This is a genomic window from Chthonomonas sp., assembly GCA_016788115.1.
Lineage (GTDB): Bacteria > Armatimonadota > Fimbriimonadia > Fimbriimonadales > Fimbriimonadaceae > UBA2391.
The window spans coordinates 57672-173014 of sequence record JAEURR010000008.1; the positions used below are offsets into that span (position 1 = coordinate 57672).

Annotated in this window: 111 protein-coding genes and 1 tRNA gene (2 of these 112 cut by a window edge); 65 read left to right on the forward strand and 47 right to left on the reverse strand. The window is 58.7% G+C overall.

The genetic code is table 11. The annotated features are described in order from the left end of the window. The 4 genes in view from JNM85_09685 to JNM85_09700 are tightly spaced (at most 12 nt apart) and all read left to right on the forward strand, a layout consistent with a single transcriptional unit that may run on beyond the window. On the forward strand, positions 1-807 hold the 3' portion of the coding sequence (locus JNM85_09685) for a metallophosphoesterase (protein ID MBL8088321.1). It extends 555 nt beyond the left edge of the window; the window shows 807 of its 1362 coding nt (coding positions 556-1362); the start codon falls outside the window, past its left edge; its stop codon occupies positions 805-807. Further along, on the forward strand, positions 804-1775 hold the full coding sequence (locus JNM85_09690; protein ID MBL8088322.1) for a HupE/UreJ family protein: 972 nt from the start codon (positions 804-806) through the stop codon (positions 1773-1775). The genes JNM85_09685 and JNM85_09690 overlap by 4 nt, the downstream gene beginning before the upstream one ends. Next, on the forward strand, positions 1772-2458 hold the full coding sequence (locus JNM85_09695; GenBank protein ID MBL8088323.1) for a hypothetical protein: 687 nt from the start codon (positions 1772-1774) through the stop codon (positions 2456-2458). The genes JNM85_09690 and JNM85_09695 overlap by 4 nt, the downstream gene beginning before the upstream one ends. 12 nt (positions 2459-2470) lie before the next feature. After that, complete coding sequence (locus JNM85_09700; protein ID MBL8088324.1) at positions 2471-3145, forward strand: hypothetical protein; 675 nt, start codon at positions 2471-2473, stop codon at positions 3143-3145. Between the two features lie 191 nt (positions 3146-3336). Here JNM85_09700 and JNM85_09705 read toward each other — a convergent pair whose 3' ends face one another. Then, on the reverse strand, positions 3337-7707 hold the full coding sequence (locus JNM85_09705) for a DUF3320 domain-containing protein (GenBank protein MBL8088325.1): 4371 nt from the start codon (positions 7705-7707) through the stop codon (positions 3337-3339). A 179-nt stretch (positions 7708-7886) separates the two neighbouring features. Next, entirely contained in the window at positions 7887-8888 is a 1002-nt protein-coding gene (locus tag JNM85_09710) for a DUF4011 domain-containing protein (protein ID MBL8088326.1), read from the reverse strand. A 253-nt stretch (positions 8889-9141) separates the two neighbouring features. Here JNM85_09710 and JNM85_09715 point away from each other — a divergent pair, with 253 nt between their 5' ends. From JNM85_09715 to JNM85_09740, 6 genes are all read left to right on the forward strand, one after another. Then, on the forward strand, positions 9142-9522 hold the full coding sequence (locus JNM85_09715) for a helix-turn-helix transcriptional regulator (GenBank protein ID MBL8088327.1): 381 nt from the start codon (positions 9142-9144) through the stop codon (positions 9520-9522). Continuing rightward, positions 9519-9905 carry an arsenite efflux transporter metallochaperone ArsD gene (arsD, locus tag JNM85_09720; protein MBL8088328.1) on the forward strand — a complete coding sequence of 129 codons (387 nt, stop codon included), beginning with the start codon at positions 9519-9521 and terminating at the stop codon, positions 9903-9905. The genes JNM85_09715 and arsD overlap by 4 nt, the downstream gene beginning before the upstream one ends. 1 nt (position 9906) lies before the next feature. Then, complete coding sequence (gene arsA, locus JNM85_09725) at positions 9907-11661, forward strand: arsenical pump-driving ATPase (GenBank protein MBL8088329.1); 1755 nt, start codon at positions 9907-9909, stop codon at positions 11659-11661. Beyond that, positions 11658-12407, forward strand: coding sequence for a metallophosphoesterase family protein (locus JNM85_09730; protein ID MBL8088330.1), 750 nt, complete (start codon positions 11658-11660; stop codon positions 12405-12407). The genes arsA and JNM85_09730 overlap by 4 nt, the downstream gene beginning before the upstream one ends. A 316-nt stretch (positions 12408-12723) precedes the next feature. Beyond that, the gene (locus JNM85_09735; protein MBL8088331.1) at positions 12724-13653 is read left to right on the forward strand and encodes a hypothetical protein; all 930 of its coding nucleotides are present in this window, start codon (positions 12724-12726) and stop codon (positions 13651-13653) included. Positions 13654-13916: 263 nt separating this feature from the next. After that, on the forward strand, positions 13917-15143 hold the full coding sequence (locus JNM85_09740; GenBank protein ID MBL8088332.1) for a hypothetical protein: 1227 nt from the start codon (positions 13917-13919) through the stop codon (positions 15141-15143). Between the two features lie 225 nt (positions 15144-15368). On the opposite strand, the gene JNM85_09745 is transcribed toward JNM85_09740, so the two are convergent. Together JNM85_09745 and JNM85_09750 are read right to left on the reverse strand one after the other, a co-directional pair. Further along, the gene (locus JNM85_09745) at positions 15369-15737 is read right to left on the reverse strand and encodes a hypothetical protein (protein ID MBL8088333.1); all 369 of its coding nucleotides are present in this window, start codon (positions 15735-15737) and stop codon (positions 15369-15371) included. Between the two features lie 138 nt (positions 15738-15875). Next, positions 15876-16628: a PEP-CTERM sorting domain-containing protein gene (locus JNM85_09750; protein ID MBL8088334.1), complete on the reverse strand. Its 753-nt coding sequence runs from the start codon at positions 16626-16628 to the stop codon at positions 15876-15878. A gap of 145 nt (positions 16629-16773) precedes the next feature. Here JNM85_09750 and JNM85_09755 point away from each other — a divergent pair, with 145 nt between their 5' ends. Next, positions 16774-17193 carry a hypothetical protein gene (locus tag JNM85_09755; protein ID MBL8088335.1) on the forward strand — a complete coding sequence of 140 codons (420 nt, stop codon included), beginning with the start codon at positions 16774-16776 and terminating at the stop codon, positions 17191-17193. A gap of 18 nt (positions 17194-17211) precedes the next feature. On the opposite strand, the gene JNM85_09760 is transcribed toward JNM85_09755, so the two are convergent. Further along, on the reverse strand, positions 17212-17694 hold the full coding sequence (locus JNM85_09760; GenBank protein ID MBL8088336.1) for a DinB family protein: 483 nt from the start codon (positions 17692-17694) through the stop codon (positions 17212-17214). A 298-nt stretch (positions 17695-17992) separates the two neighbouring features. Between JNM85_09760 and JNM85_09765 the strand changes: the two genes are divergently transcribed. The 4 genes from JNM85_09765 to JNM85_09780 all read left to right on the forward strand — a co-directional run bounded on the left by JNM85_09765 (position 17993) and on the right by JNM85_09780 (position 20339). Next, the gene (locus tag JNM85_09765; protein MBL8088337.1) at positions 17993-18976 is read left to right on the forward strand and encodes a PEP-CTERM sorting domain-containing protein; all 984 of its coding nucleotides are present in this window, start codon (positions 17993-17995) and stop codon (positions 18974-18976) included. 85 nt (positions 18977-19061) lie between these two features. Next, positions 19062-19358, forward strand: coding sequence for an antibiotic biosynthesis monooxygenase (locus tag JNM85_09770; protein MBL8088338.1), 297 nt, complete (start codon positions 19062-19064; stop codon positions 19356-19358). Positions 19359-19376: 18 nt separating this feature from the next. Then, the gene (locus JNM85_09775; GenBank protein MBL8088339.1) at positions 19377-20111 is read left to right on the forward strand and encodes an AAA family ATPase; all 735 of its coding nucleotides are present in this window, start codon (positions 19377-19379) and stop codon (positions 20109-20111) included. A 15-nt stretch (positions 20112-20126) separates the two neighbouring features. Then, positions 20127-20339 carry a hypothetical protein gene (locus tag JNM85_09780; protein ID MBL8088340.1) on the forward strand — a complete coding sequence of 71 codons (213 nt, stop codon included), beginning with the start codon at positions 20127-20129 and terminating at the stop codon, positions 20337-20339. 135 nt (positions 20340-20474) lie between these two features. Here JNM85_09780 and JNM85_09785 read toward each other — a convergent pair whose 3' ends face one another. Then, positions 20475-20669: a hypothetical protein gene (locus JNM85_09785; protein MBL8088341.1), complete on the reverse strand. Its 195-nt coding sequence runs from the start codon at positions 20667-20669 to the stop codon at positions 20475-20477. Between the two features lie 243 nt (positions 20670-20912). Between JNM85_09785 and JNM85_09790 the strand changes: the two genes are divergently transcribed. Together JNM85_09790 and JNM85_09795 are read left to right on the forward strand one after the other, a co-directional pair. Next, a complete protein-coding gene (locus JNM85_09790; GenBank protein MBL8088342.1) occupies positions 20913-21833 on the forward strand; it encodes a hypothetical protein in 921 nt (306 codons plus the stop codon). 141 nt (positions 21834-21974) lie between these two features. Then, positions 21975-25019: a hypothetical protein gene (locus tag JNM85_09795; protein ID MBL8088343.1), complete on the forward strand. Its 3045-nt coding sequence runs from the start codon at positions 21975-21977 to the stop codon at positions 25017-25019. A 388-nt stretch (positions 25020-25407) separates the two neighbouring features. Here the strand turns inward: JNM85_09795 and JNM85_09800 are convergent, their stop codons facing one another. Further along, the gene (locus tag JNM85_09800) at positions 25408-26190 is read right to left on the reverse strand and encodes a PEP-CTERM sorting domain-containing protein (protein MBL8088344.1); all 783 of its coding nucleotides are present in this window, start codon (positions 26188-26190) and stop codon (positions 25408-25410) included. Between the two features lie 103 nt (positions 26191-26293). Here JNM85_09800 and JNM85_09805 point away from each other — a divergent pair, with 103 nt between their 5' ends. Beyond that, on the forward strand, positions 26294-27706 hold the full coding sequence (locus JNM85_09805) for a hypothetical protein (GenBank protein ID MBL8088345.1): 1413 nt from the start codon (positions 26294-26296) through the stop codon (positions 27704-27706). A gap of 345 nt (positions 27707-28051) precedes the next feature. Here the strand turns inward: JNM85_09805 and JNM85_09810 are convergent, their stop codons facing one another. Further along, positions 28052-28438 carry a hypothetical protein gene (locus JNM85_09810; GenBank protein MBL8088346.1) on the reverse strand — a complete coding sequence of 129 codons (387 nt, stop codon included), beginning with the start codon at positions 28436-28438 and terminating at the stop codon, positions 28052-28054. Between the two features lie 32 nt (positions 28439-28470). Beyond that, positions 28471-28980 (reverse strand): hypothetical protein, encoded by a 510-nt coding sequence (locus JNM85_09815; protein MBL8088347.1) that lies wholly within the window; start codon positions 28978-28980, stop codon positions 28471-28473. Positions 28981-29062: 82 nt separating this feature from the next. Between JNM85_09815 and JNM85_09820 the strand changes: the two genes are divergently transcribed. The 3 genes from JNM85_09820 (at position 29063) to JNM85_09830 (ending at position 34437) form a co-directional block, all read left to right on the forward strand. Next, positions 29063-29590 carry a rhodanese-like domain-containing protein gene (locus JNM85_09820; GenBank protein MBL8088348.1) on the forward strand — a complete coding sequence of 176 codons (528 nt, stop codon included), beginning with the start codon at positions 29063-29065 and terminating at the stop codon, positions 29588-29590. A gap of 162 nt (positions 29591-29752) precedes the next feature. Next, a complete protein-coding gene (locus tag JNM85_09825; GenBank protein MBL8088349.1) occupies positions 29753-30895 on the forward strand; it encodes a hypothetical protein in 1143 nt (380 codons plus the stop codon). Then, positions 30886-34437, forward strand: coding sequence for a DNA polymerase III subunit alpha (locus JNM85_09830; protein ID MBL8088350.1), 3552 nt, complete (start codon positions 30886-30888; stop codon positions 34435-34437). The genes JNM85_09825 and JNM85_09830 overlap by 10 nt, the downstream gene beginning before the upstream one ends. A gap of 50 nt (positions 34438-34487) precedes the next feature. On the opposite strand, the gene JNM85_09835 is transcribed toward JNM85_09830, so the two are convergent. Then, positions 34488-35843 carry an alpha/beta hydrolase gene (locus tag JNM85_09835; protein MBL8088351.1) on the reverse strand — a complete coding sequence of 452 codons (1356 nt, stop codon included), beginning with the start codon at positions 35841-35843 and terminating at the stop codon, positions 34488-34490. A gap of 83 nt (positions 35844-35926) precedes the next feature. Between JNM85_09835 and JNM85_09840 the strand changes: the two genes are divergently transcribed. Together JNM85_09840 and JNM85_09845 are read left to right on the forward strand one after the other, a co-directional pair. Next, complete coding sequence (locus JNM85_09840; protein ID MBL8088352.1) at positions 35927-36520, forward strand: hypothetical protein; 594 nt, start codon at positions 35927-35929, stop codon at positions 36518-36520. 13 nt (positions 36521-36533) lie between these two features. Further along, a complete protein-coding gene (locus JNM85_09845; protein ID MBL8088353.1) occupies positions 36534-37403 on the forward strand; it encodes an alpha/beta hydrolase in 870 nt (289 codons plus the stop codon). 226 nt (positions 37404-37629) lie between these two features. Here the strand turns inward: JNM85_09845 and JNM85_09850 are convergent, their stop codons facing one another. From JNM85_09850 to JNM85_09860, 3 genes are all read right to left on the reverse strand, one after another. Further along, positions 37630-37800: a hypothetical protein gene (locus tag JNM85_09850; GenBank protein MBL8088354.1), complete on the reverse strand. Its 171-nt coding sequence runs from the start codon at positions 37798-37800 to the stop codon at positions 37630-37632. 111 nt (positions 37801-37911) lie between these two features. Further along, a complete protein-coding gene (locus JNM85_09855) occupies positions 37912-38778 on the reverse strand; it encodes a hypothetical protein (GenBank protein ID MBL8088355.1) in 867 nt (288 codons plus the stop codon). A gap of 96 nt (positions 38779-38874) precedes the next feature. Continuing rightward, entirely contained in the window at positions 38875-39444 is a 570-nt protein-coding gene (locus tag JNM85_09860; protein MBL8088356.1) for a hypothetical protein, read from the reverse strand. 64 nt (positions 39445-39508) lie between these two features. On the opposite strand from JNM85_09860, the gene JNM85_09865 reads away from it, so the two are divergent. Further along, positions 39509-40366, forward strand: coding sequence for a hypothetical protein (locus tag JNM85_09865; protein MBL8088357.1), 858 nt, complete (start codon positions 39509-39511; stop codon positions 40364-40366). Positions 40367-40368: 2 nt separating this feature from the next. Here JNM85_09865 and JNM85_09870 read toward each other — a convergent pair whose 3' ends face one another. Then, a complete protein-coding gene (locus JNM85_09870) occupies positions 40369-40647 on the reverse strand; it encodes a hypothetical protein (GenBank protein MBL8088358.1) in 279 nt (92 codons plus the stop codon). Positions 40648-40701: 54 nt separating this feature from the next. On the opposite strand from JNM85_09870, the gene JNM85_09875 reads away from it, so the two are divergent. Together JNM85_09875 and JNM85_09880 are read left to right on the forward strand one after the other, a co-directional pair. Further along, positions 40702-41517: a TerC family protein gene (locus tag JNM85_09875; protein ID MBL8088359.1), complete on the forward strand. Its 816-nt coding sequence runs from the start codon at positions 40702-40704 to the stop codon at positions 41515-41517. Positions 41518-41543: 26 nt separating this feature from the next. Next, a complete protein-coding gene (locus tag JNM85_09880) occupies positions 41544-42620 on the forward strand; it encodes a Gfo/Idh/MocA family oxidoreductase (protein ID MBL8088360.1) in 1077 nt (358 codons plus the stop codon). On the opposite strand, the gene JNM85_09885 is transcribed toward JNM85_09880, so the two are convergent. The 5 genes from JNM85_09885 to JNM85_09905 all read right to left on the reverse strand — a co-directional run bounded on the left by JNM85_09885 (position 42617) and on the right by JNM85_09905 (position 47177). Next, entirely contained in the window at positions 42617-44080 is a 1464-nt protein-coding gene (locus tag JNM85_09885; protein MBL8088361.1) for a glycogen synthase, read from the reverse strand. The genes JNM85_09880 and JNM85_09885 overlap by 4 nt on opposite strands. A gap of 96 nt (positions 44081-44176) precedes the next feature. After that, positions 44177-44773, reverse strand: a complete 597-nt coding sequence (locus tag JNM85_09890; GenBank protein MBL8088362.1) for a hypothetical protein — start codon at positions 44771-44773, stop codon at positions 44177-44179. A gap of 6 nt (positions 44774-44779) precedes the next feature. Then, positions 44780-45754, reverse strand: coding sequence for a tRNA epoxyqueuosine(34) reductase QueG (gene queG, locus JNM85_09895; protein ID MBL8088363.1), 975 nt, complete (start codon positions 45752-45754; stop codon positions 44780-44782). Beyond that, a complete protein-coding gene (rsmA, locus tag JNM85_09900; GenBank protein ID MBL8088364.1) occupies positions 45721-46539 on the reverse strand; it encodes a ribosomal RNA small subunit methyltransferase A in 819 nt (272 codons plus the stop codon). The genes queG and rsmA overlap by 34 nt, the downstream gene beginning before the upstream one ends. Continuing rightward, positions 46539-47177: a G5 domain-containing protein gene (locus JNM85_09905; GenBank protein MBL8088365.1), complete on the reverse strand. Its 639-nt coding sequence runs from the start codon at positions 47175-47177 to the stop codon at positions 46539-46541. The genes rsmA and JNM85_09905 overlap by 1 nt, the downstream gene beginning before the upstream one ends. A 404-nt stretch (positions 47178-47581) precedes the next feature. Between JNM85_09905 and JNM85_09910 the strand changes: the two genes are divergently transcribed. Together JNM85_09910 and JNM85_09915 are read left to right on the forward strand one after the other, a co-directional pair. Further along, complete coding sequence (locus JNM85_09910) at positions 47582-49201, forward strand: methylcrotonoyl-CoA carboxylase (protein ID MBL8088366.1); 1620 nt, start codon at positions 47582-47584, stop codon at positions 49199-49201. 26 nt (positions 49202-49227) lie between these two features. After that, positions 49228-50490: a serine hydroxymethyltransferase gene (locus tag JNM85_09915; GenBank protein ID MBL8088367.1), complete on the forward strand. Its 1263-nt coding sequence runs from the start codon at positions 49228-49230 to the stop codon at positions 50488-50490. 2 nt (positions 50491-50492) lie between these two features. Here JNM85_09915 and dusB read toward each other — a convergent pair whose 3' ends face one another. Beyond that, positions 50493-51521, reverse strand: coding sequence for a tRNA dihydrouridine synthase DusB (dusB, locus tag JNM85_09920; GenBank protein MBL8088368.1), 1029 nt, complete (start codon positions 51519-51521; stop codon positions 50493-50495). 45 nt (positions 51522-51566) lie between these two features. On the opposite strand from dusB, the gene JNM85_09925 reads away from it, so the two are divergent. The 9 genes from JNM85_09925 to JNM85_09965 all read left to right on the forward strand — a co-directional run bounded on the left by JNM85_09925 (position 51567) and on the right by JNM85_09965 (position 58234). Continuing rightward, on the forward strand, positions 51567-51971 hold the full coding sequence (locus JNM85_09925) for a hypothetical protein (protein MBL8088369.1): 405 nt from the start codon (positions 51567-51569) through the stop codon (positions 51969-51971). Continuing rightward, the gene (locus JNM85_09930) at positions 51968-52333 is read left to right on the forward strand and encodes a hypothetical protein (GenBank protein MBL8088370.1); all 366 of its coding nucleotides are present in this window, start codon (positions 51968-51970) and stop codon (positions 52331-52333) included. The genes JNM85_09925 and JNM85_09930 overlap by 4 nt, the downstream gene beginning before the upstream one ends. A gap of 17 nt (positions 52334-52350) precedes the next feature. Further along, positions 52351-53118 (forward strand): F0F1 ATP synthase subunit A, encoded by a 768-nt coding sequence (locus JNM85_09935; protein ID MBL8088371.1) that lies wholly within the window; start codon positions 52351-52353, stop codon positions 53116-53118. A gap of 59 nt (positions 53119-53177) precedes the next feature. Next, complete coding sequence (locus JNM85_09940; protein ID MBL8088372.1) at positions 53178-53381, forward strand: ATP synthase F0 subunit C; 204 nt, start codon at positions 53178-53180, stop codon at positions 53379-53381. Between the two features lie 70 nt (positions 53382-53451). Beyond that, the gene (gene atpF / locus JNM85_09945; protein MBL8088373.1) at positions 53452-54069 is read left to right on the forward strand and encodes a F0F1 ATP synthase subunit B; all 618 of its coding nucleotides are present in this window, start codon (positions 53452-53454) and stop codon (positions 54067-54069) included. Positions 54070-54071: 2 nt separating this feature from the next. Then, complete coding sequence (gene atpH, locus JNM85_09950) at positions 54072-54623, forward strand: ATP synthase F1 subunit delta (protein ID MBL8088374.1); 552 nt, start codon at positions 54072-54074, stop codon at positions 54621-54623. Between the two features lie 33 nt (positions 54624-54656). Continuing rightward, a complete protein-coding gene (locus tag JNM85_09955) occupies positions 54657-56186 on the forward strand; it encodes a F0F1 ATP synthase subunit alpha (GenBank protein MBL8088375.1) in 1530 nt (509 codons plus the stop codon). Positions 56187-56244: 58 nt separating this feature from the next. After that, positions 56245-57108, forward strand: coding sequence for an ATP synthase F1 subunit gamma (gene atpG / locus JNM85_09960; GenBank protein ID MBL8088376.1), 864 nt, complete (start codon positions 56245-56247; stop codon positions 57106-57108). 172 nt (positions 57109-57280) lie between these two features. Further along, positions 57281-58234 (forward strand): PEP-CTERM sorting domain-containing protein, encoded by a 954-nt coding sequence (locus JNM85_09965; protein ID MBL8088377.1) that lies wholly within the window; start codon positions 57281-57283, stop codon positions 58232-58234. Positions 58235-58294: 60 nt separating this feature from the next. Here the strand turns inward: JNM85_09965 and JNM85_09970 are convergent, their stop codons facing one another. The 4 genes from JNM85_09970 to JNM85_09985 form a co-directional block, all read right to left on the reverse strand. Further along, the gene (locus JNM85_09970) at positions 58295-58813 is read right to left on the reverse strand and encodes a hypothetical protein (protein ID MBL8088378.1); all 519 of its coding nucleotides are present in this window, start codon (positions 58811-58813) and stop codon (positions 58295-58297) included. Positions 58814-58891: 78 nt separating this feature from the next. Continuing rightward, a complete protein-coding gene (tsf, locus tag JNM85_09975) occupies positions 58892-59746 on the reverse strand; it encodes a translation elongation factor Ts (GenBank protein MBL8088379.1) in 855 nt (284 codons plus the stop codon). 90 nt (positions 59747-59836) lie between these two features. Continuing rightward, positions 59837-60646 (reverse strand): 30S ribosomal protein S2, encoded by an 810-nt coding sequence (rpsB, locus tag JNM85_09980; GenBank protein MBL8088380.1) that lies wholly within the window; start codon positions 60644-60646, stop codon positions 59837-59839. Positions 60647-60779: 133 nt separating this feature from the next. Beyond that, positions 60780-61199 carry a DinB family protein gene (locus JNM85_09985; GenBank protein ID MBL8088381.1) on the reverse strand — a complete coding sequence of 140 codons (420 nt, stop codon included), beginning with the start codon at positions 61197-61199 and terminating at the stop codon, positions 60780-60782. 33 nt (positions 61200-61232) lie between these two features. Here JNM85_09985 and JNM85_09990 point away from each other — a divergent pair, with 33 nt between their 5' ends. Continuing rightward, complete coding sequence (locus JNM85_09990; GenBank protein MBL8088382.1) at positions 61233-61958, forward strand: class I SAM-dependent methyltransferase; 726 nt, start codon at positions 61233-61235, stop codon at positions 61956-61958. Next, complete coding sequence (locus JNM85_09995) at positions 61925-62545, forward strand: leucyl/phenylalanyl-tRNA--protein transferase (protein ID MBL8088383.1); 621 nt, start codon at positions 61925-61927, stop codon at positions 62543-62545. The genes JNM85_09990 and JNM85_09995 overlap by 34 nt, the downstream gene beginning before the upstream one ends. Here the strand turns inward: JNM85_09995 and sdhB are convergent. Together sdhB and JNM85_10005 are read right to left on the reverse strand one after the other, a co-directional pair. Then, complete coding sequence (gene sdhB / locus JNM85_10000) at positions 62542-63309, reverse strand: succinate dehydrogenase iron-sulfur subunit (protein ID MBL8088384.1); 768 nt, start codon at positions 63307-63309, stop codon at positions 62542-62544. The two genes, JNM85_09995 and sdhB, sit on opposite strands and share 4 nt — an antisense overlap. Before the next feature lie 124 nt (positions 63310-63433). Next, the gene (locus JNM85_10005) at positions 63434-64273 is read right to left on the reverse strand and encodes a prepilin-type N-terminal cleavage/methylation domain-containing protein (protein ID MBL8088385.1); all 840 of its coding nucleotides are present in this window, start codon (positions 64271-64273) and stop codon (positions 63434-63436) included. Between the two features lie 302 nt (positions 64274-64575). Here JNM85_10005 and JNM85_10010 point away from each other — a divergent pair, with 302 nt between their 5' ends. From JNM85_10010 to JNM85_10035, 6 genes are read left to right on the forward strand one after another with little or no spacing between them, the layout of a single operon-like run. Next, positions 64576-65220 carry a WecB/TagA/CpsF family glycosyltransferase gene (locus JNM85_10010; protein ID MBL8088386.1) on the forward strand — a complete coding sequence of 215 codons (645 nt, stop codon included), beginning with the start codon at positions 64576-64578 and terminating at the stop codon, positions 65218-65220. Further along, entirely contained in the window at positions 65217-65765 is a 549-nt protein-coding gene (locus JNM85_10015) for a cob(I)yrinic acid a,c-diamide adenosyltransferase (protein ID MBL8088387.1), read from the forward strand. The genes JNM85_10010 and JNM85_10015 overlap by 4 nt, the downstream gene beginning before the upstream one ends. Then, entirely contained in the window at positions 65762-66511 is a 750-nt protein-coding gene (locus tag JNM85_10020; protein ID MBL8088388.1) for a hypothetical protein, read from the forward strand. Before JNM85_10015 ends, JNM85_10020 begins: the two co-directional genes overlap by 4 nt. 45 nt (positions 66512-66556) lie before the next feature. Further along, positions 66557-66802 (forward strand): FeoA domain-containing protein, encoded by a 246-nt coding sequence (locus tag JNM85_10025; protein MBL8088389.1) that lies wholly within the window; start codon positions 66557-66559, stop codon positions 66800-66802. Positions 66803-66810: 8 nt separating this feature from the next. Further along, on the forward strand, positions 66811-68766 hold the full coding sequence (locus JNM85_10030; protein ID MBL8088390.1) for a ferrous iron transporter B: 1956 nt from the start codon (positions 66811-66813) through the stop codon (positions 68764-68766). A 9-nt stretch (positions 68767-68775) separates the two neighbouring features. After that, positions 68776-69312, forward strand: a complete 537-nt coding sequence (locus JNM85_10035; GenBank protein MBL8088391.1) for a hypothetical protein — start codon at positions 68776-68778, stop codon at positions 69310-69312. On the opposite strand, the gene JNM85_10040 is transcribed toward JNM85_10035, so the two are convergent. Further along, positions 69309-70703, reverse strand: a complete 1395-nt coding sequence (locus JNM85_10040; protein MBL8088392.1) for a glycosyltransferase family 4 protein — start codon at positions 70701-70703, stop codon at positions 69309-69311. The genes JNM85_10035 and JNM85_10040 overlap by 4 nt on opposite strands. Positions 70704-70763: 60 nt before the next feature. Here JNM85_10040 and JNM85_10045 point away from each other — a divergent pair, with 60 nt between their 5' ends. After that, positions 70764-72698: a glycoside hydrolase family 65 protein gene (locus JNM85_10045; GenBank protein MBL8088393.1), complete on the forward strand. Its 1935-nt coding sequence runs from the start codon at positions 70764-70766 to the stop codon at positions 72696-72698. Between the two features lie 9 nt (positions 72699-72707). Continuing rightward, on the forward strand, positions 72708-74261 hold the full coding sequence (locus JNM85_10050) for an alkaline phosphatase (GenBank protein ID MBL8088394.1): 1554 nt from the start codon (positions 72708-72710) through the stop codon (positions 74259-74261). Here the strand turns inward: JNM85_10050 and flhA are convergent. Together flhA and JNM85_10060 are read right to left on the reverse strand one after the other, a co-directional pair. Further along, positions 74258-76345: a flagellar biosynthesis protein FlhA gene (gene flhA, locus JNM85_10055; protein MBL8088395.1), complete on the reverse strand. Its 2088-nt coding sequence runs from the start codon at positions 76343-76345 to the stop codon at positions 74258-74260. The two genes, JNM85_10050 and flhA, sit on opposite strands and share 4 nt — an antisense overlap. Positions 76346-76474: 129 nt before the next feature. Next, positions 76475-77677, reverse strand: coding sequence for a DUF4623 domain-containing protein (locus tag JNM85_10060; GenBank protein ID MBL8088396.1), 1203 nt, complete (start codon positions 77675-77677; stop codon positions 76475-76477). Between the two features lie 192 nt (positions 77678-77869). Here JNM85_10060 and JNM85_10065 point away from each other — a divergent pair, with 192 nt between their 5' ends. Genes JNM85_10065 through nuoI form a run of 3 tightly spaced genes read left to right on the forward strand, consistent with a single transcriptional unit; the run spans position 77870 to position 79298 of the window. Continuing rightward, positions 77870-78187, forward strand: a complete 318-nt coding sequence (locus tag JNM85_10065; GenBank protein ID MBL8088397.1) for a YHS domain-containing protein — start codon at positions 77870-77872, stop codon at positions 78185-78187. Between the two features lie 26 nt (positions 78188-78213). Beyond that, positions 78214-78792: an NADH-quinone oxidoreductase subunit B gene (locus tag JNM85_10070; GenBank protein ID MBL8088398.1), complete on the forward strand. Its 579-nt coding sequence runs from the start codon at positions 78214-78216 to the stop codon at positions 78790-78792. Next, positions 78789-79298 (forward strand): NADH-quinone oxidoreductase subunit NuoI, encoded by a 510-nt coding sequence (gene nuoI / locus JNM85_10075; protein MBL8088399.1) that lies wholly within the window; start codon positions 78789-78791, stop codon positions 79296-79298. Before JNM85_10070 ends, nuoI begins: the two co-directional genes overlap by 4 nt. A 23-nt stretch (positions 79299-79321) precedes the next feature. Here nuoI and JNM85_10080 read toward each other — a convergent pair. Further along, positions 79322-79406 (reverse strand) — tRNA-Leu (locus JNM85_10080). Between the two features lie 36 nt (positions 79407-79442). Here JNM85_10080 and galE point away from each other — a divergent pair. Continuing rightward, positions 79443-80426 (forward strand): UDP-glucose 4-epimerase GalE, encoded by a 984-nt coding sequence (gene galE / locus JNM85_10085; GenBank protein ID MBL8088400.1) that lies wholly within the window; start codon positions 79443-79445, stop codon positions 80424-80426. A gap of 5 nt (positions 80427-80431) precedes the next feature. Here the strand turns inward: galE and JNM85_10090 are convergent, their stop codons facing one another. Further along, positions 80432-81385, reverse strand: a complete 954-nt coding sequence (locus tag JNM85_10090; protein MBL8088401.1) for a hypothetical protein — start codon at positions 81383-81385, stop codon at positions 80432-80434. Positions 81386-81454: 69 nt separating this feature from the next. Between JNM85_10090 and gcvH the strand changes: the two genes are divergently transcribed. After that, a complete protein-coding gene (gene gcvH / locus JNM85_10095; GenBank protein ID MBL8088402.1) occupies positions 81455-81832 on the forward strand; it encodes a glycine cleavage system protein GcvH in 378 nt (125 codons plus the stop codon). 70 nt (positions 81833-81902) lie between these two features. On the opposite strand, the gene JNM85_10100 is transcribed toward gcvH, so the two are convergent. The 6 genes from JNM85_10100 to lysS form a co-directional block, all read right to left on the reverse strand. Then, the gene (locus JNM85_10100; protein MBL8088403.1) at positions 81903-82118 is read right to left on the reverse strand and encodes a hypothetical protein; all 216 of its coding nucleotides are present in this window, start codon (positions 82116-82118) and stop codon (positions 81903-81905) included. 5 nt (positions 82119-82123) lie between these two features. Then, positions 82124-83080 (reverse strand): prepilin-type N-terminal cleavage/methylation domain-containing protein, encoded by a 957-nt coding sequence (locus tag JNM85_10105; GenBank protein MBL8088404.1) that lies wholly within the window; start codon positions 83078-83080, stop codon positions 82124-82126. Positions 83081-83186: 106 nt separating this feature from the next. After that, positions 83187-84107 carry a GTPase Era gene (gene era / locus JNM85_10110; GenBank protein MBL8088405.1) on the reverse strand — a complete coding sequence of 307 codons (921 nt, stop codon included), beginning with the start codon at positions 84105-84107 and terminating at the stop codon, positions 83187-83189. Between the two features lie 3 nt (positions 84108-84110). Continuing rightward, positions 84111-87287 (reverse strand): hypothetical protein, encoded by a 3177-nt coding sequence (locus JNM85_10115; protein MBL8088406.1) that lies wholly within the window; start codon positions 87285-87287, stop codon positions 84111-84113. Continuing rightward, complete coding sequence (locus tag JNM85_10120; protein ID MBL8088407.1) at positions 87262-87972, reverse strand: HAD-IA family hydrolase; 711 nt, start codon at positions 87970-87972, stop codon at positions 87262-87264. Before JNM85_10120 ends, JNM85_10115 begins: the two co-directional genes overlap by 26 nt. Before the next feature lie 24 nt (positions 87973-87996). Then, positions 87997-89514, reverse strand: coding sequence for a lysine--tRNA ligase (gene lysS, locus JNM85_10125; GenBank protein ID MBL8088408.1), 1518 nt, complete (start codon positions 89512-89514; stop codon positions 87997-87999). Between the two features lie 58 nt (positions 89515-89572). Here lysS and JNM85_10130 point away from each other — a divergent pair, with 58 nt between their 5' ends. After that, complete coding sequence (locus JNM85_10130) at positions 89573-90175, forward strand: phosphatase PAP2 family protein (protein ID MBL8088409.1); 603 nt, start codon at positions 89573-89575, stop codon at positions 90173-90175. Here the strand turns inward: JNM85_10130 and JNM85_10135 are convergent. Both JNM85_10135 and accD read right to left on the reverse strand, forming a co-directional pair. Continuing rightward, positions 90125-91096, reverse strand: a complete 972-nt coding sequence (locus JNM85_10135) for an acetyl-CoA carboxylase carboxyltransferase subunit alpha (protein ID MBL8088410.1) — start codon at positions 91094-91096, stop codon at positions 90125-90127. The genes JNM85_10130 and JNM85_10135 overlap by 51 nt on opposite strands. After that, a complete protein-coding gene (accD, locus tag JNM85_10140; protein ID MBL8088411.1) occupies positions 91093-91905 on the reverse strand; it encodes an acetyl-CoA carboxylase, carboxyltransferase subunit beta in 813 nt (270 codons plus the stop codon). Before accD ends, JNM85_10135 begins: the two co-directional genes overlap by 4 nt. A gap of 43 nt (positions 91906-91948) precedes the next feature. On the opposite strand from accD, the gene JNM85_10145 reads away from it, so the two are divergent. The 7 genes from JNM85_10145 to JNM85_10175 are packed head-to-tail and all read left to right on the forward strand — an operon-like array spanning position 91949 to position 99539. Beyond that, the gene (locus tag JNM85_10145; protein MBL8088412.1) at positions 91949-93427 is read left to right on the forward strand and encodes a proteasome accessory factor PafA2 family protein; all 1479 of its coding nucleotides are present in this window, start codon (positions 91949-91951) and stop codon (positions 93425-93427) included. Positions 93428-93485: 58 nt separating this feature from the next. After that, entirely contained in the window at positions 93486-94046 is a 561-nt protein-coding gene (locus JNM85_10150; protein MBL8088413.1) for a sigma-70 family RNA polymerase sigma factor, read from the forward strand. 9 nt (positions 94047-94055) lie between these two features. Further along, positions 94056-94484, forward strand: coding sequence for a hypothetical protein (locus JNM85_10155; protein ID MBL8088414.1), 429 nt, complete (start codon positions 94056-94058; stop codon positions 94482-94484). A 4-nt stretch (positions 94485-94488) separates the two neighbouring features. Beyond that, positions 94489-96036, forward strand: coding sequence for a hypothetical protein (locus JNM85_10160; protein MBL8088415.1), 1548 nt, complete (start codon positions 94489-94491; stop codon positions 96034-96036). Then, complete coding sequence (locus tag JNM85_10165; protein MBL8088416.1) at positions 96033-98411, forward strand: HD domain-containing protein; 2379 nt, start codon at positions 96033-96035, stop codon at positions 98409-98411. The genes JNM85_10160 and JNM85_10165 overlap by 4 nt, the downstream gene beginning before the upstream one ends. A gap of 10 nt (positions 98412-98421) precedes the next feature. Then, positions 98422-98871, forward strand: coding sequence for a TrkA family potassium uptake protein (locus tag JNM85_10170; protein MBL8088417.1), 450 nt, complete (start codon positions 98422-98424; stop codon positions 98869-98871). Further along, positions 98871-99539 (forward strand): TrkA family potassium uptake protein, encoded by a 669-nt coding sequence (locus tag JNM85_10175; protein MBL8088418.1) that lies wholly within the window; start codon positions 98871-98873, stop codon positions 99537-99539. The genes JNM85_10170 and JNM85_10175 overlap by 1 nt, the downstream gene beginning before the upstream one ends. Here JNM85_10175 and JNM85_10180 read toward each other — a convergent pair. The 3 genes from JNM85_10180 to JNM85_10190 all read right to left on the reverse strand — a co-directional run bounded on the left by JNM85_10180 (position 99536) and on the right by JNM85_10190 (position 103746). Then, positions 99536-100597, reverse strand: coding sequence for an LD-carboxypeptidase (locus JNM85_10180; protein MBL8088419.1), 1062 nt, complete (start codon positions 100595-100597; stop codon positions 99536-99538). The two genes, JNM85_10175 and JNM85_10180, sit on opposite strands and share 4 nt — an antisense overlap. 25 nt (positions 100598-100622) lie before the next feature. Next, positions 100623-100952 (reverse strand): VOC family protein, encoded by a 330-nt coding sequence (locus tag JNM85_10185; GenBank protein ID MBL8088420.1) that lies wholly within the window; start codon positions 100950-100952, stop codon positions 100623-100625. Positions 100953-101058: 106 nt separating this feature from the next. Then, the gene (locus JNM85_10190) at positions 101059-103746 is read right to left on the reverse strand and encodes a pyruvate, phosphate dikinase (protein MBL8088421.1); all 2688 of its coding nucleotides are present in this window, start codon (positions 103744-103746) and stop codon (positions 101059-101061) included. Positions 103747-103999: 253 nt separating this feature from the next. On the opposite strand from JNM85_10190, the gene rpmE reads away from it, so the two are divergent. The 3 genes from rpmE to JNM85_10205 all read left to right on the forward strand — a co-directional run bounded on the left by rpmE (position 104000) and on the right by JNM85_10205 (position 106358). Next, positions 104000-104254 (forward strand): 50S ribosomal protein L31, encoded by a 255-nt coding sequence (gene rpmE, locus JNM85_10195; GenBank protein MBL8088422.1) that lies wholly within the window; start codon positions 104000-104002, stop codon positions 104252-104254. Between the two features lie 96 nt (positions 104255-104350). Next, a complete protein-coding gene (locus JNM85_10200) occupies positions 104351-105064 on the forward strand; it encodes a pirin family protein (protein ID MBL8088423.1) in 714 nt (237 codons plus the stop codon). Positions 105065-105200: 136 nt separating this feature from the next. Beyond that, complete coding sequence (locus JNM85_10205; GenBank protein ID MBL8088424.1) at positions 105201-106358, forward strand: hypothetical protein; 1158 nt, start codon at positions 105201-105203, stop codon at positions 106356-106358. A 1-nt stretch (position 106359) separates the two neighbouring features. Here the strand turns inward: JNM85_10205 and JNM85_10210 are convergent, their stop codons facing one another. Genes JNM85_10210 through JNM85_10225 form a run of 4 tightly spaced genes read right to left on the reverse strand, consistent with a single transcriptional unit; the run spans position 106360 to position 111836 of the window. Beyond that, positions 106360-107967 carry a GAF domain-containing protein gene (locus JNM85_10210; GenBank protein MBL8088425.1) on the reverse strand — a complete coding sequence of 536 codons (1608 nt, stop codon included), beginning with the start codon at positions 107965-107967 and terminating at the stop codon, positions 106360-106362. Next, complete coding sequence (locus JNM85_10215; GenBank protein ID MBL8088426.1) at positions 107967-109190, reverse strand: insulinase family protein; 1224 nt, start codon at positions 109188-109190, stop codon at positions 107967-107969. Before JNM85_10215 ends, JNM85_10210 begins: the two co-directional genes overlap by 1 nt. Positions 109191-109194: 4 nt before the next feature. Beyond that, positions 109195-109914 carry a fumarylacetoacetate hydrolase family protein gene (locus JNM85_10220; protein ID MBL8088427.1) on the reverse strand — a complete coding sequence of 240 codons (720 nt, stop codon included), beginning with the start codon at positions 109912-109914 and terminating at the stop codon, positions 109195-109197. A gap of 20 nt (positions 109915-109934) precedes the next feature. Next, positions 109935-111836, reverse strand: a complete 1902-nt coding sequence (locus JNM85_10225) for a glycogen debranching enzyme family protein (GenBank protein ID MBL8088428.1) — start codon at positions 111834-111836, stop codon at positions 109935-109937. A gap of 43 nt (positions 111837-111879) precedes the next feature. On the opposite strand from JNM85_10225, the gene JNM85_10230 reads away from it, so the two are divergent. Together JNM85_10230 and JNM85_10235 are read left to right on the forward strand one after the other, a co-directional pair. Then, complete coding sequence (locus JNM85_10230; protein ID MBL8088429.1) at positions 111880-112722, forward strand: hypothetical protein; 843 nt, start codon at positions 111880-111882, stop codon at positions 112720-112722. Between the two features lie 127 nt (positions 112723-112849). Then, positions 112850-114229 (forward strand): hypothetical protein, encoded by a 1380-nt coding sequence (locus tag JNM85_10235; protein MBL8088430.1) that lies wholly within the window; start codon positions 112850-112852, stop codon positions 114227-114229. 54 nt (positions 114230-114283) lie between these two features. Here JNM85_10235 and JNM85_10240 read toward each other — a convergent pair whose 3' ends face one another. Continuing rightward, positions 114284-115343: the 3' portion of an acyl-CoA dehydrogenase family protein gene (locus JNM85_10240; GenBank protein MBL8088431.1), read on the reverse strand. It continues 131 nt past the right edge of the window; 1060 of the gene's 1191 nt are visible here — the last part of the coding sequence; its start codon lies off the right edge, out of view; it ends in the stop codon at positions 114284-114286.

The following is a 115343-nucleotide window of genomic DNA, read 5'->3' on the forward strand; positions in this document are numbered from 1 at the left end:
GCCAAGCAATACGACGCCCAGCGCTACTGGTTTTCCCGCATGGGATCGCAGATGTCGGTCTTTCTGTGCCTTGGCAATCACGACGGTGAAGTCGGCTGGCCGGGACGCGGCGGCGAAGACATGGCATCATGGGCTCGAGAGCAACGGGAAGCGATCTTCCCCGTGATTCGCCCGAACGATTTCTACTCCGGTGCTCCCAAGAAGGGCCTCTGGTATTCGTGGAATTGGGGCGACGCGACGTTCATCATCCTCGATCCATTCGTTGCCACCACCAGAAAAACCCGAGGTGATGAGGATGGTTGGAACTGGACGCTGGGAAAAGAACAGTTCGATTGGTTCGCCAAGACGCTCAAAGAATCAAAGGCGAAGTTTAAGTTCGTTTTCATCCACCACCTTGTGGGTGGCTTTGGGGGTGCAGAAGCCCGGGGCGGTGTCGAGGCCGCAGACCGCTTCGAGTGGGGCAACAAGGAGGAGTTCCCTGCTCAACGCAAAGGTTGGGCTGAGCCCATTCATGCCCTGATGGTCAAGTACGGCGTGACCGCCATGTTCCACGGGCATGACCACCTCTACGTTCGCCAGGAGAAGGATGGGGTGGTGTATCTCGAGGTTCCTCAGCCTGGCCATCCTAGGGACAACGCGATTGGGAGTGCTGAGAAGTATGGTTACAAGTCCGGAACTATTCTGGGAAGCTCGGGCCATATCCGGGTAACCGTCGGGCCAAATGCTGCCAAGCTGGATTACGTCAAATCGCTTTCAGGGTCGGAGAACGGCAAAGTTGTGGATAGCGTGGAGGTTAAGGCGAAGTGATCCGTGCTGTCATGCTCGCCTTAATCGCATTACTCGGGCAGATTGCTTCAGCCCACGATCTGGATTTGACGCTGATCAAGGTGAACCGAGGGCAGACCAGCTCAACGATTCAAGTCATCACGCCCCTCAGTCGGCTGGTTCATACCGCTCGTTTGGGAGATCATCCATCCGCCCCGGCTTTGGACATGGCGGTTCGAGAACGGTTGAGATTCGGGGCAGATACTCCGGCCCAACTGAACGCCAACAGTCAATCCGACACTCTGACCTGGTCTGTTGTAGTGGAGCACCAACCCAAGTTCAGTAGCAGATTTGATGAGTCCACGCCATCAGCCCAAACTATTGTCGCAACCTACGAGAACGGTGCTCTGAAGTCCGAAGTTGTGCTCGAAGCAGAGAAACCACTGCCCACGGTCACAGGCATGCTTGGAACCGGCATCCACCACATCCTTTCGGGACTGGATCACATCTTGTTCGTGCTCGGCCTTGCCTTGCTCGGCGGCGGTTGGAAAACCATCCTCAAGGTGCTGACGGCATTCACAGTAGCCCACTCGGTCACTTTATGCGCTGCTGCAACGGGATTGATTCACGGAAACTCCCGGATTGTAGAACCGGTGATCGCCATCTCTATTGTCACTTTAGCAATCGAATGTATGAGGCAATCAAAGAAGCCGGGCGACGACAACCTCCGGCTGAGGATAGCCATCGCTTTCGGGTTTGGGCTTATCCACGGATTCGGATTTGCCGGAGGATTGATCGGGCTTGGGCTCCAAGGCAATCAGCTGGTGCGAAACCTCCTGTCGTTTAGCGTAGGCATCGAACTCGGACAGATTGCCATTCTCGTACCAGGGTTGCTGCTCCTGGTTCTGGTGTCGAGAGCGGGCAAAGAGCGAGCGCATATGTTCTCATTGGCTACCTCCGTCTGCGTCGGCATGATCGGATGCTTCTGGTTTGTGGAGCGTGTTCTTTGAAGGCCATTGCACTATCCTCGTTGGCTGTCGCTGGGTTGCTGGCAATCGTGTGGGCGCAAGGCGGCAGGCAGAATGGTGTGGTCAAACCCGACCTTCGCGACACAGTAAAAGCCAGCATCTATGCGGACAACTGGTTTGTGCTCTACATCAACGGCAAGCAGGTCGCAGTTGACCCCATCGACTTCCTGCCTCACAACGTGGTCACGCTCGACATCCTGCCCGAATACCCAATGACTATTGCGGTGATGGCGATGGACAACGCCGACCCCAAGACCGGGTGCGAATACGGGACGAGCATCGGGGACGGCGGTTTCATTCTGAAGTTCGCCGATGGAACCGTCTCGAATGCGAGCTGGAAGGCGAAGTCCTTCTTCACTGGCCCCTTGGAGCGCAACACTGCCAACCCCAAGGTCGCCCGCTCCCAAATCCCGAACAAGTGGTTTGTCCCGAGCTTCGACGATTCCAGTTGGGGCAATGCGACCGAGTTTTCGGAGCAGGAAGTCGGTCCCAAGAAGACGTTCTATGACTTCGATTTCAAAGACGCCAAGTTCATCTGGAGCAAGGATCTTGCCCTGGATAACACGGTGATTTTCCGGACTCGCATCGAAAAGCCGGGGTGGAAGCCCCGGTGGACGACGAAGCCCGATCTCGACATCAGCCGACCGAACGGCGGCAACGACTGACATAGGAAACAAATGAAAAAGACACTCACAATTATCATCGCGCTGGTCGCGGTTTCATCATTCGCTTTCGCCCAACAAGGTGGCGGACAACGTGGCCAGGGAGGAGGCAAGGGACAGGGTCAAGGACAAAAGCAAGGCGGACAAAATCAGCGTCAAGGCGGTGGAAACGGAGCGGCGCGGCTGCTGGCAATGCCGAGCGTTCAAACCGAGCTAAACCTCACTTCCGACCAAAAGTCGAAAATCGCTGCATTGGTTCCTCAGCGCGGTCAAGGAGGCCAAGGTGGCGGGCAGCGTGGTCAAGGCGGAGGAGAGCAAGGTGCGAATCGCGCCAGCCAAGCAGACCTTGACAAAAAGCTCGCCGAGATTCTTGATGACAAGCAGGAGGCTCGTCTTGCGGAACTCGTGATTCAGCGTGCAGGTAATCGAGCTGTGCTCGATGAAAAGGTAGCCACAAAACTCGCAGTGACCGCTGAGCAGAAGTCGCAGCTTGCTGCACTTCGGGAAAAGCAGCGAGCCGGTCGTCAACGCGGTGGCCAACAGGGCCAGGGAACAGATCGCGAAGCCGCCCGTGCTGCTCGCGAGAAGATGGAGAAGGAACTCGACACCGAGATCGGTAAGATTCTCACCGAGAAGCAAAAGGCCGAGCTGAAAACGCTCGGCGGCAAGCCGTTCAATTTCGATAACTGAACCCTGTATCCGTTGACGGGCCCAAGAAAGCTCACCTTGGACCCGTCAAGAAAGTTCTAAGTGCGTCCACTTCGGTGTACCAGCACCCCTTAGGTTCAAAGCGCGATTTAGCTCAGGTTCAAAAACTGAACCAACCGGACGGGATTAGAACATTTACGCCAAGGAAATGTCTCCAAGCGTGTGCGTTTGCGTCATCTCGGTAGCATAATCCGCCCTAACGACTCCTCGAACCGACCACTCCTTGTCGCCACTTGGATCACATTCATCACGTGAGAAGCGATTTCCGGTGTCACTCGCTCAAAGCCAAGACTGTTTGCCACGGGCTTGGCGATCTGCTCAGTGTCAACAGCAATCGAGTCTCGGAGAATCTCAGCTGCTGCTTGTTCAATTTCCTCTGGGGCAATTAGGTCGATCTTCTTGACCTGCGCAGGAAACTGCGAACGGCTACGGACTGCAAACTCGTTCTGGTTTGGCAGATAGACGAAGGGCTTCTTGAATTTGATCAGTCCCTGTCGCTCTGCAGCGCGCACCGCATCCTCAATGTGCGGCCTGATTTGGGAACCGGCTCGGCCCTTTCCAGCTGCCTCACGAATTCGACGTACCACCTCGTCAAAATGCACAGGTGCCTCGATCTCTGCGACCTTGCCGACAAGTCCGGCAAGTTGCCAGACGGGCGTTTCGAGGAGTTCGCGATCACGCGGCCAAGCCAGCGATGCGTAAGCATAGTCGGGCACAGTCACGCCGGTGCCGCTGGATTGCGCTAGTGACTGATCGCCTTCGTCGAGCGGGTCGTCCGATTGCATATCGTTGGGCGGTACGTACGCGGGTGATTGAGGGACGCCCTGAAACCCAAAAGACGCTTCAATTGCCTCGACGCATCGGTCTAGCTCACGCTCTGGGTGTCGCCACCAGTCGGTGCTCCAAATCCTGTGGATTGTCCAGCCGCGATCCTCTAGCACCTGCTGGCGAAGTCGGTCTCGGTCGCGAGCTGACTTCGCCGAGTGGTACACGCGACCATCGCATTCGATGCCTATAGAGTACTTACCTGGCTCCGCAGGATTGCGTACGGCAAGATCGATGTAGAAGTGCTCCGACCCCACCTGTTGGTCGACGTCGTAGCCACGGCTCCTCAACTGCGTGAAAACGCAGTCTTCAAAGTACGAGGGCTCGGGCTTGAGGATGGACGGCATCGCATCCAGATGTCCTGACTCCGCGAAGGCAAGGAAGGTATGAAAGGCTCGAACCCCCTCGCCCTTGGAATCCTCCATTCGCATGTCGGCGGCGCGGAAGTTCGAGAAGACGACCGTGCGGATTCGTGCCCTGGTTATGAGTACGTTGAGTCTTCGCTCGCCCCCGTCACGATTCAAGGGCCCGAAGTTCATCGCTAGGAAGCCGTTCTCATCCCGGCCATAACCGACCGATATGTAGATGACGTCGCGCTCGTCGCCTTGAACCGTTTCAAGATTCTTGACGAAGAGCCTGTCCAAGCCATGCTGCTCGTCGAAGAGCCGAAGTGCTGGCTCCGTCTTTCTGGCTAGATCAAGCTGGTCTTCGATTGCGTCCTGTTGCGCTTTGCTGAACGCAACAATACCAAGAGACAAGTTCGGCGACTGCAGGACGTGCTCGACCACAGCCTCGACCACGACCTTGGCTTCGAGTTCGTTTCTTCGTGAACCGCCACGACCGTACACAGTCGACGGAACATGTCGGAACACTAGCCCCATTTCGCTGTCTGAACGTCGAGGGTGGGGAAAGATGACGAGCCGATCCTTGTAGAACAGGCGGTTCGATGTCGAAATGAGATCTTGATGTCGGCTGCGGTAATGCCAGCGCAAATCCCTTCGGTTTGACGACCCCTCAGGGATTCTCGCGGATGCCAGGGCCAGGATGCTCTCCTGCTCCCCGAGTGCCTGGGCTATGGCGTCATCTTCCTGATCTGGGTCGCCCTCATCCGACACCGTGATCCTGTCAAAGAAGCTCGTGGGAGGCATTTGTCTTGAGTCGCCGACGACTATCATTTGTTTGGCCCGGACAATGCTTCCAAGCGAGTCCTCCGGCTTGATCTGGCTCGCCTCGTCAAAAATGACCACGTCGAAAGCGGGCCCCTCCGGCGGCAAGTACATGGCGACAGACATGGGGCTCATCAGGAATACTGGCTTGATCGCTTGGATTGCGGAGGGTGCTTCCTTCATAGCTGCACGAATAGCTTTGTGGCCACGCTGGCGGTTCATTTGAAGCAAGAGAAACCCCATTTCTCCAACAGCTTGTCCCCTCGGAACGGTCTTCCAATGTGACAGTGCGACCTTTGTGCGGTTGAGTTCGATCAATTGGCGATCCAAGGCTCGGAACGACTCGACGATTTCCTCATGTGTTTTGCGGTCGAACTCTTGGAGCACAGGACGCGACTCCATCGCCTCGCCAAGCAAGCCGTTGTACCAAGCGCGACGGAACTCGCTCACCAGCCGAGACGTAGCGGGCTCCCATGATTCAGCTAGGCGTGCCGCCTGCTCCATGCCGCCCTCGACAACCTGCCTTGACAGCATGTTGTATCGAAAATAGCTCTCTAAGTCATCGACATGAGCTTGCCACGCCCTTAGTCGCGCGTCCTGCAGGTCTAGCGATTGATCGAGAAAGGCTTCTCCTCCACCCTCTAGTTGAGCCCGTTCAGAAATGGCATCAATGACTGCGGAATACGACTCTCTCAGTTTTCGCAGCTCTGAAAGTTGGTCAGTGAGGCCAGCCGGGCTGTCCCCTTTGCCGAAGAAATCCAAGATGCCAGAAGGCAACTCTCCAGAAGTTACGCGGCTTAGAAGGGCACTTGTCCAAATGATCACTCGGAGCATTTCGGGCCAGTCCGGCTGCACGAGCCTCTCAGAGCCGACGCACTTTGCGAGGACTCCTTCTCCCTTCGCGTACTCCTCGGTCGCAGTTCTGTGCTGGCGGATGGCACGAATTCGACGCAACCGCTCAAGCCAGGTGATTCTTTCGCCGGTGGCTACAAACAGTCCATCAGCTCGTGCCCTCGCCGGCTCGATAGAGTCGACCATGAGGCGGTAGAGCCTTTCGTTAGCGTCACCGGTATCTGATTCGAACGCGCCTTGATCATGCAATTTGAGGACGGCTCGGAACTCACCCATCGCAGTTGTGCTCGCCGTCATCGCATCGCGCAGGAGGTCGGCAATCTGCCCAAGATCGCGCAACGAATCCTGGCGGACCAAGCAGTGGGCTGTAGCCCTCTCGACTTTCCCTTTAGCGATGTCCCCATGAAGCAAGGTGAGGAAGTCAAGACAGTTTGCCAGTTCCTCGGCACTACTCCCATCGACGCTCCACCGTTCGGCAAATAGCTCTAAGAGTAAGGGACGCAGTTGGGTCAGTCGAGCTCTGGCGCTCCTCTCGGCACGGACAGCCCTGAGCAGTCCAATCAAGTCACTATGAGACGACTTGCCTTGGAGGCCCAGAGCACTCGTCGCCGAGCTCGCGGCTTCGCGATAGCGGCGGCCAAACCACCGTTTGAAGGCCGAGTTGCCTTCCTCCTCAAGGGTCTCAAGTGTGGGCCCAACCTCGATTTCCCAGGCCCGGGGTGAAATTGTGCCTTCCAAGTTCGAGCGGGATTCATGGCATGCTCTGGCTAGGCCCAAAGCTTCACGTAAAGTGCCCTCCTCCGTAAGCCACTTCTCATTCTCGACGTCCAAACCGCGAAGGCTCGGCGCAGATGCGATTCGCTTGGCGAGTGCTGCCAGAGACTCTTGGTTCCAAAACGAACCGGGCACGCAGACTCCTGTTAGTTCGGCTATCTGTTTCGCGAGAGATCGCACTTCCGACAAAGAGGTGTCGAGACCATCAAGTGCTGTTAGAAAGTCTGCGAGCTCTTCCAGGGAATCGTGCCGCTCATCAACTGGCGCGATGCCGCTCTCAATGCCGTTCGTGTCGGCAGTCCACGCATCGGCCCTGACTCTGTCTTTGTACTCTGACTGAATTGCTGCGGCCAGTTCGCCATTCAGGGCGGCGAGCTTGATACCCTCGGGATCGTTAGACCAATGTGACTGACCGAAATCAACCCCGTCCGTGTCAGGCGCGGACACAATGATGCCGACAACCCTCTCAAACTCGCCAACGTCCTCCAGGTCAACGGCTGGTGCAAGGTGAAGACGCTTTGCAAGCAGGTCGATTGCATGCCGGAACATATCAAACAAAGCGAAAGCCTCTTCTATTCTTCGTGCAAGGTCACGCTTGTCGTCCGGCGAGATGTAGGTGCGCCTTGAACCGGCGAAAGCGTGGCGCGTCGGTCGTCCAATCCTCTTGATCTGGGATTCGAGCGACGCAATCAGTTCCGCTTTGGTCTCGAAGTCGTCCTGCGTCCAACCACGCATCCACGAGAACGACATTCGCCCGTCAGTGTCAGGCTCGGGCCCCAGTTCAAGCAGGCGTCCGATGGCTTCACGGGGCGAAATCCCTCTTGCTACGCCCTCGCCGAGCTCATATCTCCCATCGCCAATGTAAGTCTCAGCTGGCTTTGAGGGTGCCCCAAGCGGAGCATGTAAGGCTTCGACATAAGTGTTCAAAGTGTCTCGGCTGGACGAAAGCACCCGCAGTGCCTCCTTTGCTGCAGCAAGTCTCGGCTCGGCTTGCTCGACTGTACTTTTTAGACCATTGTAGAAGGCTCTTTTGTTTGTCTTGGTGCCGTGCATTTCGAGACCGCATTGGTGCAACTTAGCCCGTCTGAGGTTATCGTGGACAACGTTCAGCGCGGCTCCTTTTTCGAAACGAATAGCACTCGTTTTCCCTGAGCGACATATTCGGCGATGAGGTTGGCGATTGTCTGGGATTTTCCTGTGCCGGGCGGGCCTTCGATGACCATGGACTTGCCATGCTGGGCTTGCAGGATAGCCAAGGTTTGCGAAGAGTCTGCGTCGAAGACCTCGTTGGTCTGGCCGATTGGCCGATGAGGATCGAGGCCGTCCTCATCTGTGAGCGCGTCCTCCACTTCTTCAAATTCCGTCACTTTGAACAGTGCTTGCAAGACCGGGTGTTCCAGAATCTTGCGCGTCTCCGGCCATGACCCAGGGGCCAGATCCTTGAAGATCAGAAACTTCGCGAAGCTAAAGAACGCGAGCGCAATGGTGTCCGTGTGAACTTTCCAGTCCTTTTGCTCACGGACCGCTGCAGACACTTGGTCTGCGTATTTGGCAACGTCGATGTCCTCGCTAGGGACGACCGGAAGATCAATGGCAAAGTCTTTCTTGAGCAAAGCGACAAGCGAGAGATTTGTGCCGATTTCAGCACCGTCCCATGTCAATTTGAAACCGCCCCGATCAGTTCTATCAAGCAGAACAGGAACCAAAACAAGTGGTGCAAACCTTTTTTCTCGGGAGTGGTCAGCTTCATACCATTCCAGCATTCCCAACGCGATGTACAACGCGTTGACTCCCTGTTCCTCGATCATCTCCCGTTGGTCGCGGTGAATCTTCGTCAGGTGACGCTCAAGACGAGCTCTTTGCAGTGGCGTGTTGAGCTTCTCGTCAGTTTGGTCTGCTGGCGCCTGACTGGGCCAATCGAACTGCTCCTCGGAGTCTTCTTCATGTTCCTCATCGAGGCGACCCTGCTTGTCGGGCTGGCCCTGAAACGTCATCACGCGCTGCTCCGTCACCAGGGCCGCAAACACCTGCGCAGGGTCTTCGCCCATGACTTCAACCACACGCTCGATGGGATTGTTCGACGACATAGTCCGGCTCCGAAAATTCACGAGCCGGTTGTTTCTCTCAGTGCCCAGCAGTTTGCTTCTGAACCGCTCCAAGAGGTCTGAGGTTCTGCTAGCCGAATCGTCCATAACGACCGTAATTATGTATGATCGTAGGTTCGGAGACCAAGCGCAGTTCTAAGCGCGTACACTTCGGTGTACCACCCCCCTCCGGCTCAAACACACCGACGACAGCATTCGCGTAGGACTTTATCAGTACATCTCTAAATATCTCGATGCGTAGAGGTATAACTAGATTGTGGACTCACCCATCTTGATGTTCAAAGCTCTCGGTGACCCGACTCGGGCTCGCATCTTCGAGTTTCTCTGCTCAAGGTGCAATCCAGTCGCCCTCGATGACAGTGGCGATGTTCGACCCGTCCAAGGAGTTACGGTCGGAGAGGTCTGTTGCCACGTCACTGGAAATGAGCAGTTCAGCTCGACGGTCTCGTTTCACATCAAGGAGCTCCGCTTGGCTGGTCTCATCCACGCCGAGAAGAGCGGCAAGTTTATGGTGTGCTCCCTCAGGCGAGAAGCCATTGACATGATGCGCGAGTATCTCGACCGCCAGTCAGAAGCGTGCACGGCGGGCTGCTCTGTCACGAGTCCACGAATCTCAACCAGAGGCGAAAGCAAATGAAAACACTTCAAATCTATGACCCCGCCATGTGCTGCTCCACTGGTGTCTGCGGCCCCAGTGTTGACCCAAAGCTTGTGAAGCTGGCCGCCGACGTTGCGTTTTTGAAGAGCAAAGGCATCTCGGTTGAGCGATTCAACCTCGGCCATCAGCCAGAGGCATTCACGTCAAACCAGCTCGTGCTTTCAGCGATGGGCGCAGAAGCCGAGAATCTCCCGCTCTTCATCGTTGATGGCGAAGTGATGGCCAAAGCGACCTATCCGTGCCGCTCTGAACTCGCGTCTTGGCTAGGAATTGAGGCCGGAGCCGCCTCTGACAAGCCGAGAATCACATTGCCGATGGCGTCTTCCAAGTGCTGTGATTTTGAAGGTGAAGGGTGCTGCTGAGATGTGGACAGAAGGTCTCAATACGCGGAATCTCTTCTTCACGGGTAAGGGAGGAGTCGGCAAGACTTCACTTGCCTGCGCTACAGCACTGAGCCTGGCCCAATCCGGCAAGAAGACGCTCATCGTCAGTACGGATCCGGCAAGCAATCTGGACGAAGTTTTCGGAGTCCGCCTCACGTCTGAGCCGACTCCCATCCATGGAATCGAGGGACTCTTTGGAGCGAACCTAGACCCCGAAGCAGCTGCGTCGGCTTATCGCGAAAAGGTGGTTGGACCCTACCGAGGCAAGTTGCCTGACGCCGTCATTCGCAATATGGAAGAGCAGTTCTCGGGAGCGTGCACGACCGAAATCGCGGCTTTTGACGAGTTCGTTCGGCTAATGGCTGACCCTGTCGCCACCGAAACGTTTGACCATCTTGTCTTCGACACTGCGCCTACCGGGCACACTCTCCGGCTCCTCAGTTTGCCGAGTGCCTGGAGCGGTTATCTGAACACGACGACTGCCGAGGCAAGCTGCCTGGGGCCGCTCGCCGGACTTCATGACCAAAGAGAGCTCTACCGGCAAGCGTTTGAGCGATTGGCGGACCGCACGTTGACCACCGTCGTGTTGGCCGCCCGGCCCGAGCGGTCTAGCCTGAAGGAAGCTGCCAGGACACAAGGCGAGCTGGCTGAGCTCGGCATTGCCAACCTGTTTCTCCTCGTCAATGCGGTCTATCGCACAGAGGTCAAGGACGATGCGATTGCTCAGCAATACGCGGCGGTCGTGGAAGATGGACTCTCCTCAATTCCAAGTAGCTTGAAGTCGATTCCGAGCACCGAGATTCCCTTGTTACCCGGCAACGTGGTCGGAGTCGCGGCGCTCAGAGCACTACTCTCCGAATCACTTCAAGGACCCTCTGAGGTCCGCTCTGTCAGCCCACCGGAATGCAATCTGTCTTTTGAGCAGTTGGTCCACGAACTCGAACGAACCGGAAATGGCGTAATCATGACGATGGGCAAGGGTGGCGTCGGTAAGACGCAGGTGGCTGCCCGGATCGCCCAAGAACTCGCGAGTCACGGACATTCCGTTCTTCTTACCACCACGGACCCAGCCGGAAACGTACTGGATGTTGCAGGCGAGTCATGCAGCAATCTGATCGTCGAGCGTATCGACCCGGTCGCCGAAGTCGCGAAGTACAGCGAATCAGCCATTCAGAAGGCAGCCGAGGTCATGGACGAGGACGCCTTGGCCCTGCTGAAAGAGGACCTGCGCTCACCGTGCACCGAAGAGATTGCAGTCTTCAGAGCCTTCGCGGATGCGGTGGCACAGGGCGAAGACCGCTTCGTCGTCATCGACACGGCTCCGACGGGCCACACGATTCTACTCATGGATGCGACCGAGTCATACCATCGCGAGGTGGCAAGAACCCAAAGTGACGCACCCGAGTCCGTTCGCTGGCTTCTTCCACGACTCCGCGACCCTGAATTCACTAAGGTCGTTCTCGTTGCCCTGCCCGAGCCGACACCCGTCCACGAGGCACAGCGCCTAGAGGCGGACTTGAGACGGGCTGGCATCGAACCGTTCGGCTGGGTTATCAACAGGTCCCTCCTTGTCACCGGAGTCTCAGAGCCAATGCTTGCAGGCAAAGCAGCGAAGGAGGCCGGACCCATTCAGGAAGTCTTGGACTCCTGCCGTCGCGTTGTCATCGAACCTTGGACTGCCTCGCTCGGCACTACCCCTCGATCACTTGTGACGCCCGGAGGCAAATCCGAATGACAAAACTCGCCATCTTCTCCGACATCCACGCCAATCTCCCTGCGATGGAGGCGGTCAAAGTATCGATCGAAAGTGGTTCCTACGATGGAGTCTATTGCCTGGGGGACCTTGGTGGCTATGCCAGTCAACCGAACGAAGTTCAGGAGCTCATCCAGTCTATGGGTTGCCCCACTATCATGGGGAACTACGACGAGGGTGTCGGGTTCAACAAAGATGATTGCGGCTGCCACTACACCAAGCCGTTCGATATCGAGATGAGCAACGTATCGTTCCTCTGGACAAGGTCAAACACTTCAGACTCGAACAAAGCGTGGCTCCGTGATCTACCCCGAGAGATTCGGCTCGACGTAGAGGGATTGCAGGTCCTCCTCTGCCACGGCTCGCCTCGCTCGACCACCGAGTACCTCTTTGAAAACCGTTCTGACAGCTTCCTTCGCCAATTCACACCCGATGGCGTGCACGACGCTCATGCCGATGTCATCGTGTTTGGGCACACTCACGTCCCATTCCACAGAGTCGTGGATGGCGTGAACTTCATCAACTCGGGATCTGTCGGCAGGCCGAAAGATGGAGACCCGAGAGCAGGGTATGCAGTGGTTTCGTTTGATCGAGATTGCGTCACCGTCGAGCAGGTGCGTGTTAAATATGATGTCGAGGTAGCTGCTCCCAGATTGGTCGAAGCGGGTCTACCAGAGTATTTCGCTGACTATCTGCGGTTTGCTGGGGTCATGGATAGCATCAGATAAGTTCTAGAAGCGTCCTATAGGTTCAGAACGCAAATTTCCGGATTCAGAATCTAACCGCCTGGACGGGATTAGAACTGACAGGTTCAAAGCAAGTTCTGCTGGCTCATCCATAATCCTTAGTTGTGAGCACAGCGCCTATTCAGAAGTTTTGCCGGATGGTTATAGAGATTTCGTCACCGAGTGAGCAAGCTTTTGGCCAGCGGGCAGTTCAATTTAAAGCGTTTCGGGGTGAGCTTTGAGCACCGACGACCAAGGAAGCTGTGCCCAATCTAAGACAGACCGGTACGACCAATTCGGCCTCCTCCATATGGTAAGGGTGTTTGATCAGCGCCTCAATGAGCTTGAGTCCCGTGACATGCTGAAGCTCATCGATCGGGATCGTCTAACCGACCTAAGGGAGAAGATCGCCGAATGGTTCATCGCAGTTCAGATTGACCTATCTACAGATATGATGAGGCTGCAGACTCTTCCCGAAGGGGCCTTCCTTAAGGATGCAGTCATCCCTGACCCCAATCGGCTCACTCTGCTTTACAGGGAAGCTGCGGAAGCGAGGATCTCTGAAGATCATCGCAAAGGGACTTCGATCGCGCTTGAGATTTGCGTGACGTCGCTGCTCAAGTTGCTAATAATCGCCGTTCAGGATCTTCCTCGTCGAAATCCAGACGGATCGTTTGATCGCAGTCACGCTAAGGCTGCGATTGACCCGCTTCGCGAACACCCTTACATCCTCCGCAACTTTAGGGGAATGTGGAGCCGCCTCAAGAGAGGGTTGGTTGACTACTTGAACGCAAGGACGGCCTGGCTGCAAGCTCACGGTTATGAAGTTCACGCTCAGCAGGTCACTCTCTCCGCAGATCTAGGCCAGTTGTTCTCACAGCTTGGACGCGCATTCTATGGCGACTATCTTTCGACAACCCCAACCGCCCTTGCCGCAATCAGAACGGCAATCATCGGTGCTTTAAGCCTTCGCGACGACATTGGCGTCGAGCGATTACTTCAGTTGCGAACACCCGCATTGATCGAGTCATTGGAAGCAGCCGGATTCCGCCCCTTTGAAGATACGCGAGCGTTTGTCGAACTTGTTAGGTCGGCCGAGACTTACGTGCTTCTAGGCGCATTGCCCAATCCAATCGACGAACACACGCTGCTGATCTTGGTGGAGCAATACTTCTTGCACCTCCAAACAACAAAGCTGAGCGCCGACGCAAGCTTGAAGGCAAGAGAGTATTTGAGGTCGCAGATTTGAGCGGTTGGATCGTTCGAATAGGCTCGGCAGAGGTCTCAGAGCTACTCCTTCCCGAGAGCAACCTCCACTTAGCTGAAGCGATGAAGGACTCGTTTCGACTGCTATTGAAGTTTGAGCCAGACGTTCTAGCTTCCGTGGACCTTGGGGCACGACTTCACGTCCTGATTCGGCAAACTCCGAACTCGGAGCCAGTGTCAGTTTTTCATGGGTTCGTCGTCGAAGCGAACTTTGACGAGACTACGCTTACCCTGACGGGAGAAGGCATGGCGCTCCAGATGAAGGAATTCAAGACTGGAGGAAAGTTCGGCAAGGGTTTGAAACCCGAAGAAATCTTGTTCTACATGCTGAAGAGCGTCGACCCTGGATTGACTGACCCCGCCTACATCAGCCAGTTCTCTGGAACGGGCAGCCTTGCAGATCGAGTTGAGTTATTCAGGCGGCGGACATTCCATTACGTCCTCCCGTGCCCTGCCATCGCAGACATCGGTGAATCTCTCCTGATCGGGAATGCCCTCATTTACGACTGGAAATCGTCGGGGACTTTTGATGATGATCTCATTGCGGCTTCGTTCCGCAAGGATGAACTTCCAGAAGAATGGGAACATCCCGTTCGAATCCGGATGCCAATCGACTGCTGTGGGTTCGTGGAGGGCTTCCAAGATGGACTCGATCGGAGCAACGAGGTCTTGGATGCGGTCTCGCTAGTTCTTAACCGTACAGCCTTGACCACTCAATCTGGCTTCAGGTGGAACTCATACGATCGGCGAATCCGTGGGCTAGACACTCGTCGGTCCCGTTGGGCGTACCTTCGAGAAGTTCATCCTAACCCGCAACGATATTGGACACGTTGGTTTGATGAGCACCTTGACAGCGGCAAGAAGGCTACTCGCGGCTATATTGATTCTGGCGAGCCCTCATCAGCGCTTTCGAGGGCTCTGGATATCTCACCAGGAGCAAGGACCGGCAGTGAGACACGTCTCGTCAGCGCTCTGAGGGCCATGAGGCAATGCCGAGAAGCCGAAAACCCGGTCGACGGAGTTAGCCACTTGTTTCGGGCCATTGAATACGTCGCGGGCAGCGAGATCATGGAAGCAGTTCTTATTCCGGCGCAACTCAAGGAGATTCAGCGCCTAATAAAGGAACCCATCCACGAATACCTGGTGAATATCGGGATGGAGAAGGGTGCAGCAGATCGAATCCGCAGCCTTATTGTGACCCAGTTGGCGCGTGTAAACGAGCACCCCCTCCGAAACAAGTGGAACGCTGTCGTCACGCGACTCGAAGTACCGTACTCGAAGGACGATGGAGCGCTTCTCTGGGGGCACCTGCGAAGAGCACGAAATCTTGATATCCACGGAGAGTCGGCCGCTCTTAAGCGTGCAGATGTGTTGCGTGGATACGCGATTGTAGAAAGGGTTGTGTTGGCCATGCTTGAGCATGTTCCTTCAGATCGCGATGTCTGGGTTGAAGCGACTCGAACGGAGTTTTAATGTGGATTGTAGGACGTCCGCCTTGGGGAGGTAAAGTCGAAATGGATCCGGCCCTCATTTGTGGACACACCCTCGCCGCACGCGCACTCGGCCAAATGGATTTCGCGGAAGTTCTAGACACATCGGACCGCGGTTCTAAGCGCGTACACTTTGGTGTACCACCTCATTTTGAACCTAAAATCACCGTCACACCAAACGGGATTCGAACAGCAAGGGTCTCCTCCGCTAACCAACGAGCCCAAGTTTCCTCATCAGAAGGGGCATAGTCATCCCTTGAACGATCACGAAAAGGGCAACCACGCCAAAAGTGACGGCTACGACTTGCTCTCGAAACGGAATCCCTTCCGGAAGCCCGATGGCGAGAGCGAGCGACAATGCTCCCTTCAAACCGCCCCAGACACCGCCGGAGCGTTTCCATGCGGTGGCCGTAGATCCGCCGATTCCATTGTTGACGTAGCCCACGACCATGTCGTTGAAGTCCATAACGCCACCCAATGGTCCATCGCCAATACCCAGCGCTTGGCCGCCGAAGCCAAGATCGGGCAGCCGCTGAAACGAGTAGCTGCCGATGGAGAATGCCGACGAAGAAGCCATGGCGCATCCGAGCAACGATAAAGCCCGGCTAACAAGCGAACTAGTTGTCATTTTTGGAATCATCCTCACGAATCACTCGATACGACAAATTTGCTCGAATTACCTTTTTGGTGGCACGAATCTGGTTCACCCCGCCATCTACCTCCGACGGCGGAGCAGCACCAACCCAAGCCCGAGCGCCGCGAGCGATGCCGGTTCGGGCACAGGCGAAGTCATTTTGAGTCGGTTGGTATAGAGCTCTTGAAAGGCCACTGGGTGGTTTCCGCCGATGGAGAGCTCGTGCGAACCCGCGACGCCCCCGTAAAGCAGGGAGTACGTGGCCGTGTTGCTGGTCGCCAACGTCGTGATGCTCACATCGACCGTGGTAGCCGAGACGTACGCGAAGCCGAGGCGGAAACCTCCGTCGCTGTACGGCACGCTCGTCGTCGTGGTTCCTGCGAAAGTCTGGATGGTCATGAACCCAAGACCACCGTAGGACTGAACTTGGATGAAGTCCGTAAGGGCCGTATCGTAGACGGTAATGGTCTGCATGCCAACGTTAAGATCGCCAAAATCAACATCGATCTCGAACAAGTTGCCGACGGTGAAGCTGCCAATGTTACGATTGGCCATGGCACCGTTCCAGTTGACCCCCTGTTGACTCTTCCACGACTTGCCAGCAGTATTGATGCCTGGCCCACCCAGAGAGCCATTGGTGTTGGAGTTGCCAAGCCCGTTCGTGGAAACGGCCGAGTGGAACCAAGGCCCGAACCCGAACCCGCCGTTCGATAAAGCAGCCCACCCGGAGCTATAGGCAGGATCAGAAGCATCATCGTAGCCGACGACGAATGCCTGGGCGAAGCTCGACACGAGTGCCGAGCACAGAATCAGAGAGGTTCTTGAGTTGAGCATGTTTGGCGTCCCCGGGGTCCGTAGTTGTTATCGTCCCGCTGGTGGGCGTTTGTGACCGGGTGTTCAGTTGCGGGATTGCTCGGGCGCGCTGCAGCCCCCGCACCGCTGGGGCCGGCCCAGGCTTGGGTTGACAGTGCCGAGTGGTTTGCGTCAGATTGATTTGATGGAGAAGCGCGGCAAGGAGAACCCCTATCTGCTCAAGACCCCGCCCGGCACGTCGAACTACCAAATGTACTTCGATACACAGGATGGAAACGGGGTCATTTACTGTCAGGTCGGTTCCACCACATTGATCTATGACGCGCGGTGCATCGAAGATTCGGTCGCGATGCTCAGGGCGCACGGCGATTGGATGGATCTTGGCGGTGCAGACGAACAGAAGTCAGCAAAAGAAGGGACCTTTGAAGCCTGGGGGCGCTCTCTGGAAAACCCTATCGGTGGGTGGTACGGACTCAAGAAGGGTCTTAGGGGGCGATTTGGAGTCTACGTCCCACCGCTCCTAGAGGCTCTTGGATTGGTTGAGATCACGCATGATGCGAAGAACAACCGCATCCGCGCAAAGTAGCTTCCACCCGTTCAGCGATCACCCCACGTAGATTTCCTGATCGTTCCAGCAAGTCTGCAGGTAGTCGATCTGGCCCGCGTGGAGGGTTGCATGCCAGCCAGCTAGCCCCATGACCTGAGTCATAGGCATTGTCCAACCCTGCCCGGAATCGAGTTCGGTCGCAATTTCTTCGGGCTGAAGGGTATCGAGCGCTTCGAGCACCTCAGTCGTACCCTGGCGGAAGACTCGCTCCATCTCTTCGCGGGTGGTTATCGAGGTCTCCTCAGCCTCGCGTTTCGCGAGCCAAGACTCCAGATTGTCGGGTGCGGGGCAACTTCGTTCGCGGATCATTTTGGCGAAGACGCTGGTGTGGATCGCGACGTGAGCGCCGATCCGGAGGGCCGATTTTGAGTTCGCCGTGGGTGTCCAGGTTAGCTTGTCGTCGGGAACGTGCGCGAAGTTCCGAAGAAAGAACTCCATATTCGCCACGGCCTCATGCTTGCAGTGTTCGATGCGATCCATCGCTGCATTATGCCGCTGACTTGAATCCTGTGCGACCACTTCAGGAACTAGTCAATCACAATGCCAACGGAATCGACAATGGAGGCTCGATCCAAGGCGTGGGCAGTCAGTCTCCGCTGCGGAAGAGCACGGGCTAGGACACCCGATGTGAGCGCTTGCTGGATCCAGAGTTTCCTGAATTCAAACGCTTAGTCCAAATGTGTCACTGACGTTTTCTCGATCACGCGATGTTACGATACACTTATTGTGGTACTTGCCCAATCTCGGGCCGGATGCTAATTTGATTTGGGAGAAGGACATGAAAAAGGTTAATCGCACCCTCGCCGTCTGGACGAGCATCGGGCTTGTCGGCTCGGCTTGGGCTGCACCATTCTCGTTGTTTGCTGCCGAAAGTGCTGCTGGTTCTAACGGAAACAACACCGCACTGTACGGCGCAGTTCGCCAATATGGCTTCAGTGGCACCGGCGGTGTCGCGAACTCTGGCCCGGGTCTGCCGGCAACCGCGCTGAACGACCCGGTTGGACTGGCGTTTCGTAACGGCAAGCTCTACATCGGCAATCGACACGGCAACACGCTCGGACTCGGCTCTGTTCAGAGCGCCGACTGGAACGGCACCGTCTTGAGCAATGTGACTACCGTTGCTACCCAAACCCAGTCCTCCGAGCAGGGCTTCCATGGCATTGGCTTCGCGCCGAACGGCGACCTCTTCGCCACGACTGTGAACGACGGCACCATTCGATACCGCAACTCCGGGAGCGGCTACGTCAAGATCGGCAAGACGACCAGCGGCGCGGTCCGCGATGCGTGGATTTCGCCCGACGGTAAGAAGCTGTTCGAGACCACGACCGGAAGTGTTATCCGCGTGACCGACCTGACTGCGGGCGGATTCGGCAGTTTCGCAGACTTCAACGTCGCCGGCGCGAGCGCGATGCACCAGATGGCGTGGGCCAATGGGGCGCTCTTCGTGACCTCATTCAACACAAGCCGTGTGTTTAGGGTGACTCTAGACTCCGGTTTCGTTCCCACAGGTTCCAGCGAAGTGGCCAATGTTGCCGGTGCGATCGGGGTTGCGTTTAGCCCGGATGGCAATGAGATGTTCGTCTCGCGGCATAGCGTTGGTGGCATTTCGCGCCTGAGTTGGAATGGCTCCAGCTGGGCGGACAGCGGCCTCATCCAGACCGGCACGAGCATGGGCTACCTGCAGACTGTGCCCGAGCCCGCATCCATCCTCGCTGTTGGCGCAGGGCTCGCTGTGGCTCTTCGCCGCCGTCGCCCCCGCTGAGCGAAGGCATCGTCCCCGTCTCTCAGATGCGCTGAGAGGCGGGGTTTGGTGGCAGCAATCGCAAGGCAAGGTGCATACTGCCCGCATGATCGTCCTGACTGTATACGGAAGGCTCAACCCAGGTTTGCGTGCCATCGTCATCGCCCTCAGCGAGAGGCACCGCGCCAACTCTCGCAAAGAGCCGGGATGCTTAGCCTTTGATTTCTTCCACAGCCCCGATGACCCGAACCACTTCGTGTTCGTTGAGGAGTGGGAGAGCAAAGCGGCCCTCGACGCGCACTCGGCCGCACCTTCGTTCGCGGAGTTCATGGCGGCCGTGACGCCATGCCTGGCTAGCCCGCTGGACGTCCGCGTCTTTGACGCCGCCCGCCTCGACGGTTGACCTCACGAAGGCTCAAAAATGAGCTATCTCACTGAAGTTCGTCTGATCCGCGACGAAGTCGAATCGTTTGACAAGTACCCGTTCTCGGTTCCCGCGATCCGAAATCTGGACCGGTTACCTCTGCACCCAGCAGTGACCTACTTTGTGGGCGAGAACGGCTCAGGAAAATCCACGTTGCTGGAAGCGATCGCCGTCTGCGCCGGGTTTAACTCCGAGGGCGGTTCAAAGTTCATGAACTTTCGCACCCATAGCGAAAGCTACCCGCTGGCAGATGCCATCAAGCTGCGGCGCGGTGTGTTGCGCGAAAAGGACGGATTCTTCTTGCGTGCCGAGAGTTTCTTTAACGTGGCCTCCTACATGGACGAGATCAGTGATCCAGTCGCGATGTTGAACAACTACGGGGTCGTTTCGCTGCACGGCAAATCGCACGGCGAGACTTTCTTGATGCTAGCCGGTACCAGGTTCAGTGGTGGTGGGCTGTTCCTCCTGGACGAACCGGAATCGGCGCTGTCACCCCAGCGGCAACTGGCATTTCTGCGGATCATCCACAACCTGGTTCAAGATCGTGGAGCACAGTTCCTGATCGCGACCCACGCCCCGATCCTGATGGCTTACCCAAACTCGACCCTGTATCTGCTGCAAGAGAACGGGATCACGGAAAGCAAATGGACGGAGACGGAGCACGTGCAACTGATGCGGGCGTTTCTAGATCGCCCAAGCAGCTTCATCCATCACTTGTTTGAAGCAGAGTAGGGGAGGTGGGCAAACGTGTTCGCCGAGGAGTCGGAGCGCAAAGCGGCGCTCGACGCGCACTCTGCCGCAGGGTCGTTCGCGGCGTTCATGGCAGCCGTGACGCCATGCCTGGCTAGCCCGCCGGATGTTCGCGTCTTTGATGCCACCCGACTCGACGGTTGGCCTCACGACGGCTCACAGATCCAATCTGAGGTTCATGCGGAATTGATCGTGGCGGAATTCGCTTGAGAAATGGAGCGTGGCTACGATGGTGCACTCTCGATTCACGACGACGATGACATCCCTCAGTCGAATATTGGATACGCCTGGGCTGTCATAGTTTCGGGGCACGGACGGGTGCACTTCGTACTCGATCGCGAAGGTCTAACTAAGCTCCTGGCCATAGGCGTCGAGCCGTTCTGCAGGTGTCCCGGCTCGGATGAGTTCCAGGAACTCCACTTGACGCTCCAATCGCGAGGTCCGATCCCATAGCGAGTACAGAAACCACAGCCCCAGTAGCACTACGGCTACGTAAGCGATTTGCCGGAGGGTGACGTCTTCTCTTCGGTGAGTGTTCATCGGTTATGCGCCCTTATTGAACATCTCTTACCCCATCCTACCGAGGTACCTCGCTTGCTGGATTCAGCGTAGTTGCACTGCATGCAGAGGGGGTGTTGTTTCCACGGCGGACCGAGGAACGCGCTCGCTGCGTTGAAATGGTGAAAGACGCGGCTCGCCTGCGGTACTGAGGAACTGGGTGAGCCAAAAGTAAAGTATCCAAAAACTAGAATGAGCTCACGTCCCTATCGCGGTTCTCGGGCGATGTCTGTAGCAGTGGTGCTGACAGTGTTGGTCGTGTCCGCCCAAATCGCCCCTTGCTTGCTCGCTCTTTCGTCTCCGGATGGCCTCGCGGCACTGAATGGCGAGTGGGTGTATGTGGATGATCGCACTGAAGGGCGCGCCCCGGAGCAGCTCGGCCCGCCGATGAGTTCGAAATTCGAACTGCGCACCGAAGCGGGAGCGGTCATCTTGGTTAGTGGGCACGGCTCCGGCCACCGTGATGTGCGACTTAAGCTTGATGGTTCTCCGACTGAGATTCTCGGTAAGCCCGAAGGTACCCTCACGCGATACCGCGGATTTGTGAAGGACGGCATCTTCTCCTACGAAGTTGAATTCGTCCGTGCCTCCGGTGGCGGGGCCAACGGCTTCACGCGGAGAGAGTTCAGCCCTACTCGCGAAGGGCTGATCGTGCGAGCCAGAAATGGCGTGTCGGCTGCCGATTCTGTGGCGCTGTACCAGCATCGCGAAGACATTGCGCTTCCGACCCCTGCCCAAGCGACACTTGCCGATCTTGCCTGGTTGGTGGGCGCTTGGACAGGTACGCGTGGAACCAACAGTTCCATCGCCATGGACGAACGCTGGGGACCAGCGGAAGGGGGGGCCATGCTGGCAACTTCTAGGACGGTTTCCAGGGGCAAGATGACGGCGTTTGAGTACTTGCGCATCGTTGAGCGCGAGGGTGGGCTGGTCTACATCGCCCAGCCGAATGGGGCCGCTCCGACTGAGTTTGTGTTAACTGAACTGGGTGCCAATCGCGCGGTCTTTGACAATCCACGGCATGACTATCCGAAGCGGATCGTATATGAGTTACGCGAAGATGGGATCTTGTCGGCTACCATCGGCTATCTGAAAGGCGGCACACCGCGACGGTTTGAATTCAAGCGCGAAATTCCGGAGCGCTAGATCCTTGTGTACCCGCCAGGACGACTGCACAGGCGAGTCGCAAACGAGCCAATTTGCACATCACTGGTGCAGTTTTTAGCCGGCACTCTTTTGTACAGAAAATTGCTACATTCGCCCATGAGTCTATGTACAATTGCGTGTATGGTCGCAACCGTCGCGTTGATGCTGCTTCTCGGTACCTCGAACGCCATCGCGCCCCCGGCGGTGTCACTCACCGTGGGTGAGAGTCGAGCCGTAACCACCTACGCAAACCTCAAGCGGATCAGCATCAGCGCCAAGTCGGCCGATGCAGCGATCTGCTCTGCGGAAGCCACCGCATCCGGGGCAATCCGCCTCGTTGCGGGTCGGGTCGGCCAGACTAGGGTCGAGGTGCGCGGGACCTACCGACCGGAATCCAGCAAAGCGAACATCAAGATTGACGATGCGATCTCGGTCGTTGTCAACCCGCGATCGCTCCCTGAGTACTACTACGACGCGATCGGCTACCTCCAGACCTTGGGGCCGAATCTAGACCTCGAGCGCCGCAACTGGAAGGGCAAGATCGTTGGGCTGCCGAAGTATTACTTCGACGCTGTTAAGTGCGATCGGATGACGGAAAAGGACGTCGATAAGGCGTTCATTGTGGGTATGCCGACGGGGGACATCGACGCCGTTGTCCAGTCGAGGCGCTGGCTCGAAGGCGTGCGCAAGGCAGGAAGCGACTTCAGCGCGGGCAAGATCGACGAAGTTCAATTTTCGAACCTCGTCTTGGGCGCGTATGTCCCCGCCATTGGTTGGGAGTGGGTGATCTACCAGCGACTGCCGGATCTGTATGCGGGCTACTTCAGTGCTGAGTCTCAGCACAGGATGCAGGCGCACTGGGACCGCAGGGACAAGGCCATGTGGGAAAACCGGGATCGGCCGAGCGGCGAACTCGCAGCCATCAAGCAGTCCGAGCAGGCGATTCTGGATTCAGCGGCTCGGATCGACTTCGACCATTTCGTGCACCTGATGCAGGATGCATCGCAGTGGATCACGGACAAGCACCACGCGATCGGCGCGCGGCTCATGGCACTCCGGCAAGACCTGAGTTCGCGTTCAAAGGCAAAGGACGATCTGTACTTCCAGCAGGCGAACTACGCGAAAGAGCGGTTCTTCATCGTTTGGTACGGCGCATCGTATAACGGTCCCCAGACTTATCCGAACCAGCGCAAACGCATGGGTTATCGAACGAGCGCGTCTGGATTCCAGGGCATTCCGTTCGTAGAGAAGTTTCCGTACCCAGACGTCCAGGTATCGCCGTCGGAAGCGCAGTTCTTGGGCTACTTCCTGACCTTGGCTCTGCCCGAACCCGCCAAGACCGAAGGGCGCGACGCGCCGCGGTTTACGCTCAAGCTTGCGCCCATGGACTTCACGCAGAAGATGACTTCGAATAACGACACGTTGCGTGCAAAAGCACGCGACCTTGCGATGAAGAAGTCCGATCTGGAGCGCGAGATAACTGCGCTCGTTGAGAGTCCTTCAGACCTAGTGGCAAGGCTGGACGCGCTTGCGGACCGGCAAGCAGCGGTAGGGAAGAAGATGGTGAGTCTTGAAGATGACCTGAAGGTGATTCGCGATCTGGAAATGAAGTCGGCGGATGTTCGGGGACTCATCGAAGAGCAAGAACGACAGTGTCAGATGCGCAACGAACTCTTGGTAACTGCTGCGGATGGCGGCGCCGTGAAGCCGGGTGAATTCGAGACGCTTAGTAAGACGATCAAAATCATCGGCGAGGTGATCGACCAGAAGCTGCGCGGGACGCCCGCTGAAGGGCTGAGGAAGAAGTGGCTTGCTGGGATCGATAGCTTGCGCAACGAGTCGCTCCAAATCGACCAGATGTCGATCCAATTGCAGAATGCAGCCTTGGACTTGACTGCGAAGGTGGAAGGGAAACGAGATGAGCTGCGCGAGCTGGACAAAGAGTTGCTAGCCGTCATAGTCCACATTGAAACGCCGTACCCTGGTCTGATCGGCGTGTCAGTAGAGGGCGAAGGTCGTGAGGTGTTGCGAGCACGATCAGTGAATGCGACTGAAAACCTGGACGACATCGACGGTGAGATCGCGGCGATTGAGGAGGTGATCCAAGGCATGAAGGAGGCTCAGGCGGAGCGGAAGCATGCCTTCCAGCAGGCTGCAGCCGCGTCTGTTGCCTCGGGCAATCGCCTGGCATCAAAGATCATGGTGGTCGCAGTCGAGAAGGCGGCGATCGATGCTTGGTTCCACTTAATTGACTTCTCCGAAGCGTTTGCATCGGGTGGTTACGTCGGCCTCGCCATGTCGGTGGCTCAAAAGGAACTCGAAGCGAACATCATAGAGCAGATCATCCCAAAGTCTGATGACAAACCTGCACCGGGGTCCCCCGAGGACATCATCAACAAGGCTTACTCGCAGGCCGATCTGAGGGACGCTTTGACGTTGAAGAACGCCAAGGCCGTTGGGCTGAACCGGCTGTTCAAAGAGACCGGAACGCGATACGCGAAGGACAAAACGAACCAACTCATCGGGGCGTGGGTCCACGCGAGGATCGAGACGCCTCTTACGCTGTGGGCAACTTCGGCAAGGGCTGCCTCCTCCACGGCAGAGTCGTACGCTCGGCAGTCGAGCATGATCGCTGCGCTCGCGAAGGAAACTGAGGGCCTGGCGAAGGGCTACTCTTACATGCCGTCGCCGGCAGGACTCTCTCCCGAAAAGCTCGCGGAAGCGCGGACTAAGAAGATACAAAAGCTCAGTCTCGGCATCGCTCGGGACATTCTCAAGACGGGCATGAAAGCAGTCTGCGACCAAGAGCTCTTTTTGGCGTGGAAGGACTACTCCGAGTGTGTGCTCCTAGAGCGGCTCCGGTACAAGCCCTACATCATGGGACTTTGGCTGCGGCAAGATTCCTACGATGCAATCGATGAGCTGATGTTGCGCCGGGCTCAATTGACTTCAGGATTGACGACGGCCCAAGCGACGCTAAAGACTGAGTGGAGCGACGCTGTGAAATCGAATGCGGTGCTGACAATCACGCTCACCTTTAGCGGAGCCGAGGACATGAGTCGCCCGCTGCGAGTGTTTGTCGGGGGCGTCGAGGCGGGTAGGGTAGGACAGACATCGACCTTCCGAATCTCGGCAGGGAAATGCCAGCCCGGCCCGGATGGGTTCGTACCGGTACAGGTCCGCTAACGGGCTAGGATCGCGTCCCACCGCTGGCTCACTTCCGAGAGGCGGTGGTGAGCCCGAGGCGAGCTCGCTGGAAGCGGTGGATGCCGATGCAAACACCTGGACACGGCGTTAGGGTGGTCGCGAGCACCGATGAATAACACCCGGTCAATGTAGTTTCTGCTTCGCGACGGTTGTGACGTCGGACGTGGTTGGGTCAAATTCATTGACTATGCGCCTCGTCGCACCTGACTGCAGCGTAACGCCGACCGCCGCATGCTTCAAAGATCGTCTGAACCTCTATTGCGCCCCTACGCATAGGTCATGCGTCCGGTTCGTCAGTCTCGTCAACGGGGCAAGGCGGCACCCCTCCCGAAGGAGGAGTGCAGATGGAACCGCAAAGTAGCCGGATCTAGGAGCGGCGGCGCAGTGCCATCGCTCCCAGCGCAACCACCAAGAATGCTGCAGTGGCAGGCTCGGGCACCGCCTGTAACGAGTAGGCTCCGTTGAATGCCGTCTCGCCGTAGGCTCCTGGCCCAGCCTCGTTCGAAGCATAGTTCACCGTTCCGGCGTTGCACGCTGCATTCAATGTGAGTTCGTAGTCCACTCCCGGCATCAGCGAAACCATCTGGCTGAATGGCACATTTGAGAGTGCACCACTATTCTGAACTTCCGAATTGAAGAGGTAGCCGACCCCGGACCCGTACAACCGGAAGATCAGGAAAAACGAACCCATGGGCCCCGAAGGTTGATAGGCCCGATGAGCCGTCGTAATGATGCCACTCAGGTTCGCCTTGAACTGGGTCGCCGAGGAAACCTTAAACTTGATCGTCTGCCCAAAGCCCGAATCGGTCGCTTGACCGATGAACGAGTTTCCACCGCTTAGGTAGGTCGTTTTCGAGTGCATGGCAAAATTCGCACTGAAGCCGCTTGAGTTCAGCACCGTCGTTCCGGCTGCTTCGCCCAGGTGCTGGGTGGTGACGGCGTAATCAGAGCGAATCCCGGTAATGCTCGTGCTCACCGAGCCGCCAGCGGCGTTGGTCGAGGAGTCCTGATTGCTCTGCAAGATCGTCGTGTTTGTGTTGATGATGTTTGCGACGACACCAAAACCGTTACTCGTCAAAACCACTTGACCGTGCGCGAGTGTCCCAACACTCGAAAGTACTAAAAAAGGATAAATGTATTTTCCGCTCATTGGATTACCTCTCCACCAGGCGCAAGGTGCTCTCCCGGCAGTTACATGCTAAGCCGAGCCGCGGCACGCCGACCTGAGCATTCACGGAGAATCACGGAACTTCGTGAATCTGGAGGGCAATGTGCTCAGAAGCGCTTGTACACTGAACGTCGAGATGCCGTGCTGGAAACTAACTCTCTTCGGTGGGTTTCAACTCGTCGATCCTTACGGAGTGATTGTGCCAATCACGATGCGAAAGGCTCAAGGCCTGATCGCTATTCTCGCCACGTCTGCCGATCGCTCGCTCGATCGCGTCAGCTTGCAAGAGGCACTTTGGCCAGAGTTCCCCGTGGTCTCTCAGCAGGCGAGTCTGCGCCAAGCGCTCGCCCACCTCCGTAAGGTTCTGCCCCACGAGTTTGTGATCGCCAGCCGTACGGTCTGCCGCATTGCACCCGACATTCGACTTAGCTCCGATGTGTTCGAAACTGACCCTGAATCAAACGCTGTCTTCCTCCCTGAGTTTCCAGAACCGTGGTTCGAACGTCAGCGCCGTAAGTTCAGATTTGCAACCGGAGAACTCGATTCGCCTGCCCTGGAGCAGGGTGGGTCGATCGTGGATAGCGTTCTCACCTTGCTGCGGTGGTATGCGAATTCCGATCCCTCGAAGACTCTGACCCTATTGCGCGATCATGCCGAGATCGTCGAAGGGATTGCCCCCAAGGAGCTACTACCCATTGTTCAGGCCGGGCTTACAGCCACGGACCGCTCCAGTGGCCTCTATGGCTGGGGTTTGCACTGGAAAGGGGTCTGCCTCGGGGCGATGCAGAACATCGCAGATGGTGAGCCGTACATGATGGCGGCTATTCAGTTTGGCATCGAGCGGCAAGATGCCGAACTGCTCACCCGATCTTCCTGCACATTGGCATGCGGCTACGCCTTGTTGGGCCGAGCCGCGGGAGCGGCGCGCACCATGGAGCGAGTCCAAGGCTTGGCGGGAGGCCGATCCCCAAACGCGGCGATGGTCAGCACGGCCCGAGGAGCGTTGATGCACCACGCTGGTAACGCGGTGGAAGGAATTCGTTTGATTCAGCTAGCAGGCGATACTGCCGGTGTCTCTGCACCCGAGTGGAATCGGATCCAGGCTCTGTTGGCGGTCTTTCTATCGAGCGATATGCGAAACCGCGAGGCGTTGGAAGCGCTGCGGAACATCGAGGGGATCGGGTTGCAGTCCAACGATTCGCATATCTCGCTGCTCACGTTGCTGGCGCAGGGACAGACTTATCTGAACGAGGGTGCGCCGGAAATGGCGGTGAAGGTGCTGGCCGACCTGGCGCGCCGGGCCTCACGTTGTCTGAGCTTGCATTTGGAACTCTACGCGCGGGAGTCCCATGCACTAGCATCCTGGCGGATGGGCGATGGGGAGTCCGCCCGGCGCGAACTCCGCGCTGCAAACCGTCTCCGGCAGTCGTTGGGCCTAGGATTCACGCCCTGGGATACTGGCCGCCTGAGCGAACTCAGCCGTCCTGCTGGGACGTAGGGGCGGTCGGCAGCTGCGCATCGATTCAGGATTTCTGTTCGATTGAGGGTGTTGAGCGAGCTGCTGCGGTGTGAACTACACGCGGCCAACACATTGATGCCAAACCCTAGCCCGGAGTTCCTTATCCAGCCGCGACCTTATGCAGGAACATTCCGTGAGAACATGGACTCGGCACGGTCGGTTGGACTGGTCTCCACCCGTGCGGCTTCGATGCTCAAAGAGGAGACCAGTCGCCGATTCCAACAAGACTGCCTCTGGACTCACCGCGCTATCTTGCCATGAGCCATGTTTGCTACCTTGATTTATGAGCGGTGACGCCGCAGATTCTGTAGTTCCGATCCAGCATCAAATTCCCTTTGCATCGAGTCTCGCCAGGATTAGATCCACCGTGTTGGCGATGTGAGTCAGTGCAACGTGGTCGGCGTCGGCTTTCGCTTGGCGGCTCTGGTCCGCCTTGACCTGCGAGCGTTGTAGCGCGGGGAGCGCCCACCACTGGATCCATGAGCCCGAAATCACACCCAGTGTGATCTTCACGCTGTCGGACATGGGGATCGCCAGCAGCGGCACGATCAGTGCGATGTCAAACATGATCATGGACGCCAGGACGTGGTTCGCAAGCCAATCGAGGATCCGGTCGTTGTGATGCGCAAGCCAGCCTCCGCTCGCGGGAGGGTTGCGCAATGGGTGTACGACGTGCGCGTGCTCAATGACGATGCGGTCTGAAGTGCTCATCGACTGAACGTTACCGCACCTCGGGCGGGGCTCTACTTCTTCGTCATGACAAGGTCCATGCCGGTGACCCACTTGTCTTTGACCTGCATCTCCATCTTCAGTCCGATCTTCTTCTCAGATACCTTCCACATGGTTTCCCGAATGGCGGTCTTCATCCCCTCGGCCTCCCAGGGATCCGAGGTCAGGACGAGTTTGCCCTCGATCATGGTCCCGCGTGCGATACGTGCGGTAGGGGCAATGTTCGTAAACGCATAGCTGACGTACTGGGACTGGGCCGCATCCCAGCTGGTCATCGTCGTCTTGGTCAGCGTGAAATCATCCGACTTGTCGGTCGCCACTGCCTTCAAGAACATTCCGTCGTACGAGACGATCATGGATGACGCGATCTTTGTCTCCTTGGCCCCAAACTTGATCTTCGTTTCGGCTGACCAAGTGCCGATCATCCAGCCAAGATCCTTGATCTCCTTCGGAGCGGTCAGGTCTTCTGCGAGCGCGCTGACTCCCAGAAGCACACAAGCACTGGTCAAAGCGATCCGTTTCATAGACCGGATACTACCCATCTGCGAAGCAACCGGCTGTTCACACGGAGTAGAAGTAGGGAGGGGCTTTGCTCCGCAAGGGTTTATGAAACAGCACATCAGTATCCAAGAGTTGTCGGAGCGGATCGATCGGGACGCTACAGTTCGATTGGTTGACGTCCGGTCGCCGGGTGAATTCGCCGCGGGACACGTGCCCGGTGCGGTCAATGTTCCCCTTGAGGAACTCGGAACCCGATTGGTCGATCTGGGCACAGGTCCCATCGCACTACTGTGCCAGAGCGGCCAGCGCGCAGGGATTGCGTGCGAGCAGCTTGCTAACTTCGGGAAAGAACTCATGCTTGTCGAAGGCGGTACCAAGGCTTGGATCCAGGCGGGCAAACCAGTGGTCGCGACGACACGGACTCGCTGGAGCCTTGAGAGGCAAGTGCGACTGGTAGCGGGGTTACTTGTTCTAGTCGGCACCTTACTGGCCGCGCTTGGGCAGACGGGTTGGATCTATCTGGCAATGTTCGTGGGAGCTGGCCTCTCGTTCGCGGGAATCACCGACATCTGCGGCATGGGCATCCTTCTCGCCAAGCTGCCCTGGAATCGAAAAGCGCTTGCGCGGTCGTAAGGCAGGCATTGCGCCGATTTGAAGCCCACCAAGCCCTATGAGCATAGCTATACAGTGCGCAGAATAGGGTGGTTTGTGCTGATCTAGGCGCGACGGCCCGGCAGAGCATCATCAAAAAATAGTAGATGCAAAGCGCGAATCATCGGATAATATACTAGACGTATGTCTGTATTGAGTATCCAGCTACAAGGGCTGCTCGTGGGAGCTCATCAAGAGGGCGATGCTCCCGCCATCGTTGCGCTCGGAAGACAGCTCTTTGATCTCAATCTCGCCGCACAGAAGTCCGGTTTACGCGTCGGGATGAGTGTGCGGGAGGCACGCTCGCTTGCACCCGGGCTCTGCGTTCATGAGTACGACTTGAAACTCTATGAGCCCCATCGTCGTCGGTGGCTTGAGATCGCGAGAGACTACGCTGATATGATTGAATCGACCTCGCCACAGCACGCGTACTTGGACCTATCTGGACACCCCGACTCCGAATCGATAGCGCATCAGTGCGTCGATCAGATCGAACGGAAAGTGGGTTGCGAAGTGACTTCAGGGCTGAGTCCGACCAAATGGGTCGCCGGAGCGCTCGCGGCCACTCGATTACGCGTGATGCACCTCCCCGGTCTCGCGCTCGTAGGAGAGAAGGTGCAGGTGCTCGCTCCGGTCGAACCGAGGTCACGAGAGCTTCTCGAATTTCTAGGGTATCGGCGCGTGGGACAAGTGCAGCAACTCTCGCTCGCAACTCTCCGCTCGCAATTCGGGTCGGAAGCGATGCGAATACATCTTGCGGCGAACGGTGCACTTCATGAGCCCATCATCCCTAACTACCCCTTCCCGAGCTTGGCATCAAGCCGCACGCTATGGGGTGGCTGCTCGGATTCAGAACAGCTCTCGGCACGACTCATTGACCTTTGCAAGGAGCTCGTCGCGCAGCTTAGTACGCAAGTCATGGCGGCGAAGTCCATGTCAATGCGAGTCAGCTTTGAGGACCGCGACATCGAGCTACAGCAGACCTATAGCAAGCCGATCCGAACAGCGAACGCACTCCGCATCTCGGTGATGCGTGCCATCGAGGAGCTTGGCCCGACTGAGCCGATTTACAAGCTAACACTCATACTGCCAGATCTCGTCCCCGCCGAATCGAGACAGAAGGCGATCCAAGGCATTGCGTACTCGGACAAAGGGTGCGTGGAAGATGTCATCGAGCCGCTTCGCAATCAGTTTGGGGTTGCCTCCATTCACCTTGCGAGTGAGCATCGAGTCCCACGCAGGGTCGAAGTTTTGCGTCTGTGGTCCAGGGTCACAGGATGGAAGTAAGGAAGCTGCGGCATTGGCGCGAAGCGGGGCAGTGGTGGCAGGGTGAGCCGAGCCGTGAAATCGTTGAAGTGCTTGACGAGAACGGAATCAAGCGCGAGTCGAGCCGGGAAATCGAATGCCCGTTTCAGCCTCACCTCACCCCGGTAGCCGAGCGTCCCCCCGAGAGTCACAGTGAGGATTGGTCGCTCCGCGCGCGTAAGCAGCGCGATGAGAAGGTCGCCATTGCGTACTTCGGTCGGCCAGAGCAGCTCCAACTGAGTAGAAGAAGCAGCCAGACGCCTTATGTCCCGCTGCATTTGGCGAGTGGACTGAGTTTTGGCCGAGGGACGATGCTCCCTGAGGAAATGGCCCAGTTCGCTGCGAGCGGAGGGCTTCCTGCGATCGCGATTGCCGATCTCTTTTCACTTTCTGGAGCGTTCGAGCTTGAGAAGGCGGCAAAACGCGCAGGAATCAAAGCGATCATAGGGGCGAGCTTCGTACTGGAATCGGGTGGCGAGATTGTTCTGCTCGCGAAGAGCAAGACTGGATACCGAAATCTCAGCGACCTCATTACCCGCTGCCAGCTTAGCGAGCCGCGACAGTTCCCCTTGCTTCGCTGGGAGACTATTCGTTCGACAGAGGGGCTCATCTGCCTCTCGGGTGGGAACGTCGGACCGATGGTGCCTAGCCTCGTCCGGCGCGATTTCGATACTGCACGTACCCTTGCGCGGCGGTTAAGTGGTCTCTTCGGAAAGGACTTCTATCTTGAGATCGAGCGTAGTTACGTCCCATACGAGATCCGGTGCAACCAGCTGTTGCAAGAGCTCGGAGACGAGCTTGGGATTGAGTGTGTGGCGGGAGGCCTGATCACGCATGCTCGCCGCTCGCACTTTCCCGTCCAAGATGTCATCACTTGCGCCCATACGCTTTGTGGAATCGAGGAGATCGCTGGGCGCAAGCCGTACCGCCACGATTCTCAACCTGAGCGGTTTCACCTCCCCGAACGTGCCATCAACGCGGAGCGGTTCTTGCGCACTGCCGACGAGATGTACGCACTCTATGCCGATGCGCCTGAACTCTTGGCAAAAACGCTTCAGATCGCCGAGAGCATCGAGCCGTGCGTGATGCCAGAGCGGACACAGCTACCAAGACTGTTCGAGGACCCCGAGCATGCACTGTACAACATCGTCGAGCATGGGGCCATCCAGCGTTATCAGCACATCCAACCAATGCTAAGACGACGGATGAATCATGAACTCGATCGCATTGTCCGGCTTGGGTATGCGGAGCACTTTCTCACTGCCTGGGATATGTGCCATTGGGCCGACGAGCGGAGCATCAGCTATAGTGGCCGGGGGTCAGTGGTGGATTCCGTTGTCGCCTACTGTCTGGGCTTTTCGCGCATTGACGCATTCCGGCATCACCTCCATTTCGATCGCTTCCTGCCCGAGGACGGGAGCAAGCGCCCAGATATTGACATCGATTTCCCGGCGCAACATCGCAACTCTATTCGAACCTATTTGACCCGCAAGTACGGCAAGGAACACGTCGCTACTGTCGCTGCCTTTGGGGCGTACTGTACGCGTGGAATCGTGCGCGAAGTGGGGAAGGTATTCGGCATACCCAACGAAACGCTCAAATTCATAACGAAGCACCTCCATGGTGGGATTCAAGCGCACCACCTTGAAGTCTCGCTCTCCAGTCGACCCGAGCTTCGAGATAGCAGCCTGAACCGTGAAATGATGCAGTGGGTCTTTGCCCTCGTCGAACGGATGGCGGACATTCCGCGCAACATCCGCGCACACTCCTCAGGTGTGGTGATCTCCTCACGACCGCTCCGCGAAACGGTCCCCCTCATGCTGTCCGCCACAGAGGATGAAGGTGAGAACCTGCAGATCATCCAGTGGGACAAGCGTTCGGCGAAGCATTGCTTTGACAAGTTCGACATCTTGTGTCTGCGAGGTCAAGATGTACTCCAGGGGACAGAGAGCCGTATCCGTGTCTCCGAGCCCACTTACGACGTCTCGCAGACCCCTTCCGAGCTTGAAGAGAACTTTTTGGCCATGCGCTCTGGAAACCTGATCGGTATCCCCCAGTCGGCCTCACCGGCGATGCGACAAGCGCACATTCGATTAAAGACCAGCAGCCTGGACGACGCCAGCCTGGTACAAGCGGGAATCAGGCCGGGTGTGGGTGGTGCCGTCAAACTGAACGAGCTTATCGCCCGGCGCAATGGCAAGCCGTATGGTTTCAGTCACCCTGATTTCGAAGAGATCCTCGGCAGTACCTACGGCATCATTGTCTTTCAGGAGCAGGTCGATCGCCTCCTTCAGACGTTCGCTGGGTACTCCTCAGGCGAGGCGGAGGACACCCGTGAAATGATCCACAAACGCAGGCGAGAGGACTTTGGGACGGAGATCCGCGAGTCAGTGATGCAGCGCATCTTGGCCAACGGGTACTCGCACGGAGTCGCCGAGGAGGCTTTCGAACTCATTGCGGGGTTCAAGGGTTACGGATTCGCCCAGGGGCACGCACTCGCATTCGCCGAGATCTCGCTGCGGTCTGTCTACCTGCAGCAAAACTTTCCCGCGCTGTACTTTGCCGCGCTCTTGGACGCACAACCGGCGGGCTATTACGGTCCTTGCACTCTCGCCGTCGAGGCTCGCGCCAGGGGTGTGGTTTTCAGTCATCCGTGCGTGAATCGGAGTGGAAGCGAGTTCCGTGTAGAAGACGTGCAGTCAGAGCAAGACCCCAAGTTGATCTTTCCTGATGGCGGCATCCGGATCTCACTCCGACAGATACACGGAGTTTCGGCGGGTTTGCTTGAGAGGACGCTGCGTGAACAGCCGTTCTTGTCTATTTTCGATTACGCACTCCGTGCACAGCCGAACCGTGATGAGCTGGAACGGATGATCCTTTGTGGGTGCTTCGATGCATTGCATCCCAATCGCCGCTCACTGCTCTGGACACTCCCACGCATCTCGCAGTTCGTGCATTCTCAGTCTCAACCGGGCACTCTACCGATCGATTTCCCCGAGCCTTTGATCGTCGAGGGTGTGGAGGATTTCAATTCAGCCGAGAAGCTCATCCACGAGCGGCGGATTCTGGGTATGGATGTGAGGACCCACCTGATGGCGATCGAACGTGATATGGTGAGTTTGAAAGGCGGGCTCACGACGGCAGAGATCAACCAGCTAGGCAATGGCCAAAAGGTCTTTGCCGTCGGCAATCCGATTCGACTCCGTTTTCCCCCAACTCCCAGCGGCAAGCGCGTAGTTTTCTTCGATCTTGAGGACGAGAGTGGGCTTCTCAACGTGACGTGCTTCGATGCGACTTACCAGCGCGATGGCCACGCGATCGTATGCGCCCCGTACGTCACGGTGTTGGGAGTCACTCAGGTGCGTGATGGCCACCTGGGGTTCCTCGCAAAGCGCGTGTTCCCCTACCGACCCCAGATCCTGAATGCACTGGACGCACTTGATGCGCCGGTCACGGGTGCGGCAGACATGAAGTGGGGCGCAGCATCTTTGCCGGTCACGACAGCCGACTTCTTGGTCGGATAAACAAGAAAGCCCCGGAGGATCCTCCGGGGCATGGGTGTGATTGGTTGGACTCACTTCTTGCTGATGAGGTCGGCCATCCAGGCCTTCATCATGTTCGTGAACTCCATGTTGAACTCGCCCTTCGGCCAGTTTGCAAGACTCTCCTTCTCGCTCGGCCACTTGTTGAAGAGGTGGTCCGAGCTCTCGGCGATCTCGAACCGTCCCCAGCCGGGGTTCGCTCGATTCACGATATCTGCGATGAGCTTGTGGTCGGCTTCGTACACCACAAAGTCACTCTCACCCTTCACCGCCAAAACGCGTGTATTCACCTTCTCCCAGTAAGCAGCGAAATTGATCGTCCCCAATTGTCCCCAGAACTCTGCATTCTTACCGTTGAACAACCCCCCTGGCATGTAGGCGTCCACCAGATTGGCCAGTTCTGGGTGCTTCTTCTTGATTTCTGCAACGGACATCTTGTCGTAGAAGGCCATGTCCATGATTCTGCCTACGAGCCGAACTGTTTCGTCCAGATTGCTGAAGGTGTCGCCCGCAAGTTGCCCTTGGTACCGCAAAGTGTCGTTCAAATACTCCCGCCACGTTCTTCCTGCGGTGCCATAGACTGCGATGCCCTTCAGCGGGGTCTCGGTCGCAATCATGGGCCCGAACGATCCGCCCATGCTGTGACCGAAGATGAAAAGGTTGCTGGTGTCGACGTCCTTCCGCGCGGTCAACTGCTTCATCGTCTGGCGATAGATGTCCAACTCCGTGATGTAGTCCACCGTCTCGTACGGACCACCCTCAGAGTCGCCCACTCCCGGCTTATCCACGCGGATGGTCACGTACCCACTGTTGGCCATCTCGTACAGCAATGGCGCATCAATCCGGCTCAGATCCGCTGGTCCTTCGAGCTTGAAGTCGTACGAAACGGGCGATAGCCCCTGGATAAACATGAATCCGGGATGCCGTCCGGGCTTCTTGGGGGTGGTGATGATCGTGCGCATCCGTTTTCCGTTGCTCACGACGTGGCTGTACTCGACGCTGAAGTTGTCGTTGCCTGGGTCACGGGGCTTTTCGGCAAGTACGGCCACGAGCACCTGAGGCTTGCCATCGCGTAGGACCGAAATCTTCAACTCCTTGCCCGAGCTCAGTCCCCGAATGACGACTCCGACGTTCTGCGGAGTGATCGCTTGGCCATTGAGCGAAGTGATCACGTCACCAGGGGTAACGCCTGCAGCTGCTGCGGTCAGACCCGGGACAGGCTTCTGCGCGAGCAGTCCAGTGCCAGGCTTGAGATTCAGCTTTGTTGCTAAATCGGCGGGAACTGGGGAAAATGCTACGCCAAGCGCACCCTTTCGGGGCAGTAGGTCCGTAGGTTCGGGCGCTTTGCTAAACTGAACAGTAAGAAGTAGGGCAGTGGTGGCAATCATAGTTTTCTCGTATTACAATTTGTAATACGGAGGTCCCCTCTCACTATGTTTCCAGAAAGTTTGAAAATGTCCGGGTGCGGCCCATGAGAAGCTTCTCCACGATCGAGATGACGATCTTGGGCATTGCTTGGGCTCGCGGCCCCTGCACCACCTACACGCTCATGCGAGAGCTCTCCACGTCCGAATCGACCTACCACAAATCCCGAGCGGGGACCGCATATTCCATTGCGAAGCGCTTGATCGGCTTTGGGCTCCTGGTTGTGGCCGAACCCAGCGAGCCGGGGCGAGAACGCCTCGTCACCATCACACAGCCTGGGATCCAGGCATTACGCGAGTGGGTCGCGCCCCCGGTTCCACAAGTCGATATTGCGCACTCCGCAGACTTCCTTCGACTGAGGTTCTTCTTTTTGGGGGTGTTGGACCCGCCGCAGCGACTCGAGTTCGTTGACAGTTCGATTGTGGGTTTGAAAGAGCTTCTGCACCGGATCGAGGTTCGCCTGCCGGAGAACGAGGAAATCGGGGAGTACTACGGCGTCCTCGCTACGGCATCCGCAATCTTGGAGACGCGCGCGCGCATCCAGTGGCTGGAGATGGTTCGAGAACTGGTCGCATCGCCTCTGGCAGAGGATGAACCATGGGCTAAGAGGGTGGAAGAGCTTCTGAACCGAGCGTACTAGGTAGCCTGCCTGCATGGTCGCTTCTTTTATGCTCGCTTGCTGCATCGCTACGGAGGAACCGGTGAAGTCGTACACCCGTGAGGAAGACATCATCTACAGCCGCAAGGACGGCATGGCGTTGACTCTCGACGCCTTTCGCCCCTCGAAGGACCCCAACCGGGCGGCGGTTTTCTTGATCGTCAGTTCGGGCTGGGGAAGTTCACACTCGGCGATCAATGTGGACTGGGTTGATCACTATACCAAGCGAGGCTATACGGTCTTCGCGGTGGTACACAGTTCAGCTCCCCGGTACATGATTCCGGAGCTCATTCCAGATGTTCACCGGGCGGTTCGTTTTGTAAGGAAGAACGCAAGCCGCTTTGGTGTCGATCCGAACCGTTTCGCTGCAACGGGAGCAAGTGCTGGGGCGCATCTCTCGCTCGTTCTCGGCACGATGGGCAAGCCAGGAGACCCCGCTAGCAAAGATCCGGTGGATCGCGAGAGCAGTGCGGTGCAGGCGGTGGCATGCTTCTTTCCGCCAACGGACTTCAATAACTTCGTGGGCCCCGCCGTGAATGCGCTTGACGAATCGGTACTGAAGAACTATCGCAAAGTCATCGGGGCGATTCCCGAGAACATCGAGGAGCGCGATGCGCTCGGGCGCTCGATCTCCCCGATCTACTGGATCACCGCGACCAGTGCACCGAGCCTGCTCTTCCATGGCAGCAAAGATCCCTACGTATTGCTTCATCAGAGCAGTAGCTTTGTGATCAAGCTCCAGTCAGCTGGTGTCGATGCAAAACTGGTGGTCAAGGAAGGGGAGTCGCACGGATGGAAGGATATGGGGAAGGATGTGGAAACGTGCGTGGACTGGTTCGACGCGCATCTGCAGAGTCCAAAGTGACTCGCGTTGGCGCATGCGTAGAAAAGTGAAAGTTTTTGGGCGTTGATTGCACGCAATAAATCGAAAAGTTGGACATATCCAGCGTTCTCGCCGGAGCACTGTTTAGGTATGCAACGTTCAATAAAAGCTAGATAACCTGCACTTGTAATAGTGCCTGTAGTTCAAAATGCCGCGGGGGACGCTCTCTTCGGAGAGGTCCCCCTTTTCGGCTCTGGAGGAGGTGTGCTTAAAAATCGAAACAAAGCGGTCCAAAGGAGTCGGCAGGTGGCTCGGAGGTCGTTCCGTTCGGATCGCCTTCAGGCTCGCTTGGCTGCGGCCCATCGGCTTCTTCGTCCAAGAGATCACCAAGCGGTGTGCGTTGGAGGAGCGTCACAAGGGCGGGGAAGTCGAATTGCATGAACGGTTGTATGACTGCACTCTTGCCAGGAAAGATCCCGAAAGATTGACACAAGATCGCGCCTCGCTCCGGGTGGGGCGAGGCGCGTCGATTCCGGACCGGGGGTGGTCGTTACGCTTGGAGCGAGGTGTTCTCCGCCCGTGGGGCGACTGATTTTCCGCGCGGCACTACGGGGATCTCGCCGAGCTCGCGCAACGGAGCAAGCTCCTTAAGTTGGAAGCTTGCGCTGTTCAACTTGTCCAGAAGTCGCTTCCATTCGGCCTCTGAGAGGTCCTTCAGCTTGCCGTCTTTGCGCATTTTCTCCAGCTTGGAGCGGAGGGCTTCGTCACCCTTCTGAGCCGATTTCATTTCTTCGGCCATGCTCCTAAAGTGCTTGGACATTTCCTCAGCCGCGGCACGCATTCTATCGGCCTCGAACTTCATGACGGGAAGCTCTTCCAGCATCTGGAGCCGGCCCTTCATCATTTCCTCGATGGCCTCGGGAGGTATCTCCTTGAGCTTTCCATCCTCAAGCTTGAACGCCTTGTGAACTCCGGCATGAGACCTTGCGACCTCTTCCATGGCCTTCGCGTCCAAGATGGGCGCATTTGGAGCGATGGTAGCTCTGAGGTTGGTTTTGAGCTTGAGATCCATCTTCTCTAGCGAAGCGCGGAGCTTTGCCCGGGCCTCCTTCGAGAGATCCAAATCCTTCAACGCTGCTTCGACGGCTTCGATGATCTGCTTTCGAAGTTCATCGGACGTCGCGATTCGGACTTCAGCAATACGCTCTTCGGCGGGTTGCACTCGCTCGTTGATGATTGGCGTGGGCGCCGCCGCGGTGTCGGGATCGCTGACCGGACTCAGGATAAACGACGGTTGACCAGGATTGGTGAACTGCGATGCGGCGCTCTGTGCACCAGCTTGGCTACGCAATCCAAAACCCACGCTTGCGATGATCAGCCCGAGTGTGACGAGACTCATGGTTCCAAAAGGTTTCATGCTTCCTCCCGCCGCAAGGTCGTGCCAGGCGACGTATCAGACCTACGTAAGGACCACATGCAGGAATTCCCGCTTTTTTTGCGAGTTGATCTCAGGCTACTTTGAGCCTTCCCGGAAGTAGACCAGCGTGTAGCCTTTCTCGCCGGTTTCCGGCGCAAAGTTCGTGTCGACAACGAGCCGATTCTTGTCAAGAAGTCGGTAGACAACCGATGTCACCGGCGCGGCCTTTCCCGTGCCGTAGAATTCGGCGCGGTTCTTGTCTGCGGAACGCAACTTGAAGGTGTCGTGCTCCTCGCGGTTCTTTGGGATTTCGAGCCCGGAGTGCAGATGGCGTAGGCGAAGCTCGACGCCGTCTTTGGTGAGCTGGACCAGCGAGATTTCGATGAGGGCAGGGAAGCCGTCGCGTCGGAGTTGCCGGAAGGTGCCGATCATGTTGTTACCGCGCGGAGTCATCCAGTGCTCTTCATTCACCGTACCGTTCGGGTTCTTGCCAATCCAGCGGCCAGCCATAAACGCCAGCGGCTGCAGCTCTTTCACGGCCTTTGCGGATTCAGGGAGAGAGCCGAGAGTCTTCGGCGGCTCAGGGACAGGACTCACCTGAGTAAACGCGATCGGGGCAATGACCGCACAAGTCAAGCTGATGATAAGCGCATTTCGGACTCTCATGCCCGAAGGGTACCTGCCGAGCAAGTTCATCGCCCATGCCTCAGTTTTCAGTCATAATTGAAACATGATCGGCTCCAAGCTGCAGATTCAACTCGGCCACTCGCCTGACTCCGACGACGCTTTCATGTTTTGGGGGCTCGCCAGCGGCGAGGTCAAGACCGACTACGAGTTCACGCACATCCTGCGCGATATCCAGACTCTCAACGAGTGGGCGATGCAGGGCAAGTTGGAGTCCACCGCCATTTCTGTTCACGCCTTCGCCTACGTGGCCGACAAGTACGCGCTTTTGCGCCACGGCGGTTCGTTCGGCGACGAGTACGGTCCGATGATAGTGGCGAAGTCCGACCTCAGCAAGGAAGCGCTGGCCGATACGGTCATCGCCGTGCCCGGAAAGCTGACGAGCGCGTTCCTGCAACTCAACCTGTGGTTTGAAGAGCAGTTTGGCGCGGACGTCAAGCCAAAGTACGAAGTCGTCCCGTTTGACGAGATCATCCCTGCGATCCAAGAAGGCCGCTACGACGCCGGGCTCATCATTCACGAGGGCCAGCTGACCTTCGAGCGCGACGGGCTGGTTCTTCTCGCCGACATGGGCGTGTGGTGGAAGGGCAAGACCGGCTTGCCGTTGCCGCTAGGCGTCAACGTCGTCCGCAAGGACCTCGGTCCCGAGGCCGTCATGGAAGTCAGCCGATGCATGCGCGAGAGCATCGATGCGGGGCTGACGCACCGCGACAAGGCGTTGGTGTATGCGCTGCAGTTTGCCCGGGGAATGGACACTCAGACCAGCGACACGTTCGTGGGTATGTACGTGAACGACCGGACCCGCGACATGGGCGAAGAAGGCGTGAAAGCGATCCGCCTCTTGCTTGCCGAGGGTGCGCGCATCGGTCTCGTCCCGGCCGTGACGGTTGACGTCGTAGACTGAAGTCAGGCCTCGGCGTCGGCCGACGCGCACTTTCCGCAGGTTGGCGGGTTACCCGTGCACGCTTCGCCGTTTTTCTCGGGGCTGGCGAGCGACGCCTTGGCGGTCGGCGCATCGTTCACGTAGAACCCCGAGCCCTTGAAGAGGATCGCCGTCGGCTGGATGAGCCGCTTCACGGTGCCTTCCGCCCCGCAATCACAGTCGGTAAGCGGGTCTTCCGTGATTCGTTGGTCGACCTCAAACGTCTTTTCGCAGCTTCGGCATTCGTACAGGTACGTGGGCATGGTTTTCTTCCAGTGTCTACGGTTGATATTGTGGCAGAATAGGCCTCGATATCCATGTTTGGACAGACGTTTCAGTTCGGCGACCTTGGCGTCGTCGCAGTCCTCGTGGGGCTTGAGATCCTCCTGTCCGCGGACAATGCGCTCGTGCTTGCCGTCATGGTGCGGCACTTACCTCGTGGTCTCCAGCAACGCGCACTGCTGTACGGACTCGGTGGCGCATTCGTCTTCCGACTGCTCGCGATCCTCGCTGCCAAGTGGATTCTTGCTCTTTGGTGGCTCCAAGCGATCGGAGCGTTCTACTTGCTGCAGCTCGCCATAAAACACTTCATTCACCGTGCGGGGGACGCCGAAGGTCGCTCTTTGGCCGGACGAGGGTTCTGGGCAACCGTGGTTGCGGTGGAAATCACCGATATCGCATTCGCGGTAGATAGCGTCCTCGCTGGAGTTGCCACCATCAAAGGTGCCGACAAGCTGTGGGTGGTTTATCTGGGGGCTGTGATCGGCATTGTCGCATTGAGATTTGCCGCCACGTACTTCGTTCGGCTGATGGAGCGTTTCCCAAGTCTGGACATCATGGCGTACGTCCTCGTTGGGTGGGTGGGATGCAAGCTGGCGATGATGTCGCTCCATAATTACGGGGTCTTCGAGCGCGGGCGCGGAAATGTTCCTCTGTTCACCGTCTCCGAGATGCCAAGCTTCCTGTTCTGGTCGGTATTGGGCCTCATTGCGCTGGGCGGGAGCTTGTACGCAGCGCGGCATCCGGCCGCGGTGGAAGAAAACACCCCGGAGACCGGCGCAGAAGAAGTCAAGGTCCTCTTTGAGGGTCGCACCGTCGCCCCCGATCCGGAATCGGTGCGCGAGGGTCACTGACCATTCGGTAACCTCGCGTTGAGGTTATGGCAAAGAAACTGAAGATCGGACTTATAGGTGCCGGTGGCATCGCCCAGATGGCGCACATGCCTGGGTACCAGACCGCGAGCGACATGTGTGAAATGGTCGCCGCCGCGGACCCCAACCCTGCGACGCTCGCAATTGCCAAGGAGAAATTTGGCATCGAACGGCATTACTCGGACTACCATGAGATGCTCGAAAAGGAACAGCTCGATGCGGTCTCAGTGACGACTCCGAACGTGTTCCACCGACAGCCCACCTTAGACGCTCTCCGTGCGGGTTGCCACGTCATGTGCGAAAAGCCGCTCGCGATGAATGCGGAAGAGGGGAAGGAGATGTGCCGCGTCGCCCGAGAGCAAGGCAAGCTACTCCAAGTAGGGCTGCAAAGTCGCTTCAGCGCCCCCGCTCGGTTCCTGAAGAACTTCATCGACCACGGTCATATGGGCGACATCCAGTACGCGCGAGCGAAGGCTCTGCGCCGCCGGGGTGTCCCGCACTGGGGCGTCTTCATCGACAAGGAGAAGCAGGGCGGCGGACCGCTGATCGACATCGGCGTACACATCCTGGACCTGACGCTCTTCATGATGGGTTACCCCAAGCCAACGGTGGCGACCGGACGCACGTGGAACACCCTAGGGACGAACCCCGAAATCCGAAACATGTGGGGCGACTACGATCGGTCCAAGTTCACCGTCGAGGATTTTGCCGTCGGCATGGTCCGATTCGAGAACGGCGCTGTGGTCACGCTTGAGAGCTCGTTCATGGCGAACATGGAAGGGGACCCATTTGAGAGTCAGCTGTTCGGAACGAAGGCGGGAGCGACCATTCGCGTCTGGGACAAAGAGAACCCGCTGAAGATCTTCAAGGAAGTCGACCAGCAGTACTTCGACATGACCCCTGTGGGGATGCAGTCTGTGGAGTCGATGCACTGGGACTCGGTCAAGAGTTTCGTCCAAGCGATCCACGACGGCACTCCGTCCCCCGTTCCCGGCGAACAGGCGCTTGTCTTGAACGCCGTATTCGACGCGCTCTATAAGAGCAGCGAGACCGGACACGAAGTGCCAGTGGACGTCAGCTTCTAGCCGCGCGCGCCGACGATGGAGGCGCCCTTACGCAGTGCGAGGGCGTCTTCGTACATCTTCACGTACTCCTTGGCCGGTAGATTCCAGGTGTAGTCGCCAGTCATGCCTGCGCGGACCAACTTTGTCCAGGTCTCTTTGTCATTGAACGCGGTGAGCGCACGCTGGATCGCATCGTAAAGTTCGCGCGGACCCTTTTCGTCGTAGGTGAATCCGTTCTGCCCTTCGAACACGGTGTTCGCGAGGCCGCCCGTCGTGCGGGCCACTGGCACTGACCCGTAGCGAAAGGCGATCATTTGACCCAAGCCGCAGGGCTCGAAGTTGCTAGGCATCAGGAACACGTCTGATCCGGCATAGACGCGCTGGGCAAGCTCCGCGTCGTACCGCTCGATGAACCGGACGTTTGCGGGCCACTCCTTCTCAAAAAGACGGAGCTGCTCGGCGGCCCAAGGATCTCCTACCGCCAAAACCACCAACTGGCTCGGACGATCTAGCCACCCGTATGCGCCTCGAAAGACATGCTCAAACCCCTTCTGGTTGCTCAGCCGGGTGACCATGGCGACGATGGGAGTTTCGGCTTCCTCGGTTAGGTCCAATTCCTTCTGCAATGCGGTCTTGCACTCGGCCTTACCGGACAGATCGTCAGCTGAGTAGTTCTTCGCGATGTACGGGTCCGTGGTCGGGTTGAAGAAATCAGTATCGATTCCGTTCAGAATTCCGCGGAGGCGTCCCAGTTTGGAGAGGTCGCGCATAAGTCCCCACTGGCGACAGCCGTACTCTTCCGTCTGGATCTCCTCGCTGTAGCGTGGACTGACGGTGTTCACTTGATCGGCGAAGACGCACCCAGACTTTAAGAAGTTGACTCCGCCGAACGTCTCCAACTGGTGCATGTTGAAGAGCTTCTGCGAAAGGTCCACCACGTCCAGGGTGTCTCGGCCGAACTCGCCTTGGTAAGCCAGGTTGTGAATGGTGTAGACGCACGCGGTGTGCTTCCACTTCTCGCCACCGAGTTCGCGGAGCATGACCGGCAGGAAGCCAGTGTGCCAGTCGTTGCAGTGGATGACGTCCGGGATCCACCCCGCCTGCTCGCATGCCTCCAGGATCGCTTTGGACCAGTACAGGTACGCATCGCGAGTCGGCGAATACAGATCCTCGCTGCGCGCGATCTTGTCGAAGAGACCACCGCCGCCGACGAGCCAAACAGGAACTCCATCGTGGTCGGTCTCATGCAAGGTGGTCGGGACGGTCCAGTCTCCTCGCACTTTGACCTTGAACGGCGCAACGACCGGTGTGACTTTCAGCGCCGAATCGTTCAGTACCATGCCGTAGTTCGGCATGACGATGCGCGCGTCGTGCCCCTGGGTCCGTAGCGCCTTTGGCAAAGATGCCGCGACATCAGCGAGCCCTCCGACTTTGGCGAACGGTGCGACTTCAACGGAGACGATCAGTACTTTTAGACCCATAAGCGGAATTCTCAACCCCAAGTGCTACGCGGCACTCCCTCATGGAGTCGGCGCGGGAACGGGAAATGTTCCTCGGCATTGATACCTGACCCAGGATTAGATTAGGGGCATCGACATGCGATGCGCATTGGGCAGTTCGCTTAGTCCTCGTGAAAGCCGCGCTCCCAGTTCACGGTTGGCTACAGTGACTTGCTCCGCATCCAGCCACAAGACGGCCAATGTCTGCGGGCTCCACAGGTTGCCACACAGTCGCGCCATGAAGTCACGCACGGCAGGCAAATCCGTCGGCGCAACTTCGGACCAGCAAGAAATTGTCAAGTTCGCCAAGTGGTTGGACCATGCCGTGGCGAGCTCCTCAGATTCGTACGTCTTGGCGTACTTCTCAGGACGGCTTACGTAAGGAAGACCGGCCTCACCGATTGTGAAACGCCTGCCATGACACTCGAACTCGTAGACGTGTTGCGATACAGATCGGAGTTCGACATTGACGCTGGGGTCAATGAGTTTGAGCGCGCCTGTGACCGACTTCGCGCTCAGAAAGTTCGGGCTCTGCAGGAGCGCCACCAGGCTCAGCTTGTTAGGTGGGACCGCCTTAGAGCGCTTGGAAGCCATGCCCGCCCGGATCATCGGGACGATCGTAAACATGAACACCAAGAAGGAGCCGACGAACGTGATGAGCATTTTTGGAGGCATAGGGCTTCATCCATTGTGATCGCTTTTGCCTGACTGGCGCAGGTTCAGCGCTGCATTGCGTTTCCACTGCACGTGCGACGCCCGTCGAGTCGCAGAGCCGCGGGTCGCCTGATCCCACTCTTCATGGCTCCAGATCGCAATCTCGGCCAGCGATGGCCATGCTCGTCGTTTCAGAAAGTCTGGTTCCTGGGTGGCAGCTGCCCTCAACGGATGGTGCTCGCGAGGTGAATTGAACGGACACACCTCTTGGCAGATGTCGCAGCCGTACGTCCACTCCGCCAAGGCGGGCTCAAGAGCAGGGTCCACCCCGTCTCGATGCTCGATCGTGAGGTAGCTGATGCACCGCCGACTGTCCACCGTCCATCGCCCGTCGAGTTGCACGATCGCCCCGGTGGGGCACGCATCGATGCACACGCGACATGCTCCGCAGCCGCCTGGATCGGGGGTGTCGTACTCAAGGCAGGCCGAGGTCAGGAGTGCGCCGAGGAACATCCAGCTTCCCCGTCGGGTGTTGATCAGGCAGCTATTCTTCCCGATCCAGCCGATGCCAGCACGGACCGCGAACTCACGCTCGAAGAGTGGGGCCGTGTCCACGCAGGGCCGAACTTCTACGCTCGGTTCGGCCTCCTGCAGCGCGGCTCCGAGTGCACTTAGTTTGCCCCGCAGTACCCGATGGTAGTCGCGCCCGAGCGCATAGCGGGCGATCTTCGGTTGGCCGGGCGCATGCTGCACTGGCACGTAGTAGTTCAGTCCAACCATCACCACGGATCGCGCTGAAGCTAAGACGTGCCGCGGTTCCGAGCGCAGCGCCGCGGAGCGTGGAAGGAACTCCATCGTCCCGTGGAAACCTGCGGCGAGCCACTTCTCGAAGAATGGCGAAGACTGAGCCGGGTCGGCGGGGCATATCCCAACCAGCTCAAAGCCGAGCGCATGTGCTTTGGCTTTGACTAGGCCCGCAAGCTCCGATGGATCGCCCGCCATTGGTCCATTGTAATCTGGTGCGGTCGAATCCCGGGTGAGAGTTCGAGCTGTCGCAGCATAGTCTCCAGTTCTGCGCGGGTAGCGTATCCGCTTAGATTGTTTAGCAACGTTTTCCTCGGCTGACCAAACGCGGCGCGGATGAGCTTGAAGAAGGACGATTCGGCGGCAGGGTCCAGATCTAGGTCGCGCGGAACGAAGCGCAACACCACGCTCTGCACGTTGGGAGGGGGGTAGAACGCCCCGCTCGGGGCATCGATCACTTTGCTGATCTCGAACTGAGACTGCAGGAAAATGGACAGCGAGCCGCATTCGCGCTGGCCAGGCCTGGCCAGAATCCGTTTTCCGACCTCAAGCTGCATCATGAGGACCATTTTCGTCACTGACTTCCGTCGATTTGCAAAGGCGGTCAGTAGCGGGCCTGTGATGTTGTAGGGCATGTTGCTGACGATCATCCTGGGCTCGGGCAATTCGCTGAGGGGCACCGCTAGGTCGGCGCGCAGCGCGTCCTCAAACCGGACTTCGGCCCTTGGGGCGGACTCAGACAGGGCGGACACCGCGATGGGGTCGATTTCGTAGGCGATGACCGTTGCGCCCTCGCTCAGCGAACGGGTTAAGACTCCCGGCCCGGGACCGACTTCCAAGATGCCCGCCGCGCCACGCGCTTCCAAAAGGATCGCATCGACGACCTTAGACGAGATCAAAAAATGCTGGCCCCACTTCTTCGTCGGCTTGAGGCCGTGACGTTGAAGGAGAGCCAGCAGTACGTCAGGTTGAGTGAGATCCACTATCGAGCTAGGATGTGAATCTTTACTTTGCGCCGGCCCCATTGTCGGACCTTTGCATGATCTTCAATGCAGACATCGATCTTTTTGCCCTTGATCGCTCCGCCCGTGTCGCAGGCATAGGCAAACCCATAGCCTTCTACAAAGACGTGAGTTCCCAGGGGGATCACCTTAGGATCCACCGCGATGACGCCGTATTTGGCGGGCAATCCCATGCGCGTTTTGAATGTGGGGTTCTTGAGCCCTGCGCTGGGGTGATAGGCCGTCGCCTCGACGATCATCGTCTTGCGACCCATGAAACTGCCTCGGTCGGTCTTGAAGCCGTCTTTACCCATCGACATGATGATGGGGACTGCTTCGACCCGGACGGTCTCGATTTCCTCACGCTTCAGGATTTTGCCTTCGGAATCCCGAATCACCTTGAATGTAGTGGTGATACTTCCCGGCACGCCCTCTTGCGTCTTCACAACACGGCCCTTGCCAATGTCGCGGCTAAAAACGTATTTTGTTACGACAGGGATCGGCTTTACGACCGTCTCCGTGTCGACTCTGTTTTCCGGCAACTCCTGGAATATCGCGCTACCTGTACCGACCAAGAGCGCGCCAGCCAAGATGCCAGCGATCAGTTTGCTTGTACGCATACGGTTGACCTCCTTTTGCGTTTTGCTGACCCAGAACGTACCTTCGCCCTGGCGGCGATTTCAACTCTGAGTCGGTCATGGGGGCCCTTGCGGGTCGGGCGCTCGAACCTGAACACCGAGTTGGTACCCAAACAAAATTGTCGGGATTCACGCGGAGAAAGCGATCCTTTTGAACCTGACTCGTTGGATTTGCACGATTTTCTTTGTCGGTTGCGATGAATAGCGCAATATCCAGATACTTGCCGAAGGAACTTATGTCTTTGCGCTGATGTATGAATACGTGTCGCTCATCAAAGAGCCAAACGACTTTAGAACAGCAAAACGACAAGCACAAGACCTATCATAGCCCCTCGCTCAAAGCGGGGGGCATTTTTTTGTGAGGCCTTCGGTATGCTCCGAACTGTATGGAGCCGATTCATTCGAATGTCCACTTGCTCGACGATGAGCACCGTGCAAACCGCGCGGCGATGGACACGGTGCTGGACGAGTTTCGATCGGCCACGCGTACCGCACTGCTTGGGGGCGGAGAAGCGCTCATTGCGAAGCATAAGGGTCGTGGCAAGCTCCTAGCTCGAGAGCGGATTGATGCGCTCCTCGATGACGGTTCACCCTTCTTAGAGTTTTCAACGCTGGCGGCAACCGGCATGTACGATGGGGGCGCGCCGGGGGCGGGCCTGGTCACCGGGATTGGGCGAGTACACGGCCGCGAAGTCCTGATCGTTGCAAACGATGCGACGGTGAAAGGGGGCACTTACTTCCCGATCACCGTGAAGAAGCACCTTCGGGCCCAAGAGATCGCGCTCGAGAATCACCTCCCCTGCATCTATCTTGTGGACTCAGGAGGGGCATTTTTGCCGCTGCAGGCTGAGGTTTTTCCGGACAAGGACCACTTCGGACGCATCTTCTATAACCAGGCGAACCTAAGTGCAGCTGGCATCCCCCAGATCGCGAGTGTGATGGGATCGTGCACCGCGGGGGGCGCATACGTCCCCGCCATGAGCGACGAGGCCGTGATCGTCAAGGAGCAAGGCACGATTTTCCTGGGAGGCCCGCCGCTCGTGAAAGCAGCAACCGGGGAAAACGTCACCGCCGAGGAGCTCGGTGGGGCCGACGTGCACACACGGCTCAGTGGCGTTGCCGACCATCTGGCCGAAGACGATGCCCACGCTCTCCAGATCGTGCGCAACATCGTGGAGTCGCTTGGACCCAAGAGACGCGACCTGAGCATTGAAGCGAGCGACGTCGCTTCGGAAGATCCCCTCTACGACCCAGTGGATTTGTACTCGCTCGTCCCCTCGGATTCAAAGCAGCCGATGGCGATGCGCGAGGTATTGGCCCGAGTGCTCGATGGCTCGAAACTTCACGAGTTCAAAGCGAACTACGGCAAGACTCTGATCTGTGGATTCGCCCGATTCCACGGTCACATGGCCGGAATCATCGCCAATGACGGCATCTTGTTCAGCGAGTCGTCGCTCAAGGGCGCGCACTTCATTGAACTGTGTTGCCAACGAGGGATCCCGATCGTGTTCTTCCAGAACATCACGGGCTTTATGGTCGGCAAAAAGTATGAGAACGAGGGGATCGCCAAGAACGGCGCGAAGCTCGTGACGGCGGTTTCGACCGCGACGGTGCCAAAGTTCACTGTGATCGTCGGTGGTAGCTACGGAGCAGGGAATTACGGAATGTGCGGACGTGCATTTGGTCCGCGCCAGCTCTGGATGTGGCCCAATGCGCGGATAAGCGTCATGGGCGGCGAGCAGGCGGCCAACGTCCTCCTCACCGTCAAGCTGGATCAAATGGCCTCGGAAGGCAAGGAAGCGATGACCGCCGACGAGCAGACCGAATTCAAGGCACCGACCCTCGCCAAGTACGGCACGGAGTCGAGCGCATTCTATTCAACCGCTCGGATCTGGGATGACGGCATTATCGACCCGGTAGACACCCGGCGCGTACTGGCCCTCGGGATTGAGGTGGCACGTAACGCTCCGCCGCAGCCAGCCGGATTCTCGCTGTTCCGCATGTAGCTTCGGGGCCATAATAGGCCATGGCCATGACCTCGTTGAATCGACACCGAGCCCCGCTGCAGGACATCGACCCCGCCATCGCGGACCTGATTCAACGGGAGGAACTGCGCCAGGAGAACAATCTTGAGCTCATTGCGAGCGAGAACATTGCGAGCCTAGCCGTGCGCCAGACGATGATGTCCGTGCTAACGGACAAGTACGCGGAAGGGTATCCCGGGAAGCGCTACTACGGTGGCTGCGAAGTCGTCGATGAAGTCGAGAACCTGGCCATCACCCGTGCTGCTGCGCTTTACGGATCGAAGTTCGTCAACGTTCAGCCCCACAGCGGAGCTCAGGCGAACATGGCCGTGTACTTCGCTTTCATGAAGCCGGGCGATACGCTGATGGCGATGAACCTGGCCCACGGCGGGCACCTCACCCACGGTTCACCCGTGAACTTCAGCGGTCAGATGTACAACATCGTGCCCTACGGGGTCAGGGAGGGGACCGAGGTCATCGACTATGACGCACTGCGTGCCGCCGCTCGCGAGCACCGACCTAAGATTATCGTGAGCGGCGCGACCGCCTACTCCCGGCAGTTCGACTTTGCCGCATTCCGCGAAATCGCTGACGAGGTGGGAGCGCTCCACATGTGCGACATGTCGCACTATAGCGGGCTCATCGCCGCGGGTGAGTATCCCAACCCGGTCCCGCACTGCGACGTGGTTACTTCAACGACGCACAAGTCGATCCGCGGTCCTCGAGGCGGCATGATCCTGTGGAACAACGAGGAGTACTCCAAGCCTCTGCAGATGAGTGTTTTCCCCGGAATTCAAGGCGGCCCCCTGATGCACGTTATCGCGGGCAAAGCCGTGGCGTTCCTCGAAGCTAGCCGACCGGAGTTCCGTACCTACCAAGCGCAAATCCGCAAGAATGCAGCCGCGCTCGCTGCCGCGATGGGCGACGAGGGGTTCCGGATCGTAAGCGGCGGCACAGACTCGCACCTGATGCTGGTTGATCTGCGACCCTACGGTGTAAATGGCAAGGTCGCTCAGCACGTGCTCGACGTCGCGAGCATCACCACCAATAAGAATTCAATCCCATACGATCCGGAGAAGCCGTTTGTGACCTCGGGCATTCGCTTGGGCACCCCGGCAGTGACAACACGTAGCATGGTCGAGTCGGACATGCGTACGATTGCAAGCTGCATTGCGAAAGCGCTCCGCGGTTGGGAAGATGAAGCCGTTCTGGCCGAAGTGAAGGCGTCCGTGCACGAGTTGACGGCACGGTATCCCATCCACAACGTCTGAATCTAGTGCGCAGTGGCGAACGCAAACTCGCTGAGCATGTCTTCGAGCTCGGCCAGCGTGTTGCACTGAGTAATTCTCGCGCGCAAGGCTGGAGCGCCCGGCTCCCCCTTGATGTAAAGGGGGAGTTGACCGCGTAGCGCACGGATCGCCCGCAGTTCTGCGCCCGCAAACTCGGTTGGTTCGATCTCCTCGAATTCGAAGACTTCGGCTTCAGCGGCGATCATCCATCGAGCGTGACGTAGAGCGGTTTCGATTCGTTCGCCGAGGACCGGGGCAGGTGGCTCGGGCTCCCCGGTCAGGGCGCAACGGATTGACCGCATGGCCCAAGGGTTCGCGATAGCGGCTCGCCCGACCATGACCCCATCGCAACCAGTTTCGGCGAGCATCCGGACCGCGTCTGCGCCCGTCCGCACATCCCCGTTGCCAATGAGCGGGACCTGAACGGCTTCGCGCATCGCTCGGATCAGGTTCCAGTCGGCTTCGCCATCGAACCCTTGTTTGGCAAATCGCGCATGGAGGGTGATCATTTGCGCACCGGCGTCCTGGAATCGACGAGCGAGGTCGGGTGCAGCGAACTGAGAATGCTCCCATCCAGCGCGGACCTTGACGGTAACGGGGACTGGGACGGCCCTCACCACCGCCTCTACAATTTTGACTGCGGCCTCGGGGTCCTTGAGCAGGGCGGCACCCGAGCCGGTCTTGCACACCTTGGGGACCCAGCACCCCATGTTGATGTCGATGAGGTCCGCTCCCATTTCGTGGGCGATGCGCGCCGTCTCAGCCATGATGTCCGGCTGCGATCCGAAGATCTGGATGCCAAGAGGGCGCTCGTCCGGGTGGATCCGCATCTTCTTGAGCGTCTTATGCGCGCCGTAATGGACCGCCATTGCGCTCACGAACTCGGTGAACATGAGACCGGGTCGCGCGATCTCGTGGGTGAGCCGACGCATGGCGATGTTGCTCACATCCTCCATAGGCGCGAGCAGCAGCGGCGGGTCTATTCGTATGTCACCAACTTGAAAGTGCGACACGGGGCTTTCATTGTACTAGCCCCCCGGCGGGGTTAAATGGTGGGCATGCACGACGAGTTGAATCCGCCCGAAGAGACGCCCGAAGAAGCGACGCATCGTGCCGCGCGCGAGGCCCGGGAGAAGCTGGAGGAGATTGAAGCCTCATTCAAAGGCCGGATGCAGAAACTTGAAGATCGCGCCAAGGAGAGCAGGAACAAGCGCGAAGCGGAGAAACGCGAGAAGCTCAAAGAACTGAAACAGTCGGGCGAAGACGCTCGGGGCCTTGGCATTGGAATGCAGATCGCGTACACGATTCTCGGACTCCCATTGGTTGGTTTCGTGGTAGGCATGCTTATTGACCGAAGCACCCACTCTACGGTCTGGCAGAACGCACTTGGACTCGGCGGGACGTTTCTTGGAGTCGGGGCTGCGCTCGTTCTCCTGAACCGCGAAAACAAACGCAATCCGTGAAGCCGATTCACGCCCGATGGCTTGCAGTGTTCTTGGCGGTGGCCCTGGGGCTTATCGTCGTTTGCTGGCTTCGCTGGGGCTCACTCGGAGCGCTGGGATCAGCGACGGGTGTTGTGGGAACGGGCATCAGTTTTGCGGCCATGCGGTGGGGCCTCAGTGTTCTCGGCAAGCTGATGGAATCGGGGGATGACACCCGCTCGGGAGGGTGCCTCGGAATGCTAATGCTCATGGTGAAGCTCCCGGTCGTGATCGGCCTCGGGGTCTGGATGTCGCGATTGGGTGGAGCCGCGCTGGGGTCTTTCCTTGCGGGAATGTTGCTGGTATACTTCGCTGTGATCGGCTGGGCTCACGCAACGCGCTGAACCAGCCACGATGCTGTATGGCCGACCTAAACCTCTACCAATCGCTCGTTGCCTCCGCAGAGGGAGGCGGGCACCATGGCCCCAATTTTCTTGGCCTGATGGTGTACATCCTGCTCGTAGTGGGCGTGATGTTCGGACTGATGGCCTCTGCCAAGAAGGGGCTTAACTCTCGGTTCTTCACCCGGCCTATCACTCAGAAGTTTGAGCAACTGTATCTGTTCATTGAGAACCTCTGCATTGGCATCATCGGTTCCCACGGCGCTCGATACATCCCGATGATCATGACCTTTTGGCTGGTCATTTTCATTTCGAATCTGGTAGCGCTGTTTTTCCCAACATCCCCGACGGCCGATCTTAGCTTCAACCTCGGTTTGGCGCTCATCTCCATTGCATACGTCCAGTACGAAGGGATGCGGGCGAACGGCTTCGTCGGCCACTGGCGACACTTCGCGGGTCCGAAGCTTGGACCTGCTCTGATTATCATCAACATCATGCTGTTCGGCATCGAGCTCGTCTCGGAGATGATGAAGAACCTGTCGCTGAGCCTGCGCCTGTACGGAAATATCGACGGCGGCCACCGGGCTGCCGATGCCATGACGCAGTTGAGCTCGGACTACTACATTCCACTTGGAGCGTTCCTGCTTCCTATCAAGCTGCTCACGTGCGTGGTTCAGGCCCTTATCTTTAGCCTGCTCACTTGCGTGTATATCTCGTTGGTCACTCACCACGATGAAGGTCACGCCGACGATCAGCACGGTTCGGATGAGCTCGCAGCCGCCCACTAACAGAACGATTTTTTAACCAGAAACAAGCACTGAAACATTCGGAGGAAACTAACAAAATCATGCTATCACTCGCACTTGGAATCGCAGCTGCCGGCGTCGCAATCGGCCTTGGTCTCATTGGCTATTCGGGCCTGCAGGGTATGTCCCGACAGCCGGAAGCCATCGGTAAGCTCCAGACGGCCATGCTGATCGCACTGGCGTTCGTCGAGCTTGTCTTCCTGCTCACCGTCTTTATTGCTCCGGCTTCGTTCGGGGGCAAGTAATCCAGCTCTGGGTCGGGCGCAAGCCCGACCCACTTCATCGGACATCATCACTCATTCTCGGAACTTACGAATGACCACGAAACCTCAATCTAGTTCGCCGAACGTCTTTGTGACGGCCATCATTGGCATTGCGCTGATGGTTGGAGGCATGTTCCTATACAACCAGCACCTGCCGTATGTTGAGTCGCTGGCCAAGATGGGCGTGCCCGTCGACTTTGGTAAGACCATCGCAACGATCGGCGTGCTGCTCATCCTGTTCCCGGTCGTTCGACTGTTCTTCATCAGTCCGCTTCAAGACGCGATTTCGGGCCGCACCCACGAGTTGGAAAGGACCTTCGGGGAAGCCGATGCATTGCGCTCCGACATGGCCCAGATGAAGAAGGAGTACGAGGGTCGGCTTGCCGAAACGGAAGCTAGCGCTCGTGCACAGATTCAGGAAGAGATTCGTAAGGCTCAAGAGGTCCGACAGCAACTCATGACCGACGCCGCCGAGAAGGCCGAAGAACTGAAGAAGCGCGCGATCACCGAGATCGAAACGGAACGACAGAGGGTCCTGTCGGAGCTCCGTCTCCACGCAGTCAACCTGACGCTGGGCGCAACCGAGCAAATCCTCGGCGAGAACGTCGACGACGAGCGCAACCGCCGCCTGATCGAAGAATTTATCAAGACCGCTGAGGTGCCAGCTTAACAATGGATATGCGCGTCGCCGGCCGATACGCCAAGGCGCTCTTTCTCGCTGCTCAACATGCGGGAATCCTCGACGGCGTGAGCGATGACATCAATGGCATTGCAAACGCAATGGAAGCGGAGCCGAAGTTTCGCAAGCTGATCGAGAACCCGAACGTCACGCGAGCTGAAAAGATGCAATTGCTGGAGCGGCTCTTCAGCGATCGCACCACCGCGCTGACAATGGGCGCGCTCCGCTTGCTGCTCGAGAAGAATCGACAGCACGAGATCCTCGGCGTTCGCGAACAGTTCAATATCCTCAAGCGTGAAGCCGACCGTGTCGTGCTCGTGAGAATTACGAGTGCGCGCCCGCTGAGCAACGAGCACAAGTCCGCGGTCATCGACAAGATCGAGCGCGCGACCGGACGGCAAGTGGAAGCCACAATTGAAATGGATCCGGCCCTGATCGGCGGGATCAAAGTGGAGTACGACGGGTACGTGATGAACGGTACCGTGTCCGGGTCCCTCGGCCGACTCCGAGAGAAACTCGTTTACGATTTATTGAAGCAGGGCTAAGCCCGTAACCCATCCAGGAACACCAAAACAACCATGGCGATTCGACCGGAAGAAATTACATCGATCCTTCAACAAGAGCTTGAGAAGTTCGACCGCAAAGCGGCGACCGAACACGTCGGCACCGTTCTCCAGGTGGGTGACGGCATTGCTCGTATCTACGGGCTGCCCGACTGCCAAATGGGTGAACTTCTTGAGTTCCCCGCGGCAGGCGTATTTGGCCTCGCTCTGAACTTGGAAGAAGATTCCATCGGCGCAGTTATCATCGGCGACGACACCAAGATCAAGGAAGGCGATCCCGTCAAGGAGACTGGCCGTATTATCGAGATTCCAGTTGGCAAGGCGCTTCTTGGCCGTGTCGTGAACTCGCTGGGTCAGCCGATCGACGGCAAGGGCCCAATCGCTGCGGAAGACCATCGCCGAATTGAAGTTCTTGCTCCTGGCGTCGTGCAGCGACAGCCGGTGAAAGAACCGCTCCAGACTGGTATCAAGGCGGTCGACTCGATGATCCCCATCGGTCGTGGCCAGCGTGAGCTGATCATCGGCGACCGACAGACTGGTAAGACAAGCGTCGCTGTCGACACGATCATCAACCAGGCTTCGACCCATCAGCCGGGCGGATCACCGGTTTACACGATCTACGTCGCGATCGGTCAAAAGCTGAGTTCGGTCGCACGCGTCGTCGAGACTCTGCGCGAGACGGGCGCGATGGATCACTCCATCGTCGTTGTCGCTTCAGCATCGGACTCGAACGCCATGCAGTACCTTGCGCCATTCGCCGGTGCGACCATCGGCGAGTACTTCCGCGATTCAGGCATGCACGCTTTGGCAGTCTACGACGACCTTACCAAGCACGCACAGGCTTATCGCGCCTTGTCGCTTCTGCTACGACGCCCGCCTGGACGAGAAGCCTATCCCGGTGACGTTTTCTACCTGCACAGCCGCTTGCTGGAGCGCGCAGCCAAGCTCAGCGACGAGCTCGGAGGCGGTTCGCTCACGGCGTTGCCGATTATCGAGACCCAGGCGGGAGACGTTTCGGCGTACATTCCCACCAACGTTATCTCGATCACCGACGGTCAGATCTATCTTGAACCCGACCTCTTCTTCGCAGGCGTCCGCCCGGCGATCAACGTCGGTATCTCGGTCAGCCGCGTGGGTGGAAACGCCCAGATCAAGGCAATGAAGAGCGTCGCTGGTAAATTGAAGCTCGAAATGGCGCAGTACCGCGACGTGGCCGCCTTCGCTCAGTTCGCGAGCGACTTGGACCGAGCGACCCAATTGCAGCTGCTCCGCGGTCAGAAGCTCACCGAGCTCCTGAAGCAGGGTCTTGCGAATCCATACAGCGTCATCGACCAGGTTGTACTCATCTACGCGGGCACGAACGGCGTCTTTGACGAAGTGGCCTCGGACAAGATCCCTGCTTTCGAAAAGCACGTACTTTCGACGATTCACGACAAGTACCCTGACGTGGTAGAGGAGCTTGTTCAGACCTCGGCCATGAGCGGCGGCATCGAAGAGAAGCTCAAGAAGGCTTACGCCGACGCCCACAGCTCGTTCGCTGGCTAGTCCCTCGTATTCTGGGCGGGTCATCCGATTCGCCCAGAGTCACCTCTAATCTCATTTCATGGCTACCCTTAAGCAAATTCGACAAAGAATCCGTTCCGCCAAGAACATCCGCCAGATCACTCGCGCGATGAAGCTTGTTGCGGCTGCGCGACTCAAGAAGGCTCAAGATCGAGTGCTGGAAGCGCGACCGTACAGCGACAAGATGCGAGAGTTCATGATGAGCGTGGGTGGTGGCGGCAGCTTGCCTAAGCACCCGTTGCTGGAGAAGCGTGAAACCAAGAACATCGCGGTGATTGTGGTGAGCGCCGAACGCGGCCTGGCGGGATCGTACAACACCAACATCATCCGCCGAGCCGGAGATTTCATCAAGGAGCAGACCGTCCCGGTCAAGCTCCTCGCCGTAGGAAAGAAGGGGAACCTGTTCTTTGGCAAGCGCGGCTACGATATGGTGGGTAGCCACACCATCAGCAGCAGCGGTGCATCTTACCAGGACGCCGTTGCGGTAACCAAGATGGCCACCGAGATGTACACGAGCGGGGCCGTGGATGCGGTCTACATCGTCTACGCAAAGTTCTACTCTGCAATCCGACAAGTGCCTCAGGTGGTGCAGTTGCTCCCGATCGAGCCGCCGAGTGCCGAAGAGGCAGCGAGTGGTGCCAAGAAGGACTACAAGTTCGAACCTTCGGCCGCTGAACTACTCGGAATCCTCTTGCCGAAGTATGTCCTCACGCTGATGTACCAGTCACTGCTGGAATCGACTGCGTCGGAGTTCGGCTCGCGCATGACAGCGATGACCAGCGCGACGGACAATGCCGGAAAGATGATCGACGCTCTCACGCTCAGAGCGAACCGCGAGCGGCAGGCTTCGATCACCAAGGAGATTCTAGAAGTCGTCGGCGGTGCAGAAGCGCTGAACGGCTAGTCCACGCAAAACTCGAATCGTACAGGCACTCTCCCGTCGGAGGGTGCCTGTTTTCATACCAGGATCGCCGGTGAGCTCTAAACCCAGAACAATTGCCTGGCAATTCATTCGTTGTTTCGCATAGAATGTAGTTCTATTGTTTTCGCCTGTTTAGGCAACGAAAGGAGCTACGATGAGAAAATTGTGCACTGCGGTCGCCGCGGGTCTTGCTGTTTTTGCAGCGGTTCCGGCCTCGGGGACGCTGTTCTATGATAGTTTTGACACTGACACATCGGCCAGTTGGACGGTGAACAAGGGTCCGAACCCGGCTAACAACTACGCCACTTTCGCGGTGAACTACGCACCGTATAACATTCCGTCTGCGCCTGGTTCGACCGGGGGCACGACTTCGGGGCTCATGCTTGAGTCCAACGTGGCCGGGGGTATCTTCAGCGGATTGAGCGCTTCTCCAACCGGTTTGAACATCACCGGTGACTTCATCATGACCGCCGATGTGTGGCTGAACTTTATCGGCCCAGGACCTGCAGGTGGAAGCGGCTCGACCCAGTTGGGTGGATTGGGCTTCGGCACGGCAGGTACCACGGCGCAGTGGGGAGGTGGTACCCAGGATAGTACGTACATGGCGGTTACCACCGATGGAAACTCGGCTTCGGACTATCGGCTCTATTCGCCAGGCGTAGGTGGGACGACCAGCTATGCGTCGGGCAATGCGGTGTATGCCGCTCCGGGCGGTGCGATCAACGAGTCAAATGCGTATTACACCGCTGCGTTCCCTTCAGTTTCGCTTCCTGGGACTCAGAACGGGTTCGGAACGCAAACAGGGTCGACTCGCGCAGGATCCTCGGGCTTCAAGTGGCGCAAGTGGACGGTCACTCGAACCGGCACGGTCCTCACCTACTGGATTGATAGCCTGAAGATTGCCACAATCAACCATTCGAGCTACACCATGGGCGGCTCAAACCTGGCGATCAGCTATTTCGACTCGAACTCCACGAGCTCGATCGCCGGGACTCCGCGGTTGAACTTCATGCTGGTCGACAACATTCGAGTGGTACCCGAGCCCGCGACGTTCGTCGCGATGGGTCTGGGTGTCGTTGCGCTCCTACGTCGCAAGCGCCGCAGCTAAAACTGCGCCCCGATCACTCCTGACTGGCCCCAGAAGTTTCTTCTGGGGTCAGTCTTGCTGTTACCGCTCTTTCTTCGAGCGCCCGTCATAGCCGCCCCACTTCATATCCTCGTCGAGATGCTTGTCGAGGTACTCATGCCAGGGGTCCGGCGTCGGCTTCTTGATGGCAGAGGGTTTCGGCTCGGAGACGGGCGCAAGCTTCGCTCTGAGCCCTTCCAAACTCGACAGCGGCCGGTGCTGCAGTTCTTTACTACCCATCGACTGCAGCTCCCGCTCGGCTAGGTGCCGCTCAATCCGATCCCGTAGGCGGCTGAAACCCGGCATCGGTGCACCCGTGGAGGTCAGCGCACCGAGTGGCACTGAGATGAGCCCACCGCTGGTGATCACGTAGGCACGTGTGCCATCCAGCGTGTACTCAGCTGCGCTCTTGTCGTTGCGACCGGGCTTGCTTGTGATTGGATAGACGAACGCCACATCAGCGAGCAAGTAAGCCACCACCACCGGGCGACGAGGTTTGTCGGAGAAATTGGCGAGCTCGGTGCCCTTTGTCTCTGCAATCGCGATGTCCCCGTGGTGCATGGGCTCATTGTACGACGCAACAAGAGAACGAGCCCGCTCTGCATGTCTAGAACGGGCTCGTATTGAGGCTGAGAACTCTTAGCCTTCCGCGCCGACTTGCAATCGGAGGAAGTTGACGACCTTGATGTCGCCGCCTGCCGCTTTGCTCTCTTCGGTGAGGTACTGGGAGACCGTCTTGGCCGCATCGGCGTAGAATGGCATCTCGAGGAGAACGACCTGCTGGAAGAACTCCTTGTTGACGCGGCCCTGCGCAATGTTCTTGGCGACGTTCTCGGGCTTGCCCTCTTCGATCGCGCGCTTGGTCTGCTCCTGAACCAACTGGTCAATGGTCTCGGCAGGAACCGAATCCTTGTTCACGTACTCAGCCGAAGGGAAGGCAACCGCCTGGATGGCGACCTTGCGCCCGACGTCGTGTCCGTTGGCGGGGGTGCCAGAGAGCTCCACGATGGCAGCCTTGGTGCCGTCGTGGTGAACGTACGTAGCATAACTGTTCGTGGTCGAGACCATCTGCAGCGCCTTGGAGATTCGGATGTTCTCTCGAATGACCGCGACGGCCCCTTCTATGATCTCGCCTACCGTCTTGTCGCCGTGCTTGATCGCATTGGGATCGCTGCCCGGATCGTTGTGCAGGAAGATCTCGGCAAGTTCATCGGCCAGGGAGATGAATCGATCGTTGGTGGCCACAAAGTCGGTTTCGCACTCAAGAACCACGGCACCGACGGCCTGGTGGTTACCGCTCTGCGAGATGGCGATTCGGCCTGCGCTCGTGGTGCGGCTGGCGCGCTTCACTGCGGCAGCCTTGCCCTTCTCGCGCAAGATCGCCTTAGCCTTTTCGTAGTCGCCGCCTGCTTCTTCCAGGGCGGCTTTGCACTCCATCATGGGTGCATCGGTTTCGTCTCGAAGTCGTTTTACGTCTGCTGCAGATACTGCCATGTTCTTGATTCTCCGGTCAGGTTGAGGGGGGGACAAAACTGCGGGTGCGCGGTCGGCTGTCGAACGCGCACCCAGATGTTTGAATGCGAGTTAGACTTCGCTGGTCGCTGCGACGTCGTCCGAGCCGAACGCGCGAAGCAGCTCTTCGTCGATGGGGATCGCCGAATCTTCGATCGGCTCTTCGCCTTCGGCGATGGTGCCTTCCACCAGCTGATCGCTCAGCGGGCGAGCTTCCAGGATGACGTCGCTAAACTTCTGCGTCACCAATCGGATCGAGCGGATCGCATCGTCGTTGCCAGGGATGACCACGTCGGCATCGTCCGGATTGCAGTTCGTGTCCACGATCGCGACGATGGGGATACCGAGCGTGCGCGCCTCGTGGACGGCAATCTGCTCCTTGTTGAGGTCAACGATGAACATGCAGCTCGGGACGCCGTTCAGTTCGCGAATCCCTTCCAGGTAACGGTTCAGCTTGTCGCGCTCTTCCATTCGCTTCAGCTGCTCCTTCTTGGGAAGTCGGTCGAGGTAGCCGTCTTCGACCATCCGATCTAGTTCCTTCAGCCGCGCGACGCGACCCTGGATGGTCTTCTGGTTAGTGAGCATGCCGCCGAGCCATCGCTCGCTGACCCAGTACTGACCGGATCGCTGAGCGGCTTCGCGGACGGCTGCTTGCGCCTGCTTCTTGGTACCTACGAAGAGCACGCTGCCACCGTCTTCGACGATCTTCTTCACGTAATCAAGCGCATCTTCGAAAAGCTTGATGGTTTGGTGAAGGTCGACGATGTAGATGCCGTTGCGCGCGCCGTAGATGTAGCGCTTCATTTTGGGGTTCCACTTGCGTGTGGGGTGTCCGAAGTGGACGCCTGCTTCAAGCAGTTCCTTCATGCTTAGTTGTGCCATGGTATGTCTGAATAGCTCCTTTGGGTTCTTCCTCCGGGTGATGTTTGGTCACACGCGCTTAAACAGCCCGAAGGCTGACCCGAAGCGCAACACACCCGTGCGTATTTTCGCGAAGAGCTATTTTACCCCAAGCTCAGTGCCGGTAGATTGAATATGGGTTGAACCCAGGGTCCAGCGCGATGCGGTGGGCACAGAGCTGGCCCACATGGTAGCCATCGTGCTGGAGGATGAAGCCGCAAGCCATCTCCTCAACCTTGGGATCGTCGCTGCCCTTGATCATTGCGACGGCCTCGTCCCTCTTGGCGCGCCAGCGATTCGCGATATCGGCCTTGACGTCGTCCGGCAGCGTGTAGGAACCCCACTCGTGGCTGCCACCCTGGGACATCACGATGCAGGCGTGATACACCTCGTAAAGATGCTCCATATGCTCGCGCGGAGACATCATCGAAGGAAGCGCTTTAGCATCGAGATCGGCTCCTGAAAGCCCGGCAAGGGACTGATCGAGTTGGTATCCTGAGTCGTCGACGGCGGCGAGGATCGCGGCGTTTGGCATGCCCGTGAGTTTACAGCGTGGCGAGGAATAAGTATGCAATCTGAGCACGATTCAAGCGGTTGGGTTTCGTCCGCCGACGCATGGGCCGATTTCGTGGAGCGGGATGTCAACCGCGTCGCACTCTTGGATCCCGTGATGCTCAGGCTCTGCGGGGATGTGCGCGGGAAGCGAACCCTTGACGTCGGTTGTGGTGAAGGGCGTTTTGCTCGCATGCTCGCGGCACAAGGCGCATTCGTCACCGGCATTGATCCGACCGTCCCGCTGATCGACTTGGCCGAGGAGCGGGGTGGTGGCCCCGAGTACGCCGCAATGCCAGCTGAATCGCTCGACTTTGCGGACAACTCATTCGATCTGGTCGTCAGCTATGTTGTCCTGGTGGACATCAATGACTACCGGCGCGCCCTCCAAGAATCGACTCGGGTGCTCGCCCCAGGGGGGCGCATGGTCGTGAGTAACCTGAACGGGTTTGTGACTTCGGTGGTCAGTCCGTGGCACAAGGACGAGGACGGCAATCGCCTGCACGTGGCCGTCGACCAGTACCACGACGCTCGTCCGGACCGGGTGGCTTGGGCAGGCATGGAGATCGTCAATTGGCACCGACCGCTATCCGACTACATGCAGGCATTCCTGGAGTGCGGGCTACGGCTCGATCACTTTGAAGAACCGCGGCCTACCCCCGAAGCCATGGCCACGCACCCCAAAGTTGCCTACAACGATCGGGTTCCTTGGTTCCACGCGATGGTGTGGTCGAAACGGTGAACCCAGAATCGCTGGACACGCACACGCTACGCCAGGCTTATGCCTTGGGAATCTTTCCCATGGGTGACGATTCGGGGGAGATCAGCTTCTATCAGCCCTTGGACCGAGCCTTGCTCCCGATCACCGGGCTCCACATTTCGCGGTCACTTCAGAAGTTCCTGCGCAAGCACGCGTACCGCGTTTCGTTCGATGAAGACTTCGAAGGGACGATGAGAAGCTGCATACGTCCCGTCGAGAACTGGATTACCGAGGAACTCATCCGGGTATACGTTGAGGCGCACCGCGAAGGGTGGGCGCACTCGTGCGAGGTTTGGGATGGTTCCGAACTCGTGGGTGGCACGTACGGTGTGGCGATCGGCGAGATATTCTCGGCGGAATCCATGTTTCATCGTCGGACAAACGCTAGCAAACTGGCGCTCCATTCGATGGTCACACGTTGCAGGGAAGTAGGGTTCAAGTTCTTCGACGCTCAGGTCATGAATCCCCACTTGAAATCACTCGGTGCCTACGAGATTTCGCAAGCGGTGTACGAATACCACTTGCGTCGCGGATTGAACCAGAGGACGATCTGGGATCTTCGGGCCTAGACGATGCCCATCCACCGCTTGACCTTGTGAACGGTCGTGTCGCGGTTGATCTGCGCGATGGCAGTCGTCAGAGGGACCCCCTTCGGGCACACCTTCACGCAGTTCTGCGCATTTCCGCAGTTCGTGATCCCCTCTGCGCTGGTCATCACCTCTAGGCGCTCGTTCTGGAGCGAGACTCCGACGGGATGAAGATTGAACAGCAGAGCCTGGCCGACTGCGGCGGGGCCAATGAACTCGGTCTTTTCACTCACCTGCGGGCACGCCTCCATGCAGCAGCCGCACGTCATGCAGCGACTGAGCGCGTACCGAAACTGTCGGACGTGGTCGTCTTGGGGTTGGGCCATTCCGAGGTCGTACGAACCATCGATCGGGACCCAGGCTTTGACCTTCTTCAGGTTCTCAAACATCTCGCCGCGATCTACTGAGAGGTCGCGGACGAGGGGAAACTTCTTCATCGGCTCAAGGGTGAGCTCAAGCACGTCGCCATGGACCTCGGCGCAATCATCCACTAGCGCGGAACAGGCCTGGCGGATGTCGCCGTTCACGTACATGGTGCACGAGCCGCAGACTTCTTCCAGACACGCTGCATCCCACACGGGTGGGGCAACCTCCTGGCGGTCGACGGTGACCGGATTCTTCCGAATCTCCATGAGCGCAGAGATTACGTTCATGCTCTCCCGATAGTCGATCTCGAACGTGTCGAAATGCGACGATTGGCCGCCATGTGTCTGGCGATGCACCCTGATTCGGACGGTCTTCGGCATAAGTCTCTCCTGATTCTAACCCAATTCTCGGCGGTGCGTCTGCGTTGGAAGATGGGGTGGGCAAAAAGAGAAGCCAGTCGAGCTAAACTCGACCGGCTTCTTTGACTTGCGGTGGAGGGACAGGTCAGTCGACCGGTTCGCCAACGAGGTCGGGGATACCGTTCAGGTCGAACGGAAGGTTGTAGCAGTTGACTTCGGGCGTACCGGTGGCTGCCAGGTTCGGACCCTTGCCAGTGATGTTCGCCGTGGCTTGCTTCGTATTAACGTGACCGTCGGCATAGCTGATGACGATCGAGTCGCTGTGTCGAGGCGCACCCGCGAAATTGTAGCGGTTGAACGGCACTGGCGGCTTGAGATAAGCGAGCAGTGTCGGCACATTGTTGACGCGCGTTGCGAACTGGGCACCGTACTTGGCGCGGTACTTGTTATCCACGTTGGCGTTGGTGTAGTCCGCGCTGTAGAACATGACTGTGTCAACCGGGAACGGGATAGAGCTTGCGCTGCGAACGCCGTCAGCCGAACCAACCGTTGGCGGGATGCCCGGATCTTCGAACAGTGCGAAGTTGAAAGCAACGCCAGCGGCGGTCAGCTTCTGAGGCGAGCTGTAGGGGCCGCCTGGGGCCTTCGTGGTCAAAATGTCTGCCCAGTTGATCGCCTTGGGATCTGCCGGATCGAGGAAGATATCCTTGTTCTTGGTGTACGGCATGATCACGTCATAGGCTGAGTACACAAGCTTGGGGGTCGAGACCGTGTCGAAGTACGCCGACTGAGGGTACGTATCGTCGTTGTCGTCGGTGTACATGACCACAGCCAGCGAGTTCTGCTTGAGGTTGCTGACGGCGGCGGTCTTCTTCGCAGCAGCCTTCGCCTGGGCGAAAACTGGGAAGAGGATAGCGGCGAGAATGGCGATGATCGCGATGACCACCAACAGTTCGATAAGAGTAAAGGCCTTTGAATGGCGCATTCGGTTCTCCTGTGAGCGAATTGGATACATTATCTGAGAGCCCTGGCACCGAGTCAAAGTTCGTGCCATATCTGCTTCAGTCTTGCTAGGCGTGTGATGATAGCTCATATGAAACAACGATGTCACTACTTGGTGCATCCGAGAACATGGGACGCCGCATCGGCTGAGTTGTTCCGTCCAGGTAGAATTCGCGTGTGTCGCAGGTTCAAACAGCCGTGAAAAATGCCCACCCCACCGCAGAATTGCTAGGGTTTTCGGTTAGTCTGCTTGACATGGATCAAACCTTAGAGTTTTTTCAAGATTTGATTTCACAGCGGGAGCCGAACCTGATCATGACCCTGGATGCGACCGCGCTCGTCCTCGCCCAAGAGCTCCCCGGATTCGCCGACATCATCCGCAGAGCCACGCTGCGGACCGCCGATGGCGCGGGCGTGAAATGGGCGCTCCGACGCAAAGGACACACCGTCACGCGCGTGAGCGGCGTTGACTTGGTGGAGCGCATGACCGAACTGAGCGCGCAAAGAGGGTATCGGCTCTATTTCATCGGCGCAGAGCCCGGTGTGACAGACCTCGCAGCCGAGCGGCTTCGCTTGAAGTATCCAGGATGCAACATCGTCGGTACGCACCACGGGTATTTCCCTGCGGACAGCGACCCAGTGGTCGCGGCGGACATCGCCAAGTTAAAGCCGGATGTCGTCTTTGCCGCCATGGGGATGCCACGCCAAGAGCAGTTCATCCTGAACACGATGCAGGCCATCGGTGCTCCGATCATGATGGGCGTCGGTGGCTCTTTCGATGTGTTCAGCGGTAAGACGAAGCGAGCCCCCAAGTTGATGCAGGCGCTTCACTTAGAGTGGCTTTGGCGTCTCATGCTGAACCCGACCAAGATTGCCAAGGTCAAGAAGCTGCCGAAATTCGCACTAATGGTCCTACGGGAGGGGCGGTGAAGATTTACACGAAGAGCGGTGACGCGGGCGAGACCGGTCTGTACGGTCCTCAGAGGGTCCCCAAGACGGATCCTCGGATCCAGGCGGTCGGCCACCTTGACGAGCTTAACAGCCATCTGGGAGTGTGCGTAGGTCAGTGCCGAGATGCAGACGTGCTACGGATCCTGAAGGTGTGCCAGAGTGCGCTCTTCGACATTGGCGCGGAGATCGCGAGCGTGGACCAGAACATCGAAGCGATTCATCCCGCCCACATTGACCTGCTTGAGCACTCCATGGACCAGTGCACAGCCGGACTCCCTGAGCTGCGGACCTTTATCCTTCCGGGCGGATCACCGGGTGCTACCGCGCTGCACGTGGCGCGCACCGTCTGCCGTCGCGCAGAGCGCGAATTGTGGCGACTTCATGAAACTCACCCAGTTCGATCGCAAACCTTCATCTTCTTAAATCGTCTATCTGATTGGATCTTTACGGCCGCCAGGTGGGAAAATCACTGCACGGGCTGCCCCGACATCGAGTGGCAGGCATTCTCAAAGGAAACTCTATGACTTCAGCGTTGCTCTGTTTGACTCTCGCGTTCCAAGTTACCAGCCCCGCGGACGACGCGACTCGTGCTTCGGGCCCCTCCGCAGCGGAGGTCGTCTCGAAGATGTTCAACCGGTACTTCGAGAGCAAGTCGACGGTCGCGACGATCCAGTTCGTGCAGTCGGTGTCCAACATCGCAGTTCAGACCGACACTGTGCTGCAGTTTGACGCGCCATCGAAGGTGTACATCCGCCAGGTCCGCCGATCGCTAACGTCGCCTGCGGAGAGCCTGGTGACCAGCAATGGCACCCACTTCAGCTACAACCCTCCCGAAGTCGCCTTCCAAGCGAAGGGACAAGAGCGGCTGATCGAGAGCGTGGTGCAACAAGGAAAGGCCTTGGGCGTGCGCGAGATCTACAGCGCCTCTTCGGCGAGCCTGATCGATCGCAGCGTTCCGATGGACATCATTTTTGGCCGGCTGGAGGATCTGAAGTACATGCGCTTGCAGTGGGCGTCGGTTGGATTCACCAGGTCCCCCAACCAAGATGGCGACTATGCCATAGGTGGTGACTGGCGAGAGTACGGGGCAGCGCCGGTAGCAGGGAAGTACGAGTTGGTGATCGGCAAGGATTATGAAATCAAGCGCTACTCGGTTCGCGAAACGCTTGGCTTTGAGAACCAGGTGGCAGGCGAGGTCGTCTCGACGTGGAATGTCGTGAGCAAAACGAACTCGGCCGGGGATGCGAAGCTTTACACCTTAGTTCGGTAGTCCAGCCAATACTGTACTTCTGAGTGTAGAATGGAGTTACTGCAAATGACGAAGCCGACCACAAAAATCGCAAGCCTCAAGAAGGGAGCCAAGGCGCGCGTGGTCGAGAATTGCGCGAAGTGCGAGATGTCGTGCCGTCTGCAGGAAATGGGGCTCGTCAAGGGCACGGTCTTCCAGGTTATCAAGGTCGCTCCGCTCGGCGATCCTCTTGAGATCTCGTTCCGAAATCAGCGGTTGTGCGTACGCAAGGGCGAGTGCGGCGATATCGTCGTGGAGCTCATCGAGGACTAAGGCGCAACTTGCCCACCAAGACCCACATCCCGCGCGTTGCTCTCGTCGGCAACCCGAACGCCGGAAAGACCTCACTCTTTAACGCCATCACCGGCGGATCGCAGAAGGTCGGCAACTACCCAGGCGTCACAGTGGAGCGAGTGACGGGAACCGTGTCGCTCGGTAATTTTCGCCAAGTAGAGTTCGTCGATATCCCCGGTCTTTATTCGATCGTGGCCGTATCCGAGGACGAGAGGGTCGCAGTCGAAGCGCTTGGCACCGATTCACCCGATGCTCCGGACATGCTCGTAGTCGTGATGGATGTCACGAACCTGGAGCGCAGTCTCTACCTCTACTCTCAGCTTGCAGACTTGGGCTGGCCCACCGTGATCGCGGTCACCATGACCGACACGGCGGCCCGCCATGGTCAGCTCGTCGATCTTGAGGCGCTTGAGACTGCCACCGGGGTGCCGGTGGTGGCAGTGGTCGCGCACCGCAACACGGGTCTCGATCAACTGTCTGAGGCCATCGAAGACATGCTCATGCGCCCCGTCGTGTGCGAACCCATCGGGCGCGCTCAAGGCTCGGTCGTCGAACTCTCCACGGAGGAACGGTATGAGTGGTCGTCGGGCGTCCGTGCAGCCGTCGTCACGGAGCCCTCGAGGCGCAGGGTCTCCAACACAGAACGGATCGATATGATCCTAACTCATCGTGTTTTTGGACTCGTCATCTTCGTGGGACTGATGTACGTGATGTTCCAGTCGATCTACACCTTCGCGAGCCCCATCATGGATGGGATCGGTTGGGTGTTCGCTCAGCTTGGCCGCATCGCCGGGGCCCCGCTGCAAGGGATACCGTGGTTGCAGTCGCTCGTGGTCGATGGGATCATCGCTGGTGTTGGAGCGGTTCTAGGCTTCCTACCTCAGATTCTCATCTTGTTTTTCTTCATTGCTGCGCTCGAAGGGACTGGCTATATGGCTCGAGCTGCGTTTTTGATGGACAAGCTGCTCGGTTGGTGCGGACTCAACGGTCGCGCATTCATCCCGCTCCTAAGCAGCTTCGCCTGTGCCATCCCGGGGATCATGGCCGCCCGAGTGATGCCCGACAGCCGTAGTCGCCTCGCGACGATTCTCGTTGCGCCGCTCATGAGCTGCTCAGCTCGACTCCCGGTGTATGTCGTGCTTATCGGAGCATTTATCGAGCCGCACTTTGGCCCCGCATGGGCGGGCTTTGCCTTGTTTGCGATGCACTTCGTCGGACTCTTGGTCGCAATACCGGTGATCTTTATCCTTAACCGGCGGATCCTTCGCGGCAAGCGGTTGCCCTTCATCATGGAGTTGCCTCGGTATCAATGGCCGAAGTGGCGCGACGTGGGGGTGACGATGGTCCAGCGGGGGCGATCGTTTGTCGAGACCGCTGGCAAGATCATCGTCGTCATGTCGGTGCTGATTTGGGCGCTACTGTACTTTCCCCGTGACGCTTCGGCCGAGAAGCGCTACGCGCAAGAGTTTCGGTCGATGCCGGTGGCGATGCAGAGGGATATGACCGAGGCGAACTTTGTCCAGGAGCGGATGACCGAGAACAGCTTCCTCGGCCAATTTGGCAGGTTCATCGAACCGGTCTTCAAGCCCGCCGGATTCGACTGGCGTATCTCGACCGCAATCCTTTGCGCGTTCCCTGCCCGCGAGGTTGTGGTGAGTTCGATGGGGATTCTCTTTAGTCTGGGAAGCGATGCAGAAGATCACGATCTCCAATCCGCGCTCAAGGCCGCGCGCTGGCCCGATGGACGGCCGCTCTTCACGCCATGGACTGCGGTCGGGCTTATGTTCTTCTTTGCGCTGTGTTGCCAATGCATGGCGACGCTTGCGACCGTGCGCCGCGAGACGAACTCCTGGCGCTGGCCCGCCTTCATGTTTGTCTACATGACGGGTCTCGCGTACCTGTCCGCCGTGGCGATTCATCGCATCGCACTGGCGATTGGGTAACGTGGCGGCATGAAGCACCTTGCGAGCGCTCTTCTGTCCTGCGCGGTCGTGGCCGCTCATGCTCTTCCGGTCGTTGACCAGACTCCGCTGAAAGGCACTCGGCTTCGCCTAGGCTGGCATACCGGGCAAAGCTTCAATTCCAACGGCCAGCGGATTCGCCTCGAAGGGCCGTCTGTCGGGGCCGATATCCCCATTTTCAACCTGCCGATGGGAACTGCCCAGATCTCCCTGTCGCCGAGTTTGATCTTCGGCGGCGGACTCAGGAAGGGCAAAGACTCCGACGGAACGCTTTACCGTCTCATGGTCACTGGCAGGTTCGGCGTGCCGACCAGCAACCTTTACGGAGTCGTTGGGGCGGGTATCAGCGGCGGGCAGCCGCGAGGAACCACGAAGTTTGCGAAGAAGACCCGGTTTGGAACCCAGTTAGGCGTAGGGATGAACCTGAACATGGGCATGGGAGTAACGCAGCCTTTCGCCGAGCTGAGCCTTCACATGCACGACACGGTCAACCGAGGGTTCTTGTTAGAAGTCGGATTCCGATTCTAGTCGTCGTCGGTCGCGCCGGTCTCTTCCTTCAGAATCTCGTCGACCTTCACCGCGGCTTGCGGTGCCACAACGTTGGTTGTGCGGGCCGGTCGGCTGGCGAATGCACCTGTGAGAGCTTTCTCAGTGACGTTGAGTCGTTCTGCGCGCTCGTTCGCGCCTGGCGACACAGGCCATAGCGTGTTGTCCATCCAGTAGCTTCCTGTGAACTCGCTCCACACGCGCTCGTAGACTTCCAGAGTCTGCTTCGCAATGTGCGCCCAATCGAAGTCGGTCGTCAATCGCTTTTTCGCGGAGACCTTCATCTCCTTGCTGAGCGCCGGGTTGCGTAGTACGTGAAGAATTCCCCATGCCAAGCTTTCCGGGCTACCCGCATAAGTCGTCGTGCCCGTCACGCCGTGCTGTACGACTTCGCGCAATCCGCCGGCATCGCTTGTGACGACGGCGGCACCAGCGGCCATCCCTTCGAGGGCGACGATACCAAATGGCTCATACAGCGAAGGGAAGACGGCCACATCCGCGCATCGGAACATCTGGTGGAGCGACCGATTCGCCATGAAGCCCGTGAACAGTACCTTCTCTTCGAGGCCGTACCATCGCACAAACTTCTCGAACGTCTCGCGGTAGCCGCCGCCGACGATGACGAACTTGGTCTGAGGTTCCTGAGCGATTACTGCGCTGGCCGCGTTGAGGAGTACGTGGATCCCCTTCTCGCGGACGAATCGTCCGACGTACATGACGATCTTCTCGTTCGGTAGGGCGATCTTGCTGCGCCACTCTGCTCGCTCCTTCTCGGACCACTCGAACTCGAACTTGTCCGCGTTGACGCCGTTGTAGATGACGTCCACTTTGTCGGTTGGGGTGTTGAAGTGCTTGTTGACTTCGGTGCGCATGTACTCCGAGCAGACGACCACCCGCCAAGCTTCGTAGGTCAGCCAGTACTCCTGCTCGTGGATGTACCGCTGAAGGTCGTTGTGAATCCCGTTGTTCCGGCCCGCCTCCGTAGCATGGACTGTCGCGACGATCGGGAGCTGATACTCGTACTTGAGTTCGCGCGCGGAGTCCAGTGAGAGCCAGTCGTGGGCATGAAAGATAGTGGGTTGACCGCCCGGGCGCCAGTCCTCCAGGAGTTTGCGGACTCGCAGGTCTGTCGCCTTGTTCAGCAATTGAATTTCGTGAATGAAGTTGTCGGGTTCCCGCTCCAAATGGACACGGTGTACGATCACACCGCTAGGCTCAACTTCTTCATCCGGGGCATTTGGGGTCGCTTTCGTGACCACGTGCACTTCGACCCCAAGCCGAGCGAGCTGCTGACTGAGGTCGAAGACATGAGGACTGATTCCGCCAACGATGCGCGGCGGGTACTCCCAGGAAAGCATCACCACTCGAATCATGTATTTGGGGAGTCTACCGGAACCATCGGACGGGTCGGAACCCGTAGGATAAACTGAACTATGCGATTCCTGAGAGTGGTGCTGGCGCTCATTGTTCTGGGTGGGATCGCAATTGGCTTCTTCACGGTGGTCCGTTCACGAAACCCCGTCGCCAGCCTCCCCGATCCGACGCGTCCCGAGCCTTGGTCAGTGAAAACACTCGATCCGAGAGGAAAGGACGCTGTTTTCCTCACCAATGGTCAAGTTGGCGTTCTCGTGGGGCGCACCGGATTCGCGTTTGACTTGGCGGGTGGCCCGCTCCCGTCGTTCGCGATGGATGCGTACGAATTAGAAGGCGAGGAACGCATTCGCGCTCTTCGCTCTCCCTTGGCGGTCGACGTCACGATTGATGGAATCAAGCTTGCCGGGGACGTCTTGCACAGCTACGCGCAAGAGCAGAGCTTTCGCACGGGACGATTGGAGACCGATTACTGGATTTACCGAGATCGTAAGCGCGTCCGAGTCGAGGTGCTCCAGGCGGTAGATCCGTCCCGGCCGTGCCTGGTCACCGAACTGAAGTTCTCGTCCGGGCAGCCGGTGACGATCCAGCTAGCGCCAGCAGAGAGCGCTCGCTGGACGACGAAATTCTTAGAATCAGAAGCCTGGAAGCAGGATGGGTCAACTTGGGGCATCGAGTTGCAACCCAACGTATCGGCTTCGCTGAAGATTATCAGCGCATACGGTCAGCCCCCGGCAGAACAGCCGGGAATGCCCGATTGGACGAACGCGTTCGCGAGCGACATCGAGGTCGAGGGAAGTGTCGAGGACCAGCAGGCAATCCGTTCGATGCTCTTTGCGCTCAGGTCTTCGGTGCCGAGCACTCCTAGCGAAGTACGGGTTAGTCCGATGATGCTGAGCAACGAGGTCTACAACGGCCATGTTTTCTGGGATGCAGATGCTTGGGTTTTCCCCGCACTGGCACTCCTTGAGCCAGATCGGGCGCGCAAGATTCCCGAGTACAGGCTGAAGCATGCTGCCCAGGCTGCCGACAACGCAAAGACCGCCGCGCAGCGAGACCCGACGATCCCGTTTGGTGAGCCCGAGCGGCTTGCAAGTGCGATGATGTTCCCGTGGGAAAGCAGTGTGTCGGGGCGCGAGACCGTTCCTGGGCCTAGCAAGTACCAGCACCACATCACCGGAACTGTCGCCTTCTGGATGCAGCGCGCAGCCGATCTTGGCCTCGTACCCCAAAGCGAGGCTGACCGCATCGGACGCGGGGCGGCGCAGTTCTGGCTCGCCCGCATGAAGAAGCGGCCGGATGGCTTCTACGGCATCGAGTACGTCATGTCCCCCGACGAGAACCATACGGGTGATAACGACTTGTACACGAACTTGTTGGCCCAGTGGACGATCGATCGGTACGCGCCGGGACATGGTCGCACCGTGTACATGCCCAAGGACGCAGTCTCGTTCTTGAATTACGATGGCGATGCGCTGCGGAAGTACAAGCAGTCCGCGGGCATGCTGGCCCTCTATCCCCTACAGTCTCCAGAGGTCGAGCTGCAGGCGATGAAGATGTTCGAGCGGTTCGGCGACAAGACCTCTCGAAATGGTCCCGCGATGAGCGATAGCGTCCATGCGCTGATCGCCGCCCGGCTTGGCTTGAGCCGGACAGCTTACGGTCTCTGGCGCAAGAGCTGGTTCGATTTCACGCGTGGCGGGATGCTTCAGTTCAGCGAGAAGCGGGTATTGCGGCGGACCTATTTTCTGACCGGCGCAGGCGGTTCAATCCAGACCGTACTTTACGGCTTTGCAGGCATTCGCATAGACCCGAAGAAGGACGAGCTGGCACGCGCATCGCTCCCGCTCAAGAACGGGATGTGGCTGAACATCAAGCCGCAGCTCCCGCGCGAATGGCAGTCGCTGAAGATCAAGGGGCTCGCCGTGCTCGACAGGCGCTACGATGTTGCGATTCGAGCAAACAAGGTCACAATAGCTCCCGCCGCTGGCGAGTAAAGTAGGGTCATGGAGCTCACTCGAAGATCGCTTCTCGGCGCTGGACTCGCAGGCATCGGCCTTTCGGCTCTGGGTATTCCTGCTCTCGTCACCGCCAAGCCCACATCGTCGCGAAAGCGCCCGACGAACATCATCTTCTGTGTGTCCGACGGCATGCCCATTTCCGTGCCGACCATCGCCGACGTGTATCAGCAGCGCGTGCTTGGTAAGAAGGGCTACTGGATGTCGCTAATCGAGGATCCCGAAGTAGTGACGGGGGTACAGGATACGCACAGCCTTAGCTCGGTCGTGACGGATTCTGCGGCTGCCGCTGCGGCGTGGGGATCGGGCGTCTACCACTGGAACGGACAGATCAACATGCTCGCCGACAAGCGGCCACTAGAACCCATAGGTCGCCTGATGAAGAAGGCTGGCATGAGAGTTGGGCTAGTTACGACGACGACGATCACGCACGCCACGCCGTCTGGGTTCTCGGTCTCGATCTTCGACCGAGAATGGCAAGATCAGATCGCCGCGCAGCATCTCGATATTGGATTGGACGTCCTCATGGGGGGTGGGAACTTATTCTTCGCCGCGGACAAGCGGACCGACAAGCGCGACCTCTACGCCGAGTTCGCAGCGAAGGGGTACACGGTCCTGCGCGATCGACGGTCGCTGATGGATACGACCGGTCAGAAGCTCCTCGGTATCTTTACGGACTCGCACCTCCCGTTCACGGTAGATCGAGACAATGACGCCATGCTTCGCATGAAGACGCCTACATTGGCGGAGATGACAAGGAAGGCGCTCGCCGCGCTGGACGGAAGTTCCGAAGGGTTCTTGCTCCAAGTCGAAGGAGGCCGAGTTGATCATGGCAACCACGCCAACGATCTCCCCGCCGCCATCTTCGATCAGATTGCGTTCGAAGAGGCGCTGAAAGTCGTCATGGACTTCGCCCGTGAAGACGGCGAGACGCTCGTGGTCATCACCGCTGACCACGCCTGTGGCGGGCTCGCGTTGAACGGCGCGGGATACGAGTACTTCGATGCCACTGCGGGCCTTGAGACGCTCGCCGGGATGAAGTCAAGCTACGCTCCGCTGCTGGTTTCGCTCGGATTGCAGCCGACTCCCGCGAAGGTCCGTGATGTGGTCGAGGACAAGCTCGGTCTCAAGTTGAGCAGTGAAGAGGCGCAAGCGTTCCGGGATACGCTCGACGGCAAGTCTCCGTTCAAGCTCGCTTCGCTGTACAGCTCGACGACCAGCTCGGTGGCGCTGCTGCTTGGCAACCACTCGAAGGTGAATTTCACGAGCGGGAACCACACGAACGATCATGTGCTTCTGAGCGCGTTCGGCCCGGGCTGCGAGCACTTCCATGGTCTGACGAAGAACGTTGAGGTCTACTCGATCTTGACCGGGTTACGTGGAATCGCCCACAACAACCCGAGCCTGGACTTTGAGTCTTCCAAGAAGCTCATGCAGACGACCGCGGTGCTCGATCCCTCTCACGGATGCTGCGACGAAGAGTGTCCGTTCGAGGTTTATGCCCGCGGGGACCTGGAAGCGCTGGCCGCGATGGTCGGTTAGGCGGCCAATGCCTTGACTGCACCGATGATCTCGACGTCTGCCCGTGCCGCGACCTCATTGTAGGCGAGGACGGAAAGCGTTGGCAGGTAACGGGAGACCACGCGTGAGAGCGGGAGTCGCAGGTTCGTGTTGCAAAGCAGCACGGGGTTCATCCCTTGGGCGACGGCGCGATCGGACTCCTCGCGGAGCTGGTCGAGGACCCGTTGTTGTTCCACTGGATCGAGCGCGAGGACCGCGCCCATACTTGTCTGCTGCAAGGCTTCTTGGAGAGCGCGTTCCAGCGCGGGCTCCAGGGTTAGACAGTAAAGTCTGTTGTCTTGGTCGATGACCTGACGCGTGATGGTCCGGTTGATGGCCGCGCGGACCAGTTCGCCGAGTTGATCGGGATCCTTGACGCGGCTTGCAAAATCGGCAAGGGTTTCGAGGATGGTCACCATGTCGCGGACAGGAACCCGCTCGCGGAGCAGATGCTGTAGGACTTTCTGCACATCGCCGACGGTCATCTGGCTGGGGATGAGTTCCTCGACGACCGCGGCGTTATGTGCCTTTGCGTTCTCGACCAAATTCATCACGTCCTGGCGACTGAGCAATTCGGCGGCGTGGCTTTTCACAACTTCGCTGAGGTGAGTGGCCATCATTGCGGTCGGTTCGACGACGGTATACCCCTCTATTTCTGCTTGATCACGCAGCCCGGCATCGATCCAAAGCGCATCAAGGCCGAATACTGGCTCTTGGCAAGGCTGTCCGATGAGCGCGACTCCGCCAGATCCAATGGCCAGCAGACGATCGGGGTCGATGGTGGCCCGGGCGATCTCTTCGCCGCGCACCTTGATGACGTATTCGTTCGCACTCAGTGCGACACTATCGCGAATGCGGACGCTGGGCATCACGAAGCCAAGTTCGGTTGCCACTTGGCGGCGAGTTGCCGTCACTCGGTCAGGCAGGTCGCCTCCCGATTTCGGATCGGCCAGGCGCGTAATGCCGTATCCAACTTCAAATTCGAGCGCATCGACACCGAGCAGGGGCATGATGGTCTCCGGCGCGCCGGGGTTACCAGCGACCGCGGCCGCGGCAGCCAACTGTCGGGCGGTCTGCGGTTCCTCTTTTGGAGCAAGCTGCTTCGTGATCGCCGCACCGTGCTGATTGGCCAGTCGGCTCAGGGCGAGAAGTCCGCCGCCTGCACCAAGGAATATGAATGCGGGGAAGCCGGGGATGAAGGCAAATGTGCACAGCGTGAAGCCCGCCGCCATGAGCGCGCGAGGCTGCCCGAGCAACTGGCTCAGCAACTCGCTACCCATATGCCGCTCTTGACCGGCGCGGGTGACCAGCAGACCGCTTGCGGTCGAGATGAGCAGAGCGGGGATTTGCGAGACGAGACCTTCGCCTACCGACAGCAGCGCGTACGTCTGCAGAATGGTCAGAGCGTCGCCTTCGCCGCGCATGAATCCGACCACGAAGCCGCCGATGATGTTGACGATGATGATGAGGACGCTGGCGATGGCGTCGCCCTTGACAAACTTACTCGCGCCGTCCATCGCACCGTAGAAATCGGCTTCGCGCTTGACTGCCTTGCGGCGTTCCTTCGCCTCGACTTCATCGATCAGACCGGCAGCGAGGTCGGCGTCGATCGCCATCTGCTTACCGGGCATGGCGTCCAAGGTAAATCGAGCAGTGACTTCGCTCACGCGTCCGGCACCATTCGTGATGACGATGAACTGAACGATCATGAGGATACAGAACGCGACAAACCCAACGAAGAAGTCGCCTCCCATAACCAGGTTGCCAAAGGTTTCGATGACGTGCCCCGCTTCACCTGTTCCCAGGATCAGTTTGGTAGCGGCAAAGCTGAGCGCAAGTCGCTGGAGCGTTGTCAGTAGCAGCATCGAAGGGAAGACGCTGAACTTCAGCGGGTCGTCTACGTTCACCGAAGCGAGCAGAATGATGACGGCAGCGGCCATCGAGACAACCAACCCGAGGTCAAGCACCCAATGGGGCAGGGGGATGATCAGCATGGCGATCATCAGCATGAGCGCTGCGCCAAGCATCAAGTCGGTCTGACGTAAGATCCGGTTGAGCAACTGCATAAGTCAAAGGCCCATGTGGGGCTATTCGGAATCATTGGTACTTATACGGGTTCGCTCAGGGTCAAATGAACGAAAAGCGCCCCTGCTCCGAAGTGCAGGGGCGCTAGACGATGGTCAGGTCGAGGGCGGTTAGGCCTTCTTGCGGCGTCGGGCGACGAGCGCCAGTGCGCCGAGGCCCATGGTAATCCAAGTGCCGGGCTCAGGTACGACGTGAACGTTGAACGCCTGGACACCGTTGTTGGTGGTCAGTGCGTACAGGGTCAGGTCATAACCCTGGGCGGCCGGAGTGACCGCGCCCCACTTGACTTCCCCGGACTGGTTAAGGTTGCCGTTGATCACGGTTCCAAGAGGTACCGCACGAGCCGACACGACCGTACCGAGGGAAGCAGGATTCGATGCGTCGAAGATGCGGACGACCATCGCGCCATCGTTGACTGCGGCCGTGCTACCCGAGAACAGGTCGATCGAAGCCAGGAGCTTGCAGTTGCCGACTTGGATGTAGTCGACTGCGCGCTGGTTGCCCGTCATACCGGTGGAAACGACCTGGTTGGCGCTGTTCGTGGTAAGGTCAATCGAGCTCGCGAAGCGGAAACCCTGATCGCCAATACCGACTAACGAGTTGGGGGTCACGAAGGTGTTGCCCAGCCGGAAGCCGAGGTCGCCGGGCAAGGCTGGCGAGAACGTGTTGATGCTGTTGACGTTTAGTCCGCCCGCACCATTGTCGGTGAAGATCGCGAAGCCGCGCTCGCCAGTCTGTGCTGCGACCGACGAGTTCGCGTATCCCGCGACGAGGCGCGTGTTTGCGCCCGTACCGATCAGGTCAAGCGTGTCGCCAAGTCGGAATCCATTGCCAGCAAGAAGGACAGGATCCGGAACAAGGCCGTTATAGACGACCGTCGGAGCGGAACCCGGCGATGTCCACTTGTAGATCTTGTACGTGGACGTCCCAGCGTTATTCGTTGTCAAATTTGAGGCGTATGTGGTGCCGTCTGCCGCGATGGCGACCTTGCTGAACCCAAACGTACCGCCGCTGACGCCGGTCATGTCGTAGTTCCCCTCGTAGGCGCCCGTGATCGCGTTGTGAATCTTCAGGGCTGCGGTGCCAGCTGCCGATCGGTCAGCAATGACGACCTTATTGGTGGCGGCGTTGTAGGCCATGCCACGGATTCGGTCGCCGGTTGGGTTTGCAGTGTAGCCGTGCTCACTATTCTCAAGCCAGCCGTTTGCAAGACCGCCCGCACCGAACGTAGCCATCGGGTTGAACGAGGTAACCGGGCTCGCGTTGGCAGCAACCGCCACCGCGACCAAGCCAAAAATGCTCAGTTTTCGCATATTAATTCTCCTTTCTTCCATAACAACGTGTGCAGCAAAAAAGACACTGACAACATCGTCATTGATCTATCGCAAGATTAGGACCAGTTTGTGACGCCGAATCAGAGAACTTGCGTACGTCAGGTAATCGTGCGAGTCGGAATGCATCAAATGGCGTCCGAATCCCGTATAGTCATTCAACCTCGAGGCACTATGATTAAAAAACTTCTCGCTCTTTCCGTTCTCTGCGCTTGCTCGCTCGCTTTCACTGGGTGTGGCAACAAAGGCACTGACACCGCTTCTAGCTCGACCACGACCGAAGTGAAGACGCCAGGTGCAACCGGAGCTGTAGAGCCCGTGGCGTACACGAACGCCGAAGGGAAGCTGCTCTGCCCCGTGATGGGTACCGTGGTCGAGAGCCCGGAGAAGGCCGTTGGTCACCAGGACTACGAAGGGAAGCGCTACTACTTCTGCTGTGGCGGCTGCCCGGAGAAGTTCAAGGCCGACCCTGCCAAGTACGCCAAGAAGTAAAGGCTGGGAGTACACTAGCCCAAGTCATGCCGAAGCGAATCGAGACGGTCGTTCTTCACGATAGCGCGACACCCGTTCTTGGAGACATCCAGAAGGGCGGGAGTGTCATCGTCACCAGCCTTGACACGCTGGTCAGCCAGGCTAGGGCGCATGCGCTCTGGCCGCTTACCTTCGGTTTGGCGTGCTGCGCCATCGAAATGATGTGCACAGTGGCCTCACGATTCGACTTGGCCCGATTCGGGTCGGAAGCATTCCGAGCCACCCCGCGCCAGGCCGACGTCATGATCATCGCCGGTCGGTTGAGCAAGAAGATGGCGCCGGTGCTCCGACAGATCTACGACCAGATGCCCGAACCCAAGTGGGTGATCAGCATGGGGGCGTGCGCCTCCTCGGGCGGGGTCTACAACAACTATGCAATCGTACAGGGGGCCGACCAAGTCGTTCCCGTCGATGTGTACGTCCCGGGTTGCCCGCCATCGCCCGACGCCCTCATCTATGCGGTTTTGAAGCTGCAGCAGAAGATCAAGGGCCAGAAGCCGCGGTCTCTCAAGGAGCTTCGACTCATCGAAGTCAACCCGCGTACGCTGGACGAGGTGCGGGCATGAGCGTTTCACTTCTGCGCGACGTCGTCAAGCCGATTGCCACCGGATTTGGGATCACCTTCAAGCGGCTCAAAAAGGACAAAGTCACGGTTCAGTACCCGGACGAGTTGCGCGAGCAATACCCGCGGACCCGCTGGCGACACTATCTGACGCGCTACGACAGTGGCCTGGAGCGGTGTATCGGCTGTTCGCTGTGTGCCGGTGCCTGCCCGGCGCGATGCATCTACGTTGAGGCAGCGGAGAACACAGAAGCCGAGCGCTACTCACCCGGCGAGCGTTACGCCACCCGCTACGAGATCAACATGCTCCGATGCATCTTCTGTGGGTATTGCCAGGACGCTTGCCCAACGGGTGCGATCGTCCTGCGCAAGGATTTTGAGCTGGCAAACTACAAGCGTGAGCAGTTCATCTTCACGAAGGACATGCTACTTGAGGAGTATCCAGATCAGAACCTGGAGGCTTATCGCTCCAAGATTTCAGGCGCAGAAGCGGCGATTTATCGCGGTTAAGACGACTTTCGCTTGAATGTTTGTGGTGCGCAAGGTGGGACTCGAACCCACACCCCTCGCGGGACTGGAACCTAAATCCAGCGCGTCTACCAATTTCGCCACTCGCGCACGTCCCCGTAGGATACCAGGTAGCCTCCCTGATCGATGATTCTGGTACTGGGTGGCGCTGGCTATATCGGGTCCCACATGGCGAAGGCCCTGCGCGAGGCAGGTGAGCCGCACTTGATCTTTGATAACTTCTCCAGCGGTCATTTGGCGGCGGTGAAGGGCTCGAAGTGGCTGCGCGGTGACTTGCGAAATCCTGAGGACCTGCGCAAGGTCCTGTCGTTGTACGACATTGACGTCGTCATGCACTTTGCCGCGAGCATCTCGGTGGGTGAGAGCGTCCGCATGCCCGCCGAGTACTGGCAGAACAACTTCGTGGGGGTCCTCAACCTCTTGGATGCAATGCGTTATGCGGCAGTTCACAAGCTTGTCTTCAGCTCGACCGCCGCGGTTTTTGGGGAGCCCCAAGAGATCCCCATCGCGGAAGACCATCCGCACGCACCGACCTCGCCGTACGGCGACTCCAAGCATGCAGTGGAGCTCGCACTCCGAGCCTATGGCGAAGCGTACGGGATGCGGAGCGTCGCACTCCGGTACTTCAACGCGGCCGGTGCCGACCCAGACGGAGTGCTCGGTGAGGATCATCGCCCCGAGTCTCACCTTATCCCCGCTGCGTTTCTGAGCGCGATGGGCAAAACAGCCCCAATGCAGATCTTTGGGACCGACTATCCCACGCGGGATGGCACCTGCGTGCGCGACTACGTGCACATCATGGACTTGGCGCAGGCACACCTGCTCGCGGTACACCACTTGCGCGCAGGGGGAGACTCGCGCGAGTACAACCTCGGCAACGGCGAAGGGTTCAGCGTGCGCGAAGTGCTTGAAACCACTGAGAGAGTGACCGGGATGAATGTGCCGCGCACTGATGGGCCGAGGCGCGACGGGGACCCGGCTACGCTCGTCGCGAGCTCTGCCCGGATCCGGGAAGAGTGGGGCTGGAAGCCCGCCTACCCGGATCTTGAAACCATCGTGCGTCACGCCTGGGATTGGCGCAAAGCGAATCCGGACGGCTACACCGACTAACCGGACTACTTCAGCGGGTCCTGGTCGGCATTGTAGTCGGGCCGGAGCAGCTTGCCACTGCGGCGGAATTTCTTTTTGAGTGCGATTTCGACCTCCGCCCACTGATCGGCGGCTACCTTCCGGGTGGATCCATCTACGAATGCTACGATCCGGGACCCATCCGGCCAAGCCCTCGATTCGTAGATCGCGGGGATGCTTGTTGGATCGTCGATGTCGGTCATAGAGACACCCGCCAGGTTCATGTTGAAGATTGGGCGCCCCCCATTCGGGTTCAAGGATTTGAACAACTCGGAATTCTTGACGTACGGGAAGATGGATCCGCGAAAACTCGCCTGCGTTTGGAAGTAAGGGATGATATCCTCTGAATCTGAGGAAAGCAGGATGATTGCTATGCCCAATTGCTTGTAGTTCGATAGCTGCATCGTCGCGCTTGCAACTGCGGTGGGCTCGTGTAGCGCGCCGCCTTGAATCTTCTGAAGCAGCGCTTCCAGGGTCATGGCCGGATTCGGGGAGATGCTTGAGATGGTCTGACTGTTGATGAGGTACATGCGCCAGCTTGCGGTGGAGAAATCAGGTTTATTCGCATCGACCATGCCGCCGGTTTGTTTGCCGATGGCCAGGCGATAGGTCACTACGTAGGTCACTCCGTTGATCTCGACCTCGTCCCCAGCCGTCCAAGCGGTGCTCAGCATGGTGAGGCGCATCATCGGCTCGTCTTCCTCGGTTCCAATGGCGGTGCCAAATGCTCCCGCGAACCCGGAAATCAGTGATTCAAGGATGCCGGTCCCTTCACCTTGCTTAATTTCTACCGCCTTCATCTTGGTCGGCAGCTCACGGAGCGTGTAGGTAAGCGGGTAGACCTTGCCTTCGAGAACTTCGGCTATCGTTGCCTTCGGCGCGGCCATCGCGCCTGCCGTGAAGACCAGCAGGCAGAGTAGTGAAATGAGCGATCTTTTCATCGGATGTTGTCTCCCGTGCTCCATCTTACTGGCTAGGTAAAATTCCCATGCAAGGAGCGTGAAAATCTATTGAAAGTGCCTACTGATTTGAAATACACGAACAGCCACGAATGGGTGCGACTTGAGGGCGATGTTGCCACGATCGGGATCACCGATCACGCTCAAGGGGAGCTAGGAGACGTCGTCTTTGTGGACCTACCGCAAGTCGGTCGGGCGCTGCAGACCGAAGAGAGCTTCGGCACTGTGGAGAGCGTGAAGACTGTGAGCGATCTGTACGCCCCTGTTGCTGGGGAAGTTGTGGAGACCAACGGCGCACTCGGGGGCCAGAGTGAGCTTGTGAACACCGATCCATACGGTGGCGGGTGGCTGGTCAAGATTCGGGTTGCCGACGCGGCAGCGGTTGAGGCACTCATGTCGCCTGAGCAGTACAGCGCCGAACTCAGTTAAGGCTGAGACCTAAGCAAAAGAGCCCTCGCATCACTGATGCGAGGGCTCTTTGTGTCGTCAGGAATTCAGGCTATCCGCCTTCGTCCTTTCCAGCCCCGCCAGGTGCTGTCTGGGTGGTCGCGCCTGCACGCGACTCTCCGGGTGCCGGAGCACCCTTAGGCAGGTCCGTGGTCTCGACCTTGCCTTGCACAGGGGGGCGATCATCCTTCACGTCGTTTGCGCAGCCAAAGAGAGCACACGCGGAACCGACGATCGCTACTGCGAACAGAATTACTTTGATCTTCATAGTGATTATTGGCAATAGGGGGCCTGTGATGCGACAGAGCCGTCCACGTAGACCGCCGGGTCATTAGTCGTGAAGTCCCAGTCAGGTCGGAACATGTACGGGTGACAGCCACCGCCGCCACCGTAGAACCAGCGGCCGCAAGGCATGGCGCGTGAACCGTACTTGCCCCAAGGATCGCGTCGGGGATCCGTACGCGCCGTAGCTGCGGTCGTTCCGAGAGAAAGCTTCAGATAGCGAGCACTCGAGTCCGTCGCAACCATGACAATGCCCCCATTGAACGCGTCTACGCCGGTGAGAGTGGTGTTCGTGGTGTAGCCACTGGTGCCACCGTTCGCGGTCGAACAACCGGCCGCGCTCGCAGGTGAGTAGATGCAGGGCGAGTTCGCGTCGTTGCACTGCAGCCACGGCGAAGCGTAGCCATAGCCGTACAGCGAGCGACGACCGTGGCCGTGCCAGAACAAGATCTGCTGCGAAATAGCGGCGACCGCTGTGCTGGCATATCCGTTCAAGTTGCCGTTATAAGTGTACGTCGGGGAAACGAGGCCGGTCGGCTGAGTCGCGGGTCCGTAGGTGCCCGAAGTGTTGATCACCTGACCTGAGGGACACTGAAGGATCTGCGTATTCTTCATGTACGGCTGCATCGAGTTGAATACGAAGGTAGCCGCGGCGTCACGCTTCCACGCAGGGTCGGTCGCTGGAAGTTGGCTCGCCGGAACCGGAATGAATCGGTTCCAGTTGTAGCCACCCGCAGGATCGCTCGGGTGGAAAGCGAGTGGGAATAAGTCGTCCGAGTCTGCCAAATAGATGTTGACCGCAGTTCCGCTCTGCTTCAGATTCATGAGAGACTGGGTTTTCTTCGCCGCAACCTTTGCCTGGGCGAAAACGGGAAACAGAATGGCGGCAAGAATCGCGATGATTGCAATGACCACAAGGAGTTCAATAAGAGTAAATGCCTTTTTCATAGTGCACCGTCTACGGAGATTGCCTGGAATGACTCCGAAGATAGCTCACTATACAGCAATTCTCGCTGCATCGATATGCTGCTGCGAGAAACTTATGCGTTGCCGATCACGTAATCTCGAGATCGTGTAGCATGCGCGGGTTCTGACGCCACTCTGGTCGAATTTTGACGACGAGTTCTAGGTACACCCGCTGACCTAAGATGTCCTCGATTTCGATCCGGGATTCGGTGCCTATCTGCTTGAGCATCGCCCCCTGCTTTCCGATCATGATCGCCTTCTGTCCGTCCTTCTCGACGACGATGCTAGCCGTGATCCGCACACGATCCCGCTCCGGTTCTGGCTCCCACATCTCCACGACCGTCGCGATCGCGTGGGGAACTTCCTGTTTTGTGAGTCGCAACGCCTTCTCGCGGATGAGCTCGGCGGCGAGCCGCCGCATCGGTTGATCGGTGAACTCGTCCTCGGGCCACTGGCTGTCACCCTGCGGAAGCCGGGCAACGATCATTTCCAGCAGCTTCTCGGCGTTCTGCTTCTTGGTTAAGCACGTGAGCATGTACTCTGCGGTGCCGAAGAGCTCGCAGTACGCCTCGACATTCTCCTTGACGAACTCAGCGCGTAGAAGGTCCATTTTGTTGAGACACAGGATGATGCCGTTGAAGCCTGGGTGTTCTTGGGCATGCGGATACTTCCAGACGGCTTCTACAAGCTCGGCGATGGCGCGGTCTTCGTCCTGCGGTGGCTTGCTGCAGTCGGCCACGAACAAGATCATGTCGACCTCGGCCAACGCACCTTTGGCGGCGTCGTTCATGATCCGCCCGAGATGGGTGTGAGGCTCATGCATGCCCGGCGTATCCAGCAGTGCGAGTTGGAAATCGGGTTCGGACAGAATGCCCAAAATTCGTGAACGGGTGGTCTGGCGCTTGTTGCTGACAATCGACACTTTCTGGCCGACGAGTTGGTTCACCAGAGTCGATTTCCCGACGTTGGGCTTGCCGATGACCGCAATGGCTCCGCAGCGGTGGTTCACAGGCTATTCCCGCTTCCTAAAGACGACGCTCATCCCAAGTTCTCCAATGGGCTCCGAGACTTCTCCAGGCCGCCGGTCCTGGCTGCCGCGCCGACGTCGTCGACGGCGTCTGGTCCCTGGGCTCACACGCTCGTCGAGGTCGCTGAGCTCCTCGGGAAGGTCCACCTCGATTTGGCTCGGTTTCAGCAGCAGGTCGTCAGCCAGCTCTTCGGTCCATCCTTCTTCCATCCACTCACCTAGCTTCATGATTGGGACTTCAAAGTTGAGGTGGTCGTAGTCAATCGTGTTTTCTGGGCGGTCCGGGATCGCCGGAGCGATGAGAAGCTCATCGAGATTGCGATTCAGCATCGCGTCCAACTCGCTGCGCGGCCCGACGGCAAAGACGTACGTCATCCCGTCCATGGCTGTGAAGCGAAGATGGGTTTGATCGAGAGCTGCCCACTCGTGGGTTCCGACATTGTAAGCGGCCCACTTGTCAGGCAACGTGATCGCCCGTGGGCCGGGCTTCGTACAGTGCACGGTGAGGAATGGCGGGCGCACATGGACCACATCGTCGTGGTAGTTCCATGCGGGGGCGCCGGCCATGTCTCCGAGGGCGCGGACCAAGGCTGGCGTCATCACCGGTTCGCCGAGGAACACACTCGTCCAGCGGCCGTCCGTTTGCTCTGCTCCGTCGAACTCCCGAATGACGTAGCTGGGCAGACCGGTTTGGCTGTACTCACCCAGGACGATCGCGTTCTCGGGGATCGCGAAGTAGCTTGGTTCTAGCTGGCTGCCAGCAGCCAGATCTCGATCTGGAATCGCCTCGCACAGCGGGTGACGTCGGTTCAGGACCGTTGAACCCGACCTGCTTGCGTAAGGCTGGGGCTTGAGGGCGATGCCGGTAACCTCGCGTACCCGTTCTAGGGCGTCGCGGCCCGAATCGAAGACCCCTGCTGCGTACATCCAGAAAAGAACCTTTCCGTCGCGCTGAAGACGACTCTTGATCGCGCTTCGCACTTCGGGTCGGATGTCCCACGCATTCACGAAGATGTGAACCTTACACTCGGGGAAGTTCTCACGGTGGGCGAGATCGCTCAGCAAATAGAAGCCGGCGCTCAGCCCGCTGCGCAGGACCGATTCGCGCACGTTTTGCACGAGGAGCCCAAACGCTTTGGCGTCGGCCAAGTAGGCTAGCGAGCGCTCGTCAATGAAAACGGCCACATCGGGATTTGTTGCTTGCCCGATGCGGGCTCGGAGCAACGCTTCTCGGACTAGCTCGGCACGTTGCCAGATCCCGGGAGTATTGAGCCATCCGTTGCCCCAAATGTCCATCCAGCATATGCCGCTGCTATGGGCAAGGGCCGCGCCGGCTCCGCGCCACTGGACGCTCTCGAGCGCCTGCGGAGTTCGGATGGTTGGGTTGAAATCGTCCGGCTCTTGCTGGCCGCTGCTGATTGGCGTCTTGAAGTCCTCTTCGCTGATGTAAAGCTTGCCATTGAGCGCAAAGCTGTCAATAGGGCAAGGGAACGGACATGTGCCGCCCGGCAGTCGATTCTTGTAGCTTGGCGGACCGGCAATGATGTCTACTTCGGGCGTCCGGAGCAACTTGCCGAGGCTCAGGTGGCCGCTGGCAGCGTGATCCCACTCAAACGTGTACCCGTAGCTCACTCCCACAAGGAACATTCCATCGGTCGCTTTCTTGACCGCATATGCCAGGCTGCTGATCCGCTCGACGGTGGCGTCGCTCAGGAAGAGGTGCGTGTCCACCCATCGGCGCTGCTTGCGCCCGGTGCGCACAAAGTCCTCAGCCTTGCCTGAGTTGTACTTTGGCAAAAGGACGTTATCAAAGGTGACCTTTCCGTCAAACCACGCGGCCCGGAGGGCCACCGTGTCGTTGCTGTAGCGCATTCTCAGCCACTCGCGGAACTTGGTCAAAGACGCTGCCGAGGTGTCGTAACCTTGGCCGTTGGCGAAGAACCACTCGCCCCGTTCGATGTGCAGACCGAGGATGTTGCCCGCATTCGGCAGGCGCATCAGCTGCTGCGAGAAGCTCGCGAGACATTCAGCCGCAACCTCCCAGAACTCGTCGTGGCAGATGCTCGGTTCGGCGAGCTCGCCCTGTGCGTTCGCGTAGGCCGCTCCGGGATATCGTTTTTCCCAGTCGTTCGGAGCGGTGAAAACCAGGCGGAACATAACCTGCGAGTCTGGGTTGACGCTCACTGTCTTGTCGAGCAGAAACGCGGCGACACCGACGGCATCCTCAACTCGCGCAGGATCGACGATGAACTCAACGTAGTGGATGAACGCCGAGACCCCGTGCTCGTGGGCGAGCCGGATCTCTTCGAAAACGTTGTCCGATCTGCGCTGATCCGAGGCAGCCCCAAAGAAAAAGATGGGAGGAATGACTTTGCCGTCTCGAACGAGCAGCGCGTGGCCCTCTTGCTGGATGACTTGGGGAGCGTTCGCTGGGATTCGCACCGGCTCGCGCTTCGGCTTGGCGGGCGGTTCGGGCTCCTTTGAAACAACGGGTTCAGGGCGCGGCGTCTTCTCAGCGCGTGCCCGCTGCGGTCGTTCAGGTCGAGCTTGTTTTGGCTCCTCGCGCTCGGAATCGGGCACCAAGGCGTCGGCGGCAGTCACGAGTTTGCCGCGTCCGCGTCGTCGGCTGCGGCGCGTCGAGCTTCGTGCTTCCTCCTCGGCTTCGGGCGCGGCGGCCCCGCTGGCAATGCTTGCGGCGGTACCGGCGGCGCGCCACTGGAGGATCACGAGCTCATCGCGATTCGGGGGCGTTGTGATCTCCGGAAGCGCTGGGATGGCCACGGCTGCGGGCTTCTGGCCACCACGAATCGGCTTTGCCGAGACAGCGGCGGGCTTTTGGGGGGTCGCCTCGCGGCGGGTCACCGGGCGGAAAGAGATCTCGATGCGGCCTTCGGGATCGTTCCAAGCAAACTGGGTCGGCTTCGGCTTAGGGGCTCGCTTCCGGCTGGCTGGCTTCTCCGGTGCCGTTTCAACTGCGGCGGGTTCGGGATTCGGCGCAGGCGTACGCTTGGGGCGGGATGGGCGCCGCGGCGCCTCCGTAATGGCTTCGACGACGGGGGGAACTACCTCTACGTTCGGGGTCTTCTTGGCGCGAGTAGTTCGCGTCTTCGGCTGTTCGGTTGCGACCGCGGTCGCTTCAGTGGTTGCTTTCGGTTTTCGCATAGGGGATTTCTAAACTCTGTTGGATGGCTTCAAGCAAGGCTTCGGGAGTATCGAACATCGCCAGCGGATGCCACTTGGCAAGCTGTCCGACCGTTCCCGCTCCGTACGTGACGCCGATGGATCGGACTCCGGCACTGGCAGCGCACTCCAAGTCGAATGCGGAATCGCCGATCAGGATCGCTTCCGCGGGGGTGACCTGAAGCTGATGGCAAGCCGCCTCGGCAGGGTCTCCCGCTGGCTTTGGGTGCGCGGCATCTTCGGCGGCAATGACCGAATCCACTTGACTCAAAGCTGGAAACTGATCGAGGAATTCGCGCAACTCGACACGATTCTTGCTCGTGACTAAGCCGATACGTTTTCCTGCCCCGCGGAGCTGGTGCATGGCCAGAACCGCCGGTTCAAAAAGGCGACTGCGCGACTGATGATGACGAAACCGGTCCATCGCGAACTGTACGCGATCTTGGACCTCATGGGGAGCGGACTCGCCGAGACCGAGCAGATTCATCTGATCGTGAAGCGGGCGTCCAATGATGCTCCGTAAAAAACCGTCATCCGGTCGGGTGCCTGAAAACTCTTCGAATGTATCTCCGAGACCTGCCGCAATGATCGGCACGGTATCGGCGAGAGTTCCATCGACATCGAAGAGTACAGCTTTGCACTCGCTCAACGCCTGTAGAACTGTCATCCGTGCCTCAAGTATGGCAGATCGTCACTCGGCGGCGTGCGACTCAGGCCGCATCATGGGGAAGAGCAGGATCTCCCGCAGCGAATCCGCGCCCGTGAGAAGCATCGCCATACGGTCGATACCGATGCCGCACCCACCCGTCGGGGGCATCCCGCATTCGAGCGCGTAAATGAAGTCTTCGTCCATCGGATGCGCCTCTTCGTCCCCCTTTTCACGCTCAGCGACCTGGCCTTCGAACCGCTCGCGCTGGTCAATGGGGTCATTGATCTCACTGAACGCGTTGCATAGCTCTCGCCCAAGCACATACCCTTCGAATCGGCGGGTAAATCCGGGCCGGGCGGGGTCCTTCTTGGCGAGCGGCGAGGTCTCCAGCGGGTAGCCGATGACGAATGAGGGCTGGATGAGCGTCGGCTCGACGAAGACCTCGAGCAGCTTCTCTATCAGCCCACCGAGCTGGTGCTCCTCTTCAAGGATGATCCGCTTCTTGGTCTGTTCGTTGAAGAGCCGCTTGCCAGCGAGGGCTTTCTTGGCGGTCTCGAGCGTGGCGAAGTCTTCCGGCGACGTCTGCGTGTGCCGCCCGATCTCGCCGAGCAAGTCAACGCGGTGCCAGTCTGGCCCAAAGTCGATTTCGGTTTCACCGTGCAGAATCTTGGTCGTGCCGAAGACCTCAAGCGCGACGCTTCGCATCATCTCTTCGACCAGGGTCATGATGTCTTCCAAGTTCGAGTAAGCCTCGTAAAACTCCAGCAGCGTGAACTCGGGGTTATGCCGGTTGCTCACGCTCTCATTGCGGAAGACACGTCCGATTTCGTACACCTTCGGGACATCGCCGCAAATGCATCGCTTGAGGTAGAGCTCCAGAGAGATTCGAAGCTTCACTTCCAGTTCGTAGAAGTTGTAGTGCGTGAGGAATGGGCGTGCGGCCGCGCCACCAGCCTCAAGCTGCAACAAGGGGGTCTCCACCTCCAGATAGCCGCGACTGTCCATGAATCGGCGCACGCTGCTCACGATCCGCGACCGATCAAGCAGCAGCTTGCGAGACTCGGGATTCGCGATCAAATCGAGGTGGCGGTGGCGGTACCGTTGATCGACATCTGTGAGTCCGTACCACTGTTGGCCGTCCTTTTCCTTGCCCAGCGGCAAGCTCTGCAGGCACTTGCTCAGCGGGACGAAGTCGCGGACATGAATGGACTGTTCTCCGGTTTTGGTAACAAACAGCTCGCCGCTGACGCCCACGTGATCGCCCAGGTCCAGGAGCTTGAAAACTTCCCAGAGGGTCTCCCCGATGTCATCCTTGCGGAAATAGACTTGGATCTTGCCGTCGCCATCGCTCAGGTGGGCAAACGCTGCCTTTCCCATCAGACGGCTGGCGACCACGCGGCCCGCGAACTGCACCTGCTTACCTTCTTCAAACCTCTCAAGAAGGCCCGAGGCCGTGTCAGAGCTTACGAACCGCTCTTGGGCGAACGGATCAAAGCCCAACTCTCGAAGCATTTGTAGGTTCTGGAGTCGGATATCGCGCAGGGATTGATCTTCGGACATTGAAGAGCGATTGTACTCGAAGGTTCGAAACCCCACGGGTTGAGTAAGATTTGTCCCGTTGGCGAACCTATTTCAGTTTGATCAGGATCTGTATCGCGCGATCCATGTGAGTCTGCGGCGGGAGTGGCTGGACCCAGTCATGATCGTCATCACATCGACCGGTCTGGGTTGGGTTCAGCTGCTCCTCCTGGTCGCCTGCGCCCGGCGCGAGGGTTGGCGACGCGTGGCAATCTTGGCGCTGTGGGCGGGTGCACTTTCGGGTTTGCTGCGGCTTGGGGTGATGCGGATAGCCGATCGGCAACGTCCGAGCAATTTCGAGTGGTCGAGCCCGCTGGAGAACGTCCGGGGGAACAGTAGCTTCCCGAGCGGGCATGCAACGACCAGCTTCGCGATCGCATTCATGGTCATCTTGCTTGTCCGCAACACCGAGTACAAGTGGGTTGGATGGGCGACACTGGGGTGGGCGCTGCTCGTGGGGTACTCGCGCGTCTATGTCGGCGTCCACTATCCGCTGGATATCTTGGGAGCGGCATGCATGGGAGCCACTTGCGCTGGCCTTGCGCACATCTCGGTAGAGAAGACGCGATTCTTTGCGGAGCCTGCCGCAGTGCTAGCCGATTTTGCCAAGCGCACGATAGCGCGAGTAACGGGCCGCCTTTAAGGCGTCCGGCTTTTGCTTCAGCAATGGCTTTAGAGCCTTCTGCACTGCCTCTTTAAGGAGCGTTGCCGCCTCGATTGGGTCGCGGTGCGCTCCGCCGAATGGCTCGGGAATGATGCCGTCAATGAGGCTCATTTCAAGCGCGTGCTGGGCCGTGAGTCGCAACGCTGCCGAAGCCTCTGGCCCCAGAGAGGCATCGCGCCAGAGAATCGCCGCGCACCCCTCGGGTGGGATCACGCTGTAAACCGAATGCTCTTGCATCAGCACGGTGTTTCCGATGCCGATACCGATCGCACCGCCGCTACCGCCTTCGCCAATGACGACGGAGACGATGGGCACTTTGACTTCAAACATCGCGAGCATCGAATCGGCAATGGCTTCGCTGATGCCACGTGACTCGCTCTCAACTCCTGGGTCTGCGGCGGGGGTGTCGACCAGGGTGATGATCGGCATGCTGAACCGGTCGGCCATCTGGAACAGCCTGATTGCCTTGCGGTACCCCTCGGGCTTGGACATCGCAAAGTTGCGCATTTGCCGCTCTTGGATGTTGCGTCCCTTCTGGTGGCCGAGGACCATCACCGGCTGCCCGTCAAGCGCGGCTGGGCCGCCCACGATCGCGTGGTCTTGTCCAAAGAGGCGATCTCCCTGCAACTCGATAAAGTTCGTGAACAGTGCGTTGATGTAGTCGAGGGTGTAGGGTCGTGGCTCGGCTCGCGCGACCAGCACCTTCTCCCACGGAGTCAGGTTGGCGTACTTCTTCTCGATGTACTTGTCCCGCCGTTGCTCGCTCGCCTTGATCGTTTCATCGATCTTATGGCGTTCTTCTTCGGTGGCGGTGACGGACCGTTCGCGCAGCTTGGCGAGCGCTTCATCGAGCTCTATGAGCGGCTTCTCCCACTCTTTCCAGCTCTTGGGTTGGGTCACTTGCGCCCTCCGAGCAATCGGCAGAGGTCGGATAATGTGTCGCGCATCTCTCGGCGCGGAACAATTCGGTCGATGAATCCGTGACGCAACACCCACTCGGCGGTCTGGAAGTCATCGGGAATCTTGACCACCTGTGCCTGTTTGCTGACGCGAGTCCCCGCGAAGCCGATCAGCGCCCGGGGCTCCGAAAGAATGACATCGGCCACGCTCGCGTAGCTGGCGAGCACGCCCGCCATGGTCGGGTCCGTGAACACGGCGATGAACGGTGCGCCCACGCTGCGGCAACGCTCGACTGCGGCAGTGGTCTTCGCCATCTGCATCAAGCTGAGCAGACCCTCCTGCATGCGTGCACCCCCCGAGGCGCAAAAGACAATCGCTGGGATCTTCTTGTCTGCCGCTCGCTCCAAGGTGCGGGTGATCTTTTCGCCCGCGAGGCTCCCCATCGAGCCGCCCATGAATCCAAAGTCGCTGACCGCGACGGCGACCGGGTTCTCCTCAAGCTTGGCCATACCGGAGACGATTCCGTCGGGCTGCCCCGTTTTGCTGATCGCTTGGTCGAGTTTGCTTTGGTAGTCAGGGAACGAAAGCGTATCGACACTTTGAATGTCGGTGTCTTCTTCGACGAAGGAGCCCTCGTCGAATGTGTATTCGATCCGGGTCTTGGCATTGAGTCGGTGGTGATGACCGCAATTGGGGCAAACCATCATGCCCTGATCAAACTCTCGGCGAAACAGGGTCTTCCGGCAACTTGCACATTGCAGAAACGCATCTTGAAAACGCTGCTCGCGCCGCCGTACTCCCAGCCGCATGGCCAGCAGGATACCCCGGCCATTGCATGCGTAGAATAGGCGCATGAGCGGGTCAAGGTTTGAGCGGATTGTGGGCGTCGAGACTGAATTCGGCACACTGACCGACTGCCCCGAGTTCAGTAATCCTGAGCAAGCGGTTGCCGCCATCAAAGACGCTGTCTTCTACGATCTCAAGCTCGGATTGATCGACCGACATGCCCGAGACGATGTGTTCGAGCCTGCACTCAGTGGCGGATTCCTCATGAACGGGGGGCGACTCTACATTGATGCGGTTGGTTCGCACCTGGAGTACGCCACCGCCGAATCGAGAACGATCAAAGACGCGATTGCACACGACCGCGCGGGTCACCGGATCATCACTCAGGCATTGCGCGGACTCGCATTGCAGGACAAAGTCTCCGTCTATAACAATTCAGTAGATCACTTCGGAGGCCATACCTTTGGATCGCACGAGAACTACCTGACCGTGATGGAGGAAGACTTCTTCAGTCACCAGGTGAACGAGCTGATACCGTTCCTCGTAACGCGACAAATATTCGCGGGAGTCGGACGAGTCGGGGGACACCGTTTGGATGCCGTAGCAAAGCGGCCGAGTTACGATGAAGTTATGGCAAATCCGGTGGACTACATCTGGGTCAGCCAAGTTTACGGAGTGGAGCCGGACTCAACTGTCAACTTTCAACTCAGCCAACGAGCTGACCATATCATCAAGTCCGTCGCAAGCAGGGTCCGGTTTAACCGCGCGCTGATCAACCCGAAGTGGGAGCATTTTTACTCCCACGATCGGATGCAGCGGTTACACCTTCTCTTTGGCGAGTCGAACCAGATGGAGTTCGCTTTCGCCCTGAAGCTGGGGACGACGCGCCTGGTGTTGCATTTGATCGAGGATCGCGTCCTTGACTCGTCCATCTGGCTCGATAGTCCGCTGTACGCGCTTCGCGAGATCAGCCGCGACCAGACCTTCGAGTGGCGTGTGACGATGGCAGATGGTTCGGAGTCCGACGCAGTCTCCGTGCAGCGACGCTACCTGGAACTTGCCCAGGGCTATCGCGGAATGAGCGCGGAGGGTGATTGGACACTGGATGCCTGGCAGCAGACTCTGGACGCGCTCGAACGCGACCCTTTGTCACTCGGTGACCGGCTTGACTGGGTCGCCAAGCGGGCGATGGTTGAGACCTTCAAGGAAGATGCAGGGATCGATTGGACGGACGATGTGCTGCACTCCATCGACCTGGAGTATCACAATCTGGATCCCGAACGATCTCTTCACCGAGCGCTTGTCGAGTCAGGACAAGCGCAGCGCTTTGTCACGGACCTCGACATTATCGAGGCGATGACGGAGCCGCCGTCCGACACCCGCGCGGCCGGAAGGGGCAAGCTCATCCGTCGCGTGCTGCAGCGCAAAAACCCGCGTTTCTACGTCTTCGATTGGAATGGGGCATCGACCGAGCGTCACGAGTTTCTGGAGTTTTCGGACCCGTTCCATACGTACGAAGAGGTGGTTCCACCACAAGAATCGTAAATTTCTTCTCTTGTGAACTATCAGAAATAAGGTAGACGTCGTAAACTTGAGGCATTCCATGAACGGTTCAGCGACGAATCAAGCAAGTATGGACGCCCGCATCGACGAGATGCGGTGGGTAAGCCGCGTACGCCAAGGGGACGAGGTCGCACTGTCGATACTCATCTCCCGGCACCGCACTAGGCTCATCCGTGTTGCCGCGAACATCCTGCGCGACGCGCACGAAGCAGAGGATGTCGCCCAGGACGCTTTCCTGAAAGCGTTCCGCGAGATCAAAAACCTTCGCGATGACCGCGCCTTTTCCGGCTATCTGTATCGCATCTGCGTCCGACTTTGCATGGACCGGCTACGATCGCGCAAAGCGGACACCGCCGAATTCGACGGAGTCGAGCAAGATCGCGGCACCCAGGTGGACAACAAAATTGTCATCCAAAAGCTGTTGGGATTGCTGGCACCCGATTTGCGCACTACACTCGTCCTCCGAGAAATGGAGCAACTGAGCTACGAAGAGATTGCCGATCTTATGCACGTCCCGGTGGGCACGGTCCGATCACGGCTGCATACGGCTCGGGAGCGTTTTCGACACCTGTGGCTAGAGGAGAGTCGCGGAGCGTACTGATTCGGTCCCATGAACCATCGCCTGAAAAAGTTTTGGAAACTGTGGCACATCTCCCACGATCGCGAATTGACCGATCGTGAGGAGTATTTCGTGCTGAATCTGATGCGGGAAGCCCCGGAGATCGAGGCCGAAGCGGGAGAGAACGAGAAGGCGTTTGCGGCATTGAGGGATGAATCCATGGATGTCACCCCGTCTCCCGAGTTTGACGCAAGGCTGCTTCGCATGGCAAAGGTTCAGTTTGGCCGAGACCAGTTCCGGTACTGGTCGCCCGCACTCGCGGGGGCCTGTATCGCCGCGGTTGCGGTGTTTGCAATTCTACAGGCTTTGTCGCAGCCGATTGACCCGACCGATCTTCGCGGCAAAGAAGCGCGTCGTGTCTCCATCGATCGTACGGTCTTCCCAGAACCGAGCACTTCGCTCAAGTTCGTGACGCCGTAGCCTGATGCGGCCGATCAGTCGGGGGCTCATCGGGGCGTGCATTGGAGCGCTACTGGTCCTCGTCTTCTATCCAACCACCCGACCGTACTTCAATCCAGGGGAGCTCCACCGTGTGGAGCCACTCCTCAAAAGGTCGGTTTGGATTCCGGAGAACCTGAAGGTCGCCCCAGATCCAGTCAATGCGGTGGCCGCCGCTTACTACTTGGGACTCGCGGCACAGAAGCTCGAGCTGCAAGAGCAGTCGAATCCGGTAGATCTTGATCGATGGGCTCGGCTGGCCGAGCAGCTCACGGCGAGCGACAAGACGAACGCGTTCTGGCCACAATTGCTGGCAGTTTTGCGCGATGCCCAGGGTCGCCCCGATCAAGCGCGCTGGGCTTGGAGCTTGGGCTCAAAGCGCATGCGCTGGGACGACTATCAGGAGGTCCGAGTGAATCGGGTCCTTGAGGAGATCGGCAGCTCAACAAGCCCCGACCTTGCGTGGCACAACTCGGTGGCGTTTCAAACGCGGCTGACCGCCGCTCCCCGGCTAATCCGTAGGTACGGTGCGCGGCTTGTGGGAACCAAGCCACTTTCGGATCCTGAGTCTTTGGACATCCGGTACGAGACAGTCCGCAATGCCCAGCTACTGCGCGACGGTTCGCAGACGTTAGAGCAGTTTCGTATCGGCGCACTGCTCATGGAGGTACCGGCGCGCCCTGTCAAGGTTGCAGACTCCTCGTCCGAGAGACAATTGCTCCTCGGTCGATTTGAACTCATCAATGCGATGCGCGCGGCAGGTCAAGTCGGCCGCGGAGCTGAGCTGGAGGCTGCCTACCAAAGGAACGCAAGCTGGATCGCGCTCATCGGGTTCGCGGAGGCGTCTGGCGACCGAAAGAGACTTGAAACTGCGGCATACTTTTCAGGCACTGTCGGGCCATCCATGGTGGCCTTGTGCCTGTTTGTCAGCTTGGCGGCGACACTGGGCTGGGTGCTCGGGGTCGGCCGCAAGATCACGGGCCAAAAACTACTCGGACTGGCGGCGCTCAACATTCTTGCGGCCCTGATCCTGAGCCATAGTTGGTATGTCATTCTTGCGACCTGTGCTTGCTGGGGGTTTTTCTTGGTTTCGAAGCACGCTCGCCGGTCTGCGCAGATCGATGATCTGGGGCTGCTTTTTCGAGTAGTGCTGACTGTACTCAGCGGGGGGCTCATTCTTTCAGGAGCGTTACTCATCATGAGCCGATCGGATGCAAATCTCGCTCTCAGCGAGGTCGCCTCTTGGACATTTGGAAACCTGACAAAGCCTCAGCCTATGCTCGAGATATCGCTGGTGTTGATAGCGCTGACAGCATTCCTTTGTCCGTCATGGTCGTTAATCTCGCGGTTCCCGACGTTGCGCGTCTTTGACTATGTCAGCCGCAAGGCGTTAGAGAACCTTTTGGTTTCTTCGCTTTTCGCGGCGGTCTTCGTGGGACTCGGCGCGATGGTCGCGGACCGAGCGATTTCCGTTCGATTGTCCGAACTAGGGCGTAATGAGCCGACTTACTACTATAATCGATGGGCGAAATGAATCTGACCGAGTCCATGATCGCGCCCGAACTGCTGGCTCGACGCCACACTTTGCTGCAAGAGTTGATCGACCAACCGAGCGGGCTCGAATGGTGTGCGCGGCTCACAGACGTCTCTGATGCGGCGATACGCGCCATTCTGCAACGAACATCAGACAAACTCGGTGTTGTCCCTGAGGTCGCGGTCATCGCTACCGGTGGCTACGGCCGAATGGAGCTAAGCCCTTGGTCTGATCTTGACCTGACGGTCATCCCCAGGGACGAACACGATGCAGAACTCGACGGCTGGCTCAAGTCTTTTTTTCTGTCGCTGCAGGAAGAGATTTATCGCTACTGGCACATCAAGCCGAGCTACGCATATCGGCTCATGGGCGATCTGGCGGGGGCGGACACCAAAACGCTAACAAGTCTGCTTGACACTCGGCTTCTTTGGGGGTCCCATGACGTTCATGAGATGTTCCAGGCTCAACTCGTTGCCGAACTCCCAGTAGGGCAGTTTCTCATCGATAAGGTTGCCGAACGAGAAGCTGCGTTTCGGCGGTGCCACGACACTCCTCTGGTCGTCGAACCTGACCTCAAAGAGGGCGCGGGTGGACTGCGATGCTTCCAGACCGCCAATTGGATCGGAACGGCGATTGGTGAGCGGCCACGCCGGGCGACGCCAGACTACGAGCGTGTCGTCCTCGCGCGCAATCTCTTGCAAGTGAACTCGGGCGCAAATCGCAATGTGTTGACCCGCCCACAGCAGGGCGAGATTTGCGAGCGCCAAGGCTGGGATCTCTTCAAATGGATGGGTCCGCTCATTGAATCGATGCGGGCACTGCACGCCACGTATCGTTCGGCACGCGAAGAGTTGCTTGAGGGCCGGTATCGCGTCTACGGGAACGTCTACGCGGCTCGCGGCGAAGTGAGGATTGATGGCAATGCCCGCTGCAGCGAGGCCGCCTACGGAGTGCGACTTGCGTCCACCCTCGGGTTGCGTGTTCCCGAGCACCGGGTCCTTTGTCGTTCCGAGATCGATCCACGGGAGGCACTGGACGCGATTTCGCGCAGCGAGCAGAGTTTGAGAGCGCTTGACGCGTGCGGAATCTTGGAACAGATCCTGCCGGAGTTCACCGCATGCCGCGCCTGGTTGCCAAGAGACTCCGATCACCAGTTCGCAGTGTACGAGCACTCTCTTCGAATGCTTCGGATTCTTGAGCATCGTTCGGGATGGCCCGGCTGGCTACAGGAGCTTGCAGAGGAGATTGAGGATTACGGACTCTTAACGCTCGCGATCCTGCTCCATGACGTTGGCAAACGCCAGGATGAGGCGGCGCACGAAGAGCTTGGCGCAGAGGCAGCGCGGGTCGTGGGTCAGAGATGGAACTTGGAGCCAGCGCAAACCGAACTCGTGGCTTGGCTCGTGCGTGAGCACCTCACCCTGGCGCGATTTGCACGGTTGCGGGACGTGGCGCTCCCCGAGACCTCTGAAGAGCTTGCGGGAATCGTCGGCACCGTCAATCGGCTGGCACTCTTGGCGGTGCTCACCTATGCCGACATTTGCGCGGTCCGCGAAGGCGCGTGGAGACCCGACATCGAGTCGTTCTTGGTGGAACTCACCTCGCGCACACGCGGGATCCTGCAAGGCCGACACGCTCCGGTGCCCAGCCACGAAGGTGTCCGACGACGCGTGATGCGGCGCGCAAGCCGAGGTGCGATCTCCGCAGAGGATATGGCAGCGTTCGTAGAAACACTGCCCGCAACCTATTTGGCTTCCGTACCCATAGAGCTCGTTGAACAGCATGCGGAGTGGGTGAGTTCAGCGCGCGATCAGGCGGCGATTCTTGACTTTGCCGATCGCCCCGATGGCGTCCATAGCGATCTGACGGTGGTCACAAAGGACGAACCAGGACTCCTGAGCCGCATCCTTGGTGTTCTCTATGCGATGGACCTGAGCATCGCAGGGTTGCGGGCTCACACAACACGAGAATCGGATCCGATGGCCATCGACGTCATCACGGTGTCGTTTGGAAAACAAACAATCTCGAAATCCCTCGCCGAGCGGACCATCGCAACCTTGCGCAGCGTGTTGAATCGCGAGGTGTCCGAAGAATCAGTGATCCTTGCCCGTGGTAAGGATCCCGAAAGGACTCAGCGCATCTACGAGGCGAACTACCGGGCTGGGAACCCTGCCATGTTGGAGATTCGAGCCCCCCGCGGTCGAGGACTGGCGTTTCGAATGTCGCGGCTCATCACCCATTTAGGTTGGGATATTCAGTCTGCAAGAGTAGGACAGTGGGGGGGGCTTGGAGTCGCCGGATTCTATGTCGTGGGTCGTGACGGTGCACCGGTGACCCAGGCCGAGTTCGATTCAGCGTTCCCTCCGCAGGTATAACTAGCTTCGGATGAATGTTGTGATCTTTGGTTGCGGAAGAACCGGGGCCACGCTCGCTTTGCAGATCGCAAAGACCCACCAGGTCACGATCATCGAGCAAAACCCTGAAGCGCTGAGAAGACTGGGCTACAAGCATAATTGCCGGGTCATCTTGGGGAGCGGAATTGACGAAGAGGTACTGGAGCGCGCGGGAATCGCCTCATGCGACGTCTTCTTCGCCGTGACCCGGGGAGACAACACCAACCTGATGGCGGCCCAGATCGCCCGACTCAAGTACCACGTTGCTAAGGTTTGCGTCAAAGTGGCTGACCCTAATCGCGCCGAGGTCTACCGAGGGCTCGGATACTTCTGCATTACGCCAAGCGCGCTCCTGGCGGGGATGTGCCGAGACTGGCTCGGGGGCGTCCCGTATGCTGAGATTGACAGCTACAACGTCCTGCCCAAGGAACTGGAGATCTAATGTATTTGATTCTTGTCGGTGGTGGAAACGTTGGACTTCAGCTTGCCCGGAGGCTCCAGCAGCGCGATCACGAGGTGTTGTTGCTTGAGAAGGACCCCTCGCAGGCTCAGCGGCTTGCTGCTTCGCTCGGCGATGATTCGGTCTTCCTCGGCGACGGGTGCGAGACCTCGGTCCAGAAAGCGGCCGGGTTTGGTCGTGCAGACGTCGTGGTCGCTGTCACGGGCGAAGATGAGGACAACCTAGTCGTTTGTCAGATGGCCAAGGTCATGTGGAAAGTCGGTCGAGTGCTTGCGCGTGTGAACGACCCCAGCCACGAAGAGATTTTCCGTCAGATCGGCATCGACGACACTGTCAGTGCGACCGGCATCATCTTCAATCTCTTGGAGCAGCAGATCAGCACGGATCAAGTGATCCCGCTCGGCACGCTCGCCAAAGGCAATATCGAGCTCGTCGAGACCGTGCTAAGCGGTCGATCTCCGGTGGTTGGCAAACGAGTGCGCGAACTAAGTCTGCCGCCCCGAGCAAACATCATCTGGATCAACCGCGGTGGGCAGGGGATCTTGGTCAACGGCGACTCGGAGCTTGTAGAAGGCGACGAAGTTGTGGCGGTGGTCCCGACCGACGAAGCCGAGGACCTGCGTCAGATGCTCGTGCCCGTGCGGTTCTAGTCCACCGCAGGTTCCAAGACCGTCATCATGCGTCTGTCCGCGTCGATCGAGACTTTCGCGCCGATCGGTAGGGTCAACTTGTCCTTGATGTGTCCTGCGTACAGCCCGGTAAAGACCGGTACCTTCAGCCAATCGGTCGTGTTCTGCAGAACCTGTACCAGGCTGAAGCTTCGCACGTCGTCGTTGGGTCCGGCGTCTCGATCGATCTTCGGCGGTCGGAAATCGGCGAAAACGAGGCCCTTGAGTTGCTGTAAATGACCACCCAGCCACAGCGTTGTGAGCATGCGATCGACGCGGTACGGTGCCTCGTTGGTGTCTTCGAGAAAGAGGATGGCATCGCGGAAGTCCGGTCCGTACGGCGTCCCGGCGGTGGCCGCAATGAGGCTCAAGTTGCCTCCGATGAGGCGGCCCTGAGCCTTGCCACCTCGTAGAGTCTGCGCCGCGGGTTCGACAGGCCTTCCGGCGAGCGCCGTAGGGGTTGCAAGCACGCCCATCGCTTGAGCGTTCATCACTGCGCGCTTCCACCACTCGCCCTCGAACCCTTCGAACTTAGCCTCTGCAATGGGTCCGTGGAAAGTGATCACCTCCGACTTGCGAGTGAGCGCGGTCAGCAGCCCGGTGATGTCACTGTAGCCACTGACGACCTTCCGATGCTTGCGGAAGGCGTCGTAGTCGAGCATGGGAAGCATCCGCATGGTTCCGTAGCCGCCCCGTAGAGTGATGATCCCGCGGACTTCCGGATTCTTGACCGCCCAGTTGAAGTCTTCGGCGCGCGCCTCGTCATGCCCCGCCAGGTACCCCCAGACTTCGTCCGCCCTCGGTCCGATCACCACTTTGAATCCCAGGTTCTCCAGGTTCTTCGCGGCGGAGGGCAGATTGTCGGGGCCATCGGTGACGCCTGCGGGGGCAATGATGGCGACAGTATCCCCCGCCCTCAGATGCGGCGGTCGAATCATGGCGCGACCCTTTGGCTTGGTGGCTGCGGCCAAGGTCGCCGCGGGAGCAAGCATCGCGGCGCTCGCACCGGCAAGGAAGGTTCTGCGGGTGAGATCGGACATCGTGCTCCCAGTTTGACCCAATTCGTCATGGTTGCCACCGGGGATCGTAGAATCGCTGGAACTCCAAGGTGTATCCGTCCGGATCTTGAGCAAAGAAGTGGACGATCTGGTACTTGGGGTTATCCCGGGGCGGACCGTCGGTGACGATACCTTCCCGTAGAAATTGAGCGTAGCGCGCGGCGAGATCCGCTTCGACGAAGGTGAGCATGATCCGCCGGTCGGGCTGTACTGCTTCTTCGGCTTTGCAGAGCCCCAGAAACGCCCCCCCGCTGACTTCCAAGATCAGACACTGCCCTTGGTCGAGCGTGAGCTTGAGCCCGATCAGGTCGCAGTAGAACGCTCGCGATCGCGACAAGTCTGCGCAGGGGAGGAAAGTGATGAACTGGTCAGCCACCGCCCATTATGCAAAATGCCCCTGCGTCTCGGCTGAGTCGCAGGGGCAACGGAGGCTTAGAGAAGCGTTACTTGTCGAGCGTCACCTTCACGCCGTCGCGCAGCGCAGCCTGGGCTGCAGCGAGTCGGGCGATGGGTACCCGGAAGGGCGAGCAGCTGACGTAGTCGAGGCCGATTTCGTGGCAGAAGTAGATCGACTCGGGGTCGCCACCATGCTCACCGCAGATGCCGCACTTCAGGTCTGTGCGGGTCGCACGGCCATCATCAACGGCCATGCGCATCAACTTGCCGACGCCGGCGAAGTCGACGGTCTCGAACACGTTGTACGGCAGGATCTTCTGCTCGACGTAGCGCTGAAGGAACTTGCCCTCGGCGTCGTCTCGGCTGTAACCAAACGTCATCTGAGTGAGGTCGTTCGTGCCGAAACTGAAGAACTGGGCATACTCAGCGATCTCACCGGCCGTCAGAGCGGCGCGCGGAATCTCGATCATCGTGCCGAAAGCGTAGGGGATTTCAACCCCCTGCTCGCGGACGACGTCCTTCGCGGTCGCTTCTAGCTGGCTCTGGATGACGCGCAGCTCGTTCACAGTTCCGACGAGCGGAATCATGATTTCCGGAAGCGCCTTCCTACCCGCCTTGATCAACTTCGCGGCTGCCTGCAAGATCGCGCGCGTCTGCATGACGACGAGGCCAGGGAAGATGATCGAAAGTCGAACGCCGCGCAGACCGAGCATCGGGTTCGATTCCTTCATCTGGCTGACGGCGGCGAGCAGCTCCTGCTTCGTCCCGAGTTCGCTATCGAGGCCGGTCACACCCATCGACTTTCGAGTTTCGAGGATCGTGACTTCCTTGAGCAGTTCCTCGTGCGACGGCAAGAACTCGTGCATCGGCGGGTCGATGAGCCGAATCGTGACGGGGCGACCATCCATGGCTTCGAAGATTCCTTCGAAGTCCGACTGCTGCATCACTTGGAGTTTGTCGAGGGCCCCCTGGCGCTCGGTCTCATCGTTGGTGAGGATCATCTGCTGTACGATCGGCAGTCGATCATCCCCGAAGAACATGTGCTCGGTGCGGCAGAGGCCAATACCTTCGCATCCAAACGTGATCGCCTGCTGGGCGTCGTGCGGATTGTCTGCGTTTGCGCGGACCTTCAGACGGCGGAAACCGTCTGCCCAGTGCATCAGCGTGTCGAAGTTCCCAGTGATTTCGGGCTCGATGAGCGCGAGCCCTCCGAGGAACACTTCGCCCGTCGAACCATCGACGGTGATGATGTCGCCTTCGTTGATGGTGAGGTCGCCGTGATGGATCTTGCGGGCCTTCACGTCGACGTGGAGCGATTCGCAACCAGCGACGCAGGGAATACCAAATCCGCGGGCGACAACTGCAGCATGCGAAGTCTTGCCGCCTCGGGCGGTCAGGATCGCCTGCGAGGCGAGCATGCCATGCACGTCGTCGGGGTTCGTCTCTTCGCGGCAGAGAATGACCTTCTCGCCTGCGTGACCACGTGATTCGGCGGTGTTCGCATCGAAAACGGCGATCCCGACCGCAGCGCCGGGCGAAGCGGCGAGACCCTTCGTGATGGCCTTGACACCAGCGGCTGCCTTCGGATCGATGCGCTTGTGCAGCAATTGATCGAGGTGCGACGCGGAGACGCGCTGGACGGCCTCTTCCTTGCTGATGAGCCCTTCACCGACCATCTCGACGGCGGCGCGAACTGCAGCCGGGCCGGTCCGCTTACCGGATCGGCACTGGAGCATGAAGAGCTTTCCGTGCTCGATCGTGAATTCCAAGTCCTGCATATCCTTGTAGTGATGCTCAAGGACGTCGCAGACGCGAACGAACTCATCGTAGATTGCAGGGTTCTGGTCCTTCAGTGCGCTGATGGGCACCGGAGTTCGCACACCGGCCACAACGTCTTCGCCTTGGGCGTTCATCAGGTACTCGCCGTACAGGATGTTCTCGCCGGTCGATGGGTCGCGGGTGAACGCAACTCCCGTCCCGCAGTCGTCACCGGCGTTGCCGTAAACCATGCTCTGGACGTTGACCGCGGTTCCGATGTCGTCGCTGATCTTCTCCTTGCGGCGATAGGTGATGGCGCGGTCGTTGTTCCAACTCTTGAAGACGGCTTCGACCGAAAGAGCCAGCTGCTCCCACACATCGCTGGGAAACTCGCGGCCCGCACCTTCGCGAACGTGGGCAAGGAAGAGGTCGCAAATATCCTTCAAGTGCTCGGCGGTGAGATCGAGGTCCGAAGCCGCGCCGACTTTCTTCTTGTACTCCGCGAAGATGTGGTTGTCGAACCCGTGCTTGCTCAGGCCGAAGGCGACGTCCGAGAACATCATGATGAATCGGCGGTAGCTGTCGTAGACGAATCGGGCGTCGCCCGTCTGCTCAATCATCGACTTCACAGTGTCGGCGTTCAGACCGAGGTTCAGAACCGTGTCCATCATGCCGGGCATGGAGAATTTCGCACCGGATCGCACCGAAACGAGAAGCGGGCATGCGGGGTCGCCAAACTTCTTGCCAAGAGAGGCTTCTATAGCGTGAACGGCCTGCTTCATCTCGTCGAGCAGACCGTTCGGGAACTTCTTTCCATTGCTGTAGTACTCGTTACAGACTTCCGTCGTAACGGTGAACCCAGGGGGGACCGGGAGTCCGATGTGGGTCATTTCGGCTAGGTTTGCACCCTTGCCTCCAAGAAGGTCGCGCATGGAAGCGTTACCCTCGGTGAACAAATAAACTCGCTTGTTGCTCATGATTTTCGTACCTTGCTCCCCCTGGGGTAGTGCCGCGGAGGGGGTCCTAGGTGATAGTCCTTCTAGGCAGTCCGAGTCGTTGCCGAGCGGCGACGTTGGCGGGGGGCCCCAACCCTGATCCTGCGGCTTCAATTTTACCTCCTTTGAGGCTGAAACGGACCGTTTTTCACGCGTTGAGATTCGTGGAACAGGTGTGCTATAATTCAAGTTCGGGCAGGCACTCCGTGCCATCTTGCGCCCAAGGATTGACGCAATGAAACAAGGCATCCACCCAAACAACTACCCGGTGATCTTCGTCGATGGCGACCACGAGTGGACGGGCATTTCAAGCATGAAGACGAACGAGACTCGCGTGGTAGACGGAGTGGAGCACTACGTCATCAAGCTTGAAATCAGCGCCTTCAGCCACCCGTTCTACACGGGCCAGAAGAAAATTATCGACAGCGCCGGTCGCGTCGAGAAGTTCATGCGCCGATACGCCAACTCGGGCCAAGCTGGCAGCAAGTAATCTCTCAGCCACGGCTGAACGAGCCCAGAAGGCAAGAGCCTCCTGGGCTTTTTCGTGCCCGGGAACTCTTTCGTATGCGTCAGTGTAGAACGGAATATGAAAGTATTTGCAAACGCAACTATTATCCGCGCTGAAGATCGAGGGACCGCAAATCGGGCATGGCTTGTCAGTCACCACTCGTTCAGCTTCGGTCGCTACTACAACCCTGAGCGCATGGGCTTCCGGTCGTTGCGAGTGATCAATGACGACTTCATCGCCGCAGGCGGTGGGTTCGGAACGCATCCGCACGACAACATGGAGATCTTCTCGTACGTGCTGAGCGGGGAATTGGAGCACCAGGACAGTATGGGCAACAAGGAGACCTTGCGCCGGGGCGACTTGCAGCTCATGAGCGCAGGGAGCGGCATCACCCATAGCGAATACAACCCGAGCAAGGAGCAACCGATTCACATGCTCCAGATCTGGATCGAGCCGCGCGAACTCAACACCAAGCCGACCTACGACGACCGGCACTGGTCAGACGAGGACAAGCTTGGCAAATGGCTGCTGATGCTCTCGCCGGATGCCGAGGCAGGCTCGATGGCGATCCGGCAGGACGCCAAGGTTTACTCGACGATCCTCCGTGACGACCAGGCTATTGAGGTTGCCGTTGGGGACGGACGGTACGGCTATTTGCACGTCGCCGACGGTGAGGTCAGGGTTGATGGCGAGGTGCTGAAGGCAGGCGACGCCTTGGAGCTCACTGGCCCTGTCTCGATGAACATGAGCGCTGCGCAGTTCGGAGAGCTTCTTTTCTTCGACTTGGCGTAAGAACAACTTAAGAATCGAAGGTGACCAGGACCGGTGCCCGAAGGGGTGTCCGGTCCTGTGTTTGTGTGGGCAATCTCACGGTACAGTTGGGTGTGAAGTAGACCGAAAATTCGACGGTACAGCAGGAAAGACAACGATGTCCATTAACTTGACCGATTTCGACATTGACCCAATCCGTGGTTTTCTCCCATCCCAGGATCCGCTTCGGCGGCTTCCGGCCGACTTCGATGCGTGGGAGGACTTGGCGCTCAACCTCCCGAAGCGGTTGATGATGGATGATCTCCGCGGCGCGATCAGCCGACTCCCCGATTTTCCGACGCACAAGCTCGCGGACGACCGAAGTGTTCGTCGCGCCATGAGCTGTTTGAGTTATCTGGGTCACGCGTACGTTTGGACCGGCGACGCCGCGCAGACGATCCCGGCGAAACTGGCGATCCCCTGGGCTGCGGTAGCCGAGAAAATGGGGCGCCCGCCCATTCTCAGCTACGGAAGCTACGCCCTCGACAATTGGTGGCGCGTGGACTCTGAGGGCCCGATCGCCTGTGGAAACATCGGCCTGATTCAGAACTTCTGGGGTGGTGCGGACGAAGAGTGGTTCATCCTCATCCATGTTGATATAGAAGCGAGGGCCGCCTCGGGAATCGTAGCCATGCCGGATGCGCTCGATGCTGCAGCGCGTCGCGACGCGCCGGCGCTGGCGGTTCACTTGGGGACTATGGTCCGCTCCCTGGAAGGGATGTGCGCGACGATGCGGCGGATGCCCGAGTGGTGCGACCCCTATATCTATTTCAACCGAGTACGGCCGTACATCCACGGTTGGAAGAACAATCCGGCCACACCCAATGGAGTGGTGTACGAAGGGGTTGAGCAGTTTGGTGGTCAGCCGCAGCTCTACCGCGGTGAGACCGGGGCGCAGAGCAGCATCGTGCCCTGCTACGACGCGCTTCTTGGGATCTACCACCAGGACGACCCGCTCAAAGAGTACTTGCTGGAGATGCGGCAGTATCAGTCGCCCAAGCACCGAGCCTTTATGGAGGTGCTAGAGACCCGATCGGACGTGCGAGACTTCGTGAAGTCCGGGTCAGGTTCTGAAGTTGAGGTCCTGTACAATCGCTGTATTGACCTCATTCGAGAGTTCCGGGCAATCCACCTGGAGTTCGCCGCGAGCTACATCTTCAAGCAGCAGCAGCAGAATGAGAAGAATCCTGCGGCAGTCGGGACGGGCGGAACACCCTTCATGACGTACTTGAAGAAGCACCGCGACGAAACCGCCGATCACGTGCTGGCTCCGTAGACTACTCGCTCGAAGCGCGCGCGAAGACCACCTCGGTGACGGTCCAACCGAGGCGGTCTTCGATGACAAAGTGGCCGCCCAGGCTTCGCGCCAGGTTCGCGACGATCTGCAACCCCAAGTGACTGTGGACCTGCGGATCAAAACCTGGCTGCAGCTTGTCTCCCGAATTGCTGACCCACACTCCCACGTCGTCGTCCCCAACCTCAACAGTCACATGAACGTCGCCTTCGCTGGTCTTCTCAAAGCCGTGCTCGACCGCATTTGAGATGAGTTCGTTGAGGACAAGGGCCACCTGCGTCGCCTGCGTCATGTTCAGACGAACGTCGTCTCCCCGGACCTTGAAACGGATGGTCTTGTCCGGAGCAATGAAGCTCTGCTGCTGGTGGGTGACCAGCGCTTCGGCAATGCTCTTTATCCCGACGTGATCAAGGTCTTCGCGGCTGAGCAAATCATGTACCGCGGCGATGGCGAGGATGCGCCGCAGCGAGTCGTTGATCGCGGCTTCTAGGTTCGCGTAGTGCTTGTGCCGAAGCTGTAGTCGCAGGAGCGACACCACCTGCTGCAAGTTGTTCTTGACCCGGTGGTGCATCTCCTGCATGAGGGTGTTGCGAACCTGGAGTTTCGCGTGTTCGATGGAAACTGCTGCCTGCTTGGCAATGGTCTCCAGAGCATCAACCTCGTCAGGGTCGAACATGCGCACGCGGTCCGTGTAGCACGTCAGTACGCCGACCGCCCTTTCTTGGATCAGCAACGGCACGCAAATCATGCTGCGGAGCCCCTGTTCAACGGCCAAATCATGCCCAATGTACTCGGGATCGCCCTGGACATCCTCCACAATCATCGTCTGCTGTTCGACGATGACGCGACCCGCAATCGATTCTCCGAGTCGAATCGCGCGCTTGCGCTGATACCCCTTGCTGCTTGCTTGAGTGGCACGCAAAACGAGTTCGTTATTCGTCTCGTCCAAGAGCCGGACGGTGCACACCCGGTAGTGGAACTGCTGCGCAGTCATGTTCACCAGCAACTGCAGAATCTCCTCCAGGTAAGGCGAGCGCGAGAGGATGTCGGTCACCTGGCTCACCGCGCCCATCCGGTGGCTAGCCGCTGCGCCTGCCTCGTAAGCGGTTCGATAGGTCGCAAGCAATCCGGACACTGTCGCCGCGAGAGACTCCGCGAGCTGAATACTGGCGTTCCTTGGTTCCCACGGCTCTTTCTTGCGGAAGAAGATCGCCCCGATCACACCCTTGTGGATGACAAGCGGTTCGATGATCGCACTGGGACACCCGGATTCATCGTAGCCGTTGTAGTGCTGGAACGCGGGGTTCTGGCCCATGTCCTTCTTCACGATCTGCCGGACGCCGGACGTCACGACCTTGCCGGCCAAGCCGTGGAGCTTGGACACTCGCATCCTGCGAACGAACTCTGGGGCCATAGTGCTGGCCCGCAGGACGAATTCGTCCTGCTCGACGAGTACGATGTCCACCTCCGCGACGTCGAGCACGTGCTTGCAGAGGTGGGCGAGTTCGCTCAGGAGATGGTCTTCGGACCTGGCTTCTGCAGCGATCCGGATGAACAGGTTCCAGTCGACGGAGCGGGAACCGGTGGCCATCAGAAGGGTCCGATGGCCGTGATACTGACTCGGTCTTCGGCAAAGATCCGTTCTGCCACCCGAATGAGGTCATCATTCGTCACACGGTTGATCTTATCCAAGGTCTCCTCCAGCGGGATGATCCGGTTGTGGTTGAGCTCGTTCTTGACCATTCTGGACATGCGGGCATTCAGGCTCTCGAGCGCCAGGACCATGTTGCCCGCGATCGAACGCTTTACCCGCTGGAGCTCCTCTTCCGGGACTGGCTGCGTCGAAATCTTGAGAAACTCTTGCTTGACGACCGACTGGACTTCTCCCCAAGTCTGGGCACCAGTGCCGCCGTACACCGTGAACAGCCCGCCACCGGTGTAGCTTAGGTTGTAACTGCCGATCGAGTAAACGAGGCCACGTCTCTCACGCACTTCTTGGAAGAGGCGACTGCTCATGCCACTGCCGAGCACCCCATCGAGTACTGCGAACGTGTACAAATCGGGATCGTAGAGCGAACAAGACTCAGTCCCGATGCAGAAGTGAACCTGCTCGACATCTTTACCGATTTCACGCGATTGAACTTTGTTCTCGGGCTGCGTCGCGGGCTGCCCGCCACCGCCGGACGGGAGCGAACCGAGGACGGATTCGGCTTGCTGGAGCAAAGCGTCCACATCCACGCGTCCAGCTACCCCGAGCACAATGTTCCCGGCGCGATACTGCCGGTCCATGTAACTGACAAAATGATCGCGCTGGAAGCTCCGCACGGACTCCGCGGTTCCAATAATCGGCTTGCCGAGCGGGTGGCTGCCCCAGCGTCCTTCGATGTGCAACTCGTGGACGTGATCGCCAGGCTCGTCCTCGCTCCGCTTGATCTCTTCGAGGATGACGCCGCACTCGCGATCGATTTCTTCCTGATCCATCAGCGAGTGGGTCATCATGTCGCTCAGCACGTCGATTCCATTCGAGACATCGTCGGCGAGGACCCGGCAATAGTAGCAGGTCATCTCCTTGTCTGTGAATGCATTCAGCATGCCACCGCGACCCTCGATCGCCTCCGCAATCTGCTTCGCCGTGCGAGACGGGGTCCCCTTGAAGAGCATGTGCTCGATGAAGTGAGTCAGACCCGCTTCGTTTTCGAGCTCATTGCGGCTGCCAGTTTGGCACCATAGCCCCACCGCCGCAGACATGACGCTTTGGTCTAGCTCGATCAAGACGCGTACGCCGTTACTGAGAGTGTACTTTTCGGTTGCCATAGGTTTAGCCGATGATGACGGTGAGGAGGCCGAGCCGCTCGAATCCCAGTTGAACGGTGTCGCCCTCCTGGAGTGACCGCCCGAGGCTCGATTCTGCGAGTCCGGGCGATGCAAGCGCGGGGAGAGCGATGATGTCGCCTGGATTGACGAAGTTCGTGCGAGTTGCCGCGAGGACAGCTTGTGCTGGCGACAGAGTTAGGGACTCCTCGTTTGCGAAGCGCTGTGCTTGGTTGACGATCAACTCCCAGCGCCATGGCAGGTTGCCCGCTTCGGACTCCAACTCTGGAAACTCGTCAATCGTGTGCAAAAAGGGGCCGATGGCAATCGGAGCATCGAGCGGGGACTGACCCGGCACGCGGAACCGCATGACATTCGTGAGGCCGATCATCATTCCGACCGCTTCGCCGAGCTCGATCCGGGTCGCATGGTCGCGCATGACGATGCCGACGCGAGACTCGACTTCAAGACTCGTGACTCCCGCCGGCAGCTCAAACTCGTCCACGGCACCCAGCATCCCTGCCGGGTTTGCGTAGGTGTAAGTGCCATCTGGTTCAAAGACTCTCAGGCTCGGTGGCGTGCCGACGGGTGGCAGAAACTTGATCTTGCTCAGATCGTGAATCCCAATGGCGTTGTTCCCATCGGTTTCGTAGACGCGATTGTCATGGAAAACGCCCGAGCGGGCTGCTTCTGGCTGGTCGGTGAGGAGAAAGCGGCAAAGCTTCATCAGGCCAGAAGGTACCCGTTTCAGCTTCGAGCGCGGGCGACCTCTTCATGTGCGCGCAGCCACTCGGCAACGCTCCATGCCTGCCACGGGCATCCGGCTGGCGAACGCGGGTTGTCGCCATCGTACACCTCGGCGAGCCCACCCAGCCCTTGCTCAACCAGCATCTCGCGAGCCTGGCGAAGGATTTGCCGAGCGTGCTTCACGTCGCCCTCCAGCTTCAGCAGGGCAGTGATGTACGGGCCCATGAGCCACGGCCACACGGTTCCTTGGTGGTAGGCGGCATCAAGTTCAACTACGGGTCCTCGGAATCGGCCATGGTACGCCGCGTCATCTGGGCTGAGTGTTCGCAAACCCATCGGAGTCAGCAAATCGCGCGAGACGACACCCAGGGCTCGTCGCGCACGCTCACCTTTGGCCGGACCGAAGGGAAGTGACATGGCGATGACTTGATTCGGGCGGAGGGATGCGTCATCGGGATCGACGGTGTCGATGAAGTACCCCAGGCTTTCCTTCCAGAATTTCGGTTCGAAGTTTTTCTCCGCGAGCTCCGCTGCGCCACGGTACGTCGCGCTCGGCTTGCCCAGCTTCTCAGCGAGCCATTCGGTCACGCGCAGGGCATTCACCCAGAGACCGTTGATCTCGACCGGCTTGCCATGGCGCGGAGTCACGACCCAGTCGCCGACCTTTGCGTCCATCCAGGTGAGCTGAACCCCCACCTCGCCTTGGCGCAGGAGGCCATCCTCAGGATCCACCTTGATCCCGTATAGGGTGCCTTGGTGGTGCCACTTGACGACTTCCTCGAGTGATCGAAAAGCGCTCTGGGCGAACTCGTCGTTCCACTCGGCCTCCAGCGTCTGGTGGATAGCGTGGGCAAACCAAAGCGTTGCGTCGACCGTGTTGTACTCGGGCTGCTGGCCTCGTTCGACGAAGCGGTTGGGAATGAGCCCCTGTTTCATCTGGCTCGCGTAGTCGATTATGATCTTCCGCGCAACCTCCACTCGGTCGGTGCAAAGGCAAAGTCCGGGGATCGAGATCATCGTATCGCGACCCCAATCCGTGAACCACGGGTACCCCGCAATAATGCCTGTCCGAGTCGGACTCGTAACGAAGAAGTGTTTGGCTGCATCCTTAAGCGCTTCGGTCACGCTCGAACGGAACAGGTCGCTCTCATCGCGGGGACCGCTCCACGCTTTGGCCTTGGGACTCGTCGATGCAACGACGGTCAAGGACTCTCCGGGCAGCAAGTGATCAGTCAACTCGCAAGGGCAGAAGAGGTCGTCGCGCGGATCGAGGCCCCGGTCGGTCTCGCGTAAGTGCTCGAAGCGGTAGTACCAGCCGACCGCCGGTTGAACCTTGGCCCCCTTGTGGTGAAGGTAGAGGGGGATCCCGTCGTGCTCGATGAGGGTGGTGCTCCCATTCGTCCGGATCAAGTGCGGATAGTCGTCTTGCACGCGGAAATTCGAGTGGTAGAACTTGTGCGACACCAGCGGTCGCAACGTAAGCTCGTATCCGGTCGTCCCCGTGTTGGTGTACGTGATCGTGCACGTGTTTTCTTCTGGGTGCAGGCGGAGCCGCTTCTGCAGTTGCATTCCGGAAGCCTTGAAGTTCCAAATCGACTCTTCGCCTACCTCGAACGAGTCGATGAACTGGTACCCCTCGGGGTGGACCGCGCCCGAGTACTGATTGCAGGATAGACCGATCGGATTCCCCTGGCCCTGGATGGAGATTTCCATCGAAGCCAGGAGGACCATGCGTGTCTCGGGGGGCGATGTGGCAGCGACCAGGAGTCCATGGTATCGGCGGGTATTAGCGCCGCTCACCGTACCCATGCTGAAACCACCGATGCCGTTGGTCAGCAGCCACTCGCGCCTTGAAGAGACTTCATAATTGCGGCATTGAGTGGCGTCCAAGACGTATCGCATTGAGATGTCTCATTGTACTTCGGATGCGACTCTTGGACTCTCTATGCCTGAACTACCCGAAGTCGAATCCGTTCGCCGTGTGCTCGCCGCTTGCATGGTCGGGAAGAAGATCACGGAGGTACGGATTGAGGACGACCCCATCGTCTTTCAGAAAGTACCGAGCCGTATGTTGACCGAGGCGCTGATGGATCGGGTCGTCACGGGAGCGGGACGCAAAGGGAAGATCTTCTGGCTAGAATTCGCCGACGAACCGTGGTTCTTCAATCATCTTGGTATGAGCGGCTGGGTGCGTCGGCTCGGCGCACCGGAGACCCGTCTGCTGAATCACGGCACTGCGCCGCTCGACTCGCCTGAGGGCGAGCCCCGATTCCTCAAGTGGCTGCTGACCGCCGAAGACGGTACGCGCGTGGCCCTCACCGATGGTCGGCGGCTGGCGCGGTGCGGGCTGGGGGCGCGTAGCTCCGATGAGCCGCGAGTTCAGCAACTCGGTCCCGACGCACTCGAGGAGTTGCCGCCACTCGAAGAGTTCAGCAGCATCCTCGCGCGTTCAACCGCCCCGATCAAGGCCATGCTGATGAACCAATCTCGCTTCTCGGGGATCGGAAACTGGGTTGCCGACGAAGTGCTGTACGCTGCCGGGATCGCACCCGCGCGCGCCTGTTCGACGCTCGCAAAGGAGGAGTTCGGCGCGCTTCGCAAGGCGATTGTGGAAGTACTTCAAGTGGCAGTGGATGTTCAGGCCGACTCGTCCAAGTTTCCGGATACCTGGCTCTTTCACGTCCGCTGGGGTGGGTCGAAAGGCGCGGATCAGCACCAGGGACAAACGCTCCGGCGCGATCAAGTGGCGGGCCGCACCACCGCCTGGGTCCCCGAGCGACAACGGTAACGAAGTCATACAATCTTTAACGATTATATGGAGGTTTGCTGCAAAAGTCGCAATCAGTCATATACTAACATTTACCGTGCTCTGACACCAGATCAGAGCAAAGTTCACCACGGTTAGGGGGACGATTATGACTAGAATCAGACTTTTGGCGTTGCTCGGAGCGCTGGCACCCATCCATGCAATCGCTGCGGACTACGAGGTTCGACACGACTGGGACCTGCAATTCAACAAGAAGCCCAACGCCGTTTACCGGGGTCGCTGGAGTGCGGTGGCGACGACACACGCGCGAAACACAAGCACGCAGGCGAACGACCGGACAACTGCAAACACTCCGTTCACACCCGCAGCGACTGGTGTGATCAACGCACTCTCGGATGTAGCTGGGGCTCACGCGGACTCTCATGCCGAGTATTCGGCTAACGCAAATGGGACCGGTTTTCACCGGGTGTGGGGCACCGCAACTGTGTCGGCGCCGCTAGGTCGGCGGGCGATTGCGTGGTCGCGCTCCTACATTGCCACGAACATTGGAACGGTCAACGCAAAGGGCAAGATCAAGTGGAAGTCGCAATGGAAGACTGATTCGATTTCTGGCCGAGGTGCGGCGGGGCACGACCCACTGATTGTCCGGTCGATCAACCTGGACACCGATGAACGACGGATCGCTTTGGTCTGGTCGGTCGATATCCAGGGCGATGGTGCGATGCTGTCTACGCTGGTGAACGGCGATCTCTCGTTCGCCGGCCTGGGCGATGGCATGATCCGCATCATCGCTGGACCTTCTCCCTACATCACTTCGCCCACGGGAATACTTGAAGTCCAGTACAAGGGCGGCATTGTGACCTTCTCGGCTGCGACCGGGATGTTCTCTGCAATCGTCGTGCCTTCTTTGGGCTCGGGGGCGAGCTTCACCGGCCACATCGGGGACCCGACGGGTCAGTTTGAATTCGATGTGGACATGGGTGACACGAACATCAACGGATACGACATGGGAGTAGGAACTGACTCTGATGGCACGGCGGATGCAGTAGGGACCGGCGTCCCTACGACGATCGTTGAGGGAAACATCACGACCGAGGCGACGGCCTTCACTTCCTACCTCCCGACCCAGTGGTACCGGTTCGAGGTTCGTCCAACGTCAAGTACGACGGTCGTGGATCGCATTCCGGTTCAGGTGGATACCGTCGGGCACTATCGGTTCCGAAGCACGATCTTGGGCAATGTGTTGATCAAAGTGAAGGCGCCCCAGTCGCTAAGCGAGACGGTGCCAGCAGTCTTGAACAACACGGGAGAAAACACCCTGCCATTCATGCAACTACGTAATGGCGACGCCAATGATGACAACGTGGTCGACTTCTTCGACTACCTGATGTTGAGCGACGGGTTCGAGTCGCAATTGCTGGACGAGCCCTACACCGCGAACTTGGGTGCCGACCTGACGCGAGATCTGCAAATCGATCTCTTCGACTACCTCATCATGTCGAATAGGTACGAAGAGGAGGGTCACTAACGCTTGATCCCGTTGCTTGCGGCCCTTAGGGCCGCAAGCAACGGGGAGCACAACTCAGTCGAACGGGTACGTCGGTAGCGTACGTGCGAGAGGCTTATCGACTCGCAGTCCGAGTTCGTATTCGGCTTGCATGATCGTGTGGATCTCGTGAGTTCCTTCGTAGATGATTGCGCCGCGGGAATTGCGGAAGTACCGCTCGACGGGGAATTCGTCACAGTAGCCGTAGGCACCGTGGATCTCAATCGCCTTGTTCGCTGCATCAAATGCGTTCGCGCAGTTCGTCCACTTGGCCATGCTGCACTCTTGGGTGTGGCGCAGTCCGATGTTCTTCATCCAGCCGACCTTCTGGTACAGCAACCGGCCAATTTCGCGGCCCTGGACCATGCTCGCGATCATCTGCTGAACTAGCTGCTTCGACCCAATAGGCTCGCCTTGGACCTTGCGGTCCATGCTGTACTGAGTGCACGCGTCCAAACATGCGGTGATGATGCCAACTGCACCCGAGGCGACCGTGTACCGGCCGTGATCAAGCGCGCTCATTGCGATCTTGAATCCGTCACCCTCCTGGCCGAGCATGCAGTCTGCAGGAACGCGCATGTTCTCGAAGAAGAGTTCGCCCGTATTGCCAGCGCGAACGCCTAGCTTGCCCTTGATGGCACGGCTCGTGAGGCCGGGGGTGTTGCGATCGACGATGAATGCGGCGTACGGTGCTTTGGCGGTCGTTTCTGCGAGCCGCGTGATGATCAAGAACTGGTCGGCGTAGTCGGCCAGCGAAATCCAAGTTTTGCTGCCGTCAATGACGTAGTGGTCGCCATCGCGGCGAGCGGTGGTCTTCATGTTGGCTGCGTCCGAGCCTGCATTCGGTTCGGTAAGTCCAAATCCCGCAACGCGCTTGCCGGTGGCCAAGTCAGGCAGCCACCGATCTTTCTGAGCCTCGGATCCCCATTGCATGAGAGTCATGGAGTGCAGACCCACGTGGACGCTCATCGCCACACGGGCCGTCGAGTCGGCGCGCTCAAGTTCTTCGCAAACGATGCCGAGAGCGATGTAGTCTGCGCCCATACCGCCATACTTCGCCGGGATACACACTCCAAGGAATCCGGCGTCTCCCATC

Bases quoted from the DNA above. Each gene is read 5' to 3' on its own strand.
- JNM85_10035 (MBL8088391.1), top strand. From the start codon at position 68,776: ATGAAGCACCTTGCGAGCGCTCTTCTGTCCTGCGCGGTCGTGGCCGCT.
- JNM85_09835 (MBL8088351.1), bottom strand. From the start codon at position 35,843: ATGATTGCCACCACTGCCCTACTTCTTACTGTTCAGTTTAGCAAAGCG.
- JNM85_09810 (MBL8088346.1), bottom strand. From the start codon at position 28,438: ATGAGCACTTCAGACCGCATCGTCATTGAGCACGCGCACGTCGTACAC.
- JNM85_09855 (MBL8088355.1), bottom strand. From the start codon at position 38,778: ATGAAACCTTTTGGAACCATGAGTCTCGTCACACTCGGGCTGATCATC.
- galE (MBL8088400.1), top strand. From the start codon at position 79,443: ATGATTCTGGTACTGGGTGGCGCTGGCTATATCGGGTCCCACATGGCG.
- JNM85_09870 (MBL8088358.1), bottom strand. From the start codon at position 40,647: ATGCCCACGTACCTGTACGAATGCCGAAGCTGCGAAAAGACGTTTGAG.
- JNM85_09915 (MBL8088367.1), top strand. From the start codon at position 49,228: ATGACCTCGTTGAATCGACACCGAGCCCCGCTGCAGGACATCGACCCC.
- JNM85_09760 (MBL8088336.1), bottom strand. From the start codon at position 17,694: ATGGATCGCATCGAACACTGCAAGCATGAGGCCGTGGCGAATATGGAG.
- JNM85_10040 (MBL8088392.1), bottom strand. From the start codon at position 70,703: ATGATTCGAGTGGTGATGCTTTCCTGGGAGTACCCGCCGCGCATCGTT.
- JNM85_09740 (MBL8088332.1), top strand. From the start codon at position 13,917: ATGGCGCTCCAGATGAAGGAATTCAAGACTGGAGGAAAGTTCGGCAAG.
- JNM85_10200 (MBL8088423.1), top strand. From the start codon at position 104,351: ATGAAAGTATTTGCAAACGCAACTATTATCCGCGCTGAAGATCGAGGG.
- arsD (MBL8088328.1), top strand. From the start codon at position 9,519: ATGAAAACACTTCAAATCTATGACCCCGCCATGTGCTGCTCCACTGGT.
- JNM85_10045 (MBL8088393.1), top strand. From the start codon at position 70,764: ATGCGATTCCTGAGAGTGGTGCTGGCGCTCATTGTTCTGGGTGGGATC.
- JNM85_10020 (MBL8088388.1), top strand. From the start codon at position 65,762: ATGACTTCAGCGTTGCTCTGTTTGACTCTCGCGTTCCAAGTTACCAGC.
- JNM85_09940 (MBL8088372.1), top strand. From the start codon at position 53,178: ATGCTATCACTCGCACTTGGAATCGCAGCTGCCGGCGTCGCAATCGGC.
- JNM85_09730 (MBL8088330.1), top strand. From the start codon at position 11,658: ATGACAAAACTCGCCATCTTCTCCGACATCCACGCCAATCTCCCTGCG.
- JNM85_09910 (MBL8088366.1), top strand. From the start codon at position 47,582: ATGGAGCCGATTCATTCGAATGTCCACTTGCTCGACGATGAGCACCGT.
- JNM85_10065 (MBL8088397.1), top strand. From the start codon at position 77,870: ATGATTAAAAAACTTCTCGCTCTTTCCGTTCTCTGCGCTTGCTCGCTC.
- JNM85_10215 (MBL8088426.1), bottom strand. From the start codon at position 109,190: ATGGCAACCGAAAAGTACACTCTCAGTAACGGCGTACGCGTCTTGATC.
- JNM85_09820 (MBL8088348.1), top strand. From the start codon at position 29,063: ATGAAACAGCACATCAGTATCCAAGAGTTGTCGGAGCGGATCGATCGG.
- JNM85_09775 (MBL8088339.1), top strand. From the start codon at position 19,377: ATGAGCTATCTCACTGAAGTTCGTCTGATCCGCGACGAAGTCGAATCG.
- flhA (MBL8088395.1), bottom strand. From the start codon at position 76,345: ATGCAGTTGCTCAACCGGATCTTACGTCAGACCGACTTGATGCTTGGC.
- JNM85_10025 (MBL8088389.1), top strand. From the start codon at position 66,557: ATGACGAAGCCGACCACAAAAATCGCAAGCCTCAAGAAGGGAGCCAAG.
- atpH (MBL8088374.1), top strand. From the start codon at position 54,072: ATGGATATGCGCGTCGCCGGCCGATACGCCAAGGCGCTCTTTCTCGCT.
- JNM85_09750 (MBL8088334.1), bottom strand. From the start codon at position 16,628: ATGCTCAACTCAAGAACCTCTCTGATTCTGTGCTCGGCACTCGTGTCG.
- JNM85_09955 (MBL8088375.1), top strand. From the start codon at position 54,657: ATGGCGATTCGACCGGAAGAAATTACATCGATCCTTCAACAAGAGCTT.
- JNM85_10165 (MBL8088416.1), top strand. From the start codon at position 96,033: ATGAATCTGACCGAGTCCATGATCGCGCCCGAACTGCTGGCTCGACGC.
- JNM85_09985 (MBL8088381.1), bottom strand. From the start codon at position 61,199: ATGCCAAACGCCGCGATCCTCGCCGCCGTCGACGACTCAGGATACCAA.
- arsA (MBL8088329.1), top strand. From the start codon at position 9,907: ATGTGGACAGAAGGTCTCAATACGCGGAATCTCTTCTTCACGGGTAAG.
- JNM85_10235 (MBL8088430.1), top strand. From the start codon at position 112,850: ATGACTAGAATCAGACTTTTGGCGTTGCTCGGAGCGCTGGCACCCATC.
- JNM85_10230 (MBL8088429.1), top strand. From the start codon at position 111,880: ATGCCTGAACTACCCGAAGTCGAATCCGTTCGCCGTGTGCTCGCCGCT.
- JNM85_10120 (MBL8088407.1), bottom strand. From the start codon at position 87,972: ATGACAGTTCTACAGGCGTTGAGCGAGTGCAAAGCTGTACTCTTCGAT.
- JNM85_09830 (MBL8088350.1), top strand. From the start codon at position 30,886: ATGGAAGTAAGGAAGCTGCGGCATTGGCGCGAAGCGGGGCAGTGGTGG.
- JNM85_10105 (MBL8088404.1), bottom strand. From the start codon at position 83,080: ATGAAAAAGGCATTTACTCTTATTGAACTCCTTGTGGTCATTGCAATC.
- JNM85_10170 (MBL8088417.1), top strand. From the start codon at position 98,422: ATGAATGTTGTGATCTTTGGTTGCGGAAGAACCGGGGCCACGCTCGCT.
- JNM85_09860 (MBL8088356.1), bottom strand. From the start codon at position 39,444: ATGAGAGTCCGAAATGCGCTTATCATCAGCTTGACTTGTGCGGTCATT.
- JNM85_10225 (MBL8088428.1), bottom strand. From the start codon at position 111,836: ATGCGATACGTCTTGGACGCCACTCAATGCCGCAATTATGAAGTCTCT.
- JNM85_09850 (MBL8088354.1), bottom strand. From the start codon at position 37,800: ATGCAATTCGACTTCCCCGCCCTTGTGACGCTCCTCCAACGCACACCG.
- JNM85_09815 (MBL8088347.1), bottom strand. From the start codon at position 28,980: ATGAAACGGATCGCTTTGACCAGTGCTTGTGTGCTTCTGGGAGTCAGC.
- JNM85_09905 (MBL8088365.1), bottom strand. From the start codon at position 47,177: ATGCGTACAAGCAAACTGATCGCTGGCATCTTGGCTGGCGCGCTCTTG.
- JNM85_10190 (MBL8088421.1), bottom strand. From the start codon at position 103,746: ATGAGCAACAAGCGAGTTTATTTGTTCACCGAGGGTAACGCTTCCATG.
- JNM85_10145 (MBL8088412.1), top strand. From the start codon at position 91,949: ATGAGCGGGTCAAGGTTTGAGCGGATTGTGGGCGTCGAGACTGAATTC.
- JNM85_09790 (MBL8088342.1), top strand. From the start codon at position 20,913: ATGTCTGTAGCAGTGGTGCTGACAGTGTTGGTCGTGTCCGCCCAAATC.
- JNM85_09965 (MBL8088377.1), top strand. From the start codon at position 57,281: ATGAGAAAATTGTGCACTGCGGTCGCCGCGGGTCTTGCTGTTTTTGCA.
- JNM85_10210 (MBL8088425.1), bottom strand. From the start codon at position 107,967: ATGGCCACCGGTTCCCGCTCCGTCGACTGGAACCTGTTCATCCGGATC.
- JNM85_09795 (MBL8088343.1), top strand. From the start codon at position 21,975: ATGGTCGCAACCGTCGCGTTGATGCTGCTTCTCGGTACCTCGAACGCC.
- JNM85_09745 (MBL8088333.1), bottom strand. From the start codon at position 15,737: ATGGCTTCTTCGTCGGCATTCTCCATCGGCAGCTACTCGTTTCAGCGG.
- JNM85_09840 (MBL8088352.1), top strand. From the start codon at position 35,927: ATGAGAAGCTTCTCCACGATCGAGATGACGATCTTGGGCATTGCTTGG.
- JNM85_09880 (MBL8088360.1), top strand. From the start codon at position 41,544: ATGGCAAAGAAACTGAAGATCGGACTTATAGGTGCCGGTGGCATCGCC.
- JNM85_10175 (MBL8088418.1), top strand. From the start codon at position 98,871: ATGTATTTGATTCTTGTCGGTGGTGGAAACGTTGGACTTCAGCTTGCC.
- sdhB (MBL8088384.1), bottom strand. From the start codon at position 63,309: ATGCCGAAGACCGTCCGAATCAGGGTGCATCGCCAGACACATGGCGGC.
- JNM85_10005 (MBL8088385.1), bottom strand. From the start codon at position 64,273: ATGCGCCATTCAAAGGCCTTTACTCTTATCGAACTGTTGGTGGTCATC.
- JNM85_09800 (MBL8088344.1), bottom strand. From the start codon at position 26,190: ATGAGCGGAAAATACATTTATCCTTTTTTAGTACTTTCGAGTGTTGGG.
- JNM85_09770 (MBL8088338.1), top strand. From the start codon at position 19,062: ATGATCGTCCTGACTGTATACGGAAGGCTCAACCCAGGTTTGCGTGCC.
- JNM85_10155 (MBL8088414.1), top strand. From the start codon at position 94,056: ATGAACCATCGCCTGAAAAAGTTTTGGAAACTGTGGCACATCTCCCAC.
- JNM85_10115 (MBL8088406.1), bottom strand. From the start codon at position 87,287: ATGCGAAAACCGAAAGCAACCACTGAAGCGACCGCGGTCGCAACCGAA.
- JNM85_10205 (MBL8088424.1), top strand. From the start codon at position 105,201: ATGTCCATTAACTTGACCGATTTCGACATTGACCCAATCCGTGGTTTT.
- JNM85_09990 (MBL8088382.1), top strand. From the start codon at position 61,233: ATGCAATCTGAGCACGATTCAAGCGGTTGGGTTTCGTCCGCCGACGCA.
- JNM85_09700 (MBL8088324.1), top strand. From the start codon at position 2,471: ATGAAAAAGACACTCACAATTATCATCGCGCTGGTCGCGGTTTCATCA.
- accD (MBL8088411.1), bottom strand. From the start codon at position 91,905: ATGCGGCTGGGAGTACGGCGGCGCGAGCAGCGTTTTCAAGATGCGTTT.
- JNM85_10150 (MBL8088413.1), top strand. From the start codon at position 93,486: ATGAACGGTTCAGCGACGAATCAAGCAAGTATGGACGCCCGCATCGAC.
- JNM85_09890 (MBL8088362.1), bottom strand. From the start codon at position 44,773: ATGCCTCCAAAAATGCTCATCACGTTCGTCGGCTCCTTCTTGGTGTTC.
- JNM85_10060 (MBL8088396.1), bottom strand. From the start codon at position 77,677: ATGCGAAAACTGAGCATTTTTGGCTTGGTCGCGGTGGCGGTTGCTGCC.
- JNM85_09765 (MBL8088337.1), top strand. From the start codon at position 17,993: ATGAAAAAGGTTAATCGCACCCTCGCCGTCTGGACGAGCATCGGGCTT.
- rpsB (MBL8088380.1), bottom strand. From the start codon at position 60,646: ATGGCACAACTAAGCATGAAGGAACTGCTTGAAGCAGGCGTCCACTTC.
- JNM85_10220 (MBL8088427.1), bottom strand. From the start codon at position 109,914: ATGAAGCTTTGCCGCTTTCTCCTCACCGACCAGCCAGAAGCAGCCCGC.
- JNM85_09785 (MBL8088341.1), bottom strand. From the start codon at position 20,669: ATGAACACTCACCGAAGAGAAGACGTCACCCTCCGGCAAATCGCTTAC.
- JNM85_09865 (MBL8088357.1), top strand. From the start codon at position 39,509: ATGATCGGCTCCAAGCTGCAGATTCAACTCGGCCACTCGCCTGACTCC.
- atpF (MBL8088373.1), top strand. From the start codon at position 53,452: ATGACCACGAAACCTCAATCTAGTTCGCCGAACGTCTTTGTGACGGCC.
- JNM85_09925 (MBL8088369.1), top strand. From the start codon at position 51,567: ATGCACGACGAGTTGAATCCGCCCGAAGAGACGCCCGAAGAAGCGACG.
- nuoI (MBL8088399.1), top strand. From the start codon at position 78,789: ATGAGCGTTTCACTTCTGCGCGACGTCGTCAAGCCGATTGCCACCGGA.
- JNM85_10100 (MBL8088403.1), bottom strand. From the start codon at position 82,118: ATGAAGATCAAAGTAATTCTGTTCGCAGTAGCGATCGTCGGTTCCGCG.
- JNM85_10180 (MBL8088419.1), bottom strand. From the start codon at position 100,597: ATGTCCGATCTCACCCGCAGAACCTTCCTTGCCGGTGCGAGCGCCGCG.
- JNM85_09875 (MBL8088359.1), top strand. From the start codon at position 40,702: ATGTTTGGACAGACGTTTCAGTTCGGCGACCTTGGCGTCGTCGCAGTC.
- JNM85_10050 (MBL8088394.1), top strand. From the start codon at position 72,708: ATGGAGCTCACTCGAAGATCGCTTCTCGGCGCTGGACTCGCAGGCATC.
- JNM85_09845 (MBL8088353.1), top strand. From the start codon at position 36,534: ATGGTCGCTTCTTTTATGCTCGCTTGCTGCATCGCTACGGAGGAACCG.
- JNM85_10090 (MBL8088401.1), bottom strand. From the start codon at position 81,385: ATGAAAAGATCGCTCATTTCACTACTCTGCCTGCTGGTCTTCACGGCA.
- JNM85_09885 (MBL8088361.1), bottom strand. From the start codon at position 44,080: ATGGGTCTAAAAGTACTGATCGTCTCCGTTGAAGTCGCACCGTTCGCC.
- queG (MBL8088363.1), bottom strand. From the start codon at position 45,754: ATGGCGGGCGATCCATCGGAGCTTGCGGGCCTAGTCAAAGCCAAAGCA.
- atpG (MBL8088376.1), top strand. From the start codon at position 56,245: ATGGCTACCCTTAAGCAAATTCGACAAAGAATCCGTTCCGCCAAGAAC.
- JNM85_09970 (MBL8088378.1), bottom strand. From the start codon at position 58,813: ATGCACCACGGGGACATCGCGATTGCAGAGACAAAGGGCACCGAGCTC.
- JNM85_10160 (MBL8088415.1), top strand. From the start codon at position 94,489: ATGCGGCCGATCAGTCGGGGGCTCATCGGGGCGTGCATTGGAGCGCTA.
- lysS (MBL8088408.1), bottom strand. From the start codon at position 89,514: ATGTCCGAAGATCAATCCCTGCGCGATATCCGACTCCAGAACCTACAA.
- rpmE (MBL8088422.1), top strand. From the start codon at position 104,000: ATGAAACAAGGCATCCACCCAAACAACTACCCGGTGATCTTCGTCGAT.
- JNM85_09935 (MBL8088371.1), top strand. From the start codon at position 52,351: ATGGCCGACCTAAACCTCTACCAATCGCTCGTTGCCTCCGCAGAGGGA.
- JNM85_09825 (MBL8088349.1), top strand. From the start codon at position 29,753: ATGTCTGTATTGAGTATCCAGCTACAAGGGCTGCTCGTGGGAGCTCAT.
- JNM85_10070 (MBL8088398.1), top strand. From the start codon at position 78,214: ATGCCGAAGCGAATCGAGACGGTCGTTCTTCACGATAGCGCGACACCC.
- tsf (MBL8088379.1), bottom strand. From the start codon at position 59,746: ATGGCAGTATCTGCAGCAGACGTAAAACGACTTCGAGACGAAACCGAT.